This is a genomic window from Idiomarina piscisalsi (assembly GCF_002211765.1).
In the GTDB taxonomy this organism is placed as follows: Bacteria; Pseudomonadota; Gammaproteobacteria; order Enterobacterales; family Alteromonadaceae; genus Idiomarina; species Idiomarina piscisalsi_A.
This window is the reverse complement of sequence record NZ_CP022133.1, coordinates 403,701-519,043: the sequence shown is the minus strand read 5'-3', so window position 1 is coordinate 519,043 and position 115,343 is coordinate 403,701. Positions and strand designations below refer to the sequence as shown.

The 115,343-nt window shown below is 48.1% G+C and carries 95 protein-coding genes, 1 tRNA gene and 5 pseudogenes (2 of these 101 cut by a window edge); 55 read left to right on the top strand and 46 right to left on the bottom strand.

Translation table 11 applies throughout. The annotated features are described in order from the left end of the window. Positions 1 to 245, bottom strand: partial view of a sigma-54-dependent transcriptional regulator gene (locus CEW91_RS02405; protein ID WP_232507010.1) — the 5' portion only. 1,021 nt of this gene lie to the left of the window's left edge; the window shows 245 of its 1,266 coding nt (coding positions 1-245); its start codon is at positions 243 to 245; the stop codon falls past the left edge of the window. 108 nt (positions 246 to 353) lie between these two features. Between CEW91_RS02405 and CEW91_RS02400 the strand changes: the two genes are divergently transcribed. Further along, a complete protein-coding gene (locus CEW91_RS02400; RefSeq protein WP_088767507.1) occupies positions 354 to 971 on the top strand; it encodes a trimeric intracellular cation channel family protein in 618 nt (205 codons plus the stop codon). Positions 972 to 973: 2 nt separating this feature from the next. Further along, on the top strand, positions 974 to 4,321 hold the full coding sequence (locus CEW91_RS02395; RefSeq protein WP_088767506.1) for a PAS domain-containing hybrid sensor histidine kinase/response regulator: 3,348 nt from the start codon (positions 974 to 976) through the stop codon (positions 4,319 to 4,321). Here the strand turns inward: CEW91_RS02395 and CEW91_RS02390 are convergent. Next, positions 4,286 to 4,942 (bottom strand): response regulator, encoded by a 657-nt coding sequence (locus tag CEW91_RS02390; protein ID WP_088769335.1) that lies wholly within the window; start codon positions 4,940 to 4,942, stop codon positions 4,286 to 4,288. The two genes, CEW91_RS02395 and CEW91_RS02390, sit on opposite strands and share 36 nt — an antisense overlap. 99 nt (positions 4,943 to 5,041) lie before the next feature. Next, positions 5,042 to 7,252, bottom strand: a complete 2,211-nt coding sequence (locus tag CEW91_RS02385) for a TonB-dependent receptor (protein ID WP_088767505.1) — start codon at positions 7,250 to 7,252, stop codon at positions 5,042 to 5,044. Between the two features lie 215 nt (positions 7,253 to 7,467). On the opposite strand from CEW91_RS02385, the gene CEW91_RS02380 reads away from it, so the two are divergent. Genes CEW91_RS02380 through CEW91_RS02370 form a run of 3 tightly spaced genes read left to right on the top strand, consistent with a single transcriptional unit; the run spans position 7,468 to position 11,587 of the window. Continuing rightward, positions 7,468 to 8,760: a GntP family permease gene (locus CEW91_RS02380; protein WP_088767504.1), complete on the top strand. Its 1,293-nt coding sequence runs from the start codon at positions 7,468 to 7,470 to the stop codon at positions 8,758 to 8,760. A gap of 23 nt (positions 8,761 to 8,783) precedes the next feature. Next, positions 8,784 to 10,412 carry a long-chain fatty acid--CoA ligase gene (locus CEW91_RS02375; protein WP_088767503.1) on the top strand — a complete coding sequence of 543 codons (1,629 nt, stop codon included), beginning with the start codon at positions 8,784 to 8,786 and terminating at the stop codon, positions 10,410 to 10,412. Further along, complete coding sequence (locus CEW91_RS02370) at positions 10,409 to 11,587, top strand: E22 family MetX-like putative esterase (protein ID WP_088767502.1); 1,179 nt, start codon at positions 10,409 to 10,411, stop codon at positions 11,585 to 11,587. The genes CEW91_RS02375 and CEW91_RS02370 overlap by 4 nt, the downstream gene beginning before the upstream one ends. Positions 11,588 to 11,600: 13 nt before the next feature. Here the strand turns inward: CEW91_RS02370 and CEW91_RS02365 are convergent, their stop codons facing one another. Next, the gene (locus CEW91_RS02365) at positions 11,601 to 13,352 is read right to left on the bottom strand and encodes a TIGR03545 family protein (RefSeq protein WP_088767501.1); all 1,752 of its coding nucleotides are present in this window, start codon (positions 13,350 to 13,352) and stop codon (positions 11,601 to 11,603) included. Then, positions 13,252 to 13,860: a DUF2062 domain-containing protein gene (locus CEW91_RS02360; protein ID WP_088767500.1), complete on the bottom strand. Its 609-nt coding sequence runs from the start codon at positions 13,858 to 13,860 to the stop codon at positions 13,252 to 13,254. The genes CEW91_RS02365 and CEW91_RS02360 overlap by 101 nt, the downstream gene beginning before the upstream one ends. 130 nt (positions 13,861 to 13,990) lie before the next feature. On the opposite strand from CEW91_RS02360, the gene CEW91_RS02355 reads away from it, so the two are divergent. Next, positions 13,991 to 15,454 carry a RimK family protein gene (locus tag CEW91_RS02355; protein WP_088767499.1) on the top strand — a complete coding sequence of 488 codons (1,464 nt, stop codon included), beginning with the start codon at positions 13,991 to 13,993 and terminating at the stop codon, positions 15,452 to 15,454. A gap of 19 nt (positions 15,455 to 15,473) precedes the next feature. Continuing rightward, the gene (locus CEW91_RS02350) at positions 15,474 to 15,935 is read left to right on the top strand and encodes a GNAT family N-acetyltransferase (protein ID WP_088767498.1); all 462 of its coding nucleotides are present in this window, start codon (positions 15,474 to 15,476) and stop codon (positions 15,933 to 15,935) included. On the opposite strand, the gene glpQ is transcribed toward CEW91_RS02350, so the two are convergent. After that, the gene (gene glpQ, locus CEW91_RS02345) at positions 15,910 to 16,929 is read right to left on the bottom strand and encodes a glycerophosphodiester phosphodiesterase (RefSeq protein ID WP_088767497.1); all 1,020 of its coding nucleotides are present in this window, start codon (positions 16,927 to 16,929) and stop codon (positions 15,910 to 15,912) included. The two genes, CEW91_RS02350 and glpQ, sit on opposite strands and share 26 nt — an antisense overlap. Beyond that, the gene (locus CEW91_RS02340; RefSeq protein WP_088767496.1) at positions 16,922 to 17,974 is read right to left on the bottom strand and encodes a cysteine synthase A; all 1,053 of its coding nucleotides are present in this window, start codon (positions 17,972 to 17,974) and stop codon (positions 16,922 to 16,924) included. Before CEW91_RS02340 ends, glpQ begins: the two co-directional genes overlap by 8 nt. Positions 17,975 to 18,189: 215 nt before the next feature. On the opposite strand from CEW91_RS02340, the gene CEW91_RS02335 reads away from it, so the two are divergent. The 3 genes from CEW91_RS02335 (at position 18,190) to cfa (ending at position 20,915) form a co-directional block, all read left to right on the top strand. Beyond that, positions 18,190 to 18,528, top strand: coding sequence for a P-II family nitrogen regulator (locus tag CEW91_RS02335; RefSeq protein WP_088767495.1), 339 nt, complete (start codon positions 18,190 to 18,192; stop codon positions 18,526 to 18,528). 12 nt (positions 18,529 to 18,540) lie between these two features. Further along, a complete protein-coding gene (locus CEW91_RS02330; protein WP_088767494.1) occupies positions 18,541 to 19,728 on the top strand; it encodes an ammonium transporter in 1,188 nt (395 codons plus the stop codon). Positions 19,729 to 19,799: 71 nt separating this feature from the next. Continuing rightward, entirely contained in the window at positions 19,800 to 20,915 is a 1,116-nt protein-coding gene (cfa, locus tag CEW91_RS02325) for a cyclopropane fatty acyl phospholipid synthase (RefSeq protein ID WP_088767493.1), read from the top strand. Here cfa and CEW91_RS02320 read toward each other — a convergent pair. Further along, complete coding sequence (locus tag CEW91_RS02320) at positions 20,912 to 21,985, bottom strand: AI-2E family transporter (RefSeq protein WP_088767492.1); 1,074 nt, start codon at positions 21,983 to 21,985, stop codon at positions 20,912 to 20,914. The two genes, cfa and CEW91_RS02320, sit on opposite strands and share 4 nt — an antisense overlap. A 168-nt stretch (positions 21,986 to 22,153) precedes the next feature. Between CEW91_RS02320 and CEW91_RS02315 the strand changes: the two genes are divergently transcribed. Then, positions 22,154 to 23,788 (top strand): EAL domain-containing protein, encoded by a 1,635-nt coding sequence (locus CEW91_RS02315; protein ID WP_232507009.1) that lies wholly within the window; start codon positions 22,154 to 22,156, stop codon positions 23,786 to 23,788. Next, entirely contained in the window at positions 23,788 to 26,040 is a 2,253-nt protein-coding gene (locus tag CEW91_RS02310) for an EAL domain-containing protein (protein WP_088767490.1), read from the top strand. The genes CEW91_RS02315 and CEW91_RS02310 overlap by 1 nt, the downstream gene beginning before the upstream one ends. Here CEW91_RS02310 and CEW91_RS02305 read toward each other — a convergent pair. Next, positions 26,037 to 26,603, bottom strand: a complete 567-nt coding sequence (locus tag CEW91_RS02305) for a gamma-glutamylcyclotransferase (protein ID WP_088767489.1) — start codon at positions 26,601 to 26,603, stop codon at positions 26,037 to 26,039. The genes CEW91_RS02310 and CEW91_RS02305 overlap by 4 nt on opposite strands. Positions 26,604 to 26,626: 23 nt before the next feature. Further along, positions 26,627 to 28,177, bottom strand: coding sequence for a methyl-accepting chemotaxis protein (locus CEW91_RS12435; RefSeq protein WP_088767488.1), 1,551 nt, complete (start codon positions 28,175 to 28,177; stop codon positions 26,627 to 26,629). 243 nt (positions 28,178 to 28,420) lie between these two features. On the opposite strand from CEW91_RS12435, the gene CEW91_RS02295 reads away from it, so the two are divergent. Next, entirely contained in the window at positions 28,421 to 29,293 is an 873-nt protein-coding gene (locus tag CEW91_RS02295; RefSeq protein ID WP_088767487.1) for an MBL fold metallo-hydrolase, read from the top strand. 21 nt (positions 29,294 to 29,314) lie between these two features. Next, entirely contained in the window at positions 29,315 to 29,809 is a 495-nt protein-coding gene (locus CEW91_RS02290) for an Mpo1 family 2-hydroxy fatty acid dioxygenase (RefSeq protein WP_088767486.1), read from the top strand. Positions 29,810 to 29,861: 52 nt separating this feature from the next. Here the strand turns inward: CEW91_RS02290 and CEW91_RS02285 are convergent, their stop codons facing one another. Beyond that, positions 29,862 to 30,077 carry a hypothetical protein gene (locus CEW91_RS02285; protein ID WP_088767485.1) on the bottom strand — a complete coding sequence of 72 codons (216 nt, stop codon included), beginning with the start codon at positions 30,075 to 30,077 and terminating at the stop codon, positions 29,862 to 29,864. Positions 30,078 to 30,254: 177 nt separating this feature from the next. On the opposite strand from CEW91_RS02285, the gene CEW91_RS02280 reads away from it, so the two are divergent. The 6 genes from CEW91_RS02280 to CEW91_RS02255 all read left to right on the top strand — a co-directional run bounded on the left by CEW91_RS02280 (position 30,255) and on the right by CEW91_RS02255 (position 37,129). Then, positions 30,255 to 31,079, top strand: a complete 825-nt coding sequence (locus CEW91_RS02280) for an alpha/beta hydrolase (protein ID WP_088767484.1) — start codon at positions 30,255 to 30,257, stop codon at positions 31,077 to 31,079. Then, positions 31,076 to 32,317 (top strand): kynureninase, encoded by a 1,242-nt coding sequence (gene kynU, locus CEW91_RS02275; protein WP_088767483.1) that lies wholly within the window; start codon positions 31,076 to 31,078, stop codon positions 32,315 to 32,317. Before CEW91_RS02280 ends, kynU begins: the two co-directional genes overlap by 4 nt. Positions 32,318 to 32,337: 20 nt before the next feature. After that, positions 32,338 to 33,189, top strand: coding sequence for a glutathione-dependent disulfide-bond oxidoreductase (gene yghU / locus CEW91_RS02270; protein ID WP_088767482.1), 852 nt, complete (start codon positions 32,338 to 32,340; stop codon positions 33,187 to 33,189). Between the two features lie 14 nt (positions 33,190 to 33,203). Next, a complete protein-coding gene (locus CEW91_RS02265; RefSeq protein ID WP_088767481.1) occupies positions 33,204 to 33,749 on the top strand; it encodes a DUF3750 domain-containing protein in 546 nt (181 codons plus the stop codon). A 64-nt stretch (positions 33,750 to 33,813) separates the two neighbouring features. After that, positions 33,814 to 35,997 carry an OsmC domain/YcaO domain-containing protein gene (locus tag CEW91_RS02260; protein WP_088767480.1) on the top strand — a complete coding sequence of 728 codons (2,184 nt, stop codon included), beginning with the start codon at positions 33,814 to 33,816 and terminating at the stop codon, positions 35,995 to 35,997. Between the two features lie 40 nt (positions 35,998 to 36,037). Then, positions 36,038 to 37,129, top strand: coding sequence for a zinc-binding metallopeptidase family protein (locus tag CEW91_RS02255; protein ID WP_088767479.1), 1,092 nt, complete (start codon positions 36,038 to 36,040; stop codon positions 37,127 to 37,129). Here CEW91_RS02255 and CEW91_RS02250 read toward each other — a convergent pair. Beyond that, entirely contained in the window at positions 37,126 to 37,866 is a 741-nt protein-coding gene (locus tag CEW91_RS02250) for a peptidase (RefSeq protein WP_088767478.1), read from the bottom strand. The two genes, CEW91_RS02255 and CEW91_RS02250, sit on opposite strands and share 4 nt — an antisense overlap. Positions 37,867 to 38,022: 156 nt before the next feature. Between CEW91_RS02250 and CEW91_RS02245 the strand changes: the two genes are divergently transcribed. Together CEW91_RS02245 and CEW91_RS02240 are read left to right on the top strand one after the other, a co-directional pair. Then, entirely contained in the window at positions 38,023 to 39,474 is a 1,452-nt protein-coding gene (locus CEW91_RS02245) for a circularly permuted type 2 ATP-grasp protein (RefSeq protein WP_088767477.1), read from the top strand. A gap of 2 nt (positions 39,475 to 39,476) precedes the next feature. Beyond that, on the top strand, positions 39,477 to 40,397 hold the full coding sequence (locus CEW91_RS02240; protein WP_088767476.1) for an alpha-E domain-containing protein: 921 nt from the start codon (positions 39,477 to 39,479) through the stop codon (positions 40,395 to 40,397). Between the two features lie 113 nt (positions 40,398 to 40,510). Here the strand turns inward: CEW91_RS02240 and CEW91_RS02235 are convergent, their stop codons facing one another. The 8 genes from CEW91_RS02235 to CEW91_RS02200 all read right to left on the bottom strand — a co-directional run bounded on the left by CEW91_RS02235 (position 40,511) and on the right by CEW91_RS02200 (position 48,965). Further along, positions 40,511 to 41,686 (bottom strand): APC family permease, encoded by a 1,176-nt coding sequence (locus tag CEW91_RS02235; protein ID WP_088767475.1) that lies wholly within the window; start codon positions 41,684 to 41,686, stop codon positions 40,511 to 40,513. Positions 41,687 to 41,769: 83 nt separating this feature from the next. Further along, positions 41,770 to 41,845 (bottom strand) — tRNA-Ile (locus tag CEW91_RS02230). Positions 41,846 to 41,891: 46 nt separating this feature from the next. Next, positions 41,892 to 43,196 carry a sensor histidine kinase gene (locus CEW91_RS02225; RefSeq protein ID WP_198400879.1) on the bottom strand — a complete coding sequence of 435 codons (1,305 nt, stop codon included), beginning with the start codon at positions 43,194 to 43,196 and terminating at the stop codon, positions 41,892 to 41,894. Between the two features lie 130 nt (positions 43,197 to 43,326). Further along, positions 43,327 to 44,115 (bottom strand): amidohydrolase family protein, encoded by a 789-nt coding sequence (locus CEW91_RS02220; protein ID WP_088767473.1) that lies wholly within the window; start codon positions 44,113 to 44,115, stop codon positions 43,327 to 43,329. A gap of 25 nt (positions 44,116 to 44,140) precedes the next feature. Then, on the bottom strand, positions 44,141 to 45,973 hold the full coding sequence (gene rpoD, locus CEW91_RS02215) for an RNA polymerase sigma factor RpoD (protein WP_088767472.1): 1,833 nt from the start codon (positions 45,971 to 45,973) through the stop codon (positions 44,141 to 44,143). Positions 45,974 to 46,074: 101 nt separating this feature from the next. Continuing rightward, positions 46,075 to 47,820 carry a DNA primase gene (dnaG, locus tag CEW91_RS02210; protein ID WP_088767471.1) on the bottom strand — a complete coding sequence of 582 codons (1,746 nt, stop codon included), beginning with the start codon at positions 47,818 to 47,820 and terminating at the stop codon, positions 46,075 to 46,077. A 114-nt stretch (positions 47,821 to 47,934) separates the two neighbouring features. Beyond that, entirely contained in the window at positions 47,935 to 48,150 is a 216-nt protein-coding gene (gene rpsU, locus CEW91_RS02205) for a 30S ribosomal protein S21 (protein WP_006954239.1), read from the bottom strand. An 80-nt stretch (positions 48,151 to 48,230) separates the two neighbouring features. Further along, complete coding sequence (locus CEW91_RS02200; protein ID WP_088767470.1) at positions 48,231 to 48,965, bottom strand: PilZ domain-containing protein; 735 nt, start codon at positions 48,963 to 48,965, stop codon at positions 48,231 to 48,233. Positions 48,966 to 49,168: 203 nt separating this feature from the next. On the opposite strand from CEW91_RS02200, the gene CEW91_RS02195 reads away from it, so the two are divergent. Then, positions 49,169 to 50,485: a serine/threonine-protein kinase gene (locus CEW91_RS02195; protein ID WP_157776063.1), complete on the top strand. Its 1,317-nt coding sequence runs from the start codon at positions 49,169 to 49,171 to the stop codon at positions 50,483 to 50,485. On the opposite strand, the gene tgt is transcribed toward CEW91_RS02195, so the two are convergent. The 11 genes from tgt to metK all read right to left on the bottom strand — a co-directional run bounded on the left by tgt (position 50,461) and on the right by metK (position 64,223). Then, a complete protein-coding gene (gene tgt / locus CEW91_RS02190; protein WP_088769334.1) occupies positions 50,461 to 51,576 on the bottom strand; it encodes a tRNA guanosine(34) transglycosylase Tgt in 1,116 nt (371 codons plus the stop codon). The genes CEW91_RS02195 and tgt overlap by 25 nt on opposite strands. Before the next feature lie 32 nt (positions 51,577 to 51,608). Next, positions 51,609 to 52,664, bottom strand: a complete 1,056-nt coding sequence (gene queA / locus CEW91_RS02185) for a tRNA preQ1(34) S-adenosylmethionine ribosyltransferase-isomerase QueA (protein WP_088767468.1) — start codon at positions 52,662 to 52,664, stop codon at positions 51,609 to 51,611. 102 nt (positions 52,665 to 52,766) lie between these two features. After that, positions 52,767 to 54,038 (bottom strand): inorganic phosphate transporter, encoded by a 1,272-nt coding sequence (locus CEW91_RS02180; RefSeq protein ID WP_088767467.1) that lies wholly within the window; start codon positions 54,036 to 54,038, stop codon positions 52,767 to 52,769. Positions 54,039 to 54,052: 14 nt separating this feature from the next. Continuing rightward, positions 54,053 to 54,733, bottom strand: a complete 681-nt coding sequence (locus CEW91_RS02175) for a TIGR00153 family protein (RefSeq protein ID WP_088769333.1) — start codon at positions 54,731 to 54,733, stop codon at positions 54,053 to 54,055. A 92-nt stretch (positions 54,734 to 54,825) separates the two neighbouring features. Further along, a complete protein-coding gene (locus CEW91_RS02170; RefSeq protein ID WP_088767466.1) occupies positions 54,826 to 56,745 on the bottom strand; it encodes a methyl-accepting chemotaxis protein in 1,920 nt (639 codons plus the stop codon). Between the two features lie 119 nt (positions 56,746 to 56,864). Then, positions 56,865 to 57,650: a DUF481 domain-containing protein gene (locus tag CEW91_RS02165; protein WP_088767465.1), complete on the bottom strand. Its 786-nt coding sequence runs from the start codon at positions 57,648 to 57,650 to the stop codon at positions 56,865 to 56,867. Between the two features lie 10 nt (positions 57,651 to 57,660). Further along, positions 57,661 to 58,725 (bottom strand): class II fructose-bisphosphate aldolase, encoded by a 1,065-nt coding sequence (fba, locus tag CEW91_RS02160; RefSeq protein WP_088767464.1) that lies wholly within the window; start codon positions 58,723 to 58,725, stop codon positions 57,661 to 57,663. A gap of 32 nt (positions 58,726 to 58,757) precedes the next feature. Continuing rightward, a complete protein-coding gene (locus CEW91_RS02155; protein ID WP_088767463.1) occupies positions 58,758 to 59,939 on the bottom strand; it encodes a phosphoglycerate kinase in 1,182 nt (393 codons plus the stop codon). Positions 59,940 to 59,966: 27 nt separating this feature from the next. Further along, entirely contained in the window at positions 59,967 to 60,986 is a 1,020-nt protein-coding gene (gene epd / locus CEW91_RS02150) for an erythrose-4-phosphate dehydrogenase (RefSeq protein WP_088767462.1), read from the bottom strand. Further along, the gene (gene tkt, locus CEW91_RS02145) at positions 60,987 to 62,987 is read right to left on the bottom strand and encodes a transketolase (RefSeq protein WP_088767461.1); all 2,001 of its coding nucleotides are present in this window, start codon (positions 62,985 to 62,987) and stop codon (positions 60,987 to 60,989) included. 90 nt (positions 62,988 to 63,077) lie between these two features. After that, entirely contained in the window at positions 63,078 to 64,223 is a 1,146-nt protein-coding gene (gene metK / locus CEW91_RS02140) for a methionine adenosyltransferase (RefSeq protein WP_088767460.1), read from the bottom strand. Positions 64,224 to 64,338: 115 nt separating this feature from the next. Here metK and CEW91_RS02135 point away from each other — a divergent pair, with 115 nt between their 5' ends. The 6 genes from CEW91_RS02135 (at position 64,339) to CEW91_RS02110 (ending at position 68,392) form a co-directional block, all read left to right on the top strand. Continuing rightward, positions 64,339 to 65,070 carry a 16S rRNA (uracil(1498)-N(3))-methyltransferase gene (locus tag CEW91_RS02135; protein ID WP_088767459.1) on the top strand — a complete coding sequence of 244 codons (732 nt, stop codon included), beginning with the start codon at positions 64,339 to 64,341 and terminating at the stop codon, positions 65,068 to 65,070. A gap of 10 nt (positions 65,071 to 65,080) precedes the next feature. Then, complete coding sequence (gshB, locus tag CEW91_RS02130; protein WP_088767458.1) at positions 65,081 to 66,025, top strand: glutathione synthase; 945 nt, start codon at positions 65,081 to 65,083, stop codon at positions 66,023 to 66,025. A gap of 61 nt (positions 66,026 to 66,086) precedes the next feature. After that, positions 66,087 to 66,644, top strand: a complete 558-nt coding sequence (locus tag CEW91_RS02125) for a YqgE/AlgH family protein (RefSeq protein WP_088767457.1) — start codon at positions 66,087 to 66,089, stop codon at positions 66,642 to 66,644. Beyond that, the gene (ruvX, locus tag CEW91_RS02120; RefSeq protein WP_088767456.1) at positions 66,641 to 67,075 is read left to right on the top strand and encodes a Holliday junction resolvase RuvX; all 435 of its coding nucleotides are present in this window, start codon (positions 66,641 to 66,643) and stop codon (positions 67,073 to 67,075) included. The genes CEW91_RS02125 and ruvX overlap by 4 nt, the downstream gene beginning before the upstream one ends. A 37-nt stretch (positions 67,076 to 67,112) precedes the next feature. Beyond that, entirely contained in the window at positions 67,113 to 67,403 is a 291-nt protein-coding gene (locus tag CEW91_RS02115; protein ID WP_088767455.1) for a hypothetical protein, read from the top strand. A 20-nt stretch (positions 67,404 to 67,423) separates the two neighbouring features. Then, positions 67,424 to 68,392: a hypothetical protein gene (locus CEW91_RS02110; RefSeq protein WP_232507008.1), complete on the top strand. Its 969-nt coding sequence runs from the start codon at positions 67,424 to 67,426 to the stop codon at positions 68,390 to 68,392. A 12-nt stretch (positions 68,393 to 68,404) separates the two neighbouring features. Here CEW91_RS02110 and CEW91_RS02105 read toward each other — a convergent pair whose 3' ends face one another. Beyond that, positions 68,405 to 69,793, bottom strand: coding sequence for a PhoH family protein (locus CEW91_RS02105; protein WP_088767454.1), 1,389 nt, complete (start codon positions 69,791 to 69,793; stop codon positions 68,405 to 68,407). A 146-nt stretch (positions 69,794 to 69,939) separates the two neighbouring features. On the opposite strand from CEW91_RS02105, the gene rapA reads away from it, so the two are divergent. The 3 genes from rapA to CEW91_RS02090 are packed head-to-tail and all read left to right on the top strand — an operon-like array spanning position 69,940 to position 74,094. Beyond that, on the top strand, positions 69,940 to 72,600 hold the full coding sequence (gene rapA, locus CEW91_RS02100) for an RNA polymerase-associated protein RapA (RefSeq protein ID WP_088767453.1): 2,661 nt from the start codon (positions 69,940 to 69,942) through the stop codon (positions 72,598 to 72,600). Next, positions 72,600 to 73,256: a pseudouridine synthase gene (locus CEW91_RS02095; RefSeq protein ID WP_088767452.1), complete on the top strand. Its 657-nt coding sequence runs from the start codon at positions 72,600 to 72,602 to the stop codon at positions 73,254 to 73,256. The genes rapA and CEW91_RS02095 overlap by 1 nt, the downstream gene beginning before the upstream one ends. Before the next feature lie 46 nt (positions 73,257 to 73,302). Next, on the top strand, positions 73,303 to 74,094 hold the full coding sequence (locus tag CEW91_RS02090; protein WP_088767451.1) for a DUF3530 family protein: 792 nt from the start codon (positions 73,303 to 73,305) through the stop codon (positions 74,092 to 74,094). A 3-nt stretch (positions 74,095 to 74,097) separates the two neighbouring features. On the opposite strand, the gene djlA is transcribed toward CEW91_RS02090, so the two are convergent. Genes djlA through CEW91_RS02075 form a run of 3 tightly spaced genes read right to left on the bottom strand, consistent with a single transcriptional unit; the run spans position 74,098 to position 76,738 of the window. After that, complete coding sequence (djlA, locus tag CEW91_RS02085) at positions 74,098 to 74,934, bottom strand: co-chaperone DjlA (protein WP_088767450.1); 837 nt, start codon at positions 74,932 to 74,934, stop codon at positions 74,098 to 74,100. Beyond that, entirely contained in the window at positions 74,931 to 75,605 is a 675-nt protein-coding gene (gene murU / locus CEW91_RS02080; RefSeq protein WP_088767449.1) for an N-acetylmuramate alpha-1-phosphate uridylyltransferase MurU, read from the bottom strand. The genes djlA and murU overlap by 4 nt, the downstream gene beginning before the upstream one ends. Continuing rightward, the gene (locus tag CEW91_RS02075; protein ID WP_232507007.1) at positions 75,602 to 76,738 is read right to left on the bottom strand and encodes an aminoglycoside phosphotransferase family protein; all 1,137 of its coding nucleotides are present in this window, start codon (positions 76,736 to 76,738) and stop codon (positions 75,602 to 75,604) included. The genes murU and CEW91_RS02075 overlap by 4 nt, the downstream gene beginning before the upstream one ends. Here CEW91_RS02075 and lptD point away from each other — a divergent pair. From lptD to CEW91_RS02040, 7 genes are read left to right on the top strand one after another with little or no spacing between them, the layout of a single operon-like run. Further along, on the top strand, positions 76,730 to 79,021 hold the full coding sequence (gene lptD, locus CEW91_RS02070; protein WP_088767448.1) for an LPS assembly protein LptD: 2,292 nt from the start codon (positions 76,730 to 76,732) through the stop codon (positions 79,019 to 79,021). The two genes, CEW91_RS02075 and lptD, sit on opposite strands and share 9 nt — an antisense overlap. Positions 79,022 to 79,032: 11 nt before the next feature. Continuing rightward, positions 79,033 to 80,331, top strand: coding sequence for a peptidylprolyl isomerase SurA (gene surA / locus CEW91_RS02065; protein ID WP_088767447.1), 1,299 nt, complete (start codon positions 79,033 to 79,035; stop codon positions 80,329 to 80,331). Beyond that, on the top strand, positions 80,328 to 81,320 hold the full coding sequence (pdxA, locus tag CEW91_RS02060; RefSeq protein WP_088767446.1) for a 4-hydroxythreonine-4-phosphate dehydrogenase PdxA: 993 nt from the start codon (positions 80,328 to 80,330) through the stop codon (positions 81,318 to 81,320). Before surA ends, pdxA begins: the two co-directional genes overlap by 4 nt. Continuing rightward, complete coding sequence (gene rsmA / locus CEW91_RS02055) at positions 81,313 to 82,131, top strand: 16S rRNA (adenine(1518)-N(6)/adenine(1519)-N(6))-dimethyltransferase RsmA (protein WP_088767445.1); 819 nt, start codon at positions 81,313 to 81,315, stop codon at positions 82,129 to 82,131. Before pdxA ends, rsmA begins: the two co-directional genes overlap by 8 nt. A gap of 3 nt (positions 82,132 to 82,134) precedes the next feature. Next, positions 82,135 to 82,506 carry a Co2+/Mg2+ efflux protein ApaG gene (gene apaG, locus CEW91_RS02050; protein ID WP_088767444.1) on the top strand — a complete coding sequence of 124 codons (372 nt, stop codon included), beginning with the start codon at positions 82,135 to 82,137 and terminating at the stop codon, positions 82,504 to 82,506. Between the two features lie 2 nt (positions 82,507 to 82,508). Then, positions 82,509 to 83,321, top strand: coding sequence for a symmetrical bis(5'-nucleosyl)-tetraphosphatase (locus CEW91_RS02045; RefSeq protein ID WP_088767443.1), 813 nt, complete (start codon positions 82,509 to 82,511; stop codon positions 83,319 to 83,321). 38 nt (positions 83,322 to 83,359) lie between these two features. Further along, positions 83,360 to 85,360, top strand: coding sequence for a methyl-accepting chemotaxis protein (locus tag CEW91_RS02040; RefSeq protein WP_088767442.1), 2,001 nt, complete (start codon positions 83,360 to 83,362; stop codon positions 85,358 to 85,360). A gap of 79 nt (positions 85,361 to 85,439) precedes the next feature. On the opposite strand, the gene tyrS (CEW91_RS02035) is transcribed toward CEW91_RS02040, so the two are convergent. Beyond that, complete coding sequence (gene tyrS / locus CEW91_RS02035; protein ID WP_088767441.1) at positions 85,440 to 86,645, bottom strand: tyrosine--tRNA ligase; 1,206 nt, start codon at positions 86,643 to 86,645, stop codon at positions 85,440 to 85,442. A 204-nt stretch (positions 86,646 to 86,849) separates the two neighbouring features. Between tyrS (CEW91_RS02035) and CEW91_RS02030 the strand changes: the two genes are divergently transcribed. Both CEW91_RS02030 and CEW91_RS02025 read left to right on the top strand, forming a co-directional pair. Further along, positions 86,850 to 88,166 (top strand): OapA family protein, encoded by a 1,317-nt coding sequence (locus CEW91_RS02030; protein WP_088767440.1) that lies wholly within the window; start codon positions 86,850 to 86,852, stop codon positions 88,164 to 88,166. Further along, complete coding sequence (locus CEW91_RS02025; protein WP_088767437.1) at positions 88,166 to 89,272, top strand: anhydro-N-acetylmuramic acid kinase; 1,107 nt, start codon at positions 88,166 to 88,168, stop codon at positions 89,270 to 89,272. Before CEW91_RS02030 ends, CEW91_RS02025 begins: the two co-directional genes overlap by 1 nt. Positions 89,273 to 89,275: 3 nt before the next feature. Here the strand turns inward: CEW91_RS02025 and pepQ (CEW91_RS02020) are convergent, their stop codons facing one another. The 3 genes from pepQ (CEW91_RS02020) to CEW91_RS02010 form a co-directional block, all read right to left on the bottom strand. After that, positions 89,276 to 90,595: a Xaa-Pro dipeptidase gene (pepQ, locus tag CEW91_RS02020; protein ID WP_088767436.1), complete on the bottom strand. Its 1,320-nt coding sequence runs from the start codon at positions 90,593 to 90,595 to the stop codon at positions 89,276 to 89,278. A gap of 81 nt (positions 90,596 to 90,676) precedes the next feature. After that, positions 90,677 to 91,027 (bottom strand): iron-sulfur cluster insertion protein ErpA, encoded by a 351-nt coding sequence (gene erpA, locus CEW91_RS02015; protein ID WP_053953885.1) that lies wholly within the window; start codon positions 91,025 to 91,027, stop codon positions 90,677 to 90,679. Positions 91,028 to 91,082: 55 nt separating this feature from the next. Continuing rightward, on the bottom strand, positions 91,083 to 91,829 hold the full coding sequence (locus CEW91_RS02010; protein ID WP_088767435.1) for a DUF6776 family protein: 747 nt from the start codon (positions 91,827 to 91,829) through the stop codon (positions 91,083 to 91,085). 94 nt (positions 91,830 to 91,923) lie between these two features. Here CEW91_RS02010 and CEW91_RS02005 point away from each other — a divergent pair, with 94 nt between their 5' ends. The 4 genes from CEW91_RS02005 (at position 91,924) to hemL (ending at position 96,423) form a co-directional block, all read left to right on the top strand. Further along, entirely contained in the window at positions 91,924 to 93,612 is a 1,689-nt protein-coding gene (locus CEW91_RS02005) for a chloride channel protein (RefSeq protein WP_088767439.1), read from the top strand. Continuing rightward, positions 93,609 to 94,040 (top strand): protoporphyrinogen oxidase HemJ, encoded by a 432-nt coding sequence (gene hemJ / locus CEW91_RS02000; RefSeq protein ID WP_088767434.1) that lies wholly within the window; start codon positions 93,609 to 93,611, stop codon positions 94,038 to 94,040. Before CEW91_RS02005 ends, hemJ (CEW91_RS02000) begins: the two co-directional genes overlap by 4 nt. A 70-nt stretch (positions 94,041 to 94,110) precedes the next feature. Continuing rightward, a complete protein-coding gene (locus CEW91_RS01995; protein WP_088767433.1) occupies positions 94,111 to 95,124 on the top strand; it encodes an aspartate carbamoyltransferase in 1,014 nt (337 codons plus the stop codon). Between the two features lie 15 nt (positions 95,125 to 95,139). After that, positions 95,140 to 96,423, top strand: coding sequence for a glutamate-1-semialdehyde 2,1-aminomutase (gene hemL / locus CEW91_RS01990; protein ID WP_088767432.1), 1,284 nt, complete (start codon positions 95,140 to 95,142; stop codon positions 96,421 to 96,423). 34 nt (positions 96,424 to 96,457) lie between these two features. Here the strand turns inward: hemL and mrcB are convergent, their stop codons facing one another. The 3 genes from mrcB to pepB are packed head-to-tail and all read right to left on the bottom strand — an operon-like array spanning position 96,458 to position 102,492. Next, entirely contained in the window at positions 96,458 to 98,719 is a 2,262-nt protein-coding gene (gene mrcB, locus CEW91_RS01985) for a penicillin-binding protein 1B (protein WP_088767431.1), read from the bottom strand. Further along, the gene (gene hrpB / locus CEW91_RS01980) at positions 98,716 to 101,187 is read right to left on the bottom strand and encodes an ATP-dependent helicase HrpB (RefSeq protein WP_088769330.1); all 2,472 of its coding nucleotides are present in this window, start codon (positions 101,185 to 101,187) and stop codon (positions 98,716 to 98,718) included. Before hrpB ends, mrcB begins: the two co-directional genes overlap by 4 nt. 6 nt (positions 101,188 to 101,193) lie before the next feature. After that, complete coding sequence (gene pepB / locus CEW91_RS01975) at positions 101,194 to 102,492, bottom strand: aminopeptidase PepB (RefSeq protein WP_088767430.1); 1,299 nt, start codon at positions 102,490 to 102,492, stop codon at positions 101,194 to 101,196. Positions 102,493 to 102,547: 55 nt separating this feature from the next. Here pepB and sfsA point away from each other — a divergent pair, with 55 nt between their 5' ends. The 5 genes and pseudogenes from sfsA to CEW91_RS12385 all read left to right on the top strand — a co-directional run. Further along, on the top strand, positions 102,548 to 103,252 hold the full coding sequence (sfsA, locus tag CEW91_RS01970; RefSeq protein WP_088767429.1) for a DNA/RNA nuclease SfsA: 705 nt from the start codon (positions 102,548 to 102,550) through the stop codon (positions 103,250 to 103,252). A 141-nt stretch (positions 103,253 to 103,393) separates the two neighbouring features. Continuing rightward, positions 103,394 to 103,846: an RNA polymerase-binding protein DksA gene (dksA, locus tag CEW91_RS01965; RefSeq protein WP_053953875.1), complete on the top strand. Its 453-nt coding sequence runs from the start codon at positions 103,394 to 103,396 to the stop codon at positions 103,844 to 103,846. A 6-nt stretch (positions 103,847 to 103,852) separates the two neighbouring features. Next, positions 103,853 to 104,705, top strand: a pseudogene (gene gluQRS / locus CEW91_RS01960) (tRNA glutamyl-Q(34) synthetase GluQRS). Between the two features lie 180 nt (positions 104,706 to 104,885). Next, positions 104,886 to 106,166: pseudogene (gene pcnB, locus CEW91_RS01955) on the top strand (polynucleotide adenylyltransferase PcnB). Then, positions 106,153 to 106,371, top strand: a pseudogene (locus CEW91_RS12385) (2-amino-4-hydroxy-6-hydroxymethyldihydropteridine diphosphokinase); the annotation flags it as partial. The pseudogenes pcnB and CEW91_RS12385, both read left to right, overlap by 14 nt. A 75-nt stretch (positions 106,372 to 106,446) precedes the next feature. Here the strand turns inward: CEW91_RS12385 and tyrS (CEW91_RS12380) are convergent. Then, a pseudogene (gene tyrS / locus CEW91_RS12380) lies at positions 106,447 to 107,429 on the bottom strand (tyrosine--tRNA ligase); the annotation flags it as partial. A 227-nt stretch (positions 107,430 to 107,656) separates the two neighbouring features. On the opposite strand from tyrS (CEW91_RS12380), the pseudogene CEW91_RS01940 reads away from it, so the two are divergent. After that, positions 107,657 to 108,948, top strand: a pseudogene (locus CEW91_RS01940) (OapA family protein). Beyond that, positions 108,948 to 110,054, top strand: coding sequence for an anhydro-N-acetylmuramic acid kinase (locus CEW91_RS01935; RefSeq protein ID WP_088767437.1), 1,107 nt, complete (start codon positions 108,948 to 108,950; stop codon positions 110,052 to 110,054). Before CEW91_RS01940 ends, CEW91_RS01935 begins: the two are co-directional and overlap by 1 nt. A gap of 3 nt (positions 110,055 to 110,057) precedes the next feature. Here CEW91_RS01935 and pepQ (CEW91_RS01930) read toward each other — a convergent pair whose 3' ends face one another. From pepQ (CEW91_RS01930) to CEW91_RS01920, 3 genes are all read right to left on the bottom strand, one after another. After that, on the bottom strand, positions 110,058 to 111,377 hold the full coding sequence (pepQ, locus tag CEW91_RS01930; RefSeq protein WP_088767436.1) for a Xaa-Pro dipeptidase: 1,320 nt from the start codon (positions 111,375 to 111,377) through the stop codon (positions 110,058 to 110,060). 81 nt (positions 111,378 to 111,458) lie between these two features. Further along, complete coding sequence (gene erpA, locus CEW91_RS01925) at positions 111,459 to 111,809, bottom strand: iron-sulfur cluster insertion protein ErpA (protein WP_053953885.1); 351 nt, start codon at positions 111,807 to 111,809, stop codon at positions 111,459 to 111,461. Positions 111,810 to 111,864: 55 nt separating this feature from the next. Continuing rightward, positions 111,865 to 112,611: a DUF6776 family protein gene (locus CEW91_RS01920; protein ID WP_088767435.1), complete on the bottom strand. Its 747-nt coding sequence runs from the start codon at positions 112,609 to 112,611 to the stop codon at positions 111,865 to 111,867. Between the two features lie 183 nt (positions 112,612 to 112,794). On the opposite strand from CEW91_RS01920, the gene CEW91_RS01915 reads away from it, so the two are divergent. The 3 genes from CEW91_RS01915 to CEW91_RS01905 form a co-directional block, all read left to right on the top strand. Next, positions 112,795 to 114,393, top strand: a complete 1,599-nt coding sequence (locus CEW91_RS01915; RefSeq protein WP_232507006.1) for a chloride channel protein — start codon at positions 112,795 to 112,797, stop codon at positions 114,391 to 114,393. Then, positions 114,390 to 114,821: a protoporphyrinogen oxidase HemJ gene (gene hemJ, locus CEW91_RS01910; RefSeq protein ID WP_088767434.1), complete on the top strand. Its 432-nt coding sequence runs from the start codon at positions 114,390 to 114,392 to the stop codon at positions 114,819 to 114,821. Before CEW91_RS01915 ends, hemJ (CEW91_RS01910) begins: the two co-directional genes overlap by 4 nt. Positions 114,822 to 114,891: 70 nt before the next feature. Further along, positions 114,892 to 115,343 carry the beginning of an aspartate carbamoyltransferase gene (locus tag CEW91_RS01905; RefSeq protein WP_088767433.1) on the top strand. 562 nt of this gene lie beyond the right edge of the window, so the window shows 452 of its 1,014 coding nt (coding positions 1-452); the start codon lies at positions 114,892 to 114,894; its stop codon lies off the right edge, out of view.

Sequence of the window (115,343 nt, the reverse complement as noted above, 5' to 3'; positions counted from 1 at the left end):
AAAATAATGGGGGAGCGACTCACATATTCGTCAAGCAACGCTCGCCCCGCATTACCATTTTTGGCGAACTCGGGTTTTACGCGACTTAAATAGTCGGTTCCGGACAAGTGCAAGTCGAGCAATGCTGCTCGTTCGCCAATACGGTCGCGGTTCGGGTGCGTCGCTATAATGAGCATAGGCACTCGCTGATATGATTCTACCAGTTCATCAACTGCATGCTTTGTAGTGCACTGGGTAACACTCATTGGCGCTAATCCTTAGCTGTACTGTTATGAGGCGGCATAATTTGTACTGGGCATCATCAAAAGTTAATGACAAACTAAGCCTTAACATTTTGATCTTTTATACCGCACATGGAACATATATTCTACTGGACAGATCAGGCTGGTGTCGCTGTTTTTGCGATAGCTGGCACATTATTAGCGTTTCGTAAGAAGATGGACGGTTTTGGCGTCATCGTTCTTGCCTCCGCAACCGCTATTGGCGGCGGCACCATCCGCGACCTTATACTCGGCTTGCCGGTTTTCTGGACGCATGATGAGGTCTATCTGTACACCATTTTAACGGCGGCGCTATTGACGATTGTCTGGTTGAGGTTCAAAGCCTACATACCCATGACAACGCTGCAAATAGCCGATGCTTTCGGTCTCGCCTTTTTCGCCGCTATGGGCGCGGAAAAAACACTGACGGCTGGGTTCTCACCGTTCATTGCCGTCATTATGGGCACGATATCGGCGTGTTTTGGCGGCATGCTTCGCGATGTACTTGCGCGCGACGTACCTATGGTCCTCAAAGGTGAACTTTACGCAACCACTTGTCTGGTTGGCGCGACGGTTTACGTTTTATTAGTGCCATTCCAACCGCTTATCGCACTTGCAGCAGGTATGTCAGCAACATTAGTCATGCGCTTGGGGGCGATTAAATATCAATGGTCACTCACGGTATTTCGTGACCATCAGGATCACTACTAGACATGCTAAGCATTGAGCTAACGGTATTTGCAGCTATTACGTACCTCGCTGTTCTGTTTTTTATTGCATACAGAGGCGATAAGTCGTCGTCGAACACCGTAAAACCTTACCGTTACTCACTGGCTCAAGGGGTTCACTGCACCTCATGGGCATTCTTTGGCACAGTAACTCAATCGGCTTATTATGGATGGGCGTTTGCCCCAACCTACGTTGGCGCCATTATCGTCTTTTTACTGTTGCACGGCATTCAGCTTAAACTTCTGAATTATTGTAAGCAGAAAAACATCACCTCTATCGCTGACTTAATAGGCACTCGTTACAGTAAGTCGCCTATTTTAGCGGCAGCGGTTGCGCTAACAGCATTTGTCGCTGTTGTGCCTTATATATCCTTACAACTACGAGCGGTGACATCCAGTTTTGCAGCAGTCACAGGCTTCGACAACAGTCCGCTTTGGCTTTCCGATCTATCGTTTCTGGTTGCTTTGTTCATGGTTGGGTTCGGTTTTTTATTCGGAACCCGCAGACTTAGCCTCGCAGAGCAACATTCTGGACTAATGGATGCGATTGCCTTCGAATCCATCGTCAAACTCGTTGCTTTTGTTATCGTTGGCCTGTTCGTTAGTTACAGTGTTTTTGACGGGCTGAGTGACCTTCTAAAAAGCAGCTTCGAAAATCCGCTTACTCGTGACGTATTGACCGGAGAAAAAGGCGGCGCCTACGTATTTAGTGTTCATATATTATTGGGGGCATTATCCATGTTCTGTCTACCACGGCAGTTTCATGTTAGTTACGTGGAAAACACGCACCCCGATGAATTAAAAGTAGCCCGCTGGGCATTTCCGTTGTACTTATTCGGTATTAACTTCTTCATTTTACCCATTGCGCTTGGCGCACTCCATTTGGCGCCAGAGCAAGCGGCAAATGACACATTTTTACTGAGTGTTCCACTGATAAGCGACCGCCCGGACATTACTTTGGTCGCTTTTATTGGCGGCTTATCTGCGGCTACCAGCATGGTGATTATCGCCTTATTAGCGCTCAGCATTATGATTTCTAATGACGTCGTAATGCCTATTTGGCTGCGTTTAACGAAAAGCCGGTTACGGCAATTTAGCTTCACCCCTAAACGAATTTTGAGAATACGCAGAGTCACCATTGTCATTGTCATGTTGATGGCCTACCTCTATTATCAGGTCACCATTGACTCAATGCCGCTGGTTAACTCCGGGCTTTTATCTCTCGCCCTGCTAGCACAGCTAGCTCCTGGCATACTAGCGACGGTTTTATGGAAGCGCGCTTCTCAAGCTGGTGTTTTCAGCGGACTCTTCGTCGGCACCTGCGTGTGGTTGGCACTACTGCTTATTCCATCGATAGGAAGAGACTCGGGACTGACCGATATCGAGATTGCCAATGGCGTACTACTCAGTCTCAGTCTCAATCTATTGTGTTTTACCGTTTTTTCATTGCTCTCCAAAGGAAGCATGGGGAACCATTATCCAGCAAGTGATAAAAGTGAATACATTAACCAACCGGTCATTAGTTGGGGAACCGTACACTCACTGTTAACTCGCTTTTATAACGAACAACAATTACAAGCAATTCATACGCGGCTAAACGTCGATGCTCAAACAATTAATAGCAATGCCGTGGTTCCTGCGCCAGCACTTATTCGTATAGAACGAGAGCTTTCAGCCATTATCGGCACGTCCGCCAGCAGACTGTTGCTGGACACGGTGTCAAAACAGAATGACGCTCCGGTATCGAGCATGGTGGAGTGGGCAACGGAAGCATCAAAGCTGTACCAATTTAATCGCGAATTGCTGCAGTCCTCCGTTGAAAACATTCCTCAGGGAATAAGTGTTGTAGACCAGGAACTTCGATTGGTCGCCTGGAACCGTCGGTATCTGGAAATTTTTGATTATCCAGATGGGCTGGTTAAAGCTGGAATGCCGGTTGAAGAGCTTTTACGATTTAATGCCCAACGAGGCATGCTCAGCTGCTCCGACGGCGCCAGTGCCGACGAGGAGATTGAAAAGCGGCTTGATTATTTGCAAGCTGGTAGCGCATACCGGTATCAGCGCCAGCAAGGTAAGTTGACCATTGAATTACAGGGCAACCCCATGCCGGGGGGCGGCTTCGTCACTACGTACAGCGATATTACCGAACGTATCGACGCACAAAAGCAACTCCAGCGAATCAACCAAGAGCTTGAGGAGCGCGTTGATGACCGAACGAAGCAGCTATTGAAGGCCAAGCTTGCTGAAGAGGAAGCTCATAAAAGCAAATCACGATTTTTTGCGGCAGTAAGCCATGATCTGATGCAGCCTTTTAATGCCGCCAGCTTGTTTTGTGAAATGTTGCAATCGCGCGTACCGCAAGAGCAGCAACCTTTAGCGGAGAATATCCAACGCTCTCTCGAACATGCAGAAGAATTACTTACTATGCTGCTCGATATGACCAAACTCGATTCCGGAAATTTGCAACCCGATTACCAAGAAGTCGACCTAAACTCAATTATAAAACCGTTAGCCGAGCGCTATCGATTTGTCGCTGAAGAGAAAACCCTTCAATTTACGTATCACCCAACCTCGGCTGTTATACGCAGCGACCGCAAACTGTTAACGCGTATACTGCAGAACCTATTATCGAACGCAGTGAGATACACCGAGTCGGGTCGCATCGTCATAGGAATCAGGCGTCATCAGGCGTCAATCGATATTTGGGTTATTGACACTGGCCCCGGCATTCCCGAACACAAACAATCGGAAATTTTTAAGGAGTTTCACCAGCTTCCGTCAACTGGCGATAACCCAGGGCTGGGTCTGGGGCTATCTATTGTTAAACGTATGTGTGAGCTGCTGACGATTAAGCTCGATATGCGCTCAGCACCTGAGCAGGGGACTGCATTCAAACTCTCTTTACCGGTGATAAAATGGGCATCAAGCCCGATAACCGTTAAACCCCAGGAGGCCGTAGAGAATTCAAAGCCGCTTTATGGCATGACCGTTTTGGTGATTGATAACGATAAACAAGTGTTAGAAGCAACCTCACAGCTGATGGAGGACTGGGGCGCTAATGTTGAGTCAGCTAGCGGCATGGATGACATACAACACTCAATCGAATGTGACTTAATTTTGGCAGACTATCACCTGGATGACGGACTGACAGGCATCAATGTTGTTAAGCAACTTCGAGCCCGTTGGAATACCCAAACTCCAGCCATCATCAATTCTGCTGACCCTAATGAATCACTGCGGGAAGAGGCACTGGAAGTTAATGCTTACTTTATCCCTAAACCTTTAAAAACAGGCGCTTTAAAACGCCTCATTCGTCGCGTCCGGGGTATCTAACATCTCCCGGAATAGAATGCCTGCCTGAGTTCGGTTAACACAGCCCAACTTGCGTAAAATAGCGGATGCATGCTGCTTGATAGTGGTTTCTTGCACACCAAGCTCATAGGCTATCTGTTTGTTAAGCAAGCCGTCAGCGATGCATTGCAATACTTTAAACTGCTGTGGTGTTAACTGCTCAAGCTTGTTAGCAAACTCAGTCATGTCTTCACTGGCCGACAAGTCAATGTTACTCATGCTTTCCGGCAGCCAATTGTATCCGGCTAAAACCGTTGATACCGCTACTTGCCATTGTGGTAAAGGCACGGATTTTGGTATGTAACCACTCGCCCCGAGCGCCATTGCTTGACGAATAACGTTGGTGTCTTCATTTGCGGAAACAATAACAACGAGGATATCGGGGTACTGACTTCTCAGTACAGTAAGCCCTGTTAACCCTTTATTGCCGGGCATAGAGAGGTCTAAAAACACGATTTCGACTTGGGGTTGTTGTTCTAACAACTGTTCTAACTGCTCAAAGCTAGAAACTTCAATGATGTCACTTTCCAGGCTCTCGCTTAAAGCCTGCTTCATTGCCGCCCGAAACAGCGGGTGGTCATCAGCGATGATTGCTCTGGCCATATTCTTATTATTATGTGAGGTGTCTTTCATGACCATGCTATCGACTTAGAGGAAAAAAGCCAGTATTACCGGATGATCGGCAATACTGGCGAGCGGGAGTTAAAAACGATAACCGACTGAGAGCGATACGGTCCGCGGGTCACCGTAGTAGCCAGTCACGATATTTTCGCCAAAGGTTGAGCCAAAGTTGTAGCCAGAGACTCGATACTCTTCATCGAAAACGTTCTTCGCGTGTAGGCCTACGGTCCACTGACCGGAATTTGAGTACCAAACGAGGCTGGTATTCGTCAGACTGTATGCTTCCTCATCTAAAGGTGAAGGCACTTCAAAGATTTGAGTGTCGTCACGATAAGAAACGGTTGTTGACCAAACCATTGAGCCACTCTCGAGTTCAAATTCTTTGGTAAAACCTAGGTTTGCCGTTACTTTCGGAGTGTTTTGGAAAGACCATAAGTCAGAAACGTCTTCCACTTGTTGCGTTTCCGGGTTAAAGAACGCTACCGAGTCAAATTCCGCATCGATGTAGCCCAGTGAGCCGTTAAAGTTTAATGTTGGAGTCGCTGCAAAGGTGGACTCAATCTCAAAACCTTGAACGGTTGAATCGGCTGCGTTCAAAACTTGAGACGCAACGCCTCCGCCTTCGATAGCACGCTGCACAGTGACCTGCATATCCTGGTAATCGGAGAAAAAGGTTGCCGCGTTCAATCGCATACGACCATCGAGCAACTCACTTTTAACACCAAACTCAACAGTATCAACCGTTTCCGGGTCATAAGGGTTGGCAGCATCAGGGTTCAGTGATACATCCGCTCGCATATCAACACCGCCCGACTTGAAGCCGTTACTGTAGCTTGCATAAAGCATAACCGCAGGAGCAACTTGATAACTGACGCTTGCGTGTGGGCTGAACTTACTCCAGTCAGCCTGCGTTGTGAAATCTGAATTCACGACAATAGGATCCGCCGAGTAATCGCCGCGGTCCAGGAACTTAACACCAGCATAAGTGTACCTAAAGACGTCAGCATTCTTATCATCTCGTGTATAACGCCCGCCCAACGTCACTGACCATTGATCATCCAGCTGGTAAGTTGCCTGACCAAACAGCGCCTCGCTTGACGTATCAACACAACCGCCGGTATCGATAGAAAGCCCCAGTAAACCTAAGACGGTCCCGAACTCACCACAGGCTTCACCTTCATAAAAGTACAAACCACCCACGAAGTCCAGTCGGTCATCGCGGTACATGAACTGGAACTCCTGGGTGGTTTGATCATCTTCATAAACAGCTGGCACCAAAAGGACCGGGTTTACCGTGGAGTCAAAGTCGATATTGGTGTTGGTGTAACCTTCCCGATAAGCCGTAATTGACTTAAACATCCAGTCATTGTTGATCGCCCAGTCAACGGTCATTGAGTAACCTTCGGTCTCAACTTCGTTCCAGGTTGGCATGGCCGTATACGAATCATAAACGTCCGTTAAACGTGGTTCATCACTCAACAAGGATTCTTGCTCACGATGACCACCGCGTGCGTTTGAATCGTCTTTTGTCCAATCGGCGGCGAATTTCACGTTAATGCCTTTATTCACGAGCCATTTGGCATTAAAGCGGCCGGTCATTAACTCTTTATTGTAATTTTCATCGCCCGTATTAACGAATTCGCCGAAGCCATCTCGATTAAGCGTGGCGAAGGCTCCACCTACGTAGAAGTTATCTGCCAGTGCAGTTTGCCCTGACACTTTCAGGTCTCTTTGGTTGTAAGTACCAACCGTACCTTTTAATTCAAACTCGTTATAGCCAGTCAGCTCACGCGTCACATACTTCATGGCACCACCAATGGTGTTCTTGCCATATAACGTTCCCTGAGGACCACGAAGAACTTCGACACGCTGAACATCTAGTACTTCTAAAACTGCGCCTTGAGGCCTTGCAACATAGACATCGTCAATATAGATACCAACGCCTGGTTCAAAACCCCATAGTGGATCCTGCTGACCAACACCTCGAATATAGGCGGTTAACGTTGAGTTAGTGCCGCGGCTGACCTGAAAGGTGGTATTCGGCATTTTGTACTGCAATTCAGTAATGTCCTCGATGCCCTCACGCTCCAAGTCACCTTCACCAAAAGCAGATACTGCCACCGGCACTTCTTGCAAACTTTCGTTTGTCCGGCGCGCTGTTACTTCAATACGCTCCAGTTTACCTTCATCGACTTCAGCTTCTTCGTTTTGCTGCGCTAAAGCCACCGGACTCCCCAGCAACGTAGCGACCGCTGCTGCAATCATTGATTTCTGAAATTTGGGCTGTTTCATGGTTGTTCCCCTGACAGATAATGTCGTTTGTATTTATTATTTCCGTTTACAGCAATTTAACGGTTCAGAGCTATGGTTGCCCATTAAACTAGCGCAAATTGTTAAAATTGTGATCTGTACCATAGTACTATATGGTCAATTTCCTTAATAACGCAGAATACTTCCATGCAACGATTCAGAGCATGGTCCGTTTTTCATTCGTTGCGAGGTAACTCATGTTAAGTATGATTGGCCTGATTGGCGGCTTGGTGCTGCTTATCATACTCACACTACGAGGGATGAACCTGTTTATCAGTGCCCCTCTTTGCGCCGTTATTGTGGCTTTATGCAGTGGCGTCCCTTTATTTACAGGTGACGTGAACTTTGTCAGTGCCTATATGGACGGCTTTGCCAGCTTTGTCGCGGCCTGGTTCTTTATGTTCTTGCTGGGCTCTATGTTCGGTAAGTTTATGGAAGACACTGGCGCAGCAGACAGCGTTGCTCGTTTTATTATTAATAAGCTAGGCCGAAAACAGGCGGTTCTCGCTGTTGTTCTGGCCTGCGCAATTCTGACCTACGGCGGCGTCAGTGTATTCGTTGTGGCGTTCTCGGTTTACCCAATGGCGCTCAGTTTGTTTAAAGACGCGAACTTACCTCGTCGTTTTATTCCGGCAGCACTGGCCTTTGGCTCAGTCACTTTTACCATGACCTCCGCTGGCTCACCAGAAATTCAAAACTGGATACCGGTAAAATACTTAGGTACTTCGCCTTACGCAGCCTGGGAGGTTAGCTTGGTAGTCGCTGTGTTAATGGCAACTTTCGGTTACTGGTGGCTCAAAAAAATCATTAATCGTGCCGTCGCAAATGGCGAGCAATTTGAAGCGCGTGAAGGTGATCCTATTTTACTCGATCGAGAACTGCCCTCGCCTATTAGCGGGCTGATTCCGCTGTTGGTGGTGCTGGGGCTGTCCTTTACCTTTCACGACACCTTACAACAAAACGCGTTAATTGTTGCTTTGCTGGGCGGTGTTATTGCCATCGCGGTCATTAACTTTAAACATTTTCATAAACCACAAACCGCTATTCATGAAGCCACAACCGGTGCGTTGGTTGCTATCGGTAACACCGCCGCCGTTGTTGGGTTTGGTAGCATTGCCAAGATAACTCCAGCTTTTGATGCAGCCGTGACCGCCATGACCAATTTACCCGGTAATGAGTTAGTCGGCGCGGCTGTTGCAGTCAGCGTTATTGCTGGCTTGACGGGGTCTGCCTCCGGTGGTCAGGCAATCGCCTTACCTGAAGTGGGACCGCACTATATGGCTGCCGGCGTTAACCCGGAGCAACTCCATCGCATTGTTTCCATTTCTTCTGGTGCGCTGGACTCGTTACCACACAATGGTTATGTGGTTACCACCATTCGCGCCATTTGTAACGAGAAGCACAGTGCCGCTTACTGGGCTGTCGCTGCCGTCACCGTTGTTGTGCCGTTAATGGGTCTGGCCGTAGCCATTGGCTTGTTCATGTTGTAACCCAGCCGTAAGGGAAAATAGCCATGTTAGGAAATATGATGAAACGGCCACTGCAAATTATCGACTTACTGAAGTTTGCAGCCAACCGACACGCACGGCAGGAAATTGTTACCCGCCGGCTGGAAGGTGATATCCACCGCTACAGCTATGCTGACTGCTGGCAACGTAGCGGACAATTAGCTAACGCTTTAAAAAAACTGGGAGTACAACCCGGCGAACGCGTAGCCAGTCTGGCCTGGAATACCTACCGGCACATGGAGCTTTACTATGCGGTCAGTGGCAGTGGTGCTGTTATGCACACGGTAAACCCTCGCTTATTTGGCGAGCAAATTGCCTGGATAGTGAACCATGCAGAAAGTGGCTGGGTATTTGTAGACCTCAGCTTTGTCGAGCTACTGGAATCCATTGAGGATGAGCTCCCGAACGTGAAGGGTTTTGTGGTAATGACTGACAAAAGCCACATGCCGGACACCAAACTCAATAATGCGCTTTGTTATGAAGAGCTTGTGGAACCAGAGTCTCAAGACTTTGACTGGCCAGACGTTGATGAAGACAGTGCCGCCCTGCTTTGTTACACCTCAGGCACGACAGGCAACCCGAAAGGGGTACTGGCCTCACACCGCGCCATGGTCTTACACGCCCAGGCAACCGTCAGTGCCGACATGCTCGACTTACGCAGCGACACCGTCTTAATGCCTATGGTGACTATGTACCATGTAGCTGCCTGGGGCGCGCCCTACGCCGGTCCTTTGTCCGGTTGTAAGTTAGTGTTTACCGGCGACGGTACCTCGGGTGAGGCAATGGCTGAGATGATTCGTAACGAGCGAGTCACTGTAGGCTTAGGCGTGCCCACTATCTGGCTCACTTTGCACAATTATCTCAGTGAAAACTCACTGGATATTCCATCGCTGCAACGCGTTTGTGTTGGTGGCGCCGCTTCACCTATGGGGCTGGTGAAAACTTACGACAAAGAGTACGACGTTTACTGGCAGCCGATATGGGGTATGACAGAAACTGGCCCTCTGGTGCATTCGGTACCGCCGCAGGCCGATATTATTAACCGGCCTAAAGACGAGCAATATCAGCTACAAACAACGGCAGGCCGCCCGGTTTTTGGTATTGAACACCGCATTGTTGACGCGGACGATAATCCACTGCCGAATGATGGGGAAACACGTGGCGAGCTTCAGGTTCGGGGGCATTGGATTGCTTCACAGTACTTCCGCAACGACGACTTAAGTAGCTTCCCTGATGGGTGGCTAGCTACGGGTGACATTGCGGTTATTGACCCAGAAGGCTTTATGAAAGTGGTTGACCGCAAAAAAGATGTGATTAAAAGCGGTGGCGAATGGATAAGCTCTCTGGATATCGAAAACATTGTCAGCCAGCACGAAGCGGTTAACGAGTCTTGTGTTATTGGTGTTAAACATCCGAAATGGGACGAGCGACCGCTCTTGCTGGTGGTGCTGAATAAAGGTCACCAGCTGTCAAAGCAAGATATTAAAGACTTTTTAACCGGTAAAATTGCCCGTTGGTGGATGCCTGACGACGTGGTTTTTGTGGATGAACTGCCCCATACCGGCACCGGTAAGCTGGTTAAAAATAAATTGCGCGAGCACTACCAAAATTACTTACAGGAGAATGTGTCATGACACGATTATGGACAACGGTTATTAGCATTGCGGTATTGCTAATCAGCTTACCGTTAGCAGCCGAACAATGGGTCGAAAAAAAGACCTTTAGTATGGAAAGTTACACCACCCACGGCGGTGAAACCATTAAAGACGTAAAAGTGGGCTGGGAGTCTTACGGCACACTCAATGAAGCAAAAGATAACGTCGTGCTTATTACTCACTTTTTCTCCGGTAACAGTCACGCTGCGGGTAAGTACAGTGAGAATGATCAGCAGGCGGGCTACTGGGACGCTATTATCGGTCCTGGCAAAGCCATTGATACTGACAAATACTATGTTATTAGCGTTGACTCGTTAGTTAACGCTTACCCTAACCTGCCTAATGTGATTACTACCGGCCCTGCCAGCATTAATCCGGATACTGGCAAGCCTTATGGCCTGGACTTTCCCGTTGTGACCATTCGTGATTTTGTTAACGTTCAAAAGGCGCTTCTGGAAGATTTAGGTATTAGTAAATTGCATGCAGTAGTCGGAGCTTCAATGGGCTCACTGCAGGCTATTGAATGGGCGGCGGCTTACCCGGACTGGGTTGAACGTATGGTCTCGGTTATTGGTGCCGGCTCGTTAGACGCCTGGACCATCATGGGCCTGGAGCAGTGGGCAAAAGCCATTAAACTGGATCCTAACTGGAACGGTGGTGACTACTACAACGGCGACGCACCTTTAGACGGTGTCACTATGGCACAAGCCATGATCACCCATGGCGCCATGCACCCGGAATACATTAACCAAGCGGTACCTCAGCAGGAAACCCTGCCTGAAAAAGGGTTGGAATCCGTGACTAATGAGCTGCCCGCAGTAGAATGGTTATACAGTGCCAGCCGAGCACGTGCACCACTGGCCGATGCAAACCATATTCTTTACCTAGTGCGTGCAAACCAGCTGTTTGTAGCCGGGCATCAAAAAACGCTGGAAGACGGCTTAAAAAACATTTCTGCAAAAACACTCTTTCTGCCGTCTAGCAACGACTTGTTGCTCATGCCTTATATGGCGGAGAACACAGCAAATACACTTAAAGAATTGGGTAAAGAAGTTCAGTACGAAGAAATTAGTGGTCCCTGGGGACACTTAAACGGGTTGTTCTCTATTCAACAAAAAGCTGAATTACTCAGCGAGTTCTTAGCTACTGAGTAATTCGCTCTTAAGTTTAAGAGTCGCCGAACAGGCGACCCTTAAGCTTGTCTTTCAGGCTGTCTTCGAGTTTAGACTTCAGTAACTCTTCCAACTTCTGACCTTTTTCACCTGACTCGCTGTTCCATTGCGTCAGGTTTTGTAACAGCTCTTCCTGACTACCAAGCTGTTCAGACACTTTCGCGGTTAAGTCGGCTTTTATGTCTGCCAACTTACCATCCGCCTCCGCCATGGCAGTATCGGCTAATAAGCTACCCAGCTGGTCATCTAAGTCGGAATCGAAACTCAACGATGGACTTTGAATATCGCCGGCAATGTTGGTGGCAATATCCAGACGTTGTAATTGTTCCAGTGCGCTGGCAATCGCATTTGTCAGTTTGCTGGAGCCGCTGGCATCCATGTCGAGGTTCAGCATTCTGACCATCGCATTACCATCAAGCTTGTTTTCTCGAACTAAAATAGTGCCGTCACTGTCGAGCAATGACGAGACAATCTGAGCACTTAGCTCGGCACTCTGGCTTAACCCGAGATTTTGCAGTTGTGCGCCTTTTAGCTGCCATTGCTGTTTGGCATCAATCCCCAAGTCTGTTAGCGACAGCTCACCATTTAAGTTAAACGCTTTCCATAATTCACTGTTATCAGCGCGCGCCTGGTACGTCGTGGGTTGTCCAAGTAAGTTGTGCTGGTGGGTAATATTTTGCCAATCGACATCAATAACGGTGCCAGCCACCATAAACTCGGTACGCGCCTTTTTAATTAAGAATTCTGGAGGCGCATCTTGTTCAGCAAAAGAAATACGCTGTCCCTCACCACGCACCGGTTCAACCGTTCCGGAATTGTCTGAGCGTGCCAGCATGGGTCCCAACTGCTCGTAGGCCAGCAACAGGTATTGGCTCCACTGCTTTGCTTGCTCACCCAGCAGCAAGCCAGTTACGTTCTGTAAGCCCTGACCATCCATACTAAAAAACGACTTGATCCTATCGATGTCATTGCCGGGGGCATTTTTCAGTTCTGCCACTTGTGTTTGCAGAACGTCTTTCGCTTCTGACACTCTTTCACGGAAGTTTGTAACCGCCTCTTTGTCTTTACGAATCGACTCTTTCAGTTCATCGAACGCCTTTTTACGTGCCGCAATATCACCAAGTCCAGCGGTGTCACTGTCCGTTATTTCTTTCAGCTGTTGCTCATACTCTTTTATTTTATCTTCGCTCGGCAAAGCCTCTTTTGCAGCCAACACTTGCTGCTTCTGTTGTTCATACGTTTGTTTAGACTCTTCAATGACTTTGTCAGTCCGCAAGTCAACCTGAGCAACAATTTCGTCAGTTGACGGCAATGACATTTTTAAGTTTTCCCAGGACTGCTCAGCCCATTGCTTCATGTCTTCTTCTGACGGCAGAACGTAAACCTCCCCCTCACTGTCGCGTTCCTGATTAACGCGAATGCCAGTCATTGTGAGTTGTTCAATTAAGGTGCGTCCCAGAATCAACTCGGTTGGACTGATATCGGCAGACGCTTCCCCTACCTGTACTCGGTTATGTGTCGGTTGCTGCGGGTTAGTCACTTGCACACCTTTTATGCGTAGCGCCAACGGTGACCAACTGTGCTCGACCCGTTCAATATTCACTTCAGCGCCATTCAAACGACCCAGTGTATGCTCTAAAGTGACCTTAATAATGGCGTCCAGGAATAACCACGAAATAGCCACCAACAGCAGCACAAACCCGGTAAATACGGCCAGTCCGGGCCAACGAATAATACCTCGTTTCATAATTACCCCTAAGACTCGAGTAAATTTGCCAGAACCGACTGCCTTTAATAATTTGCACAACTCGCAGTTTCATAAAAGCTTTTTGAATGCGCTTACGGTAGTTGGCGACAATAAAGTAGCTAATCGCAGCAACGAAAGGAGCGGCCAGCAAACTAAAGACCACACTTCCCATCGTTATGGTGTGGTTAAACATCGACAAACGTCCTACCGCACTAGCGTATGCAGCTTCGTAAATGCCTTGCCAGCTCGATGCGTTAAGAATACTCAATCCCATATCGTGGAAAACCGGATCCAACAGGTAGGCAATACCAGAAAACACACCGAAAGAAACCAGAAACAAACTTAAGTTCACCCGGAAAATAAGGGCGGCAAGAATAATAATGAGGTTATGGATCCGCCACAGCGGCGTCAGACCAATGAACATTCCTAAAACCACTGCTAACGCCAGCGCCCATGGGCTCGTTTCCGAGTTCAACGCCTTTAGCAGTTTCGCCAAAATTGTCAGCATTTATCTGACTCCTTTCAAAGCAAAAAAACAATAAAATCTGCTTGTTATCCGTTATCTTTCTAATATAGTGTCAGTTGCTTTTAATAAGCAAATAAACTCGTGTTTTTTACACTTTTTATATCAGGATATCATGCAAACTCAGGCTCACGTCATTATTGACGACATGGTCGATTGGCAACCATACTACCCTAGCCAAAGCTTACTTAGCGCAAGTGAGTACTTGCAAACGACTCACTCTAATTCGCGTCAAAGTATTTTAAACCTTTGTAACGACCTGTCTTACTTATCGACTGGCTACTATGTCAGTTTGCTGGCAGAAGCCCGTGGTCAAAAGGTCATTCCGTCGGTGGCGACCATTAACGATGTGAATAACTTTTCACATTATCAGTTACTCATTAATGCCACTGACCGATCACTGCTGCGTTACCTGCAACAGTCTGACAAGCAGTCTTTGTCACTGCTTATTTGCTTTGGTATGTGTGAAGAAAAAGCATTGAGGAACTTTGCCCGGCAAATTTTCGAGCGCTACCCATGCCCGATATTGCGAATCCAGCTTGAGTTTAATGGCCGCTGGTATATTTCGGCCTTGCAAGCTGGGGCGTTGAACGAGCTCAATGACGATGAACAAAGCTTCTTTGGCAATGCGTTAGACCAGTTCAGTAAGCGTGTTTGGCGTAAAGCGCGTTCACGCAAAGAACTGCGTTTTGACTTGGCAATACTGCATAATCCGGAAGAAGCTATTCCGACGTCCGACAAGCGCGCTCTGAGTCAATTTATTAAGGCGGCGAAAGAGGCCGATATCGACGCCGAGTTAATAACCGCAGACGACTTCAACCGTTTGCTAGAGTTTGACGCGTTATTTATAAGAGAAACCACACGAATCAATCACTACACCTACCATTTTGCTAAAAAGGCGGAAGCCAATGGCATGGTCGTCATTGACCACCCTGGCGACATTGTTCAGTGTGCGAACAAAGTGTTTCTAAAAGAGCTGCTGGACAAACACAACGTCGCCACACCAAAAACCAAGTTGTTGCTCAGTCAGTCAGACATTGATTACAAAGCGATTGGTGACAATCTCGGTTATCCCGTCGTGCTCAAAATTCCTGACGGGTCGTTTTCAGTTGGCGTTGAAAAAGCAGAAAACCTGGAGCAATTACAGTCTATCGCTGAAAGCTTGTTTGAGCAGTCCACTATTTTGCTGGCACAAGAGTTTATTAAAACAGAGTACGACTGGCGTATTGGCGTACTGAATAACCGGCCTATTTATGCCTGTCAGTATTTTATGGCGCGCAATCACTGGCAAATTTACAACCATAAAGAGTCCTCTTCTCGTGCGAAAAGCGGCTCGTTTACAACGCTTGGCGTTCATCAGGCGCCAAAAGACGTGGTTCGTCTTGCATTGCAGGCGACCCGGCTGATTGGTGACGGCCTATACGGTGTCGATATCAAGCAAACGGACCGAGGACCTGTGGTTATCGAAATTAACGATAATCCGTCCATTGAATATGGCGTGGAAGATTTGCACCTGGGATACGAGCTTTATCGCCTCATTATGGCTGACTTCAACCGCAGGCTGGACGAACGTAAGTAAGCGTAATAGGTAACCCACAGTGAATGTATACGTTGAGTTGGCTAAGCCCTCAGACCTCGATGAATTAGTTCGGCTGGAGCGCGCGACTTTTGACTACAGCTGCATCAGTCGCCGCAGCTTTAAACACTTAATTGATTCGGTAACGGCTCACTGTTGGGTGGTGCGAGAGGATGAAAAGCTACTTGGGTATGCATTAGTACTAACGCGTAAGAATAGTCCGGTTTGGCGGCTTTACTCTATTGCAGTGGCACCCAACGCACGAGGCAAAGGCATTGGTCAAAAGCTCATGAATGAGTTGATTGCATGCGCACGAAAAGCCAAAGCGAAAGCCGTTTCACTAGAGGTCAAATCTGACAATAAAGCCGCTATTGCCTGGTATCAGGATTGCGGCTTTGAAACGGTTGATGTGCTTGCGAGCTATTACGACGATGGCTCTGATGGCTTAAAGATGCGTTTTACTTTTGATCCGGAAAGTCCGTAAAAACACCTTCTGCACCCGCCGTTTTTAGCCATTGACGTAATTGTGAGTGAGACTCGACACCCTCAGGTAAGTCGTCCGCGCGCAACGTATACACATGCACATCCAGACCTTTATTATCGGCAGTATCTAACACCGGCGACCATGTTGGCTGTCCCTCGTTAACGCCTTCCAACACATGATTCAACCAAAGACCCACCCCTTCAGCATAAGATTTCACCGCTTCCAGACCGGCACTGGTGCGCATCGAGCTGTAATCGACATCGCTCATGCCCCATTCGTTATCGCCAATAAGCTGTATAAGTGGTTGCTCCCAGTTATATTCTCGTTTCAAACGGCGCAACACTTCCGGGTCAAACGACTGCAAAAAGATGGGCGTCGCCATGGTGTCGTGATAACCGTTTTGTGCCAATACTGACATAACGGCGGCTGTTGCGTCGTACCCCTGCTGCTGATACCAGCGTGGCGATTTTATTTCAACATAGACGCCGGTACTCTTGCCGCGTGTGCGGTTCAGTTCATGAATGAGCTTCAGTTGCTCGTCTAACGTTTGAACCGGAAAGCGAACATCGTTATTAGAGAAGCGGTTCGGGTAAACCAGTTCATAGTCTTTATGACGAGGCGTTATTGACAGCTCCTTTAATTCTCCAAGCGAAAAATCCACCACATAATAATGTCCGTCCGGTCGGTGTTTCTCCGGAAAAACTTGAGAGACATCAGTAATATAATCCAGCACTTCATCATGCAAAACCACGGGAACACTGTCTCGGGTCAATTGTATGTCTTGTTCGATGTAATCTGCCCCCATTGCATGAGCCATCACTGTACTGGCTTGCGAATGCTCAGGCACATATCCTGACGCCCCCCGGTGCGCTATGTCTAGAAACTGCGGAACTTTAAGGTTCGATAATGAACCTTCTTGCGATATTTCCTCTGCCTTTAACGGCAGTATCACGACACTGAACAGTGCTGCCGCTAGAGCGATAATTTTAGTCATGGTTCCAACTCACATCTAACACCTTATCGCCCAGCGAGCGGTAACGCTCAAACAGTGTTTCTATTGCTTCAGGTTCCGGGTTTAATTCCCGACCACGCAAGTATTCAGGGTTATAAAGCTTACTGGCCGATCGCTCTCCTAAGTCACAAGCGAAGGTGACAATGCGCTGCCCCGCTCCTTTTCTAAGCGCCGCCGCCAGAGCAGCCGCCACGTTCAATGCAGAGCTGCTGCCGAGCACAATACCGTCTTTGTCCCGCACATAGCGGGAAATAGTCACTAAGTCCTGATCCGGTAAGTTAACCGCATGGTCTATTTTGGCCTGCTTAAAGTTTTCAACCAAACGCATAATGCCAATACCTTCGGTCATCGACCCGCCGTGTGACACATACTCACCGGTTTTCAAAAACTCATAAATGCCCGAGCCATCAGGGTCTGCCAGCCACACGTCAATAGTTGAGTCTTGCTCTTTGAAAAACTTAGAGTTGCCACCAATGGTTCCGCCGGTACCCGCAACCGATACAAAAACGTCGATATTGCCGTTCATTTGTTCCCAAATTTCGGGCGCGGTATGCAAGTAGTGCGCTCTTGCATTACTGGTGTTCTCGAACTGATTCGCCCACCAACAGTCATCACGCTCTTCGGCTAATCGACGAGCGGTATGGTAAAAGTGGTTTTCATTTTTAAACGGAACTGGGTCAACCGCCATCAACTCGCCGCCGTGCAAGCGAATCATTCGCTCTTTTTCCGGCGTCTGGTCATTCGGCATCACCGCCAGCATGTTTAAGCCGTATGCTTTGGCAACCACCGCCAGGCCAATGCCAGTATTTCCCGCAGTTCCCTCAACCACCGTCATACCAGGCTTGAGTTCGCCCCGCTCCATGGCATCTTCGATAAGTTGCTTAGCTGCGCGATCCTTAATCGAACCACCCGGGTTTTGAAATTCGCATTTCACGAATATATCGCAACCGGTCAAGTCCGATAACGACGGAATACGCAACAGATCGGTCTGTCCAATTAAGTCACTTTGACGTTCACCTACCAGCATGGCTAAACCCTGTAATCATTCAATAGTGTTGGTAAATAGTATCTCTTCTGAGCGCACTGCATCAACAGAACTTTTTGGTGCAGTGCACTGGCATAGTGCAAATTCCCGGCCGGAAACGACCATAAAAATAAAATTATTTAATACTATCAACACCTTAACTTTTGGCATGGTTCGTGAATAGGAGATAATAACATTTATTTAACAAGGTAAAGCTCATGAAAATGATCATTGCACTCATTAAGCCTTATAAACTAGACGACGTTAAAGAGTCCCTATTCGAAATAGGATGCCGAGGGCTGACCGTGTCTGAAGTCAGAGGCGTCGGTCGCCAAAAGGGGCATACCGAACTTTACCGCGGTGCCGAATACACCGTTGATTTCCTGCCTAAAATTCGTATCGAAATTGCGGTCAGCGAAGCCCAGCTCGATCGTGCATTAGAAGTGATTCAAGCCGCCGCCCAAACCGGAACTATTGGTGACGGGAAAATTTTTGTCACACCGCTGGAGCAATGTATACGCATCCGAACGGGTGAAACTGACGAACACGCTTTATAAGAGGAACCTATTATGGATTATCAGCAGCAACTGGCTCAGCTTCCCTTTGTTTTAGATACCTTCTTTTTGCTCATCTCCGGCGCCTTGGTTATGTGGATGGCAGCCGGCTTTTCAATGCTTGAAGCCGGCCTGGTAAGAGCGAAAAACACGACAGAAATACTCACCAAAAACATCACCTTGTATGCATTAGCCTGCCTTAGTTACCTATTTATTGGTTACTCGGTCATGTACCCGGATGCAGCGCCTACTGCCCATTCAGCCGATGCCGGCTTCTTTTTTCAAATGGTGTTTGTTGCCACTGCAATGTCTATTGTTTCAGGCGTTGTAGCAGAGCGTATGAAACTCAATAGCTTCTTAATTTTTTGTATTGCATTAAGCGCCCTAATATACCCTGTACAAGGCGCCTGGAGTTGGGGTGGCGGCTTCCTGGCAGAGCTTGGCTTTGTTGACTTTGCGGGATCAAGTATTGTCCACTTAACCGGCGCATCTGCCGCTTTTGCCGCGGTTCTGTTGCTTGGCCCGAGGCTTGGCAAGTATTCCCGAAGTGGTGCGGTCATGGCGATACCCGGTGCGAATATGCCTTTAGCCACGTTGGGTACGTTGATTTTATGGTTCGGCTGGTTTGGCTTTAATGGAGGTTCCCAGTTAGCGTTAAGTTCGGCCGATGACGCCAACGCCATTGCGTCAGCTTTCGTCAACACCAACCTGTCCGCTGCCGGCGGAACCGTCGCAGCCTACGCGTTTACCAAAGTATTTTTTAAAAAAGCTGACCTGACCATGATTTTAAACGGCGCCCTGGCGGGGTTGGTCGCCATTACGGCGCAGCCAGTAACACCGCCGAGTTGGTTAGCGGCGACGATTGGTCTCGTCGCCGGCATTATCGTTGTTCTGTCCATTATCGTCTTAGATAAACTGCACATTGATGATCCCGTTGGGGCGATATCTGTTCACGGCGTTATCGGTATATTCGGCACGCTTGTGGTGCCGCTGAGTGATTCAAGTGCCGCATTCCTGACACAATTTATCGGTCTATCGGTCATTCTCGCCTGGGGTTTTCTGACCAGTCTCTTGGTTTGGGGCTTACTGAAAGTGACTCTGGGTATCAGGGTAACGAAAGAGGAGGAATATGCCGGGCTCGACAAAGTTGACTGCGGTGTAGAGGCTTACCCGGAATTTATTCGCTCCCCCGAAGGACAATGAGTAGTCATTGTCAGGGTTATAGCTTCCTGTTAAGTTAATGCGACATTTCTGTAAAGAATGGACCAAATGTTATGGCAACGTCCAAAGCGTATGTTGAGGAATTATTAGCCAAGGCCGATATTCGCATTAACGGAAACCGGGCCTGGGATATGCAAGTTCATGACGAGTCTGTTTTTGATGAGGCTTTGTCTCGTGGGAATCTGGGGCTCGGCGAGTCTTACATGGCTCGCCTGTGGGACGCCGAGTCTCTTGATCAGTTCTTTTTTAAACTACTGCGTTCCGGCATTCAGGACGAAGTAAACCCGGCCCGGCTCATTTTTCACTCTCTGAAAAGCCGCTTGTTTAACTTACAGGATAAATCACGCGCATGGAAAGTGGGCCAGCACCACTATGACATGGGCAATGATCTGTATCAGGCAATGCTTGATGAGAATATGGTCTACACCTGCGGTTACTGGGAAAAAGCCGACAATGTCGACGATGCCCAACGTCAGAAGCTAGAGCTTTGCTGTCAAAAGCTTGGGCTTAAGCCCGGCATGACGGTGCTAGACATAGGCTGTGGTTGGGGCAGCTTTATGAAGTACGCCGCTGAAAATTACGGCGTAAAATGCGTTGGCGTTACTATATCCAAAGAGCAAGTCGCACTGGGCGAGAAGCGCTGTGAAGGGCTACCTGTCGAGTTCCGTTTACAGGACTATCGTGACTTAAACGAGCAATTTGACCGGGTGATTAGCCTGGGCATGTTTGAACACGTTGGCCAGAAAAACTACGACGACTATATGGACGTTGCTCTGCGCTGCACCAAATCGGACGGCCTTTTCCTACTACATACCATTGGTAAAAATGTCAGCGATACCGCCGCCGACCCATGGATTAGCAAGTACATATTCCCTAACGGAGAAATTCCCTCGATTTCTCAAATTGGTCAGGCGTTGGAGCAGAAGTTTGTCTGCGAAGATTTTCATAATTTTGGCGCCTATTACGACAAAACCCTTATGGCCTGGTTTGAGAACTTCGATGCCGCTTGGCCTCAACTGAAAGCACAGTTTGACGACGAGTTTTATCGTATGTGGAAGTATTATCTGCTTTCCTGTGCAGGCGCTTTTCGCGCCCGCGACATTCAGCTTTGGCAGTGGGTACTGTCGCCAAACGGGCAACTCGACGGATACCTAAGACCGCAGCTTTAACGCTGCGGTTTGTCGTCCTCATAGACATCTGAGGTATTAAACTCAGTCATAAACAGCTGCCAGAACACCAGAAATAGCGCAGCAATAAGTGGTCCCAGCACAAAGCCGGTGATACCGAACAGCGCAATGCCGCCCAGCGTTGAGAACAGGACCAAATAGTCGGGTAACTTAGTGTCACGGCCAACCAACAGAGGGCGCAGTACGTTGTCCGCCAACCCAATAACAATTGCACCGTACGCCACCAAAATAGCGCCCGCAATCCAGCTTCCGGTTGCAAACAAGTAAACCGACACCGGCAACCAAACCAAACTCGCGCCTACCGCCGGTATTAATGACAAGAACGCCATCACTACGCCCCATAAAATAGGGCCGGGAATACCAAGCAGCCAGAATATCAGCCCCCCTAATGCGCCCTGAACCATAGCGACAACAATATTGCCTTTTACGGTGGCTCGGGTGACCTCCGCGAACTTTTGAAAGAGCTTGCGCTCACGCTCGTCACCCAGTGGTAACGCCTTCATTAACACTTGCAAAATTTGCTTACCGTCACGCAGTAAAAAGAAGGTCAAATACAGCATCAGGGCGACGCTCATAATAAAAGCGAAGGTGTTTTGCCCAATGCTGAGTGCTTGCTCAGCCAGCATTCGGCTGGCTGTCACCGCAAATGAGGACAACCGCTCTCTGACATCAGCCGGCGTAATATCAAACTGAGCGAGCAGATCATTAATAAACGGAAACGCTGTTCTTATTTCTTCGAAAAACTCACCCGGGTTGACCTTGCCGGAGTCTAACTTTTGGTAAAAACTTAAGCCTTCCTGAACAAAGGAATACGCAATGCCTAACACCGGCAACACAACAATGAACAAGGCGACCATTAATGTGCTTAAGGCCGCTCGGTTCGGCTTGTCACCAAACACACTTTTGAGCTTTTCTTGTAACGGGAAAAAGATAACAGCGACCGCGCAGGCCCAAAAAATGGCACCCCAAAACGGCTTTAATACGAGCGCGAAAACCACGCTGACAAGCGCCAAAGCCAGTATAAAAGAGCGCCTTTCTATCGACTCACGCATGGACAAGTCCCTTTTCTTTCGATGAGTTACGGTTAAACACTTGACATGTCACAATATTAATCACAACCTCAGTATGAATTAACGAGTTAATTTAACACATAAAATAATAAATACATGCCAAAACCGAGTGACCCATACAGCTTTACCAGTTGGTGTCGGGAAAGCTTAGTGAATTTCACAAAAATGAACGCCGAAAAGCAGGTGTTCATTGGCTTTGTATTGGCTATTGTTATTGCCGCCTTAATAAGACTCATTGAAATGACCGGCGGCATCCCCAGCCTATTCGAGCATTTACTCTACTTCCCGTTAGTATTTGCCGGCTTATTACTGGGACCACGTATTGGCGCATTAGCCGGACTTATGTGCGGTTTTCTGTTGAGCCCGCTGTCATTTAGTGACTCGATGATAAGTCCCGACGAAATAGCTGGTGGCTGGATTTTAAGACTGTTAGCTTATACCGCCATAGCGACAATATCTGGCATTGTAGCAGCGGTTGTTCAAGATCTGGTTGCGGCGGAGAAAAGTGCGAAGTTTCAATATCAGGGAACCGAGCTCCCCAACATTAACGCACTGCTCGAACAGTTGAAAAGCATTGGCCAGGAAAGTGATGGTAGTGCCAATGAATTAGTCGATATTTTTAACTTTCGTCTGCAAAATCTCGAAAAAATTCAACAGCAAATTGGTACTGAAAAAGCCAACGAGCTGGTAAAACAAATGGCCATGCAGTTGAAGAAGCTGCTTGGCGACCAACTGCATGTTGGCCAAACCTCGAAAAATGAACTGGTTGGTGTCAGCGCCGATGCCGATGCCAATACCAAGCAGCTACAGCAAAAAGTGGAAAGTTTCTTGTCACAACCGATTGTCGTCGATGGCGTTTCTTATCAAATGGACAGCGCCGCCGGGGTCATGCGGGTATCGAAAGACAAATTAAAAGACGACCATGAAAAAGTATTCGACGAAGCCCAATCGCACGCTTTCAATGCCTTCCAAAAGAATCAACAATTCTCATTTTTAGAACAAAATGACGCTATTGACCAAATTGAGGAAGTGACTTTCTCTCGTCAGTTTAGCGAGGCGATGAAAAACAATGACATACAGCTTTATTATCAGCCACGCTTAAACACCAATACGGGCTACTTCTCAGTGCTGGAGATATCGGCCAAGTGGGTGCACCCAAAACGCGGCGACATGAACCTTGACGAATTCAAGCCGATGATAGAAGAAGCGTCACTCACGCAACAGTTTACCTCGTGGGTTATTCAGCGCACATTCAAAGACCTGCGTACTTGGCAAAAGCAGAAAATCATCGTACGCGTGTCTATCGACATTACTATTAATGATGTTGTTGACCCTATTGTTCTGAACGTTCTGGCGCACGAACTGCAAGAAACTAAATTCCCGGCTCGCAACGTCTATATAGAAGTGTCTGAACGAGCATTAATGTCAATGAATGACAAATCGAAACGTTATTTAGAGCGGCTGCGAAGTGTGGGGTGCAACGTTATTGCCGCTCACTTTGGAGAAGGTCGTTCAACCATTCAGTCGTTATTTGTGTTGCCTGTTGACGCGGTCAAACTCTCTGAAGAGTTGGTGCAAAAAGCGACCTCCCACAGTGACAAGAAACGAGAGCTCGCTTCTATGGTGAAAATGGCACGCTCGCGCGGTCTTACGACCATTGCAACGGGAGTGAATGACCGTGCTAAGCTATTACTATTAAAGCAAATTGGATGCGAGGAATTACAAGGATCCATTCTCAGTAAATCATTGAAGAAATCGGATATACCCTGGGCCCGGATACGATAATGAAAGACGGTAACGAGATTGTAGCAGCTAAGAAGTGGCGCTCCTCATTATGGCGACGCCCGGAATTTCGCTTGATTGTTTGGTACATTCTGGCAGCAATTGCGTGGAAAATTATCGCGCCGGAAATGATTATTCGGCTGCCAATTGAAGACAACACGAAAGAGTTTTTAACCCGTTGGGAGCCCTGGGGCTTCGTCGCACTTTCCATCATTTACCTGTACTTTTTTACCCTGGCATGGGCGTCGCGCCTGCGTAAGTCTCGACAAATACTTCACAACTACTTCCACAATAGCCCAACCGTTCATTATGAACTTCGGGTAGTCGACTCAGATTACCGTGTTTATTGGGTCAGCCCAAACTGCGAGCGAGTCATGGGCTACACAGCTGATGAGGTTAAAGAAACCGGTTGGTGGCTCAGTAATATTCACCCCAAAGATAAAGAGCTGGCGCTGAAAACAGCCTTGCGCGGCTTTGATGAGCCTCAGTTTGTTTATGAGTATCGCTTTCGTCACAAAAGCGGCCACTATGTGTGGGTGCGTGACGAAGTTCGTTGCATTGCTAAAAAGCCACTGAGCTTTCAAGGATCCTGGACCAACATTTCGAATGATCTCATCGAAACGCCGGAAGCCAGCAGAGAAGCCAGCGAGTACTCGACACGTTCAGGGTTTGCGTTGCTTAACGAGAATCGCCGCATTCTCAAAGTCGACTCATTATTTACAGATATTTCCGGTCTGACACAAAAAGACTGTGCAGACACGAAACTAGAAGAATTATTGACGGTGACTGACTTGGATGACATCAGTCAATATTTTCCGTGTAACCGGGCGCTGTTGGTCATTGGCCGCAACGCCGAGCGTAAACGTTATTCGGCTATTCTGAGCATTCGTGAGTTGTCGCCCGATGTCATTGGAAAAACCTATTATGTGGCGACACTGACCGACGTCACCACCATAAAACAGCAACAAAAGCAGCTTCAGCGACTGGCGTTTTTTGACGACTTAACCGGGCTGCCAAATACCAACTCGCTGGCGTTAGATCTTTCCCGACTGTTAGACGAGTTGCCGGATGATCGGCTGGCCGCGGTACTTATTTTAAACCTTGACCACTTTCATCGGGTCAATGACACCTTTGGACATCATGTCGGTGACAAAATACTGCAACGACTGACGCAACGCTTAAAAGACACCGTGCCTTTTGGAACAAAAGTTTATAACTTAGGCGGTGACGAGTTCGCTATCGTTCTAAATCAGGTTGTTGAATATATTGATATAGAAACCATTATACGGCAGCTTCAGCAGTCCTATGAAAGCCCATTTGCCCTGCCTCAGGGTAAACAAGTTAGCCTTTCTGCCAGCATTGGCACCGCCGTTTATCCGTTGGACGGTCATGACGCCAGCAAACTTGTCGCCCGCGCTCAGTTTGCTATGAATTCAGCCAAAGATCAGCAAGCAAGCAATAGCTGCTTTTATACTCAAGAGCTGACCCAATCCAATAGTGACGCCGCATTACTGGAGGAGGATGCTCGCTCAGTTTTGCAGACTGACCAAATACAACTGCTGTATCAGCCTATTTTAACGATGGACGGTCAGGTGGTCGGTGCCGAAGCACTGACCCGCTGGGAACACCCAGAGATGGGAACCCTCTCTCCTCACACTTTCTTACCCCTGTTTGACGCCAATAACATGCTGGATACCTTCGGTATATGGGTGATTGAACAGGTCATTACACAAATTGAACAATGGCACGACGACGGTGTTAAACCGGAAAAAATCGCCATTAATTTAGCGACCGAGCAAATTTCGCCGCTGCTTTATGAAACACTGACCCGACTGACACAAGACAAACCTGAGCTCGTCAGGTTACTGGAGTTTGAGCTGAGCGAAAGCACGCTGCATGAACCTCTTGAACAAACCCTGGATATCATCGACAAGCTTCACAAGCTGGGCGTATCGCTGGTCATTGATCGTTTTGGTAAAGGCCTTGGCAGTATGCTGCATTTGAAAAATATGCCGGTCGAAAAAATCAAAATTGAACGCGAGTTTATTCAGGAGCTGGACACGAACGGACGCTCCGCTCGTATTGTGAAAGCCATGATTGATATGACATCGGCTCTTGGATTAAAAGTGCAGGCCGTGGGTGTCGAGAATGAGACGCAGCTTGAAATGCTTAAAAGCTATGGGTGCCACTATTGGCAGGGCCGTTTATATAAGTTGGCCGAAGTTAGTGACACGGTTTTCGAACCAGAAAATTAACGAAACTGCTTTTTCAGCGCTTGATAAATGTCGTAAACATGCGGGTCATGGACATCCAGCTGTTCGAGCGCCAGCTGCAGTTTGACTAGGTACTCACTGTTTGGTCCGCTGGGTCCTGAGGCGCTACCTATATGCTTAGCCAGCTCTTCACTGCTGGCGGGACCCAGGAATGCCTGATTGTCTTCAGTGGCAATATAAACCAGCCCTTCCTGCTGACTGCCGTCTCGAAAGGTCATGGGTGTCGTGAAACGTAGGTAGCCGTTTTTCTCGCGGTGATCTAAGTGCTCAAAAACGTCCGGCGTTACTTTGTAGGCCATTCCCGTGCACTTCTCTCCCGGCGTTTCTATTAGCGTCAAAACACGACCTGGTGCGTCCGGCGTACCTCGATGATCATGAGAGCCTTGCCAAAAACGTCGTGACCAGCCTTCAATATAAGCCGGCGCACGCTCTAAGTAAGGAAAGTCGACTTTGTAGATCAGCGAGCCATAGCCGAAAAGCCAAACCTCACTGTGGCCACTTAAGTCCTGACGTTGTTTATTAATTGCGATAGTGTCGTGCGACATACAACTCACTTGCCTATTATTACTTACAAAGGTTTATAGCCAATACGGAAGCCACCCCAATGCTTACCATTAACGTAGATAGGCACGGATAAGTCATGCATAACCTCGCCCGTATCTCGCTTATATGTCTGTAACAATAACGCTTGCGTGTGCGCGCCGCAACGTGCGCCGGTTTTATCATTAAACATCCTGCGGGAACGATTACCCACGAGATCCTTTTTAGGGTCTCCCGTTAATGGTTTATTGAATGCATTATTATGTCGCGCTACATAGCCTTTGGGATCCGTCGTTATCGCGTAAACAATATTGTCATGGCGATTCAGTATCGGCTCCTGAATAGAAGGAAGTATATTATCGAAGAGCTCTGTATAGTCTGTTTTATATTTTACTGGATTAGTGCCCGGAACCGACTCGTAATGACGAGAAAACAGCTGACTCTGAGTCACTTCGCCTTGTTCAAGTAATTCCTCTAATCGTTCCTGGATCTGCGTGGCGGCATCTACTGCAGCTTTATAAATAACCCGATGCTCGGCATCCGCATCATTTTCAACCAAGTGAGCAAACAGCTGTTCAGACTGCTCTTCCAGCTGCTCAGCCTGACCACTCAAACCATCAAGCTGCTGGTATTGCTCGGACAGTTCGCTGTTAACGGAGTGCAACAACTCACCATTACGAGAAAGATCCTGTGCATTCTCACTCATTAGTTGAGTAATTTTTTGCAATTGCTGCTCAACCGTTTCGGCTTGCTCTACAATAGTCGCAAGTTGCTCAACAATTCCCGACGTTGTCTCAGACTGCTTTTCAATATGTCGCGATAACCCTTCAATACTCTTCATGGCAGCCGTTGTTTCAGAGTGAATCGCTTCGACTAAATGACTCACTTCTACCGTTGCATCCGAGGTTCTGCCCGCCAGAGTCCGCACTTCATCAGCGACCACCGCAAACCCTCTTCCATGCTCCCCGGCGCGGGCTGACTCTATTGATGCATTAAGTGCCAACAAATTGGTCTGCTCGGCAATGCTGTCGATGACCTGGGTAACCTTTCTAATATCATTCGCTTTTTCCTGTAACCCTTTAACCGCTTCAGCACTTTCTCTGCTGTCGGATACCACCAACTCAAACTCTTGTGTCAGTTGGTTGATTCTATCCCGACCTCCTTGACTGATCTGTTTCGTTTGCTCCGCCGCAACAGCCACTTCCGAAGTGAAAGACTCGATACCCTGTGCTCGCTCACTAACACGAGACGAGTTATCAACACTTTCTTTCAGCCGATCCACAATATCGGCCAGTACATTTTTAAAGCGGCTAATAGCAAAACTCAGTTCTGCCGTAGCAATAGCATTATTGCCTGAATTTTCAGCGAGGTGATTATTACCTTGAACGACTTCTTTGTTTTCGGGAGGTGGGTCATTACGCTGAAAGTAGACAAGATAACCACTGCTCAAACCAATAATTATCGCAACTTGGCTGATTAACTGTAGCCATAGCCACGGAACAAACAAAGTAACCAGTAAACTGATACCCACTGCTGCAGAAGCCATTACCAATAGAGGTTTTACATTCACTGTCGACATTCCCTGAATTCCATAAGTCCCAATAAATTGGGCTTGCCTATGTATAATTATCGACCAGTTTCCAGCAAACTTTGCTTTCGCGCATTACGACCTTGGTCTATTTTACTAGTCAAAGACTGTTGGATTCGTTAGTCATTTGGCTTTAGAGTGTCTACATGGCGTCTATTTTGTACTCATTGCTTTATATTCGCTAACCACTTTAACATTGGTCTTTATTAAGTATTAGGTGAAAAGGTTTTTCATATGTCGTCACAAGTCCCTATCGTCACTCATTTCTTCGATGAGCCAACAAACACCTACAGTTACGTCGTGCAAGACCCTGACTCTAAGCACTGCGCTATTATCGATTCTGTGTTGGACTTTGACTACGCGGCAGGACGCACTAAAACGGAATCTGCTGAGACGATCCTTGCGTTTGTGAAAGAAAAGCAGCTTACCGTCGAGTGGATTTTAGAAACTCACGTTCATGCCGACCATTTGTCAGCAGCACCTTATTTACAACAGAAAACAGGCACCAAGCTGGGCATTGGAGAGCACATTAAAACAGTCCAGGAAACCTTCGGTAAGGCCTTTAATGCAGGGACCGAGTTTGCGCGAGACGGCAGTCAATTTGACCGCCTATTTGCTGACGGTGACACCTTTTCTATTGGTCACCTTGAAGCCCACGTGTTACATACTCCAGGCCATACACCGGCCTGCCTGACCTATGTCATTGGCGATGCCGCTTTTGTCGGCGATACGCTATTTATGCCGGACTACGGGACGGCCCGTTGCGACTTCCCTGGTGGCGATGCCAGAACGTTGTATCAGTCAATTCAAAAGATATTTTCACTTGCGGACGACACCCGGATATTTTTGTGCCATGACTATAAAGCCCCGAACCGTGAATACTATGCTTTTGAAACCACTGTGGGTGAAGAAAAACGCAACAACGTGCACGTCGGCGGCAACACAACTGAAGACGAGTTTGTGAAAATGCGCACTGAGCGCGACAAGACGCTAGATATGCCTCGACTGATTTTGCCTTCGGTACAAGTCAACATGCGCGCAGGCAACATGCCGCCCGCTGAAAGTAACGGTCAGACGTATCTTAAAATCCCTTTGAATCTTTTTTAATCACCCTATGGCACAACACTTATGAAAACCATCGTCGAGCATTTGGCACAATACGCCGCCTATCACCGCAATCGTAAGAATGTGGCAACACATTTAATTGGCATCCCCATGATTGTTGTGGGTATTTTAACACTGCTTTCGCGCCCCGTGCTGCCCATGGAGTTTTTGATTATTACGCCGGCCAGCATCGCTGTTTTTCTGTCGATCATTTTTTATATCCGACTGGATATTCCATTCGGTCTGCTGATGACCGTATTGCTTTGGCTTGCACTAGCTGCCGGGCGCTATTTTGCCGCCATGCCAACAGAACTCTGGCTTAGTTGGGCCATTGGCTTGTTCGTTGTCGGTTGGGTATTCCAGTTTATTGGCCATTACTTCGAAGGTCGCAAACCGGCTTTTGTTGACGACATTATGGGCTTAGCCGTCGGTCCCTTGTTTGTCGTGACCGAAGTTGTATTTATGCTGGGCATGCGAAAAGAGTTAAAAGCCGACGTTGAGCGTAAATTAGAACAATAAAACCGCCAAGGCTGGCTTAATTAGAGTTCAGCCTTGGTTGTTCACTGATGGTTTAATTGCCTTCAGTGTTTGCGCCTTTTTCTTTTCTCGGCGGGTTTACCCAGTAAACTTCAACATTACTCATGCCACTCATTCGAGCCTGACGCTCAACTTTACTCACATACTCACTATCAACTTCATAGCGTGACTGACTCATGCTTTCAGGTTGACTACTACAACCAGTGAGAAAAAGTACTGCAACACTGAGACCAACAAATCCAATGCGCATAATATCCTCCAGAACCGTCTGAACCGCTCATTACTCAGTATAGAATTTGCTCACGTTTTTACCTCAACTAAATATCTTTAGTAATCAATCAACTATTTTGTTGCCCTTAATTTTCTATGCTTGTATGGTTCCCTGAACACCTGAAAGCTTACACAACGACAGTACTGGTACACCCGAATGAAACGACTCATTTTCACCGCTTGTTTAATTATGGCTTTAACCTTCAGCGTATGCGCAGATCCGTTAAGGCAAGTCACGTTTAATGAAGTACTTGAGTTGCCTTCTGATCCCCCAACTCAAACCTATCCGTACGGTTCACAACCGTCGCAGTTTTATCAGTACTGGCCAGCGAAAAACAACGCAATGAAAGCCTCTAATGTCATTTTCATTCACGGCGGCTGTTGGCTTAAAGACTACGGCATTAGACACAGTTATCCATTAAGCACCGCCCTGACGAAAGAAGGTTTCAACCTTTGGTCCGTCGAGTACCGTCGCTTAGGTGAAAAGAATGCAGAGTGGCCTGCCAGTCTCAACGATGTGTTAAACGCCATTGAGAACATACTTCGCCAGACCAACGGCAAGCCAACGGCGGTGATAGGTCATTCCGCAGGCGGACATTTGGCGCTGCTGGCAACATCAAATGATCGTCAATATGCTGAGCAAGTTGACGCCGTTCTAGGTCTGGCCGCAATAACGGATATGCAGGCCTACATAGCTGAGGATGGCAGTTGTAACCAAGCCGCTAAGGCGCTTTTAGAGACAGCCAAGAGTGATTTCAACTTGGCTCAAGCCGACCCGAAGCAACAGACGTTGCATCACAACACCTGGCTGCTGCAAGGCTCTGCCGATAATATAGTTCCCATGGGCCAGGCGGGCGTATTCAGCGTAGATAACGTAAACACCATGATAGTCGATGATGCCGGCCACTTCGACATGATACACCCACAAACAAACGCCTGGGAAGCCATCGTTCAGCGACTGAAAGAAGAGTTGAAACAATGAATTTAACTGATGTAGAACGACTTGATAGCAACGATCCATTGGCACAATATCGTGATGAGTTTGATATTCCCGACAACACCATATACTTAGACGGGAACTCACTCGGCGCCCTGCCAAAACGAGTAAAACAAAGAGTCAGAGAAGTGACAGAACAACAATGGGGAAACGATTTAATTAGCAGCTGGAACCAACACGACTGGGTCAATTTACCACAGCAAGTTGGCGAGAAAATTGCGCCCATTATCGGGGCGGCAGAAGGTCAAGTAATATGCTGCGACTCCATTTCTGTCAACTTATTCAAACTGTTAAGTGCTGCACTTAGCTGTAACGGCACAACCCGCCGCAATAAAGTCATTTCAAGCCATGACAACTTCCCGACAGACTTGTACATAGCGCAAGGTTTACAAGGGCTTTTAGATGAAGCTCGCTGCCAGTTCGTCGACGTTCAGGAAGATCAGCTCTTGGATAGTATTGACGACTCGACCGCGGTCATTATGGTCACCGAAGTGAACTTTCGCAGTGGTAAACGGCTGGACATTAAGTCGTTAACCGAAAGGGCTCATCAGCATGGTGCTCTTATTATTGTTGACCTGGCACACAGCGCCGGTGCTATGCCTGTTTACCTGGATGACTGTCAAGTGGATATGGCCGTTGGCTGCACTTATAAATACCTCAACGGCGGCCCGGGCGCTCCGGCTTTTGTGTACGTCAATAAAGCGCTGAAAGGCAAGCTACAACAACCCATCGCGGGGTGGTTTGGTCATCAAAACCCGTTTGAATTTGACCCACAGTATCAACCTGACAGTGGCATTAAACAGTTTCTCGCTGGTACGCCATCAATTATTTCAATGTCCGCAATCGACGCTGCATTAGAGCTGTTTGATAATCTAGATTTGCAAACCGTGCGTAAAAAGTCAGTAGTATTAACGACCTTGTTTGACGACTTAATCAATCAATACGGTTTAAGTGACCAGCTACAACGGCTTTCTCCGGCGTCAACGGAAGAGCGAGGCAGCCAATTGAGTTACTCGTTCGATTTTGCTTACGAGCTTTGTCAGGCGTTAATAGACAGAGGCGTTATTGCGGACTACCGAGCTCCGCACTTTATTCGCTTTGGCTTTGCGCCCCTTTATAACAGCTATAAAGACGTGTGGAATGCGGTTGAGCAAATACGTGACGTGCTTCATTCCGGGGTCTATAAAGATAACCGCTATGCACAGCGTCAAGCGGTCACTTAAGCGACTATTATGGAGGTAGTATGGGAAACACAGCATCAGAAAACGGCTATCAACCACCTAAAGTGTGGAAGTGGGATCAGGAAAGTGGCGGAAAATTTGCCAATATTAATCGCCCGGAAGCCGGTGCGACCCACGACAAAGAGTTACCCGTCGGTGAGCATCCGCATCAATTGTATTCGCTGGCAACCCCGAACGGACAAAAAGTCACTATCCTATTTGAAGAGCTGTTGGAAAAAGGCATAGATGCCGCCGAATACGACGCCTATATTATCGATATCACTGAGGGTGATCAGTTCAGCAGCGGTTTTGTAGAGATCAATCCAAATTCTAAAATTCCGGCACTGCTCGACAACTCCACAACGCCAGCAACCCGCGTATTCGAGTCAGGCTCAATACTGCTCTATTTAGCGGAAAAGTTTGGAGAGTTTTTACCCAACGAGCCTGCCAAGCGTACCGAGTGCCTAAACTGGCTCTTCTGGCAGATGGGCAGTGCACCTATGTTAGGTGGTGGTTTTGGTCATTTTTATGCCTATGCACCGGAAAAACTGGAGTACCCCATTAATCGCTACACAATGGAAGTAAAACGTCAGCTTGATGTGCTCGACAAGCAACTGGCTGACAACGACTATATTGCCGGCAATGACTACACCATTGCGGATATGGCGATTTTCCCATGGTATGGGGCGCTAGTGTTAAACGAGGTTTACGAGGCCGCCGAATTTTTACAAGCGCATGAGTACGAAAACGTGGTGGCCTGGGCGAAGCGCATCAACGAGCGCCCGGCCGTAAAACGCGGCCGTCGCGTGAATAAAGTGTGGGGCGAAGAAAGCGAACAATTACGCGAGCGCCACAGCGCCAGCGACTTTGAGTAGAGGTTACATTCAGGATGCGTTTTCTAACACAGTTTCTATTGGCCGTTTCGGTTGTGCTGGTCGCTGGCTGCTCGTCGGGCGACTGGCGGGATGCCTCGCGCGAGCCGGCCGGTATAGCGCCGAATCCAGCCGTAGAACAAGAGGCCGTTATTGAGGCTTATGCCGCCGATGCCTTCGGTTGGCGAGGTTGGTTTGCAGTACACACCTGGTTAGCGGTAAAACCTGCCGGCGCTGCTGAATATACCGTGTATGAAGTGGTCGGCTGGGGTGTCGAACATGGTCGCCCTGCTCTGCGGGTTTATCAAACAACCACACCGGATCGTTACTGGTACGGTGCTAAACCTGAAAAGCTACTATCGGTTAAGGGTCCGCAAGCCGCCGAAATAATCCCACGCATTAAAGAGTTATCGAGTGCTTACCCATGGGCTAACGAATATGAAGTGTTACCCGGCCCAAACAGCAACACCTTCCCAGCTTGGATAGGCTTGCAGATACCAGAATTAGGGCTGGAGCTTCCCTTTAGTGCTTATGGCAGTGGCTACGCCGATAATGATCAATGACTGAAAGTGTGGGATAATCCCGCACTTTCTCAGCTCTTCTATTTACAAGCGAAAGTCCCTCTCTATGGAAATCAATGTTCGTTTTCTCGAAAACATGCGCCTTGAGGCGAAGTTTGATGACTTCACCGTCATTTCTGACCAACCCATTCGTTATAAAGGCGATGGTTCAGCCCCCGGGCCGTTTGACTATTTCTTAGCGTCATCGGTCATGTGCGCGGCTCACTTTATTCGTCTGTATTGCGATGCGCGCGACATTCCAACCGAGAACATTCGCATTTCCCAAAACAATGTTGTCGACCCGGAAAACCGCTATCAGCAGCTGTTTAAAATTCAGGTGGAACTACCGGCAGACATCGATGAGAAAGACCGCAAAGGCATTATTCGTGCCGCTGAACGCTGCGCGGTTAAGCGGGTTATTGAGAACGAATTGGCGTTTGACGTTGAAGCTGTGGACAGCATCACGCAGGACGCTCAGGCATTACTCACTATTGATCCCAGCGGTGACGAGAAAACCTACATTGAAGGCAAAGACCTGCCCCTAGAAGACACCATTAACAACATGACCAAGCTGCTGGCTGACTTGGGCATGAAAATAGAAGTGGCGTCCTGGCGCAACATTGTCCCGAACGTTTGGTCACTGCATATTCGTGACGCCGCGTCACACATGTGCTTTACCAATGGCAAAGGCGCCAGCAAAGAAAGTGCTTTGTGCTCGGCGTTGGGCGAATTTATTGAGCGCTTAAGCTGCAACTTCTTTTACAACGACCAGTATTTTGGCGAAGAGATTGCTAACGCGGACTTTGTTCATTACCCACAAGAAAAGTGGTTTAAGCCGGGTCCCAACGACGAACTGCCGGCCGAGATACTCGATGAGCGTACGCGAGCGTTTTATGACCCCGAGGGAGAATTACGTGGCTCTCACTTAATTGACACCAATTCAGGACGTGTCGATCGAGGCATTGTGTCACTGCCGTTTGTGCGTCATTCCGATGGCGAAACGATTTATTTTCCGTCAAACCTTATTGAAAACCTGTACTTAAGTAACGGTATGAGCGCCGGCAATACATTGGCCGAAGCCAAAGTGCAGTGCTTGTCAGAAATTTTTGAGCGGGCGGTTAAGAAACAAATTATTGAAGACGAAATTACTCTGCCCGACGTGCCGCAGGAGGTGCTAAATAAATATCCAGGTATCGTCGCAGGCATTAATGCATTGGAAGAGCAAGGCTACCCGGTATTGGTAAAAGACGCCTCGCTTGGCGGACAATTCCCCGTCATGTGTGTGACGCTGATGAACCCACGTACCGGCGGGGTCTTTGCGTCTTTTGGTGCGCATCCAAGTTTTGAAGTCGCGTTAGAACGCAGCCTTACCGAGCTGTTACAAGGGCGCAGCTTTGAAGGGCTGAACGACTTACCACCACCAACCTTTAACTCGATGGCGGTGTCCGAGCCAAACAACTACGTCGAACACTTTATTGACTCATCGGGTGTCGTTTCCTGGCGCTTCTTTAGTGCCAAGTCAGACATTGAATTTGTCGAGTGGGACTTTACAGCTCCGACCAACGAAGAGGAAGCCAACCTATTGTTTGGCATTCTGAACGAACTCGACAAAGAAGCCTACATCATGGTGCACGAAGACTTAGGGGCGCCAGTGTGCCGGATTTTGGTGCCCGATTATTCTGAAGTGTACCCGGTTGAAGATCTCGTCTGGGACAACACCAACATCGCCTTGCAATACCGCGAGGATATTCTGAACCTACACCGCCTGTCAGACGAGCAACTGGAAGATCTCGTCGAGCGCCTAGAAGACAGCCAGCTCGACAACTACATGGACATTATTACCCTTATCGGTATTGAGTTTGATGAAAATACCGAATGGGGACAGCTCACAATTTTAGAGCTTAAATTATTGGTATATCTTGCGCTGCAACGCCACGAAGACGCCCAGGAATACGTTGAAATGTTCCTGCAATATAACGACAACACACCGGAGCGAGTGCTGTTTTATCGGGCGGTGGAAGCCGTACTGGAAATTATTTTGGATGACGAACTAGAGCTGGATGATTATCGCTATAATTTAGGGCGCATGTATGGTGAAGATGTAATTGAAGCGGTTATCGGCTCCGTACAAGGCACCACACGCTTCTACGGCCTGACGCCAACCAATATGCAACTGGAAGGCATCGATCGTCATCTGAAGCTGCTGGACAGCTATAAGAAATTACACAATGCCAGAAAGCTGCTACATTGACAATCAAGTCATTGTGACAATACAAGGGCATTAATAAACGATGCAAACCTTCACATGTCAGTGTGGTAATACTCTGCATTTTGCTAACACCCGTTGTGTCAGCTGTGGGCTAATGCTTGGTTTTATGCCAGATGAAAAAACACTGAGCTCCTTTACCAAACACGATAAAGGGGTTTGGCGTTCCGCAGCCAATGGCAGGCTCTATCGTCAGTGTAAAAATTACTCTGTACAGGATGTATGCAACTGGATGATTCCGGTTGAAGAGCCCGGTGAGTTATGTGTTTCTTGTCAGTTAACCCAGACTATTCCCAACTTAGATCAACCCGATAACAGACGACTTTGGTTCCGTATGGAGAACGCAAAGAGGCGCCTGCTCTATACGCTGTACAAACTTGAATTACCAGTGGTGTCAAAGCAGGAAGACCCGCAACAAGGTCTGGGGTTTGAGTTTCTGGAAGATCAGACGGAAGATGAATACGGCAATGAACTGACGGTTAAAAACTTCGTCACCACGGGTCACAATGCGGGCATTATTACGCTCGACCTAAAAGAGGCTGAGCCCAGCTCAAGAGTGAAAATGCGCGAAGAGATGAACGAGCAGTATCGTACTCTTGTTGGACATTTCCGCCATGAGTCCGGCCATTACTATTGGGATAGGCTGGTACGCAACAGCCACTGGCTAAGTGAATTCCGGGCGCTTTTTGGTGATGAAAGACTGGATTACACCTATGCCCTGCAACACTATTACGAGCAGGGCCCTGCTCCCGAATGGCATAAAGTATGGGTGAGTGCTTATGCCAGCATGCACCCCTGGGAAGACTGGGCGGAAACCTGGGCGCATTATCTGCATATGGTGGATACTCTGGAAACTGCCAGCAATTTTGATTTCAGCGTGTCTTCGCACCAAGTCATTGACCCTTTGCAGCACTTACCGCAAAGTACTGAGGCCAAAAGCGAAGCACGTTTTAACCAGCTGTATAATGACTGGTGCCGGCTGACAGCAGTATTAAATGCGCTCAACCGCAGCATGGGTCTGGATGATGCTTATCCTTTTGTCATCTCCAATATCGCAACCGATAAACTGCGTTTCGTTCACAAGGTTATCAGCGAAGCTCGTAACACTGAGATTTAATCGTCCTTTTCCCAGTCGAATCTAGGTAATCCGGAAAAAGCCTGTCGCAGCCCTTCATTCCATTGCTTCTGCATCGACTTATACATGGGGCTGAACGCACTGTATTTATTGTGCCAGGGCTCTTCAAGACTGTCGCCAGTGTAAATCGCTAATTCAATCGGTAAGCCCACACTGATATTACTGCGCACGGTAGAGTCAAGCGACACCATGGCACAGCGACCGGCATCTTCCAGTGAGGTATTGGGTGTAATAATGCGATCAAGTATTGGCTTGCCGTATTTGTTTTCGCCAATCTGCAAGTACGGGGTATCTTCTGAAGCGCTAATATAATTACCCTGCGGATAAATCATATAGATTTCACAGTCTCTACCTGCAATCTGACCACCCAGAATAAAACTGGCTTCGCCGCTGGCATGACTCTTCTCCAGCGCCGGTGCGTGTTGTTGTTGCTCTTTCTGACTCAAGTTGCCAACGTAACTGGCTACGTCATACAAATGTTTGCCCTTTCGCAGATTAAAGGCCGCGTCAGGATCTTCCAGATCGGAGTTTATCGCGTTAACCACTGCCTGTGAGGTGGCCAGACTGCCCGCTGAGAGCAGTACAACCGTACGCTCACCGGGCCACGAAAACCGATACATTTTACTGTAGGTTGCCACATAATCTACCCCGGCATTTGTGCGCGAATCTGACGCAAACACCAAGCCTTTATTCACTCGGATGGCCAAACAATAGGTCACAAAACACTCCCAACATGTCAGCTATGGCTGTTCTACAAACCCAGCCTAAGTCCACCATATTCTCTATGCAAGAGCAGAGAAAAACAAACAATTTTGTATTTTTTCCAAAGTTATCACTATCTTTATATAAGGTAACGAAACCAAAAGAGGCTGTGCATGACTATTCGCTGGGGAAGCTATAAGGTCACTAATTTGTACGATGAGCTATTACGAGCCGCAGGCAAACCGCGTGAAGCCGCCGATATTTTATGTGGCTATTTACGCAGTCTGACAGATAAAGACCTTGAGGAGTATAAGGTTGCCGCAGATTCAGCCATTCATGTCATGGGCATCAGTTTTCGTGTATATCATGAGGACGAAGGGTCTATCGACAGAGCCTGGCCGTTTGACATTATCCCCCGAATAATCGACAAGCAAGAATGGCTAAAGATAGAAAAAGGGCTGAAACAGCGAGTTAAAGCGCTGAATATGTTTATTGATGATCTTTACAACGATCAAAAAATCGTCAAAGACGGGGTGTTCCCTGCCGATCTACTGAAAAAATCTAAGAATTTCTTACCTCAATGCAAGGGCGTTCATCCACCGTTGGGCATCTGGTCACATATTTGCGGATCGGACTTGGTCCGGGATAGCGACGGTACCGTATATGTTCTGGAAGATAATTTACGGGTTCCTTCCGGTGTCTCTTACATGCTTGAGAACCGCGAAGTAATGAAGCGCGTCTTCCCCGAAATGTTTGAGCAATACAGTATTTTACCGGTGGACGATTACCCTTCTCAGCTTTATGACATGCTATGTGAAATATCTCCGAGAGACATCGAGCAACCAGAAATCGTAATACTGACCCCGGGGATCTACAATTCTGCCTACTTTGAGCACGCCTACCTTGCCCAACAGATGGGCGCAGAGGTGGTCGAGGGAAGCGACTTGTTTGTCGATGACGACGACATTGTCTATATGCGAACCATTGAAGGGCCTGCAAGGGTAGATGTGATTTACCGACGCGTTGATGACCATTTCATCGACCCCGAGGCATTCAACCCGGACTCTCTTCTTGGCGTTCCGGGGCTGATGCGAGCCTGGCAGGCGGGCAATGTGGCGCTGGCCAATGCGCCTGGTTCAGGGGTTGCGGATGATAAGGTCGTGTACGCTTTTGTACCCGATATTATCCGCTACTATCTGAATGAACACCCTATCATTTCTAACGTTCCCACCTATAAATGTATTAATAAAGAAGAACGCGACCATGTCATTGAAAACATACATAACATGGTCGTCAAGCCGGCTAATGAGTCGGGCGGCGCCGGCATGCTAATTGGTCCCCATGCCAGCAAAGCGGAGTGCGAGAAATTCAAGCGCCTGATTCGCCGCGATCCTCGTAACTACGTAGCACAGCCAATGCTGATGCTGTCTACAGCACCAACCTTGATTGATAATAAAGCAGAACCCCGACATTTGGATTTACGTCCTTTTGTCTTAAGCGGTAAAGACATTCAGGTCACCATGGGCGGACTCACTCGGGTGGCAATGCGCAAAGGGTCTATTGTGGTCAACTCATCTCAAGGTGGCGGCAGTAAGGATACCTGGATTGTGGATATGGAGGCTTAATTATGTTGTCACGAGTAGCAAGCAATATATTCTGGATGGCCAGGTACCTGGAGCGGGCTGAGAATACCGCCAGGGTGATAAACGTTAATTCGCACCTGCTAATGGATTTACCTCGAACGGTAAAATTGGGCTGGGAGCCAATTATTGATATTTTGTCGATAAGAGAAGACTTCTATAAACACTATGACGTGTCCGATGAGCGAAGCGTGGTCAAATATATGGTCACCGATAAGAACAACCCTGGCTCTATACTCAACTCGCTTACCTGGGCTCGAGAAAACGCACGTACCATCAGAGAGATCATTCCCCGTGAGAGCTGGGAGCAGATTAATGCTTTGTACCTGTCAGCCGTTCAGAACTGTCAGTCGATCCTTGGACGACGCCACCGTTATGAGTCTCTGAATAGTGTCATCCACTCCAATCAGACCCTCACCGGTATGCTCGCCGGTACGATGACCCACGATGAGGGCTACGCCTTTTTGCGTCTGGGTCGAAACCTTGAACGGGCAGATATGACCACCCGCATCATTGATGTGCGCTCAGCCTCGTTGCTACCTGAACTGGATAATGAGCAATCGGCTTTTGACAATATTCAGTGGATGGGAGTGCTTAAATCCATGTCCGCGTATCAAATGTACCGACGGGAAATGCGCCTGCGTATCAACCGTGCTGATGTGCTTAAGTTTCTGTTGCTGGAATTCCGCTTTCCCCGCTCTTTGGCACATACTTTGGGAGAAGTTAAGACACTTCTGCAGGATCTGCCTCGGCATGACAGCACTATTGTGCCAATTGAGAAGCTGCAATCGCAATTGTTGAAAGCCAAGCCGCAGTCGTTGAAGCAGGATAGCTTGCACAAGTTTATCGATGACATGCAACTGGGTCTTATCGGTATCACAGAGCAAATTAACGAAACGTACTTTTAAAGGAACATGGCTTGGCTTTAGCTCATTCTGCCCGACTTAGCCGGGCAGATGGGCAACGCTTACCAATCAGAAAAGCGCGTTGGTTGAAGCATTCCAAACGCTTGATACATCAACTAAGCAATAGCCGCTAACCCGACCAACCCAAAACAGCTTATTAGTCCGAGTGCCGACACAAATTTAGGAATAAAACGCTGCTCTTTCTTGACTTTCAGAGCCGCTATGTTCGTGATGCCGTAGTAAATAAGTACGGTGAAAGCACTTAATGTCCAGGCGAATTCGATGCCTCCGAGCGCGGCGATAATGCCCATAATAAGAAAGGTTACCCAGGTTGCTGCAGGTGCCGATTTATTGGTTTTATCAAGGCCACCTAAAAAGCGAGGCAAGTCGCCGCGGCGCCCCATAGCTAAAATGACACGCGAGACACCAAGTAAAAGATTTAAAACGACACCGCCCATGGCCACAATTCCACCAACAATGACCACCCACTGCCAAGGAGAGTCGCTGATTAAATTAGCAATATTGAAGTGACTTTCTTCAAACGCATTAAGACCACCTAAGTGTAAAATAGCGAGACCCACGGCAATGTATAACGCGCTGACCACCGCCAACGTCAGCACCACCGCCTTTGGAATGTTTCGGTGTGGTTCAGTAATTTCTTCACCCATCGTGGCAATGCGTCCATAACCAGTAAATGCAACAAACATTAAGGCCGCCGCGTGGAAAAGCGACAAATGGCTGGTTGAAACCGACTCATTACCAACCGCTAGTGCTACTGAGTCACTCCCTAAGGCAACGCCAATGAAGACAACTAAACCGATAATGCTGACCGTGACCAAAAGCATATTCAGCCAATTGGTTCTGCGTACTCCGGATAACACGAATATGGTAAACAGCAACAAAAGTCCTATAGCAACCGCTTTTACCATAGTTTCGGGCGTCTCAAAACAGGCACTGATATACCACGCCACCGCCAACGCAGCGGTCGCTGCCGAAGCGCTTTTCGCCACAATGAAGAGTCCACCGGCAATAATACCGCTGGCTGGGTTCAAAAATTGATAGCCATACTCATACGTACCACCGCTGACAGGGTGTGCTGCTGCCAGCTGTGCAGAAGACAACCCATTAAACAACGCGGTTAATGCCGCTAATACAATGGCCCAAACCAGCATGTCACCGGCTATCGTCGCACTTAGACCAACACTGACGTAAGCGCCAGTACCCAGAATAGAGCCCAGACCAATGATTAATGCGCCACCTAAACCTGTCTCTCTAACCAATTGGTTTGCCATATTCACACCTAATTAAGGTTGATGCACTTTGAATTATTACATTTTAGACGGGTTTTCATTGCAGTTTAATGGCTTTGTGGAAATGGTGGCCCCTCGCAGATTTGAACTGCGGACCAACCGATTATGAGTCGGGTGCTCTAACCACTGAGCTAAGGGGCCATTTCTGGTTGGAATGCTTGAAAGCGGCGCAGATTATACGAACTTTTTACCCTTTTGTCATGGGTATCAGCACGTTAAATCGCGATGTTTTTTCAAGTTTTTCGTAATTTATATCGCCGCCCTGGCTTTTTATTGCGTCTTTGATCACTTTTAAGCCAACACCATAAGCGTCCGGATTAACATCATCGGTTTCAAACATGGTGCCCAAATTTCTCTTGGCAACACCGCTACTTTCGTCACTGACCGATACGTTAACGTAGTCACCGTCGACTGTGGCTTGTATGAGCACCTCGGAGTTCACCGGCGTAAACGCAACAACGTGCCGCAATAAAAAGTCGAAAATAAAACGAAACACTAATGGGTTTATCGTCACGTGGAGGTCATCGTCGACAATAGAGGTGACCGTGATATTTTTTTCACCCGAAAAGCTTTCGTGATGATCAGCTATGTCTTGAAGCCAGGCTTCTAACTCAATATTACTCTTATCCAGGCCCTGCATATTTGGTGACAGTTGCGAGAACGTTTCAAACAAACTGACCAATTCTTGTACTTTAAACTTCAGGTCTTCACTGTCGAAGTCTCTCAGCTTCTTTTCAAGCGCTTCTAAGTCACTCAAAGCCAAAGCGGCCATTGAGCGTGCCATGCGTCCGACTAACGTTTTTTCTGCAGCTAACCGCAGCTTATCGGTTTCTGCCATAAGTTCGCGTTCAGTCGCCTGCACTTGTTGACGGGCTTGATACAAGAGCAGTAAAAATGGCTGTACTTCACCGACTTCCGAGGTAACCGAAACCGCTTTTGACGTATCTTCAGCGTCCGCCACTATGCGGTCTCGCTCTTGGTGCCAACGACGATTAAACAGCGACTCCCGCACAATAATGGCAACGCCAATTAACGCAAGCAGCGCAAATAAAATACTGGCCGTAACGCTAAAATAGTTCTGTGCAGGCTGAATGGGGCGACTTAGCCAGATGGCGAGGCCAGCATGTTCTTTTTCCGGGCACGCTAAAACCACCAACATCGGTATTTGATCGGTTACATTAGCAACCGGTTTATTCTCGGCAAGGGCTTCGCGACTCGCAGAGCTAATTACAAGCTGATCCGAACCGCTTAATTGAGCATTCTGGGTATTTCCACGAGAAGAAGCAATAGCGTAGCCGGCAAACCCGCTATTGATATGCCAAAAGCCGCCGAGCGTATGCTCTTCTTTACGTATGGACTCGCTAATGGCTTGATACAAAAGCTCGGGGTTCTTTACTGATTGTTGCTGTGTTTCAGAGGCAGGGTAAAGACTGCTAACCGCTTGCTGAATGTCAGAGCAGGTTTTTTCAAGACTACTTTTGGTTCGACTCACAAGTTGAGCCGAAGACTGCCAGTAAGTGAGTAAAAGCCCGCCTAGCGCAATTGCTATAATTGCAATGGCGAGCCAGCGATTACTCCGGGTGTGACTTGCGAGTGACTGCACGTTGCGTCACTCGCTCTTGCTATGGAAGATTGTAGAATTCGCGTGCATTTTGATAAAACACTTTATCAACAGCATCTGCACCACCGTCGGCACTTTCCAATGCATTCACAATGGTAGTAATGTCCGAAGGTTCAAACGAACGGTTACTGCGGGTACCGGGCAAATCAGTACCAAACATCAGTGCGTCCGGGTTGGTTTTATACAAGGTAGTAATTGCATCGGCCACATTAACCTCGGTACGACCAAAGCCACTGGCTTTGATTTTTACGCCACCCTCGGCCAAACGACGCACTTGCGACAAGCCTGACTTTGCCATACCTAAGTGGTCAACACTCAGTTTGGGCAATTTTAATAGCGTAGGCACCATGTCATCCAGCTCACGGCTGTCGACATAAATTTCCAAATGCCAACCTGCTAAGTCCCAGATACGTTTACCAAACTCAACAATACCTTCAATATCACGGTGAACACCGCGTTTTAGGTTAACCCGAACGCCACAAATACCATGCTTGTTCAGTTGCTGAATTTTTTCGTCACTCACGGAACCTGGCAGTTGAGTAACACCGACAAAATTATCACCCAGATTTTCTAGGGCAGCCTTTAAATAGCGCTGCTCAAACCCCTGGAATGAACCTGACACGATGACGCCACCTTCAATAGGCAGGCCACGTGTTAAGTTTCGGTAATCGTCAATATAAAAAGGCTCAGGGATATGACCTTGGTTCTCAATTAGCGGAAACTCGTCATCGTAAATATGTAAATGCGAGTCAATAATACGTTTCGGCCAATTGTCACGGTTATTACCCATGCTGCCTCCTGTGTCAGAGAATATCTTACTCATCCAAGAACGATTTAAGCTGCTCAGAGCGGCTTGGATGGCGAAGCTTTCTTAATGCTTTGGCTTCAATTTGACGGATTCGTTCACGCGTTACATCAAACTGTTTACCAACTTCTTCTAAAGTATGGTCGGTATTCATATCAATACCAAACCGCATACGCAAGACTTTCGCTTCACGGGCGGTCAGGCCACCAAGTACTTCACGTACTGAATTACGCAAGCTTTCCGATGTTGCTGAGTCAATCGGCAAGTCCAGCGTATTGTCTTCAATGAAGTCACCCAAGTGCGAATCTTCATCGTCACCAATGGGGGTTTCCATTGAAATAGGTTCTTTCGCAATTTTTAAGACTTTACGAATCTTGTCTTCTGGCATCATCATGCGCTCAGCCAACTCTTCCGGCTGCGGCTCGCGGCCCATTTCCTGCAACATCTGGCGCGAAATACGGTTCAGTTTATTGATGGTTTCAATCATATGAACCGGGATACGAATAGTACGTGCCTGATCCGCAATTGAGCGGGTAATGGCCTGACGAATCCACCAGGTCGCGTAAGTCGAGAACTTATAACCACGACGATATTCGAATTTATCCACGGCTTTCATCAAGCCAATGTTACCTTCCTGAATTAAGTCCAGGAATTGAAGGCCACGGTTGGTGTATTTCTTCGCAATTGAAATAACCAAACGCAGATTGGCTTCCACCATCTCTTTTTTCGCACGACGAGCTTTTGCTTCACCAATCGACATGCGACGGTTAATTTCTTTCACTTTACCGATGGTTAAGCCAGTTTCTTTTTCAACATCGACCAACTTATTCACACAACGCTCAATTTCGTCGCGTGTTTCTTTCATTGTTCCGGCGTAGCTCTCGCCTGAACCGATTTGCGCATCAACCCACGCCATGCTGTTTTCATTACCGGCAAAGGCTTTCATAAAGTCACGTTTAGGCATGCCGCCTTGTTCAACGCTTAACTTCATAATAATGCGTTCTTGCACACGCACGCGCTGCATCATTGAACGCATGTCTTTCACTAAACGGTCAAACTGCTTTGGCACCAAGCGGAACTGTTTGAACAGGTCGCTCAGCTTATCAATTTCGACACGAGCATCCGCACCGTCACGACCGTGTTTGGCGATTGCCTGACGAGTCGCTTCGTATTGTTCACGCAGCTCGGTAAACTTGGCACGAGCAAATTCCGGGTCAATACCAGTATCTGACTCTTCTTCTTCGTCATCATCTCCGTCGTCATCTTCGTCTTCCAGCTCTTCGTCTGGTAGCTCAGAACCAACGTGAGTAGCAGCAACAGGCGCTTCATCGACCTCTTCCGGATCGATAAAGCCAGATATAATGTCGGTTAAACGCAGCTCTTCGGCTTCGTAAGAGTCCCACTGGTCTAGCAGAAAGTTAATGGCTTCGGGGTATTCCGCCACAGAACACTGAACTTGGTTAATACCTTCTTCAATGCGCTTAGCAATATCAATTTCGCCTTCACGAGTCAGCAGCTCTACGGTTCCCATTTCGCGCATGTACATACGCACTGGGTCAGTCGTTCGGCCTATTTCGCTGTCTACAGACGCAAGGGCTTGCGCAGCTTCTTCCGCAGCATCTTCATCGGCAGCACTTTCGGCCATCATCAAGTCATCGGCATCGGGCGCACTTTCAAACACACGGATACCCATGTCATTGATCATGCGAATAATATCTTCAACCTGATCGGAATCTACAATTTCCTGAGGTAAGTGATCGTTAACCTCTGCAAAAGTTAAAAACCCTTGCTCTTTGCCTTTCGCAATAAGTACTTTCAGTTGCGATTGCCGACTCTGCTGCATACAGACTTTCCACCCATGACTGTGAATGTAGAATACCCAAAATGACCAAACAGTATAACAGAATTCAGTCTTTTACGCTAGAAAAGGCTGATTATTGCGTGTTACTTTGCCTTGTTTAAATACTGCAAAATTGTTTGGTATTCTTGCCGTTCTACCTTAGTTAATGCGGCCTCTTGCGATTTTTTCAAGAGGGCGTTTGCTCTTTGCTCGAAGTATTGATCAATCAAATAAATGAAAATATCAGAAAATTCTTGTTCAATATTTTCGTCATCAAGCTGATGTTCCCATAGTGCGAGCTTTTGTAACGCTGAATAATAATTACTGTCACGCCAGCTTTCCAACACCTGCGCTGTCGTCATTGCTCTGTTCGCACACTGCTTATGAAGCTCAATAAACAGATCAATACCGCTCAGCTGCAACCCTTGCAGCTCTTCTTTTACCGCAATCTTAGTGCCCAATTGCGGATACTGAAGCAATAAAGAAATTGCTTTTCTGATAGGCGTCATCTTAATAGCTTCTGAGGCTGGCCGCTTATAACTGGGCTTATCAAAGTGACGTTCTAACTGAGACGCTTCGCGACGCAGCACCTCCGCAAGTCTCTGCATTAATGAGTCGCGATAATAACCGCTGGCTATTTTTTCAATAAGGGGCTTAGCTGTGCTTAGCAACTGCGATCGACCTGCATCCGTACTGACATCAATACCCTCTTGAAGGTGTTCGAAAAAGTAATCAGTAAAAGGTTTTGCTTGAGTTAAGGCCTGCTCAAACGCTTCATTGCCTTTATCTCTAACAACGGAGTCTGGATCTTCCCCTTCTGGCAGGAATAAGAAAGCCATGTCCAGACCGTCCTTTAATAACGGCAGCGCATTTTCCAACGCTCGCCAGGCGGCGTCTCGCCCTGCACGGTCGCCATCATAGCAACAAACGACACGTGGTGAGGTACGGAATAGACGCTGTAACTGCTCAGTTGTTGTTGCTGTGCCCAGCGATGCAACGGCATAGTCAATACCGGCTTGAGACAACGCAACCACGTCCATATAACCTTCAACCACCACCACTTGCTCTGGGCGACGCACCGCTTGCTGCATATGCCAGTAACCGTAGAGCTCACTGCCCTTATGAAACAGCCGAGTCTCTGGAGAGTTCAAGTATTTAGGTCCGTCACCTTCGATAATTCGCCCACCAAAGCCGACAACGCGTCCACGTCTGTCATGGATGGGAAACATCACCCGGTCACGGAAAAAATCATAATGCCGACCTTTGTCATTACGATTAATAAGTTTCAGCTCAAGCAGCTGTTGGCGTTGTTTCGCGCCTTGTCCAAACGTTTTCAGCAAGCTGTCCCAGTCGTCTGGCGCGTAGCCTATTTGAAAACGCTTAACTGTTTCTCCACTCAGGCCACGCTTCTTAAGATAACCAATGACCTGAGCTGAGCGTGCATGATGTTTCAGTTGGTGCTGATAGAACCGTGCCGCTTGATTCATTATCGCGACATCGTCCTGAGTTTGCTGCTGCTTTTGTTGCGCCGCTTGCGGGTTTTCCGGTTCCTCTCTGGGCACCTGAACTCCCATTAAGCCCGCGAGCTCTTCGACCGCATCCGGGAATTGCAAGCCATCAAACTCCATCAAAAAGTCGATAGCGTTACCATGAGCGCCGCACCCAAAACAGTGATAAAACTGCTTATCTTGGCTTACTGTGAAGGATGGCGATTTCTCGTTATGGAAGGGACAGCAGGCCTGGTGATTCTTGCCTGCTTTTTTCAACGGAACACGGCTGTCAACGACTTCTACAATGTCTGCTCTTTCGAGTAAATCGTGAATAAAGCTTTTAGGGATCAAGCCTGCCATTGCCGTCTCAGTTTCAAGGTTAAAGAATCAACAGAAACACGAAAGCCGCGACAACAAGTCACGGCTTCCAGCACTTTACGAAAAAGTGAACACTCAAATTGTCGTTAAACGCTCTTAGTATAAACGAGTACGACGAGCGTTTTCACGAGCCAGCTTTTTAGCGTGACGTTTTACGGCCGCGGCTTTCTTGCGCTTGCGCTCTGCAGTAGGCTTTTCGTAGTGTTCACGACGACGAACTTCTGACAGAACACCTGCTTTTTCACAAGAGCGCTTGAAACGACGCAAAGCTACGTCAAACGGCTCGTTTTCTTTCACTTTTACGACTGGCATTAAAACATCACCTCGGATAAATTATCTATTTGATTAAAAATTAGCCGCTACTGGCTTAAATTGGTGCTGAATTGTACCGACTAAGATTCAGCTTGTAAAGTGTTATCCAATGTTTCAAAACCAATATCGTTATCGCTTAATAGTGCTTTCACTTCCGACGACGCCATCAGTAGTTTGCCTAAAAAATTTTGCAGGTCATCGGGCTTATTTTTAAAGGCTAAACCGAATTGCCAAACCTCAGGGCCTGCTACGTCCAAACTTTTTACGTGCATCGGTCCGAGCGAAAAATCTGACTCAGAGCTCAACACCGTGACACTGGCAAGTAAGTCCTCTGTATCGTCAATACACGCCGGCTGAGTACCTTTGTATTGGAAACCAACCCCCTTCCCGGAAACATCAATGATTGTTCCTGCGAGTCGGTTTCCCTTACCGTACCCGTGATGTAACTGGAGTTCAGCGTTGCAATTAACAGGGATGCGGGGCGATGTGCGCAAAGACTGGATATTCGCTTCTCGAGGATAGCTGACAAACAGAAGCTTTTGCGGAAACTGTGTCATACTCAATAAGTCGACTGTTCCCGTCACTTGTTCACCCGATGCAGCCACCGTTGTAAAAGCAAATGTTTTGTTCGCTTTTAACTGAGGCAGAATATCTTGCCAACGATACTGTCGGGAAAGTTCCAGAATCAAATAGTCCGGGTACTGCTGCCCAACTAACGTTATGTTCAACGTCTGGTAACCGTCGTTTGACTTCAGTGTAATTTGAGCTGGTTGCCGAAAGCGATTGTTTGCCAAAACACCTTTGCCGCTGTGCATTAGTGTTGTCCTTTTTTATTATTATTTTATTAAGCATTCATAATAGCGAATATCTGCTATTTTTTAAGTAATTGCTGAATATTTATAATTCAATGTCAATTGACGTCAATTGCTAAGGTGACAGCTTTGGTGACCCTAGATCCTGTTGTTTCTCGGCTATGCTCGCTAGACTCTGAGCTAGCTCAGACAGTAAGGATGCGAATTTGGCTATTAGTTATTCCAGAGACACATTTCCATATCCAATCCCCGAGCGTTACCAGTGCCAAGGAATGCTGGGCTATGGCGGTAGCGGTTTAGTTTACAAAGCCTACGATCAACGACTGGAAAGAACTGTTGCGATAAAGTTCGCGCGCTCACCCTCACTCGTGAGCCGCAATCGCCTGGTGCATGAAGCTCGTCTTCTCTCCAGCGTTTCACATCCATCACTGTGTCGCGTTTATGATATTGGTGAGCCAGAGGTCGCTTCTTCGTCTCTATTCTTAGTCATGGAATATGTCGATGGGACTCGACTGGATAAACTTAAACAGCATTTATCAATAACTGAAGCGGTCGAAATCGGTTATCAGCTCGCCGACGCCTTAAGTGCACTGCATAAAGCGGGCTATGCTCACAACGATGTGACAGCGCATAACGTTATTTTGCCCCAAAGCGGTAAACCTAAAGCGCCGATATTAGTCGACCTAAGTATTGCAGAGAGTTTTTCGACAGCATCACAGCAGCGTGATATCTATCAGGTTGGTGAGCTGCTGCTTCTGTTACTCGCCAACACCACACCGGACGTTTTCTTAATGCAACCGGTGGCCGACAAACGTCGCCTACCCGCAGGACTGGCCGACATCATTAAGAAAGCGTTAGTCGTCGACTCCTATCCTTGTTTTAATGACATTTCTGAACTTGCTAACGCATTGAACAAATGGCGTGCTGAATCGTACAAACAAAGGAGGCGTTTAGGTTGGGCTACCGCGCTTACAACCTCTGTGTTAATACTAGGTGGCCTTGCCTTTACAGCGTTTAATAAGCTGCACATATACGAGAGCATATACAGTGCGCCGGTGCACGAGCACTCACACGGACAAGTATTTGCTCATTATACGGGGCATTTAATCGAAGAAGGCAATTTAAGCAAAGCCGTTGAAACAGCCGAACTAGCACTGTCACATTTTGATAACGCGATTAGCGAGCACCCTGAAGATTTAACGCACCATAGTGAGCGTATTGAGTTTCTGCTGAAACTTGAACCGCTTTTTTCAGATACCGAGTACACCACTCGACTTCTAAACGCTCTTAATAACATGGGGGATCCGGCCAAATATGACAAGCCGGACAGTGCGTATCATGTTCAAGCCAAGACCTATTTAGCACTAGCCAAGGTCAATAAACAGCAAGTACACCTGAAACAACGCTGGATCAAACAGGCTTGGGGAGCATTAAGCTCAGCACAAAAACTGTCTTCTGCTGAGCATTATTTACCCACTAAAAAAATGCTGGAAAAGTTTCAGTCCAGTGGTGGTACTGACTGACCGCGCTGCTGATAAAATGACTCAACAAACTCGTCAAACGTATCGGCATCCAACGCGTCGCGCATATCGCTCATAACTTTTTGATAAAAGCGCAGATTGTGAATGGTGTTTAAACGCCCGCCTAGCATTTCATTCGTTTTGTCTAAATGGTGCAGATACGCCCGCGAGTAGTTTTTACACGTATAGCAGTCGCAGTTTTCATCCAGTGGGCCCGTGTCTGTTCTGTGCACAGCGTTACGTATTTTCACCACCCCTGAGCTGATGAACAGGTGTCCATTACGTGCGTTACGGGTTGGCATAACACAATCGAACATATCAATACCACGACGCACCGCTTCTACTAAGTCTTCCGGCTTGCCCACGCCCATTAAGTAACGAGGCTTCTGCTCAGGCATTTGCGGCGCGGTATGCTCCAGAATGCGCATCATGTCTTCTTTTGGTTCACCCACCGACAAGCCGCCAATCGCATAGCCATCAAACTCTATGTCGGTTAAGCCTTTCAAAGAAATATCACGAAGCTCTTCGTACATACCGCCCTGAATAATACCAAAAAGCGCTGACTTATTTCCTTCGTGAGCCTTTTTCGAGCGCTCAGCCCAGCGTAAGGACAGTTCCATAGAGCTACGGGCTTCCGCCTGAGTCGCCGGGAATGGCGTGCACTCGTCAAAAATCATAACAATGTCAGAGCCCAGTTCACGTTGAACCTGCATCGACTTTTCCGGCGTTAATAAAATTTTCTCACCGTTAATGGGCGAACGGAAAGTCACGCCTTCTTCGGTAATTTTTCTTAACTCACCAAGGCTGAACACCTGAAAGCCGCCAGAGTCCGTCAGAATGGGCTTATCCCAGTTCATAAAATCATGCAGATCGCCGTGCTGCTGAATAATTTGCGTGCCTGGACGCAGCATCAAATGAAACGTATTGCCAAGACAGATTTGCGCCCCAGTGTCTTTAACCTCTTCGGGCGTCATTCCTTTCACGGTACCCAGTGTCCCAACCGGCATGAAGGCCGGCGTTTCTACGGTGCCACGCTCAAACTGCATACGTCCACGACGGGCACGACCACTGGTTTTATCAAGTTCAAATTTCATTGTCATAATGTATCACTTCAAAAATTGTCTGTTTATCGCTGCAACAGCATTGCGTCGCCGTAGCTAAAGAATCGGTACTTCTCATTAATGGCTTGTTGGTAAGCTTCCATTATCAGGTCACGACCGGCAAATGCCGAAACCAACATAATGAGTGTCGATTCCGGTAAATGAAAATTAGTAATTAAGCTGTTGACAACCTGAAACTCGTATCCGGGATAAATAAAAATATCGGTGTCGTCAAAGAACGGTTCAATATCATCAGAGTTTGACGCATTGGCGGCAGACTCAAGCGATCGAACCGACGTCGTACCGACAGCAACCACTCGCCCGCCATTGGCTTTCGTCTGCTTTATCGCATTGCAAGTCTCGTCACCCACTTTAGCGTATTCGCTGTGCATGACATGATCATTGATGTTGTCCACGCGCACCGGCTGGAATGTCCCCGCCCCCACGTGCAGTGTCACATAAGCAAAGTTAACGCCTTTGGCTTTTAGCTTTTCTAAAATATCGTCGTCAAAATGCAAGCCTGCGGTCGGTGCCGCTACTGCGCCTGGCTCTCGGTTATAAACGGTTTGATAACGCTCTTTGTCCGAGCTTTCATCCGGGCGATCAATGTAAGGAGGTAACGGCATGTGGCCATATTCCTCAAGAATATCCAATACCGGTTCTTCATGCTCAAATTTAAGCTCAAATAAAGCGCCGTGTCGCGCCAGCATAGTCACTTTGACAGCGCCTTCCAGCAGCAATTCGGCGCCCGCTTTTGGTGAGCGGTTTGAGCGTACGTGAGCCAATACTCGGTGGTCATCCAACAAACGTTCTATCAAAACCTCTACTTTTCCGCCGGATACTTTTTCGCCCAGCAGGCGAGCCGGAATAACGCGAGTGTCATTGAATACCAAAAGATCGCCTGGGTTTAAGGCGCCGACAATGTCAGTAAACTGCTTATGCTCAATCGATTTTAACTCAGCATTGACTTGCAACAAGCGACTCGCACTACGCTGCTCTTGCGGATAGCGGGCAATAAGCTCGTCAGGCAAATCGAACGAGAAGTCACTGACTTTTAAAGAAGAAGGGTTATTTTCTGACATACCTGCGCTTTTCGGAAACACTTTATAAAGCGCGGATTTTACTGGAAAGTCGGCAGCCTGTCACTGAAACAGGCTGCCTTTTCAAGGTTTCTTAATGCAAACTTATGCAACGCCAAATATGGCCTTCAGAATATAGAAGAACGCGATCGACATGATGGCACCGGCCGGCAGAGTAACGACCCAGGACACCACGATATTGCGTACAACCCCTAAGTTAAGAGCCGCAATACCGCGAGCCATGCCCACACCAAGTACAGCACCTACCAGAGTTTGCGTAGTCGAGATTGGCAAGCCAGTACCTGACGCAAGCACGACGGTAGACGCAGCAGCCAATTCGGCTGCGAAACCACGGCTGGGCGTTAAGTGAGTAATACCTTTACCAATGGTCGCAATAACACGTTTGCCCAGCATCGCTAAACCAGCAACGATACCAATACCGCCCAGCGGCAATATCCACCATGCCAACTGCGCTTTGCCACCTATTTCGCCGCCGTTTGTTACGACACTGACAACCGCAGCAAGCGGACCAATGGCGTTAGCCACATCATTAGAGCCGTGAGCAAATGCCATAGCACAAGCCGTAACTACCATCAGCACTGCGAACACTTTCTCAACGTTGGTGTAGTGCATATCTTTGTCGTCTGACGGGTTAAACTTAAGGCGGCCGATAGCCAGCTTGCCGATAACAAACACAAGCACTGCAATACCCAGCGCCCAAAGGTAGCCCTCCAGACTGCCTAAGTCTAAACCAACGTGCTTCAAGCCCTTTTTAATGGTAACCAGCGATAGGACGAAGCCAGCAAGCCCCATGTAAAAAGGTACGTATCGCTGCGCCATTTTCAATGGGTTTGAGCGGTCAAAAATAAGCTTCTGAGCACTCATAAATATGAGATAAGCAATAAAACCGGATATCGCCGGCGTGACAACCCAACTACCGACAACGCCACCTACTTTGGCCCATTGCACTGACTCCATACTGACACCAACCGCGGAGAAACCAACAATGGCACCAATGATTGAATGCGTCGTAGACACCGGCCAACCTAAGTATGAGGCAATAAGCAGCCAGAAACCGGCAGCCAGAAGCGCTGAAATCATACCGAAGACAAGCAGCTCCGGCTGATCAACGAAGTAGGCTGAGTCAATAATGCCTTTACGTATAGTAGAAGTGACTTCGCCGCCCGCAAGATAAGCACCGGCGAACTCAAACACCATTGCAATAAGAATGGCTTGCTTAATCGTTAATGCTTTTGAGCCAACCGAGGTGCCCATGGCGTTAGCAACGTCATTAGCACCGATCCCCCAGGCCATAAAAAAGCCGAAGATAGCCGCCATGCCGATAAGCAGCATGCTGTAACTTGAAATAATATCCATAAATTAGACTCCGCTTAGACTCGCGCCAGCATCAATTCGAAACGTGCACCAACTCGTTCAGACAAGTCAGCTAAGTCACCCACCCAGTCCAGGATTCGATATAGGAACATGGCATCCAGTGGGTTCATATCCAGCTCTATTTTGCGCAAGTCTTTGCGTAACTGGATTTGCAGCTTATCGGTGTCTGCTTCAATTGCATCAAGTTCTGCAATGAAGTCATCAACCAAGTCGCGTTCACGACCTTTGAAACCAGTTTCCAGCAAGTCGTCAAACTCGCCAATGGTTTCTCTGGCTTTAGCAGCGGCATCTATACAACGGTTTAGGTAGGCATCAAAGTCTGTCACCAGCGGCTCAGGAATCGTTAATTCACGGCCGGTCATAAGACCTGAAATGTCTTTGGCTTTATTGGCAATACGGTCTTGCTGGGATACCAACTCAAGTAAGTCAGTACGCTCAACCGGCATAAATAAGCCACTTGGGAGGTTTAAGCGAATTTTACGTTTGAGTTCATCCGCCTTTTGCTCGTGCGTAACGATTTTGCTACGCGCAGTTTCTGCTGACGCCCAGTCCTTAGCGTATACCGCTTTAAAAAACTCTTTCAGTGCTTCAGCACAGCGGTGCACTTCGTCCATGTGCTCGATCATTGGTTTAATCGGGGACTTTGCAAATACCCCAAGGAATGAGTTCATTGACATAACCAGTTCCAATTTTTTCAGCTGTTGTTAGCTGCGCGAATGGTAGCGAAAAGTTTCTGTAAATGGAACCATGGTGTTTGATTAATTCGCCGTCATCTGAACACCTGTTCAATTTCACTTTGTTGCGTGTCAACTTGTCTTTCAACATTTTTCAACAAATGATGCGCATGACCCATATTCTCAATTAACAATCGAATCTCTTCGGAAAACGCTGTCACTCTCAAACTTTGTTGCTCGGCAAGCTGCAGAGACGTTTTCGCCTCATCACTTGAAACCTGTGCTTTCTTTGAAACTTCATCCGCCGTATCCACCAGGACATTCACGTAGTCATGCTGATTCGAACTCGTTTCTATAATATGTTGGTAGCTATTCTCTATTGCAGCGGACGCTTCCGCCAGCTTGCCCAGTGTACTATCAATGCTAGTCAGTGAAGACTGAGTTTTTTGAGCCAACTGCCTGACTTCGTCAGCCACGACGGCAAAGCCTCGTCCCTGTTCTCCGGCTCGGGCCGCTTCTATCGCAGCATTTAGCGCGAGTAAGTTCGTTTGATCTGCAATGCCTGAAATAACAGACAATGCACTATTCACGTGTTCAACCGAGACGGCAAGCTCATTGACCGACGTTTTTGCGGAACTCATTGCCTGTTCATTCATTTTCGACGCATCACTGAGTTTTCGAATGTATTCCCGGCTTGTTTGCATCGACTTTTGTGTACCTACTGCGTTCTGCTCAAGCGCCGCAGTGCAGTCATTTAAAGAATTCGTCAGTTCATTAAGCTGGCTAATGCCGCCTATGGTTGACTCCGCGGATGTTTGAGTTTTATGTGACGACGATACCAGCTCTTGCAGCTCTTTTATCACTGTTTTAAGAGCCTCATTCACAACGGACATTTGATGGGACTTTTGCGCTTCACCAGATTTTGTTTGCTCGAGCATACCGTTAAAGAATTTGGCAACTTCTCCAAACTCCGTTTTTTTATCTGCGCCAGGCAGGTAGTTAAGCTGCTTCTGTTCAAGAAGCTGCTGCATAGCATCGCGTAAACTACGTAGTGGCGTCAAAACCATTCGTTTTAGCAATAAAAAATTGATGAAGGCAAAAAACAGTAAGGCCGCAACTAACGCCATAATTGTGACCTTTATCTGGAAAAGTTGCTCTTGCTGAATGTCGATAAGCTGCTTTTCAGCGGCTACTGCTATAACCTGAATTTGCGCTATGTCATCCGAGATACGTTTGAATGCGAGCTCTCGCTCGGCAATTAAATCAAGAGTGGATGATAGCTCGCGTGGGTAACGGTTAACTAAACTGGACATCTCCGAAATGATTTTAGGACCAAGCTCTTTAGCCTCCCGCTGAACAAGCATCATCGACTGATCAGGCAACTCTTCCTTCACACCCAATTCTGGCAACTGCTCCAGCCTACTTATTTCCTGCTGTATCGAGTTAAGAACTTGCTCAAGCACGTCTTGACTAATTTCGCCATTGAACAAGCGTTCACGGGTGTGAACAAGCTCTCCTATTAGCAGAGTGAGGTCACTGCCTATCTGGGTGTATTTTTGACTGACAGAAGGGTTATCTCCGCTTCCTTTTTGGGCATAATCAAATAAACGCGAAAGCTCACTGAACAACGAACGTTCAGCATTGAACAGTAAAGCCGCTTCCTGACCAGAGAGTTTACCTATTGAACGATAGTCCTGGCCTATCCTGTTATTTATTGACTGAAGTTGCTTAATCACATCAGAGCTTCTCTCAAAGCCTAAATCAACCAATTTGGTTTCAGCCTGCTCTACCGCTTTTTTGGCATCAGTGAGCAATACGGTGTTTCCGGATTGCAAATAACCGCTGAGATCCGTCACCACATTAACCATCAAGCTTTGCTTGACCGACGAATAAGCGGCTTGCTTTTTTTCAATAGTGCTAAGCTTTTGACTCGACCAAAAAAGCACGCCAAGAAAAATCAGCGATAACCCAAGTAAAATAAAAGAAGAAACTCGACTGAATGCAGATACGCGCATAACTTCAAACCGATTTGGATAATCCGCTGAGTTTAAGACGCTTTTATGACAGCTTTATGAAAAAGGCCGCAATGATTTACTCATTGCGGCCTTTGAAGTTATGTACGCTTCAATCGTTTTTAGAAGGTGTACACTAACGTCACTGCGGTTTCAGTATCTAACTTTTCAATGCTTTCATCAGATACATTTGAGTTGTGCGTACCGCTGACAGAAAACTTCATCGCCAGTGAGCTGTTGATGTTAGAGGACAACGACAGCTCAGCCTTGCTCTTGGTATTATCTTCACCAAGTTCTGAAGACACGAGCGCATTGAACTTAGAGTTTTCGGAGATCTTCCAGTCCAGATTTCCCGCTAAACGAAGAATCATTTGCCCTTCTGACTCAACAGGCGGCTCACCTTCTATTTGAATCGGTTTAGTTCGAGAGTAACCCGGACCAATTTCATAGTCGGCGTAAATGTCTTCATCATAGCGATAACGCGCACCATAACCGGTTGCTACCGTTGCCTGGTACTCGTAACCACTAAACTCGTCTTCCTCATAAGAACCGAAAACAAATAATGAAGAGCGACTGTCCGGTGAAAACTTGTAGTTGCTCTGAGCCGACACAAACATACGATCAGCGGTTTCAATTGACTCACCTGTTGACTGGTCTTCCTGTTCAGCCGTGTAGTAGTCAATAACACCTTTATGACGCCAATTTTGGACGTCTCGCGATATATTAAGCTTGCCTTTTAAGCTTTCAGTCTCGGTATTACCCGACGTGTAAAGCAGGCCGAACTCAGCACTTGCTTCCCACTCTTCAACCGTTTCGGTATCCATATCGTCAGCGTCATCAAACATGAAGGTTTGAGCACTGGCCGATACCGACAAAAATAAACTTGCAAATAATACTGATAAACGCACATTAACCTCTTTATTTCACAATTGCGTTTAATTCACCACTTTCGTAGCGCTGGAACATGGTTTCTAACGTTATTGGTTTTATTTTACTTGCCATGCCTGCACAGCCGAAGGCTTCATAACGTGCTTTACAGATTTCTTCCATCGCCGTTGTCGCTGCCGCTAAGAACTTACGCGGGTCGAAGTTTGATGGATTCTCTGCCAAGTGACGACGGATTGCACCGGTTGATGCTAAGCGTAAGTCAGTATCAATGTTGACTTTACGGACACCGTTTTTGATGCCTTCCTGAATTTGCTCAACCGGAACACCGTACGTTTCAGGAATTTCGCCGCCGAACTCATTAATGACTTTCAGCCATTCCTGAGGTACAGACGATGAACCATGCATCACCAAATGTGTACCCGGAATGCGACGATGAATCTCTTTAATGCGGTCAATGGACAAAATATCGCCTGTTGGTGGACGCGTAAATTTGTAAGCACCATGAGACGTACCGCAAGCGATGGCCAAAGCATCAACGTTCGTTGCCTTAACGAACTCTGCCGCTTCTTCAGGATCAGTCAGTAGCTGATCGTGTGACAGTTTGCCTTCAGCGCCGACGCCATCTTCTTCGCCCGCCTCGCCCGTTTCTAACGAGCCCAGGCAGCCCAGCTCACCTTCTACAGAGACGCCACAAGCGTGCGCCATTTCAACCGTTTGTTTAGTAACACGAACGTTGTAGTCGTAGTCCGCCGGCGTTTTGCCGTCTTCCAGCAACGAGCCGTCCATCATGACGGAACTAAAGCCTAATTGGATTGAGCGCTGACACACCGCAGGTGACGTACCGTGATCCTGGTGAACCACCACAGGAATATGTGGCCACTCTTCAACGGCTGCCTGAATTAAGTGACGCAGGAAAGGAGCACCCGCGTACTTGCGCGCGCCTGCTGACGCTTGAACGATTACCGGGCTGTCGGTTGCGTCCGCTGCCTGCATAATGGCTCGCATTTGCTCTAGGTTATTTACGTTAAACGCCGGTACACCATAGTCGTGCTCGGCGGCGTGATCCAATAACTGTCGTAATGACACCAGGGCCATAAAAATACTCCTTTAAATTATAAAACTTGTGTTCAGGCGTCGTTTGCGCGCTCTTCTAAAACGGCTACTGCGGGTAAGGTTTTACCTTCCAGAAACTCCAGAAATGCTCCGCCACCTGTTGAAATATAGCTTATCTTATCAGCGATACCATATTGATCAATGGCTGCAAGGGTGTCTCCACCACCTGCAATTGAAAATGCATCACTATTTGCAACGGCATCCGCAATGGCTTTTGTACCATTTCCAAATTGCTCAAATTCAAATACGCCGACAGGGCCGTTCCAAACAATCGTGCCCGCGCTCTTGAGCATAGCAGCGAGTTGTTCTGCGGTTTTGGGACCAATATCGAAAATCATGTCATCATCCGCCACAGCATCTACCGCTTTGGTTTCCGCCTTTGCTTCCGCGCTAAATTCTTTGCCTGTGACAACATCAACGGGTAATGGAATGTCGCCGCCTTTCGCTTGCGCTTGCTCAACCAGGCGATTTGCCTCGTCAGTCAGATCGGCTTCGTACAAAGACTTACCCACATTATGACCGGCCGCCGCAACAAAAGTGTTCGCAATACCACCGCCCACAACCAGTTGATCAACAACGCCACTCAACGATTCCAACACCGTCAGCTTAGTTGAAACTTTAGAGCCACCAACAATAGCAACCAAAGGCCGCTTCGGGTTTTCCAGTGCTTTACCAAGGGCGTCTAACTCAGCCGCCAACAGCGGACCGGCACATGCGACTGGCGCATATTTGGCAACGCCATGTGTCGATGCCTGAGCGCGGTGAGCCGTGCCAAATGCGTCCATAACGTACACGTCACATAAAGCAGCCAACTTCTTCGCTAATTCGTCGTCGTTTTTCTTTTCACCAACGTTGAATCGAACATTTTCAAAAATAACCAATTCGCCTGAGTCAATCTCAACGCCATTAAGATAGTCTTTGCATAAACGAACCGGGCAGTCGAGTGCGTTTGCCAAGTAATCCACAACCGGCTGCATAGAGAACTGCGCGTCATATTCGCCTTCGGTGGGGCGACCCAAATGCGACATCACCATCACCTTTGCGCCGCCGTCTAAGGCTGCTTTAATGCTAGGAATAGCGGCTTTCAGGCGAGCGTCTGATGCCACTTTGCCATCTTTAACCGGCACATTCAGGTCTTCGCGAATCAGGACGCGTTTATTCGATAAATCCAAATCAGTCATTGCAATGACAGACATGTAAAACCTCTCTTCTGTAAATTCAGATTAAAGCTGTTCAGCCATTTTGCGCGTCGTATCGAGTAAACGATTCGCAAAGCCCCACTCGTTGTCGCACCAGCACAACAGCTTCACCAGTCGCTTATGACTGACGCGCGTTTGAGTGCCATCAACAATGGCTGAGTGAGGGTCATGGTTAAAGTCGATGGAAACCAGCGGCTCTTCGGTATAGTCCAGGATGCCCTGCAGCGCACCAGCGCTATGCTCTTTCAACACTTTGTTCACCGTTTCCAGCGTCGCGTCGCTATTGAGCGTAACGCTTAAGTCCATTGCGGTAACATTGGTCGTCGGGACTCGCACCGCAATGGCTTCAAAACGACCTTCTAAATGCGGCAATATACGCTCAATACCGCGAGCTAACTTCGTATCAACCGGAATAATTGAACGCCCGGCAGCCCGGGTACGCCGTAAATCGGGGTGATAAGCATCGATAACTTGCTGATCATGCATTGCCGAGTGAATGGTGGTGATAGCGCCTGAGTCTATGCCAAATGCGTCGTCCAGTACTTTAATAACCGGTACAATACAGTTAGTCGTACACGAGCCATTCGAAATGACTTTATGCTCAGGCGACAATTCGTTTTCATTCACGCCATAAATGGCGGTAAAATCGACATCTGGTTTGCCCGGATGCGAAAACAAGACCCGTTTCACACCTTGTGCCAAATAACGCTGACCATCGCTCTGACTGCCATAGACGCCGGTACAGTCGACCACAAAGTCGACCTCATAGGACGCCCAATCAATGGCTTCAATGTCAGTTTCATGCTCAAGCGCAATGTCGTCTCCGGCAACCGTTAGCTCGTCCTGTGACTGCGCCACTTTGAAACCAAAACGGCCATGACTGGAATCATATTTCAGTAAATGAGCGATAGCTTCAGACGCGGCTGGCTCGTTAATCAGCACAACTTGAATGTTGTCCCGGTACTTATTTTCATAAAGCGCACGCAAAAAGCTTCGGCCGATGCGACCGAAACCATTAATTGCTATACGAACCGCTTGACTCATTTAAGCGTCCAATAAACGCTTAGCGGCCGCTACTGCGTTTTCAGCAGTAATGCCAAAGTGCTTATACAGTTCACCCGCAGGAGCCGACTCGCCAAAGGTTGTCATACCAACTACCTCGCCATTAAGGCCAACGTATTTCAACCAAAAATCAGTAATACCGGCTTCAATAGCCACACGGCGCGTCACATTCGCCGGCAACACCGACTCTTTGTATTCAGCACTTTGAATATCGAACACATTGGTCGACGGCATAGAGACAACGCGCACCTTGTGGCCTTCTTCCGACAGTTGCTGATAGGCTTCAACGGCCAAGTCAACTTCAGAGCCTGTCGCAATGAAAATAACCTCAGGTTCGCCGTCGCAATCTTTCAGAATATAACCACCGCGGGCAATACTCGCTAACTGCTCTTCGTCTCGCTCTTGTTGTTGCATTCCCTGACGGCTAAAGACTAATGCCGACGGTGTTTTGCTGCTTTGTATTGCAGCACCCCAGGCGACCGCCGTTTCAACAGGGTCACATGGGCGCCAGCATTGCAGGTTTGGTGTTTGACGCAAGTTGGCTAACTGCTCAACTGGTTGGTGTGTTGGACCGTCTTCTCCCAGGCCAATAGAGTCATGGGTGTAGACAAAAATGCTTGGCTGTTTCATAAGTGCCGCCATACGAACGGCGTTACGTGCATACTCCATAAACATCAGGAAGGTAGCACCATAAGCTCTGAATCCACCATGCAGTGTCACACCATTCATAATGGCCGACATACCAAATTCGCGGACACCGTAGTAAACGTAATTACCGCTGGCGTCTTCTGCTGTCACACCCTTAGCACCGTCCCATAACGTCAGGTTAGAGCCCGCCAGGTCAGCTGACCCACCTAACAGTTCAGGCAGTTTCGGTCCAAATTCGTTTAACACATTCAGTGATGCTTTACGGGTTGCGATTGCTTCCGGCGCATTCTGTAGTTTCTGTGCGTAATCGAAGACCGTTGTTGAGAAGTCTTCCGGAAGTTCGCCATTCAGTCGGCGCTGTAACTCTTGCGCAAGTTCCGGGTGCTCTTGTTCATAGGCTACCCAACGCTTATTCCATGATGATTCCACCGCAGCGCCTTTGTCTTTTGCTGACCATTGCTGATAAACGTCTGCAGGGATTTCAAACGCATCGTGCGACCAGTTCAACTGCTTGCGCGTAGCGGCAATTTCATCATCGCCCAGCGGGGCGCCGTGACAGCTTTCAGAGCCTTGTTTATTCGGCGAGCCAAAGCCGATAACGGTTTTACAGATAATCAATGTCGGCTTATTAGTCTCTGAGCGCGCGGCTTCTATCGCCTGCGTAATCGCTTCTGAGTCATGACCATCGACCGCTTCAATCACTTGCCAACCATAAGACTCAAAACGCTTGGCCGTGTTGTCGGTAAACCAACCTTCTACTTCACCGTCAATCGAAATACCGTTATCGTCATAAAACGCAATCAGCTTGCCAAGGCCCAACGTCCCCGCCAAAGAGCAAACCTCGTGAGAAATGCCTTCCATTAAACAACCGTCACCTAAAAATGCATAAGTGTGGTGATCAATAATGTTGTGGTTGTCACGATTAAACTGTGCCGCCAGCACTTTTTCTGCCAAAGCCATTCCGACGGCGTTCGCAACGCCCTGACCTAAAGGACCTGTTGTCGTTTCAACCCCCGGAGTGTATCCGTATTCCGGGTGACCAGGGGTTTTTGAATCTAATTGGCGAAACTGCTTTAAGTCGTCAATGCTGAGGTCATAACCAGTAAGGTGTAGCAGAGAGTAAATCAACATAGAGCCGTGACCATTGGACAACACAAAGCGGTCACGGTCGGCCCAGTCAGGGTTATCAGGGTTATGTTTTAGGTAGTCACGCCATAACACTTCTGCGATATCTGCCATGCCCATTGGCGCGCCGGGGTGTCCCGACTTGGCTTTTTGAACAGCGTCCATGCTAAGCGCACGGATGGCATTGGCGAGATATTGACGTTCTGACATTAAAAACCCCCTGAGGATGAAGAGCAACTTGCGATGCGCGTATTCTCCACATTTCAGGGGGTACAAGCAAATTTATTGGTTAATTTCTGACTAAATATCAGCCTGTAAATCAGCCGCTTTATCCGTTTGCTCCCACGGTAAACCATCACGACCAAAGTGCCCGTATGCGGCGGTTTGCTTATAAATAGGACGTTCCAGGTCGAGCATCTTAATTAAGCCATAAGGGCGTAAGTCGAAGTGACGACGCACTAATGCAATGAGTTGCTCTTCTGAGTACTTAGATGTACCGAAGGTATCAATGCTGATGGAGGTTGGCTCCGCAACACCAATGGCGTAAGAAATTTGCAGTTCACAACGCTCTGCCAAACCGGCGGCGACCAAGTTCTTAGCGACGTAACGCGCTGCATAAGCCGCACTGCGGTCAACTTTTGACGGGTCTTTACCCGAGAAAGCGCCACCACCGTGACGTGCCATACCGCCATAGGTATCCACAATGATCTTACGACCCGTCAAGCCGCAGTCACCCATCGGGCCACCCACCACAAAACGACCGGTAGGATTAATATGGAATTGCGTGTCTTTGGAAACCCACTGCTCCGGCAATACCGGTTTAATGATCTCTTCCATCACCGCTTCGCGCAGCGTTTCCTGAGTAATATCTTCTCTGTGCTGAGTTGACAGAACCACGGTATCAATAGCGACGGGTTTGCCGTTCTCATAAACAAACGTTAACTGACTTTTGGCGTCCGGGCGTAACCAATCTAACGTTCCGTTAGTACGCACTTCCGACTGGCGCTGCATAACGCGGTGTGCATAAGTAATTGGAGCCGGCATAAGTACCGACGTTTCATTCGAGGCATAACCAAACATTAAGCCCTGGTCACCTGCCCCCTGCTCTTCAGGTTTGTCGCGGTCAACGCCCTGATTGATGTCACCGCTTTGCTTACCAATAGCGTTTAATACTGCACAAGACGCGCCGTCAAAACCCATATCGGAATGGCGATAACCAATGTCTTTGACGGTTTGACGTGCAAGGTCTTCAACGTCAACCCAGGCCTTGGTTGAAATTTCTCCGCCAACCAATACCATCCCGGTTTTTACATACGTTTCACAAGCAACACGGGCCTTAGGATCTTTCGCTAAAATAGCGTCTAAAACTGCATCAGATATCTGGTCGGCAATTTTGTCCGGATGCCCTTCGGACACTGACTCTGAGGTAAACAGGTGACGTGACATATGCCCACTATTCCTTTATTTTGATGAAATCACTCAATACTGGTTGCATAATGTAACCGATCACTCTGTTTTTTTCTACTTCTGGACGTCTAAAAGTCCGAATAAGGCGAATAGCATGCGAGTACCGCGGATCTTTCACCCTGATCCCATCGATATAAACGTTGAAACCGAACTGAGTGCGGATGGTTTCCAACACCTGATAAAAGTGCTGCGTTTAAACGTAAATGACCCCATTGTCTTATTCAATGGGGACGGCAAGAATTACTCGGCAACCATTACCCAGGCGGCTAAAAAGTCTGCGTCTTTTAAGGTCACAGCCGTGGAAGATAATGACACCGAGTCCCCGGTTCCAGTGCATTTAGGACAAGTCATCTCACGGGGCGACCGTATGGACTTCGTGTTGCAAAAATCGGTAGAGCTGGGGGTGAGAGAAATAACGCCGCTCTTTAGCGAGCGCTGCGGCGTCAAGCTCAGCGGTGACCGGCTCGAAAAAAAGCAACAGCAATGGCAGAAAATAGTGCGTTCGGCTTGTGAACAGTGCGGCCGCAGTATCGTACCGGACGTTAAACCGGCACAGACTCTGGTAGACTTTATCAATAACCACTTTGACGGGTTACGGCTGACACTAGACCCAACCGCCGAGCAACCACTGTCTTCATACACGCAAGCCGATAAAGGCATTCAGTTATTGATTGGTCCCGAGGGTGGCTTCACCGACGAGGAAGTCCTTGAGGCCGAACAGCAGGGCTTTAAACCCATGAAGTTAGGCCCAAGAATACTAAGAACCGAAACCGCAGCACTGTCTGCTTTAACCGCGGTGCAGTATCAGTTTGGCGATTTACGCTAAAGGAGTTTATATGAAGAAGTTAGCCATGGTGATGGATCCTATCGCCGATGTGAAAACCGAAAAAGATACGAGCTTCCGTTTATTGCTGGAAGCACAGGCACGCGGTTATCAGTGCTTTTATCTGGAACTGGGCGATTTAGTCATCGACAATGGTAACCCGATGGCGTTTGTCCAGGAAGTCACGGTACGCGACCAGAAAACCGACTTTTACAGCCTGAAAGAAAGTGAGTATCTGCCACTGGATAGCTTCGACGTCATTATGATGCGTAAAGATCCGCCGTTTGACAGTGAGTTTCTTTATGCCACGCACATATTAGAGCTCGCCGAGCACCGCGGCAGTTTGGTCGTGAACAAACCACAAAGCCTCCGTGACTGCAACGAAAAGCTATTTACGTCGTGGTTTGCTGACGCTATTGCTGACACGGTGGTGAGCGCTCGCGCTGACGTCATAAAGGCGTTTCATAAAAAGCACGGCGATGTCATTTTAAAGCCACTCGACGGTATGGGCGGCGCATCGATATTTAAGGTGACGGCTGACGGTAACAACCTCGGCGTTATTATTGAAACACTGACAGAAAAAGGTCGGCGTTATGCGATGGCGCAGAAGTATTTACCGGAGATAAAAGACGGCGATAAACGCATTCTCATTATTGATGGTGAACCGGTTCCGTACTCATTAGCCCGCATTCCCAGTGCCGGCGAAACGCGCGGTAATCTAGCGGCTGGCGGCAGTGGCCGTGCTCAACCCTTGTCTGACAGCGACTGGGCACTAGCACGCAAAGTCGGCCCGGAACTTAAGAAAAAAGGTCTGATTCTGGTTGGTCTGGATGTCATTGGCGACCGTATAACAGAAATAAACGTGACCAGCCCAACCTGCATGCGGGAAATTGAAAACGCTTACGACATTAATATTGCCGAACTTGTTTTTGAGGCCGTCGAGTCAAAATTGAATTGAATTTCGACGTGATGACCCCATATCGGAAGTAGAGATTATCGTTAAGGAGTCGGTGAATCGGATGAACAGCTTACAAAACCATTTTTTGATAGCAACCCCTATGCTGAATGATCCAGCATTTAAGCGAACCGTGACTTACATTTGTGAGCACAACGAAGATGGCGCTATGGGGCTTGTCATTAATCAGCCTGCTGAACTTAGTGTGACCTCGCTGCTGGATAAGCTGGAAATTGTTTACCCGGAGAATAACGAGTATCTGCAAGGTCAGGTTTACCAAGGCGGTCCTGTCGGTCGTGAGCGTGGCTTTGTCATTCACCCGCCACAGGACAACTGGCGCGCCAGCATGAAAATGAGCGACGATATTATGGTCACGACCTCACGCGATATTTTAGAGGCATTAGGCTCATCGGCTGCGCCACAGCATTTTTTACTGACGTTGGGTTATGCTGGCTGGGAAGCGGGTCAGCTGGAAGAAGAAATGGAAGAGAACTCTTGGTTAGCCATACCGGCCGACCCGGAACTCCTGTTCAATACGCCAATTAGCGAGCGCTGGCAAAAGGCCACAGAACAACTCGGCTTTGATGTTTGGAAGCTGGCACCTGACGTAGGCCACGCATGAGTACGGTTATCGGCTTTGACTTTGGCACCAAAAGCATTGGTGTCGCCGTCGGCCAACGTATTACTGGTACTGCCTCACCGCTTAGTGCATTAAAGGCAAAAGATGGCATTCCCAATTGGGACGCTATTGAACAGCTATTTAAAGAGTGGCAGCCAGAACAACTGGTTGTCGGTCTGCCTTTAAATATGGACGGAACGGAGCAACCACTCACTCAACGCGCGAAAAAGTTTGGCAATCGGTTACACGGGCGTTTTGGTTTGCCGGTCGCCTTTCAGGACGAACGACTCACTTCAACCGCTGCGCGCGAAGAATTATTCAACGCAGGTGGGTTTAAGAAACTCGATAAAGGACTTGTCGATAGTCAAGCCGCACTGCTAATTGTCGAGGATTTCTTGAGCAATTCTTTGCCAACAAGCAATAATTCGTTATAGTGTGCTCAGTAATCAGTTGATGTGACAGGAGCTGACCTTGTTTGGTAACGAAGAACCGTATTCAGTTACGGGCAATACAATTCTCTTAAAAGACGAAAATAAAAAACTTCTCTTAATCACCGGCGCGAAATACGACAATATTCTCGTATCACGCAGCGGTGTTGAGTTTACTGATTTGCCGCCAGAGCGTCGCCCTGGACTCCGGCTGGTCTCTTTACTAGAAGTCTTTAAGAAAGAAAAAACCTACTTTTTTGTCCGTGCGGGCGGTGTCGAGTACCAAATCGACCTTAAATTCGAAGAAAGCCCCATTACGGAAATGAAGTTTTAAGGGTTAATAGGAAAGCCAGCGTGACACGTCATAATGATGCGTTTGTCTGGCTTTCTTTTGTATTTCTGCTGCTATTCCCCATTGGCAGCTTTGCCCAGTCTTTTTTTCAACTCAATGAACAAGACAACCAGCTTCACTTTTCGTATCACTGGGACGACTTCGACGGCAATCAAAACACCATCGAGTTCTCCGCCAATAAGAAAGACTTTCTGGCACCATTAAAGCGTTATCGAGGATTTAATCTTGAACGAAGCCAGCGCGAATTAAGCCGACAGCTCAACCGATACATTCGTCAGCAACAATGGCGTGGCATTCAAGCCAAATTAACCCCCCGCCAGCAAAGCGTTGAGCTGATAACCAGCAGAGCCAGAAGTCAGGAGCAACAAGCTCAGCTTGAGCAATACAAGCAACAGCTGCGCGAATATTACAATGAACGCTGGGTCGATTACCTGGACTCTAATTTCTACGAAACTATCTCCCTGCCGCCCGGACAACAGGGAATCATTCCTGATCACGCCGCTATAGCCAGTGAAATGGCGTCCGTTATTAAGCCGCTCATCAATGCGATTGGCGAGCAATTGGGTAACAACACCCAACGCAACTACATCAACTACGTAACCAGCTTTTTACAGCATATTCCATATAATGACTTAAGCAGCAAACTTGATAGCCGAGGCGATGGTTTCGTGCCACCGAACCAACTGATTTACTACAATCAGGGCGACTGCGACAGCAAAGTCACGTTAATGACAGCCATTATGCGCAACATCATTAACAACGCACAGATGGCCATTATTTACCTGCCCGACCACGCCGTTTTTGGCATTAATATGAGTAAACGTGACAGTGACACCACCATTGAGCACGATGGTATTCAATACGTTTTGGTTGATGTAACCGGCCCCGCCGCTATGCCGGCGGGAACCGTCAGTGAGGAAACCGAATTTCACATTCGTACCGGTCAGTACACCGTAAAACCGGTCAACTAACGCTCTTTTGGGCTATAAATGCTCTTCTGCAAATTGCGCGAGTGAACTACGCACAACGCCGTTTAGATTAATGGTGGCACTGCCTGGATAGTCTTTAAAACGCTCCACAATATAAGTTAGACCCGATGTCACCGCCGTTAAGTAGTAGCTGTCTATTTGCGCCAGGTTCCCCGATACAATTAATTTCGTGTTCTCCCCACAGCGGGTTATGAGTGTTTTAAGCTGTGAAGCGGTTAAGTTTTGTGCTTCATCCAAAATGACAATGGCATTTTGAATACTGCGACCACGCATGAAATTCAGCGACTTAAACTGAATATTCGCTTTTTTCATAATGTAGCTAAGACTCGACTCCATACTTTCGTCATGCTTATGCAACGCTTCCAGCGAGTCGGTAATAGCCGACAGCCAGGGCGCCATTTTCTCTTCTTCGGTACCCGGTAAGTAGCCTATCGACTCAGCAATTTCCGGCGTATTACGGGTGACAATAATCTTTTCATAAATACCCTGCTCTACCACCATTTGTAGCGCCGCAGAAAGCGCTAAAAAGGTTTTACCACTGCCTGCCGGGCCCGTCAGTACGACCATATCCATGTGCGTATCGAGCAACGCATGTAGCGCCATGGCCTGATAAATATTTTTGGGACGTACTCCCCAAGCGTCGTAAGACATCAGGCGCTCAACACCCAAGTCCATCAGCGTCACGGAGTCGTTGTCGTAACTATCCACCCGTGCGGCAAAATGATTGGTCTCGTCAATAATGTATTCGTTCGCAAATATCTGCGGCAGCAACTCCCGTCCCACCGTGTGATAAGCGTCACGACCCTCCTGATGCGTTTCAACTTCACCAACCTGCGACCAGAAGTCCCCTTCGAATTTGTAAAAGCCTTTGGTCAACAGGCGTATATCGTCAATGAGCTGGTCAGTGCGGTAATCCTCGACATACTTCATGCCTGCACCTTTGGCTTTCAGTCGCATATTGATGTCTTTTGTGACCAACACCACCGCCGCCGGTGCTTTATCCTTCTGGATTTCCAACGCCGCCTGAATAATGCGGTGATCGTTCTCGGACAAAGACAGCACCGACTCATTTTGCTCGAGCTGATAGTCCGGGAATATTGCCAACGTTCCTTGAGCGTTGTGCTCTCCGTGCATGCGACTGAGTTTCACCCCATCAATAATTTCATCCGGCCGAGCCTCTTTTAACGCTTCCTCTAAAGAACGAATAGCAACCCGGGCCTCTCGGCTCACGTCTTTATTTCGATCTTTTATTTTGTCGAGCTCTTCAAGAACCACCATGGGAATAATGACGTTGTGTTCTTCAAAGTTAAGGAAAGCAAGGGGGTCATGCAGCAGAATGTTGGTATCGAGGATGAAATATTTACCCGCTTTATTTTCAGACATAGGCGTTTACCTTTTGTCGTTATTGTTTAATTACAGCTTAGTCTAAAATTAATGACAAAATAGTGACAAAGAGAAATTTTTCTCGGAATTTTTCGGCGAATTCAGTACCATTGCCGCCCTTAAATAAAGCGATTGGGAGTTCTGCAGTGAGTGAATTTAGAGTCGGCCAACGGTATCTCAGTGAAACCGAAACAGAAATGGGGCTTGGCCTTATCACACAAGCAGAGGGACGCCATATAACCGTCATGTTTCCTGCTAATGGTGAAGTGCGCTTATACGCTGCACAAGAGGCGCCATTAGTCCGTTACCTGTTGCAGGACGGACAGCAAGGAAAGCACGCTGACGGCTGGACCTTCATTATTGAAGAGTTGTCTGAAGCGGCCGGTATTGTCACTTACCATGGCAAACGCGAAGACACGCAGGAACAGGTTACCGTTCCTGAACCCCAGTTATCCTATCAAATTGATAACAATCCGGCATTGACGCGTTTGTTAGCAGGGCAATCTGAGCGTTTAGATATGTATCAGTTACGCTGCGAAGCGAATCAGCATATCGCAGCCTACCAAAACAGCGAAGTTGCCGGGCTTTTAGGAGTGCGTACCCAATTACTGCCACACCAGCTTTATATTGCTAAAACGGTGTCCGATCGCTACCACCCGCGGGTGTTGCTGGCCGATGAAGTGGGCTTAGGTAAAACCATTGAAGCAGGCATGATCATTAAACGTCGACTGATGACGGATCGCTCTCAACGCGTTCTTGTCGTAGTGCCTGAATCGCTCATGCACCAATGGCTCATCGAGATGCGCCGCCGCTTCGCTTTAAGCTTTACTCTCTTCGACGAAGAACGCTGTGAGCAAGCCGCGGAAGATACCGACAACCCGTTTCTGACTGAACAACACATTATTGTCAGTAGTGACTTTATTAAAGAACCCAAATGGCAAAGCGCACTTTCGGACGCTGATTTCGATTTACTTGTCATTGACGAAGCGCACCACTTGCAGCCGGACGCTGACGAGTTTGCGCAGGTCAAAGCGCTGTGCGAATCCATTCCCGGGTTACTGCTGTTAACCGCAACGCCTGAGCAAGAGGGTTCCGAAGGCCATTTCTTACGTTTGCAGCTGCTTGACCCTGATCGTTTCAGTGACTACGAAGCGTTTCTAAAAGAGCAAGAACACTACAAAGAACTCGCCGAGCAGGCTGAGTCTGTAACCGATGATAAAAAGCTTGATGAGCTTCTCGATAAATACGGTACCGGCCGGGTTATGTTCCGCAATCGCCGTGCCGATATAGGCGGCTTCCCCGAGCGCCGTTTTCACGCCATCGAGTTGCCTGAATTTACGCCAGACGAAGACATGCCCTGGTGGATGGATGACCCGCGGGTCGACTGGCTCATTAGTCACATTAAAGAGAACCGCAACAGTAAAGCTTTATTAATCTGCAAAACGGCGGAACAAGTCCTGGATTTATCGGAAGCATTGCGTGTCCTGGCGGGCGTTCAAGCAGCGACCTTCCATGAAGGCATGACATTAACGGAGCGAGACCGCTCTGCGGCCTTTTTTGCCAGTGAAGAAGATGGAAGCCCGATATTGTTGTGCTCTGAAATCGGCAGTGAGGGACGTAACTTTCAATTCGTCAGCCAGCTTGTTCTGTTCGACTTGCCCACCAACCCGGACTTACTTGAGCAGCGCATTGGTCGTTTAGACCGCATTGGACAACAAAATACCATTGATATTTATCTGCCCTACAACGCAGGCTCTAACGAAGCTATTTTACTGCCCTGGTATGAGCAAGGTATGAACGCCTTTCGTCAGTGTAATGCCATTGGTCGTAAACTCTATGACGCCTTTGGTAACTTCATTGAAACGGCTATTGAAAAACGTCAGCCCTTGTCGGATGACATCATTCAGCAAACGCAAGAGCTTAGTGAAGCCTGGCGAGAACTGAATAAGCAGGGTCACGACAAACTGCAAGCAATGAACGCCTGCCGACCTGAACAAGCTGAGCGCATTATTGAACATATCAATACAGATTCAGACGTTGATACCGTTGCAGACTTTATGTTGGCATTTTGGGATCGCTTTGGTGTGAACAACGAAGTTCTGGACGAGAACCGTTGGTTCATTCGCGCCAGCGAACACATGCGTATCCCTGGACTCCCCGGCCTGCCGGAAGATGGCATCACGGTGACTTTCGATCGTGTTACTGCATTAAATTTTGAAGATGTCGACTTTCTCAGCTGGGATCATCCGATGGTTCAGGCCGCTTTAGAATTTCTGTCTTCAGACGACTTTGGAAGTACCTGCGTTGCACAAATGAAAAACACGGCTATTCCAGCGGGCGCCTGGTTTCTTGAGCTGGACTTTACCAATACAGTAGCAGCGCCTGCTAAAACGGCGGTGCAGGAGTTTTGCCCGCAAGGTAACCTACGTCTGCTATTAGATAGCCAAGGCAGAGAGCTATCCGATAAAGTCTCCAGAGAGTTACTTGATCAGCAAGCCAGTTTCCTTGATAAAAAAACCGCTCGCCAAATTCTTAAGCAGTTACGCGGACCGGCACAAGACTTGATACACGGTGCTCAGGAGCAAGCGCGTCGCTGGCAGGAAGACCTCATAAGCGATCAGCGTGCGAAAATCAGTGACACACTGCAACGAGAACTCACACGCCTGGAAGCATTGAAAGACGTTAATCCGTCCGTTCGTGAGTCGGAGATTGAGGCGCTAAAAGAGCGTGAGGCGACCCTGCTGACAGCAATCGAACAACCACAATTGTCGCTTACGGCCATTCGTATATTGGTGAATAATCACTGATGGCTTTATTGCATTATCAACCACCTTTAGAGCCTTATTTAGCCGTCATTTACGAGGACTCTGAATTATTGGTGGTTGATAAGCCAAGTGGGCTGCTCAGCGTGCCCGGTAAGCATATTGAACATCGCGATTCAGTATACACAAGAGCGCAGCGTGTGCTCCCTGAAATTCGGGTTGTTCACCGACTCGACATGGCGACCTCGGGCGTTATTTTGCTGGCGAAAACCCGGCTCGCACAAAGCCATATTAGCCGTCAATTTCAGCAGCGCGTGACTAAAAAGACATACATTGCTGACGTGTCGGGCCGCTTACCAGCTCAACAAGGTGTTGTTGAACTGCCGCTATCCTGTGACTGGCCAAACCGCCCTCGCCAACACATGGACTTCTTCACCGGCAAAGACAGCACCACGGGTTACCGCGTGTTAGCAACCCATGAAAACTATTCACGGGTTGAACTCTATCCGCACACCGGGCGTTCTCACCAGCTTCGCGTACACATGCAGGCGCTAGGTTGCCCCATACTGGGGGACAAGTTTTACGCACACACTGACGCCTTTAACATGACGGACCGACTGCACCTGCACGCTCACTCACTGACCATTACCCATCCTCTCACCGAGCAAACCGTTACGTTCACCAGTCCGCTGCCTTTTTAGGCTTTTTTATTATCAAGTTCCGTTCCCTGAAGCCGATATTACGACTATGAAACGTCATTTTCTTATCGCCTTTTTGCTGCTTTTCGTCACTGCTCCTGTGTTGAATGCACAGGACGATTTGCAGCGTTACCTTCCCGAGGACCAATTGCATTGGTTGACGGACGGTGACGCTGCACGCTTTTTAGTACTGAAAAAAGAGTATTTACAGGCGTTCGAAAGTGGACAAATGACGCTAATTCCCGACTGGCATTATCATCCGCTGCAGTCATTTTATGTCAGTTATTTGTATGAAGTGGCCCCCGACTTTGGTTGGACAACTTGGGCGTTAACACCGCCCGATAACACCATTCGCACCGACAATTTGCAAACACCAGCGACGCGCACGCATTTTCCCGAGCAAGCAGACGATAGCCTATTCGAGCCGTTAGTTGCCGCGCTTGAAAACCGCATCGCCTTATTACAAGAGGAAACCCTCAAACAGCCTGGCTTTGCCGTTTGGGTCGTAGAGGGAATAACTGCGGATATAACACTGCGACTACTCGAAAAAACACCATCAATGATGCCGGATGCACTGGTGATAGTGAATGCTTACATTCCTCAGTATCACTTCAACAAAGCGCTCTCAGAGCGAATTGCCAAGTCACCGTTGCGTATTCTGGACATTCGAACCGCAGAGAGTAACCGGTGGCTGGAAGCACAATGGTCACTGCGCAAAAAGCTCGCCACCAAATACCAGCACGTTTCGTATCGGCAACGTCAGCTACTGACGTCCGGCAACGCCGGTCAAGCCGAGTTACGCTCCACGGTGAAAGGCTGGCTGGAGTTTCACGGGTACTGATAATTAGCGAATATCTCTGTGCTCTTTTACCTGCTCATAAGCCGCTTGGATATCTCTCGCTTTTTGCTGTGCCTGCTTCATCACCTCTTCGGGAAGCCCCTGCGACGCTAACTTATCGGGATGATGTCGCGCCATTAATTTCCGGTATGCCTTTTTAATTTCTGCATTGCTGTTTTTCTCAGTCACACCCAATATTTGGTAAGCGTCTGCTAAATCGTTTTTCGTCGACGACTGGCGCCCGCCACTTCCCGCATGACTGCGCTGACGCTGCTGATGAAAACGAAACGCCGCTTTTTCCATCATCAACCACTGATCAAGTTGGAAACGTGTGAAGCCTAGCGCTTTTGCCACATCCACCAGTACTTCATGTTCGGTCTTATCCAGTACGCCATCATTCAGAGCAAGGCCTATCAGTTGTTCCATGAAGAGCTGAAGCACATCTCGGTTGCCATAAAATGATGCGCTGAAGTCTTTCATTACTTGTTGCAGCGGAAAGGTAGCTTCTTTGCCTTCACGGAAGGCATCCTGTGCTTCTTTGGTCGCATCGGTGTCCAGTTTTAGCTGTTGCATTAAATACTGCGCTTGTGCAATATCGCGCTCGGTCACTCGCCCTTTTGCTTTGGCGACATGCCCCATCACCGCAAATAGGGTATAAATGAAATTCGCATCGCCGGCCGCTTTCTCTGCACCATATAAAAAACGCCCCCAGGCACCTCGCTTAGAAAAGTCCTGAGCCATACCACGGTCAAACCAATGCCCGACCAACGCACCTAAAATTGCGCCCGGCCATTTCATAAAAGCAAACCCAGCCAACGCGCCTATTACTTTTCCCCAAATCATTTTTGTTTTCCTACTTGTTGATTCAGTTGCTCCAGCCGTTCGGGAGTGCCCACGTCAGTCCACAAGCCGTCCATAACAGACGCCAGAATTTTTCGCTCAGCCATCGCTTTTTCAAAAAATGGTTTTAATGGGTGCTTCCCTTCAGGATAAGGTTCTAACAAGGTTTTTCGGTACAGACCAATGCCGGCAAAAGTTTTCGAATCCTGCGTTTTTTCTGTCAGGTAGCCATCCTTAACGGCAAAGTCGCCATCAGCGTTATGCGGCGGATTATCAACCATGACCAGATGCGCCAGCATGTCATCCGGTAGGCTTTTCGGCAGTTCAGAATAATCCCAGTCCGTCCAAATATCCCCGTTAATCACCCAGAACGGCTCATTTCCCAATAACGGTAGCGCTTGAATAATGCCGCCAGCGGTCTCCAGTCCGCCCTCCGGCTCTGGAGAAAACGATACCTGCAGCTCCCATTCGGAACCGTCACCAACGAATTGCTCTATTTGCTCTCCTTTCCAGGCATGATTAATCACCACTTCCCGAACACCAGCGCTGGCGAGTTTTTCTAAGTGATAGGCCAACAAAGGCTTTCCCGCAACGGACAACAACGGTTTCGGCTGATTATCGGTGAGTGGCCGCATGCGCTGCCCGCGACCCGCCGCTAAAATCATCGCTTTCATTGTTGCTCCCACGCCGGTAGTACTCGTTCATTCAACCAAACGTTGTATTCATTCAGGTCAGTGTAACGCTGGCTAATTCGTTCCAGATACCCCAGAGTTCTGGGGACGTCCTGCAGGTATCCCGGCTTCTTGTCACGGTGAGCTAAGCGGGCAAATATTCCTGCCGCCTTGGTGTGCCGCTGCATACCCATTAAATCAAACCACTGTTGCCACTGAGCTTCATCCGTTTGTGCCGCTAATCGGTTGCTGTCTATCAAACGCTGACGCAAGGTATTACTTAATTCATCGACCAATTCATCCGGCCATTCGATGTAGCAATCACGTAGCAGCGACACCGCATCATAGGTAATAGGACCCACGACCGCATCCTGGAAATCAATAATGCCAATGCGATCATCATTCAGCAGCATCAAATTTCTGGAGTGATAGTCGCGGTGCACGCCAACTTGAGGCTGCGCCAGCGTATTATTTATCATTATGTCGCAAAAACGAGTCCAAATTCGTTCATCATCGGGCTGCCACTCAACATTCAAATGAGTTCCCAGCAACCAGTCTTTGAAAAGTCCCAATTCGCGCTCAAGTAACGCCTGGTCGAACTTCGGCAAAGCACCTAACCGAGTTTTAGTCACGTCCATAATATGAGGCAGCGCCGCTAGCGCATCGCCATAAAACTGCCGTGCATTGCGCTCATGCAGCTTACTCAGCAACAAAATTTGACCAAAGTCCGACTGCAACATGAAGCCATGCTCAGTGTCAGCGGCCACCACTTCCGGAACTGTCACCCCGGCATCGCGATAAGCTTCTGCGACCGCTAAAAAGGGTTCCATCGGCTCTTTATCAGGAGGGCAGTCAACGGCAATAAGGCTTTCCCGTCCATTGGTTGCGCGAAAATACCGGCGGAAACTAGCGTCTCCAGAGACCACTTCCAACGTTGGTTGTGTTACGCCAGTCTGCAACTCACACCAAGCTCGCAGAGCCAGTTCACGTTTATCTTCCAAAATGCCCTCCAGAAATATACTTTCTACGCGTAAAACTTGCAGTGTATCAAATAGCGAAACAAACAAAATTGCTTTATTATATTGCCCTTTACGTAGATACAATAATGCTAACAACGACCAAAACGGATGACTCATTTGTTGCTTAGACTTACCACAGTAACGTCGCTGCTCCCTGTCCTGCTACTATCTCTTTCAGGTTTGGCATCAGCAACGCCACAAAATTCAGTATCTCAACCGTTGGTATGTCAGGTTACGCCTGTTGAAAGCATTGCCGATAAGTCTTTGCAGCTGCAAGCAATACAAGCCGGCGCAATCGGTGTCGAGTCTCAATCTGCACGCATTTTATCAAATGACAAAGCTTACTTTGAGGGTAACGTCATTATCCAGCACAACGGGCAATGGCTATCTACTCAGGCAGCAACACTCGATCAGCAAAAAGGTCAAATTGAGGCCAGCAATGGTATTAACTTCAGCGATGGCTACTTAAATGTCAGTGGCGAATCGCTGTTTTTAGACTTAAACAGTAATGAGGCCCGGCTGTACTCCAGTGACTACAGGCTGACCAACGTCAACGCCCGTGGGCACGCGGAACTGCTGTATTTATCGCAGCAAAACGTACTGCTGCAAGACTCCAGCTTCACCACCTGCCCCGGCGAAACTCCCGCATGGCAGCTACGCGCAGAGCGGATTGAAATAGACGAGAACAGTGACTTTGGTGAGGCCTGGCACGCACGTTTTGAGCTCTTTGACGTTCCTATTCTTTATTTGCCCTACTTCAACTTTCCAATAAGCGACGCGCGCAAAACAGGGTTCCTGTACCCAACTTTCGACTCGTCTTCTAGTAATGGCTTCGAGGTTGAAGTACCTTATTACTGGAATATAGCGCCGAATATGGACGCCACGATAGCGCCCATCTATATGTCTGAACGCGGCACGATGTTTTCCGGAGAGTATCGCTATTTATTTGAAGAGAGCGCAGGCCAATTAAATCTGGAATACTTAAATAATGACCGTGCTATCGCAACCGAAGAAAGCCGCTACCTTTGGCATGTTCAGCACAAGACGCAATTTAATGAGCAATTAAGCCTGTACCTGGATGGTACGCAAATCAGTGACGATAACTACTTAAATGATTTTGGCAGCGACTTCGCTGGACGCGCAGATACCCACCTATACCGAGTGGCTCAGCTTGATTACATCAACGAAAACTGGACAGCTCAGGTCCGAACCGAAGACTACGAGATTTTGGGTGATTATCTCAGTCCATATAGAACACTACCGCAAATCAGTCTGAGTTATGAACAAAACAAATTCACGGGTTTTAGTACTAACTTATACACTGAACTGACCTACTTTCAGAACCAAGACAAGGCCAGTAATTATGCGACTCGTGCCCACGTTGAGCCCAGCGTTAAATATCGCTATGAAAAACCCGCTTTTGACACTGAAGCAGAGCTGTCTTACCTATTTACTCGTTACCGCCAGCAAAGCGACGATGCCCGACTAGATGACGATGTCACACGGGCATTACCGAGATTACGTTTACAAGCTCAGCTGCATTTAGAGCGAGAAACCAGCGACGGATACCGTCAAACGCTGTCACCGCAAATTCAGTATTTGTATGTGCCTTACGAAAACCAACAGAACATCGGCATTTACGACACGGCATTATTACAAGACGACTATTACGGTCTATTTCGCAGCCGCCGTTTTTCGGGGCTTGACCGGATTGCGGAAGCGAATCAGGTAACATACGGACTCACAACCAGTCTATTCACGGATAGCGAGCGCGAAGTGTTAAGAGCCAGCCTCGGCCAAATATATAACATCGAAGACAGTAGAACAGAGCTTCTCATTGATGAAACGAACGAGCCGACATTCACTTCCAGCAACAGTGAATGGGTTGCCGATATAAACTGGACAATGACCGACGAATGGTCACTAAAGAGTTCTATCCAGTACGATACGGAACTTAATAGCACACGTAAGAGTCAGACCGCACTGGAGTATCGAAAAAACAGCAGCAACTTAGTGCAGGTCAGTCACCGTAAAGCGACTAATATTTTAAATAACGACATTGAACAAATTGGTACTCAGGCCGTATTTGCTGCCAGTAAACAATGGCAAGTCGCAGCAAATGTATTTTACGACTTAACACACGATCGGGTAAATGATGCTATGGTAGGCGTCCAATACAGCAATTGCTGCTGGGCTGTTCGCGTCAGTGCTTATCGAAGAATAAATCGTGATCTTGAACCGGCCTTTAACAATGCGACGATTAACGCTGACACCGAGTTTGACAACGGTATTAGCATACAATTTATTATTAGCGGTTTAGCCTCTGATAATCGGGGGCTGATAGATATGCTCGAGAAAAGTACGTACGGTTATCGCCGTCCTTTTTATCTCAGTAACTAGTGGTAGGTAGAATGAAAAAATTGGTAGCTTTTTTTGCAACGGCAATGCTTTTGGCAACGCCATTGCTGGTCAGTAACACAACTCAGGCACAGCAGCTTCTGGACCGGGTTGTTGTCGTCGTTGACGACGGTGTTGTATTACAAAGCCAAATTGACCAACTGGTGCAACAGGTAAAAGCAGGTAACAACTTCAACTCTGCTAACGCCCCCTCCGACGAAGTATTGGAAACCCAAGCGATTGAGCGACTGATATTGCAGGAAATTCAGCTACAAATGGCTGACCGCATGGGTATCGAAGTAAGTGACGCACAACTCGAGCAAACCATTAACGGCATTGCTCAAGAGCAAAACCTGACCGTCGATGAGCTGCGCCAGAAAATGGCTGACAACGGCGTTAGCTGGGCGAGCTACCGCGAAAATGTTCGCAACGAAATTACCATTCAGCAGGTTCAGCGAGCGGCCGTTCAGCAACGTGTTTCTATTACGCCTCAAGAAATCAATAACCTGGTTAAACTAATAGACAGTAACCAAAGCACTCAAACTGAATACCGCTTGGGACATATTCTTATTTCCGCAGACTCTAATTCATCGCAAAGCGAGCTGGAAAAAGCGAAAGATCGCGCTGAAACCGTGTTAAGACTGCTGGACGAAGGAAGCGATTTTTCTGACTTGGCAATACGTTCGTCGTCAGGCTCGGCGGCATTAGACGGCGGTGACATGGGCTGGATGACAATTAATAGTATGCCAACGTTGTTCGCTGAAGCCGTTGAAGGAAAATCAGCCGGAGATGTCGTTGGTCCTATTCGCAGTGGTGTTGGTTTCCACATTCTGAAAGTTCAGGACAAACGCGGCGAGCAAACCGTTGAAGTTGAAGAAGTCAAAGCACGCCATATTCTGATTCAGCCGTCTGTTATTTTGTCCGACAATAAAGCCAAGGAAATGCTGAATTCGTTCCGCGAACAAATAGCTGCCGGAAACAAAACGTTTGAAGAGTTAGCGAAAGAGCACTCTTCTGATCCAGGTTCTGCTTCGCGTGGCGGTGACTTAGGCTGGGCACGACCGGATAAGTACGCACCTGAATTCAAAGAAAAAGTCGAAACCATTCCAGCGAATACCATTAGTGAGCCATTCAAGACTCAGTTTGGCTGGCATATAGTGGAAGTGACAGACAGACGCACGACCGATGCAACCAACGAAAGCAAACAAGAACGTGCTTATCAGATGTTGTTTAGCCGTAAGTTCCGTGAAGAATTGGACAACTGGCAACAGGAAATGCGCGATCAAGCCTACATAAGACGGGTTGCTGAGTGAGTTATCCAACGCTGATATTTACTCCGGGCGAGCCCGCCGGGATTGGCCCGGATTTAATATTGAAAGTGGCGCAGCAGCCCCTGGAGGCTGCTGTTGTCGTTTGCGCTGATAAAAATATGCTGCGCGAGCGAGCAGAACTTCTGAACTTGCCAGTGACATTCCATAAGTACCAAAAAGGCCAAAAAGTGCCTAAGCACGAGGCCGGTCATTTATGGGTTGAGCATTTACCTGTGTGTGAGCCTGTGACGGCTGGTGAGCTGACCGTTGCCAATGGTCATTATGTGGTCGATTGTTTGAAACGTGCTTCCGATGGCAATTTATCGGGTGAATTTGATGCCATCGTGACCGGCCCTGTTCACAAAGGGGTGATTAATCAGGCCGGCGTCGCTTTTTCCGGACACACTGAGTTTTTAGCTCACGAAGCAGACTGTAACGACGTTGTTATGATGCTGGCAACAGAGGGCCTACGCGTCGCTTTAGTCACCACGCACATACCTTTGGCGTACGTTTCTAAAGCAATTACTAAAGAACGACTAACAAACATCCTGACGATACTACACAACGACTTAACCCAAAAATTCGGCGAAACTCAGCCCAAAATTTTAGTTTGCGGCTTAAACCCGCATGCCGGTGAGTCCGGTCATTTAGGCCATGAGGAAATAGAAACCATTGCTCCGGTTATCGAAACGCTCAATGCCGGTGGCATGAACTTACACGGTCCGTACCCGGCTGATACCATCTTTCAGCCAAAATATTTAGATGATGCCAGTGCTGTTGTTGCCATGTATCATGATCAGGGTCTGCCGGTTTTAAAGTACAAAGGCTTTGGACAAGCGGTCAATATTACGCTCGGCCTGCCCTACATTCGAACCTCAGTTGACCATGGTACCGCGCTCGATTTAGCGGGTACTGGCAATATAAACGACGGTAGCTGCCGCTTGGCAATACAAACCGCTATTGATATGGCAAACGCAAGTTATTATGAGTAAACACCAAAACCACTCCCAAACTCACTTGGGACACCGTGCCCGTAAACGCTTCGGTCAAAACTTCTTAAATGACGAAGGCATTATTGAAGAAATTGTTGATGCCATTAATCCGGAGCCCGGTGAAAACTTGATTGAAATTGGGCCAGGCCTGGCCGCTTTGACCGAGCCAGTGGCCGACCGTAGTGGTCATTTGAAAGTTGTCGAAATTGACCGAGACTTGGTTGAGCGCTTGCGTACGCACCCCTTTTTGAACCAAAAACTGGACGTTATAGAAGCAGATGCGCTTAAAACGGACTTTCGTCAATTTACCGATGAAAAACCCGCTCGTGTGTTTGGGAACTTGCCCTACAATATATCGACACCACTTATCTTTCATTTACTGTCATTTGCCGACAGCATTGAAGATATGCATTTTATGCTGCAAAAAGAAGTGGTTGACCGATTAGCGGCAGAGCCAGGCTCAAAAAACTACGGTCGCATTAGCGTCGGTGTGCAGCAAGCATGTGAGGTAACTCCAGTTGTCTATGTGCCCCCCTCGGCGTTCACCCCACCGCCAAAAGTAGAGTCAGCGGTGGTTCGCTTAACGCCTTATAAGACCAGTCCCTACCCGGTTAAAGACCGCAAACAATTGCACAGTTTGTGTTTGACAGCGTTTAACCAACGTCGTAAAACAATAAGAAATAATCTCAAAGGGCTGATACCCGCTGAGCAGTTAGAGTCGCTGGGCATTGACCCATCAGCGAGACCAGAAGCGCTGTCAGTCCAGGACTATTGCAAACTTTCAGATTGGTTAACCGAGCAGGCTGAGTAATTTATGGCAGGCATTATCGAGATTGAAGTCAATACGCACTACTTATCGGCACAGTCTTCGCCCGAGTCTGAGCAATATGTGTTTTCCTATACCATCACCATTACGAACTCGACAGCTCAACAAGTGCAATTGTTGGCAAGGGAGTGGCGCATTACCGATGCTGAGAATAAGATTACCCGAGTCGCTGGTGACGGTGTTGTCGGACAACAACCGATTTTAAAGGCTGGTGAGTCTTTCAGCTACACCAGTGGTACCGTTTTAGCGACGCCCATTGGTACTATGGAAGGTCATTATTTAATGCTCGATGAAAACGGCGACCAGTTTAAGGCGGATATCCCGTCTTTTCGTCTCGCTATTCCCAATATTATTCACTAATTATGGCCACTTACGTAGTCGGTGACATTCAAGGTTGTTATCGCGAGCTCATGGCGTTACTGGAAACCGTCGGTTTCAGTCATAACACGGACCAGCTTTGGTGTGTTGGTGATATCGTTGCAAGAGGCCCTGACTCGGTTGATGCTCTGCGCTTTTTCTATACGAATGAGCACTCGGTTCACTCAGTGCTGGGCAATCACGATCTTAACTTGGTCGCTGTTCTGCTGGGCCATAGAGAAGCGAAACGCAACGACAAGCTCAACGGCATTTTAACCGCATCCGAGCAGTTAGACTGGGTAGACTGGCTGCGAAACCAACCGTTGATGCATCAATTAAGTGAATCCAATGTGGTTTCACACGCGGGTATTTACCCCTGGTGGTCTGTCGATGAAGCTCAAGTTCACGCTGACGAGGTCTCCGATGCGTTGAAAAGCACTGACTTTGAACACTTTATTAAAAGCATGTTTAGTAATAAGCCTTCAAAATGGGACTCAAGTCTTAGCGGATTCGACCGATACCGTTTTATAGTGAACGCATTTACGCGTATGCGTTATTGTCACCCAAATGGTGAACTTGATTTAACTCGCAAGGATGATCCGAATCAACATTCGTCGCAGGATGACTTGCAGCCGTGGTTTAACTTTTGGTCAAGCAACAACTATCGGCTATTATTCGGACATTGGGCTGCATTAATGGGCAAAACCCATCGCCAGGACATTGTTGCGTTAGATACCGGATGTGTTTGGGGACAATATATGACGCTGTATGACCTTAATAGTGATAACTTTTATTATCAAAATGCGTTTAAGGCTTAGAAGACAAATATAATCATTGCTGTGCTGAGGTAAATTTCATGAAAATAACGGTTGCTATGCGAGTAATTGGTGGCTTTGCCATCATCACCCTGCTCTTACTCGTCATCAGTTTGAGTTCACTGTTTAACATCAACAGTATAGGCTCATCCGTCGACAACGTTAACGACAAAGCCATGCCAGCGCTGAACGAAGTTGCTGCCATTAAGGTCGATACACTCGAACTTGCCAGTCTGCAACTTGAAGCCTATTACGCAGAGTCCTTATCAGCTATTGATTCCTATCGCGGTGAATTTGATGCGTCGCGTGAGTCACTGGTAAGCTCCCTGAATGATCTTCAGCAATTAATTAAAGGCGAAGGTCAAAGTGCGCTCATAAACGGTACAGAAGCGTCAGTCACTCAGTACGTTGACCTCATTGACCAACTCTTTAACTATCAGCGTGAATACTTAGAGCTTCGCGGCACCACCTCTGAACAGCTTGACGAAATTGCTTTTAACATCGACGATGCCGCTATCATGCTGCTCGACACAATGGACATGTCGAATAACGAAGTGGTTTCGCGTGAAGCCAGCAACATAGAGTCATCTTTATCCAGTTTAATTACCTTAATGTATGATTTAAACAAAGCCGGTGACCTCGACTCCGCTAATGTTATTAAAAGCGAAATTGATATAAATATAGACAGCATTCGCCCGCGTCTCGAAGCATTAGACAATGAGTCAACGGGTAGTGCAGAACAAATGGTCGACGATGCGGTAACGACTGTTCGTAACGCTATCGATAAACTGCAAGGTCCAGGCTCTTATCCAAACAATGTTATTATACGTCAGCAACGCCGAGTCGATGCGGGTCGGGCCCTCGAACAAGCGCAGCAGCAGTCAGATACGTTAATGACGCAAACCGACGAGTTGCAGACTAGCGTCCGTAATATCGCCGAAGACAGTCGTAACTCAGCCGCGGATTCAATTTCTACCAGCAGTTGGATCAACAGCATTATCACGGTTATCTCCATTGCGCTGGCCGTACTTATTTCCTGGCTGACTGTGCGCAGCATCAGTCGTCCGCTGTCCCGCGTTAACCATATGCTGAATATTATGGCTGAAGGTAACTTAACTGAGCGTGTTGACTATGATGCGCAGGATGAGTTCGGTGAGCTTGCCACCAATACGAACAAACTGACGGTTAACTTGCGTAAGCTGATTGAAGGCATTGCAAACCGCGCCACGCAATTGGCAACGGCAGCTGAGCAGTCTTCAAATGTGTCAGACGAAACCACGAACGCCATCGATGAGCAACGCCGTCAAATTGAGCAAGTTGCGACGGCAACTCAAGAAATGAACAATACCGCCAGTGAAATGGCAGACGGCGCGGATCAAGCTCTTCGTGAAATTCAGCATTCTGATGACGAGGCCAAGCGTGTTCGTCAAATTTCAGATAAGAACCGCTCTACCATTGAGCAGTTGGCTCACGAAATTCAGGGCGCCTCTCAGGTTATCGATCAACTGTCTGAAAACAGCAGTAACATCGGCGGCATTCTGGATGTTATCCGCGGTATTGCTGACCAAACCAACTTACTGGCTCTAAACGCAGCTATTGAGGCCGCACGAGCCGGTGAGCAAGGCCGAGGCTTCGCGGTGGTTGCAGACGAAGTCAGAACCCTGGCAAGTCGTACTCAAGAGTCTACTGAAGAAATTCAGGACATGATTGAGAACTTACAGACTGACTCGAAGCGCGCGGTAGAAGTAATGAACCGGGGTCGCGAACAGGCAGAGCTGAGCGTTCAGCAGTCAGACGAGGCAGCTCAGGCATTACAATCAATTACCGAGTCGGTGCATCAAGCCTCTGACAGCAGTAACCACATTGCTAACGCAGCACAAGAGCAGAGCCGTACGGCGCACGATATCAGTGAGCGACTGGAGTCGATTGTTTCTATTGCCGAGCAAACCGCTTCAGGCTCTAAACAAACGGCTCAGGCTTCCAATGAAGTGGCTAAACTTGCTGACGAATTACAAGACTCCATTAAGAGCTTCAGAGTGTAATTCGCACTCAACCATCAAGCATAAAAAAACGCCGGTTACTGATGTACCCGGCGTTTTCTTTATTCGGGGAAGTGTCAGCTTAGGCTGTCAGCGTCAGCTTAGCAAAGCGACGTTTACCGACCTGATAAACACCCGAGTCCTTGTCTGTGCACACGTAGTTCTTATCGGTAAAACGCTCGCCATCCAGCTTCACCGCATTTTGCTTGAGCATGCGCAATGCTTCCGATGTGGACTGAACTAACCCGGCTTCTTTTAGCACATTAGCGATACCCATGCCGTCAGCACCGACGGCTATCGTTTTTTCTTCAATATCATCTGGCAGGGCGTTTTTCTGAAAACGCTGAATAAAGTCCTGCTCTGCTTTGTCGGCCGCGTCGTCTGAATGGAAGCGCGCAATAATTTCTTTCGCCAACAGTACTTTGACATCACGTGGGTTTTTACCCGCTGCTACATCCGCTTTCAAACCATCAATTTCAGCAATGGAACGGAAACTTAAAAGATCAAAGTAACGCCACATCAACTCATCAGAAACCGACATAATCTTGCCAAACATATCGTTGGGGGATTCAGTAATACCAATGTAGTTATTCAGCGACTTCGACATTTTCTGCACGCCATCTAAACCTTCCAGCAGCGGCGTCATAATGACGGTCTGGGGGCGCAAACCTTCTTCTTTTTGCAGCTCGCGACCCATTAGCAGATTGAAACGCTGATCGGTGCCGCCGAGTTCGATATCCGCTTTCAGTTCCACAGAATCCCAGCCCTGAACTAATGGGTACAGAAATTCGTGAATCGCAATAGACTGGTTGTTTTGGTAGCGCTTTTTGAAGTCATCACGCTCAAGCATACGAGCAACGGTTTGACGGGCAGCCAGCTTAATCATATCGGCAGCCCCCATTTTCGACATCCACTCCGAGTTAAAGCGAATCTCTGTCTTTTCCGAGTCCAGAATCTTAAACACTTGCTCTTTATAGGTTTCAGCGTTAGCAGCCACTTCTTCCGGTGTCAGGGGTTTACGAGTCACATTTTTACCCGTTGGATCACCAATCATGCCGGTAAAGTCACCAATGAGGAAAACAATTTTATGGCCAAAGTCCTGTAACACCCGCAATTTATTGATAAGCACCGTGTGACCTAAATGCAAATCAGGAGCAGTGGGGTCAAAACCAGCCTTAACAACCAGGGGCTTGCCGCTTTCCAGCTTCTCTGCCAGCTCTTGTTCCAGCAGTACCTCCTCGGCACCACGTGTAATTTCAGCAATAGCCTCTGCCACTTCTGTTTTCATCAAACCTCTCCATCGATTACCCGGTCAAACCCATTATTTTACGTCATTCTTAACACTGTTTTAAGCTCAGAAACTGGTATTCTGCGTTTTTTCGTATTATCCTCGAAACCATAAGGTTATTCTGAGGTCGTAAACGAGACACCCTGTTGTATCGCTTACATAGGTAACCATAATAAAGAAAGTTTGTTCTAAAGTGCGCTAAATATGACATTGAAAGTAGTTTCTCAAATGAAGCGGATGTTCCTGCAACTTCCGCATTCTCATAAAATACTAATCAGCGCGATTAGTGTTGCTCTATTAATTTTGTTGGTGATTCCTTCAGAGCCAGCAACGGCATCTAAAAATACAACCTCCGTTGACCAACTTGTTCCGGGTAAGCGCTACCAGCTGGAACTGGCCTTTGATAACAACACCAACAATGAAGAAAGCACCACACAAGAACTGTACTGGCAAACTTATCAAATAAAGTCTGGCGATAATCTGGCCGACATTTTCAGTAAGTTAGGTTTTAGCGCACAAGAGCTTTACCGCGTCACGGAGTCGGGTGAAGAAGCCAAGCTGCTGCGCAAGGTACACCCTGGCGACCTGCTGCGCTTCGCGACAGACTCAAATGAGAAGCTAGTTCAATTAACGCACGACATTAACGGTACCGACACACTCATTATCACGCGCCAAAAAGACAGTTTCGTCGCGGAAGTTGAAGTTAAAGACGTTGAAGTACGAACCGAGTTTGCACACGCGGTAATTGACTCTAGTTTTTGGAATGCCGGTATTAGCTCCGGACTGACCGATAACCAAATTATGCGTATCGCCAACATCTTCGGTTGGGATATCGACTTCGCCCTCGACTTACGCAAAAACGATGAGTTCAGTGTGTTATTTGAAACGCATTACGTCGACGGAGAGTTTGTTGGCTACGGAAAAATACTGGCCGCCGAGTTCGTCAACCGGGGCGAACACTTCCAGGCCATATTGCATGACAATGGCCAGTATTACACGCCAAATGGGCGTGCAATGCGTAAAACATTTTTACGCTCGCCGGTTAACTTTACTTATATAAGCTCAAGTTTTAACCCGCGTCGCCTGCATCCGGTGACCGGCCGTGTGCGCCCGCACAACGGCATTGACTACGCAGCATCAACGGGCACACCGGTTATGTCTTCTGGTGACGGTAAAGTCGTTCAGGCTGGCTATAACCATTTAAATGGTAATTACATTTTTGTGCAGCACGGCGAACGCTACACGACGAAATACTTACATTTAAGTCGCAAGCATGTCAGAACAGGCGATCGCGTTAAACAAGGCCAGGTAATTGGCCGTGTCGGCGCAACAGGCCGGGTAACAGGTGCTCACTTACATTACGAATTCCTGGTTGATGGCGTTCACAGAAACCCTCGCACAGTGGAGCTGCCACAGGCGAAGTCTCTAGCCGAGTCAGAACTACCGGCATTCCGCCAGCAAGCCGACCAAATTATTGCAGTATTGAACGACAATAAACGTGTTTATTTGGCAATGAGATAATGTCCGAGCTTTATGTTGGCTTAATGTCAGGAACCAGCATGGACGCGACTGACGCCGTGCTGGTTCAGATAGACGCTGACGGAAAGCCTGCTCTACATACATCCCTTAGCTTCCCTATTCCAATTGAGCTGCGTAATCGGCTCTTACAGCTTAGCGTGAGTGACCAATGGCGTGCCGATGAGTTCGCTGAGTTGGATGTACTTTTTTCTGAGCACTCTGCTGTTGCGGTAAACGAGTTACTGAGCAAGGCTCAAGTGCCGGCTGGGAATGTCACCGCCATAGCCAGTCATGGTCAAACCGTTCGTCACAAACCCGGTCATCGTTCGCCTTACACGCTACAGTTAGGTGACCCTTCCAGGCTGGCATTTAACACCCAAATAGACGTCATACATGACTTTCGCCGCAAAGACGTTGCTGCCGGCGGTCAGGGCGCTCCATTAGTCCCGGCGTTTCACAGGCACATTTTCGCGCAACGGGAGAAAAGTGTCGCTATTGTTAACTTAGGTGGCATTGCCAACATCACTTGGTTAGGTCCTCAGCAACAACTGCTCGGCTTTGATACAGGCCCGGCCAATACCTTGATGGACCAATGGATACAACACTGCAATGCAAACAAAAGCTACGATGAGAATGGCCACTTAGCGAGTCAGGGCAAGGTTATAGAAGAGCTGTTAAATGTGTTACTACAACATCCATTCTTTTCTCGCAAAGCGCCAAAGAGTACTGGCCGTGAAGAGTTTAACCTGGCGTATTTAGAGCCGCTTCTCAAAGCGAACTACACACCTGAAGATGTTCAAAGAACCTTGCTCGCACTCACTGCCGAAACGCTAAGTAACGAAATTAACGGTTTACCCACGAAGCCTGAACAGGTTTACTTCTGCGGAGGCGGTACCAACAATGAGCTGCTCATAACAGAAATCACCCAGCGCCTCGGTTCGACGATATGTGGAACGACGCAAGAGCTTGGAGTTGACCCTCAATGGGTTGAGGCAATGGCATTTGCCTGGTTAGGTTGGTGCTATGAGCATAAAAGACCGGGGAACCACCCTGCAGTCACAGGTGCAGCGGCCCCGGTTGTACTCGGTTCTAAAACGTTATTTGCTTAAACTTTACTCTGCGCCCAGCGCTTTAAAAGCATCACGAGTCAAGTTCTCGTTGTTTCCGTCTTTACCGACAACAATGCTGTCTTCAATACGAACACCGCCATACGGCCGTAACTCGTCAACCTTATCCCAGTTAATGTCGCCGCTGTCTTTGTGTTCTTCGAGCAACTGGTCAACAACATAGAGACCCGGCTCAATGGTAAACACCTGACCTTCTTCAATATCACGAAGCAAACGCAAGAATGGATGACGCTCACTACGCTCGTAACTGCTGCCATCATCAGACTTCAGGAAGCCACCAACGTCATGAACCTGCAAACCAATAAAGTGACCCAAGCCGTGAGGCATAAAAGCACTGGTGTAACCTTTGTCGTAAATACTTTGTGCATCGCCACTGATAAAGCCAAAGTCACTCAAAATCTGAGCCACTTTCAAGTGCATCGAGACGTGTAAATCGTAATAGTTAACACCAGGCTTAATTTCACTCAGTAAGTCTCTTTGAGCGTTATCCATCGCCTCCACTAAGTCCGCATAAAAGCCTTCTTCATACGCATAAGAACGCGTGATGTCAGCGCAGTAGCCACGATAACGTGCGCCAGCATCAATCAGGAAAGAGCGAAACTGCTTAGGTGGCTCGGTATCATACACATCGTAATGCAAAATTGCTGAGTGGCTATTCAGAGCCACAATGCTGTTATAAGGGACTTGTGACTCACGAAAATCAATTGCCGCTAAGTAGGCATGATGAATTTCCAACTCACTTTTCTCAGCATAGAAGGCTTCTTTCGCAGCGACATGCGCTTTCGCGGCCAGCTTATTGGCTTCGCGCAAATTCTCGACTTCCCACTCCGTTTTTACGGCTCTGTGAAAGTGCAAGTGATCAATTAAGTTCTGTGGGTTACGAGCTTTTACATTCCAGCTGTGAACAGGCTCTGCGAAGTCTTCACCGATAAAAGCTGCATTGGCAAGAGCGCTACCGATATCGTCAGTCATAACACTAAGGTCATCGATAATTTTTAAATCGACATACTGCTGCCATTCTTCTTCCGGTACATTGACCGGTGCGTGCCAAAAGTCTTTTGCCTGAAATAGATACACCGTTGGACGCTGACTACCTTTGCGATAAAAAATCGCACTTTTCGGGCTTTCTGTGACGGGTACCCAGTATTTAAACAATGGGTTGACTCGGTACGGAGGTGCGTTGTCATCAAGGAAATCAACGCGTGGTTGACCTGAATAAATCAGAGTTGAGTCAAAACCTGTATCTGCCAGTGCCTTATCGAAGCGCTCACAAACGGTTTTAATGTGTTCAGCGTATGCACTCATAAAAAAACCTCACAACAAATGGTGAGGTTATTTTAGCGCAAATGCGTGCTGGTTTCAGCTTAAGCGAGTGTTTTGGAGGGCTTAGATAGAGAAACTTGAACCACAACCACAAGTGGTAGTGGCATTCGGGTTGTCAACGAAAAAACGCGAACCCTGTAAGCCTTCTTCATAGCTAACAATGCCGCCCATGAGGTACTGGAGACTCATTGGATCAACCAGTAAAGTCACCCCTTCTTTTTCAACCTGCATATCGCCCGGATTAGGGGTTTCATCAAAGGTAAAGCCATATTGAAAACCTGAGCAACCACCGCCCGTCACATAGACGCGCAGCTTCAAGTTCGGATTTTCTTCTTCCGCAATCAGCTGGCTCACTTTTTTTGCGGCTTGTTCGGTAAACTCAATAGGTACCGCTGTTTCCGCAGAACTGCTCATAGTGTCTCACCCTCGTTGAACTCTGTGGGCATTTTCTCTTACCTGACTATTTTGGTCAAGTATCGCCGTCAGTCCTGACATTCGTTGCCGGCTGACCTTTTCGAATGTCTTTCCAAAAGAACGAACGATTTAACGTGCCACGTCCTCCGTCGGTTAATGTAACCGACACATCAATACGCTCAGGTACAAGTCCTTCAGGCATGAAAAAGTCACCTTCGTATACTGAGAAATAACGCATGGTGAAGTGACGTTCATCGGCACTAATATTGGCTAATTTCATCAGGTCAAAGCGGCGCTTTTCACCGTTAACTCGTCCCACTAAATCAATAGCGACCCGCCCTTCCACGAAGCGCCGGCGTTGCTCAATCTGCAGAACAGCCAACGAGAAATGGAAGTGTTTGTCGGCCTGATTCGGTGTCACCGTAATGGAGTCGATAGTTACCCCACCTTGCTGTAACTCGGGTGCCATTATTTTCTGGTAAAACGCGAGATCCCGGCGCAAGGCATAGTTGTCATTTTGTAGTGCCGTTAGCTCGTCCTGCAAGCTTTGATTCGATGAGCGCTCAATATCCAGTTCCACTTGCATTACGTGACGCTGATATTCCATCTGCTCCAGACGTTTATACATATCGTCCAGTTGATTGGACTGCTCTCTGACCGTTTCTTTCAACGAGTTCGCATGCCAAACGCCGGCAAGGTAAGCTAAATAGGCAAAAAGTACGACTAAACCCGCCACCGCCAAAAAAGTTGGCAGCCTGCCGATACGCTTTTGCCAATATTTGAGATTAAAATACAGCTTCATAATACTCGCTCATTTCCATTAGCCGCTTATGCTGATATGTTATTGATAAATATGCAAGCCTTGAGCCTTGGTTTAGTGTAAGGAACAACATTAAATGGCGCCTTTATTAAGACAGCAATTACGCAAGCAGTTGGCCATGCCGACAACAACAATTGCTATCTGTTTGTTGGGGTTAGCCGGGGGCGTGCTCGCCGCATTAATGATTGCCGGTTTCCGTTTTGCCATTGAGTACGGCGCTCATCTCATTGGTAACGACACTTACTGGCAGGAACCCTTGCCAACAACGCTCCGTTTTATCATACCCATTGCCGCCGCGTTACTTATTTACGGTATTTTTCGTTTATCGGGTTCGCGCTACGTGCGTATGGGCATTCCCTATGTCATCCATCGCATGAAGCAGCATTACGGGATGCTCCCGTGGCGCAGCACCGTTAACCAGTTTTTTGGCGGTATTATTGCTCTTATTGCGGGCTACAGTGTTGGTCGCGAAGGTCCCGCGGTTCATTTAGGCGCCGCAGCCTCCACTTGGCTGGGCTTTCATGTTGACGCCCCTAAGAACGCCTTACGAACACTAGCCGCCTGCGGTATTGCGGCCGCTATTGCAGCCTCATTTAATACACCTCTCGCCGCCATGGTGCTGGTCATGGAAGTGGTTTTGCGCGAATACAAAGTTCACGTGTTCATCCCGGTCATGCTGTCAGCGGTAGCGGGCTCATTAATAACAGAAGAAATCTTTGGCGTCGCTTCTGAACTTGCCATGTTGTCGGCACAGGATATTCCCACCACTCAATTGCCCTGGGTCGTCATTCTTGGCGTAGTGCTGGGCGTCGTCGGTGTGATTTTTAAAAAGCTCATGCTGGATGTTATGGATACAGTCAAAGACATGTCCTTACTAACCCGGCTTCTGTTCGCAGGCATTATTACCGCTTCTCTGGCAGTTATTATTCCAACCAGTTTAGGTCCCGGACTAACCGCTATTGAGCAGGTGCTTAATCACCAGGGCGAAATGTCCTTGCTCACCACGTTATTGCTTGCCAAGCTATTTGCGGCAGCTATTGCACTTGGCATGGGCATTCCGGGCGGCTTAATTGGTGCGGTGTTCGGTATCGGTGCCATCATCGCGGCAGTTTTCGTGGGCGCGGTGGATGTATTAGGTATTCAACAAGCCTTGTCTTTTGACAGTTTCATTCTACTTGGCATGGCCGGTATTTTGGCAGCTTGCATTCACGCACCTATGGCGGCACTTCTGGCGATTGTTGAGTTATCTCGCAGTGTCGAAATTATTATTCCGGCAATGATGGTGATTGTCCCGGCTTATCTGATATCCAGTCAGCTGTTTAAATCAAAATCAATTTTTATCGCTCAGTTGGAGTTACAAGATCTGCCCTACCAACTGGCTCCTGTGCACGTAGCGCTGCAGAAAACCGGCGTCGAAAACGTCATGGAGACGGACTTTAAACTCTTGCTCGAACCCACCCAGAATGAGTTGGTCGACTCCCTGGAATCCGCCCAGGCAAAAACGGTTATCGTCATGTCCGTGGATGAAGACAACCAGCCTCTGTACCGTCTTGTATCCTATGATATTACCGCTGGTGACAGCCCCAGTTTGAGCTATACACCTATTAAAGGTTTGCGTATCACCTCAACACTGGCTGAAGTGTATGATGAAATTGGACAACAGCGCCGTGGTGCGGTGTATATTTATGAATCAAACGGTGAACACCCGTGTGGCATAGTGACGTGGGAAACCGTCCGTAAAGCATTACAAAGAGAGTTAGCATGACGTGGATTTTATGGGTTAAAGCATTGCATATTGCCTTTATGGTGGCCTGGTTTGCGGGTATTTTTTACTTACCCCGGCTGTTTGTGTATCACGCCATGAATGCTAAACCCGCGGTACACGAACAGTTTTGCGTGATGGAAAGACGCTTACTGTTCTTTGTCACACCATTTGCAATTTTAACTCTGGTTTTTGGACTGGTGCTCATTTTTGCCTACGGTTCTGCTTGGTTTGCCGCCAGTGGCTGGATGCATACCAAATTGGTTTTAGTCACGCTTTTATACGCGTACCACGGCTACTGCTTCAAATTATTGAGGGACTTTAAGAACGGTAAAAATACGAAAAGTCATCGCTTTTATCGAGTCTTTAATGAACTGCCGGTTCTGGCGCTTTTCGCGATTATTATTTTAGCCGTGGTGAAGCCGTATTAGATTCTAAAACGGTGCTGACTTTGCTATAGTGTGCGTCCAGTGACATTCGGCGGCAGAGGCGCACCTATTGATGAATTTCACCGGTTCCAACATTCTCTCAGTCAACCAGTTCGACCGAGACAGTATCGATTATATCTTTTCCGTTGCTGATAAAATGCAACCCTATGCTCGTCGTAAAAAACGAACCCGAGTATTGGACGGTGCTATTCTCGGCAACTTATTCTTCGAGCCTTCAACACGTACCCGGGTAAGCTTCGGCACCGCTTTTAATTTGCTCGGCGGCGAAGTTCGTGAAACGACCGGCATGGAAAGCTCAGCGATTGCCAAAGGCGAGTCTCTCTACGACACCGCCCGCGTGCTCAGCAGCTATAGCGACGTTATCGCTATGCGCCACCCGAAATCGGGTTCGGTGAAAGAGTTTGCCAGTGGTAGCCGGGTACCGGTCATTAATGGTGGTGACGGCGCTAATGAGCATCCGACTCAGGCACTTCTCGACCTGTACACCATCGAAAAAGAACTGGCTTATCACCAACAGAGCATTGATAACATGCACATCTGCATGATTGGTGACTTAAAGTACGGACGTACGGTTCACTCATTATCGACACTGCTGTCCATGTATAAAAACATTAAGTTCACGCTGATTTCTCCGCGTGAACTGTCGATGCCTGAGTCGGTATTAGCCACCCTGGATAGCGCCGGTCATCAGGTGACTATCACGGAAAAAGTCGACGGCATTGTTGATGCCGACATTGTGTACCAGACTCGCATCCAGCAAGAGCGTTTCGCCAGTCCCGAAGACGCTGATCAATATCGCGGTAAATTCCGTTTAAATCAGGACATTTACACTAAGCATTACAAGCCCAATACCGTCATTATGCACCCGTTGCCAAGAGATTCACGAGCAGAAGCGAACGAGCTCGACAATGATCTCAACCAGAACCCAAACCTGGCTATTTTCAGACAGGCGGACAACGGAGTGCTCATTCGTATGGCGCTATTTGCACTGACATTAGGCGTAGTTGACCAGGTCGACAAACACGAATGTGATGTCATCTGGTACAGCGAAAAAAGCCAACTATAAAGAGGTAACTGCGGCATGAGTCGTTCAGAAGATTTATTCAAGCAAGCACAAGTTAGCATTCCCGGCGGCGTTAACTCGCCGGTTCGAGCCTTTAGCGGCGTTGGTGGCACACCGATATTTTTTGAAAGCGCAGAAGGCGCTTATATGATTGATGCCGACGGTAAACGTTACATTGACTACGTTGGCTCATGGGGGCCAATGATTCTCGGGCACAACCACCCTGCCGTTTTAGAAGCAACCTTAGCGGCCGCAAAACGTGGTTTAAGCTTTGGTACGCCAACGGAAATTGAAATCACTATGGCGGAAACCATTCGCAAAATCGTACCGTCGATTGAAAAAGTCCGTATGGTGAACTCCGGCACCGAAGCCACCATGACGGCTATCCGCCTAGCGCGTGGCTACACCGGCCGTGACAAAATTCTGAAGTTTGAAGGTAACTACCACGGTCACGCTGACTCACTGCTGGTCAAAGCAGGCTCGGGCGCGTTGACCTTAGGAGTTCCTAACTCGCCGGGTATTCCGGAAGACCTGGCGAAACATACGCTGACCGTGAACTACAACGACATCGATTCAGTTAAAGACGCATTTAAAGAGTTCGGCGACGATATTGCTTGTATTATCGTTGAGCCAGTTGCCGGCAATATGAACTGTATCCCGCCTGTTCCCGGCTTTTTAGAAGGCCTGCGTGACGTTTGCGACGAGTACGGTTCGGTTCTGATTTTTGACGAAGTCATGACTGGGTTCCGTGTTGCTCCGGGAGGCGCTCAGGAGCGCTATGGCATTACTCCCGACTTAACCACCTTAGGAAAAGTGATTGGTGGTGGTATGCCGGTGGGTGCCTTTGGCGGTAAAAAAGAAGTCATGGACTACATCGCGCCGGTAGGGCCTGTCTATCAGGCCGGTACACTATCAGGGAACCCTGTCGCAATGTCCGCAGGCTTAGCTGCATTGCAGCAGCTGTCGACTCCGGGCCTTTATGACCAGTTGTACCGGCGCGTCGATGCGTTAGTGGATGGTCTACAAGAGCGCGCCAACAGAGCGGGCGTGCCAATGACAACGAATCGTGCCGGCTCTATGTTTGGTTTCTTCTTTACTGAAGAGCCGGAAGTGACGTCGTATGCGCAGGCAACACAATGCAATATGGAGCATTTCAAAGCCTTCTACCACGCTATGCTGAATGAAGGGGTATACCTTGCACCTTCCGCGTTTGAAGGCGGTTTCATGTCAGCGGCACACACTGAAGACGACATTGAGAAAACCTTACAAGCGGCGGAAAAAGCCTTTACCCAACTGAAGTAAACCTACAGCACTCATAACGAATAACCCGGTGGGACTAGCCTCCAAACAGGCGGTCCCACCAACTCTTCTCCTCGATATTGCCCTCACAGGTTATGTTATCCGGCAAGCGTATTTCTTCTGCAGGCAACAATTCGCCATTTCCACAATCATTCGGTATGCGCTGCCCTGTCCGTTCATGAAATCGCTGCATCTTCAGCGGCTCGGGTACATTCAACGCCATACTTAACGGCGGTTTACGTTCGTAGTAATCAGCAACGACTCTTAAGGCGCCGCTGCTACCTGTCAGGCCTGTCGGTTGGTTATCATCCCGTCCCAGCCAGGCAGTCACGACCTGTTCACCGTCAACAGCGACAAACCAACTGTCCCGGTAATCATTCGTCGTACCGGTTTTTCCGCCAACTTTCTGTCCAGCAAGCACTCGTTGTAAGGCGCTCGCTGTGCCCTCGGCAACGACACCGTGCAAACCAAACTTCGTCAGATAAGCGACTTTGGTGTCAAACACCTGCTCCCCATTTTTCTCAGAGGCCCGATATAAAACATCGCCCTGATGCGTAGTAATAGACGAAATCGCTGAGAGCGGCTGAAATCGGCCATCGTTCATCAGTGCACTGTACATTCGTGTGACTGCATACGGCGTCAGCGACGCAGAGCCCAATGTCAACGATGGATATACTTCCAAAGGCGTGACAACACCTAGTCGTCTCATGTAGTCAACGACGGTATCCACACCGACTTCCACGCCCACTCTCACCGCCGGAATATTGCGTGACTTAACCAACGCTTCATAAAGCAACAAGCTACCTTTAAATTCCTTGTCGTAGTTTTGCGGCTGCCACTGTTTACTTTGCTTGTCCTCAAGTGTAATAGCTTCATCAACCACCGGGGTATGCAAACCGACACCGGATTCCTGCATTGCAGTCGCGTATATCACTGGTTTGATAAGAGAACCAATGGGCCTCAGTGCCATTATTGCGCGGTTATACCCAACGGTTTGACTTAAACGTCCGCCCGCTAACGCGGTTACCGTCCCTTGACGGTAATTAGCAACCACCATCGCCCCTTCCAGCGCACTGTCATCCTCTTTAAGCTTGCCCGCCAACGACTTTTGTACCGCTTCCTGAGCGTTCACATCCATATGGGTATATATCTTTAAGCCCGTATCCTGCCAGTCATCTGGCAGCGCCAGCGTTTTCATTTCACGCTTAATAATATCCATGTAATGAGGGTACGGATGCTCCACTAAACGTCGGCTTTCTCTAACATCCAATTGTCGTTGTACCGCAGCGACATAAGTGGATTTAGCGATAAGGTCCTGATCAAACATCACCTTTAACACGGTGTCCCGACGCTCCTGAGCACGCTCAGGAAAACGTCTTGGGTCGTAATATGACGGTCCTTTTATCATGCCAATTAGCAAAGCCACTTCGTAGACCGACAGCTCCTGAACTTGCTTACCAAAATAGAACTGACTGGCCAGCCCAATGCCATGAATCGCATTGCGACCGTCCTGACCGAAATACACTTCATTTAAATAGGTTTCTAATATGGTGTTTTTATCAAAGCGGTAATCAATAACCAGCGACATCATGGCCTCATGGAATTTCCGCCATAACGTTTGTTCACGAGTGAGGTATAGGTTTTTGACCAACTGCTGCGTTAAGGTTGAGCCGCCCTGAACGGTGCGCCCGGCTTTTAGATTGGCGACCAACGCACGTAAAATTGCCCAAGGAGAAACGCCTTGATGATGATAGAAGTTGCGATCTTCCACCTGAAGCAACGTTTCAATAAGTAGATTAGGTACCACTTCCAAACCGACCAATAATCGGTCTTCTTTGCTTAACGTACTAATTCGACCGATGAGCTCAGGCTCCAAACGAAAGCTCTCCAGCTCTCTCCCACTGGGCCAGGAAGTAATAGACGCCACACGATTATTTAAAAAATTAATCTGAACCCGCTTAGACATTTGTGGGCCGTCTGAGAAATCAAAAGGCCGACGATGAACCATAACACTGCTATTACCCACCGAATAATAGCCAGATTGCTCGGTATCGTTACTGCGGTTATAGCCAATACGCTCGAGTGTTTTTATCAACGTCGACTGCGGTATTGGGTAACCAGGGTATAAACGCAGCTCACCAGCATAGACAAGCGCCGGAGCTTGATAGCGCTCCGTTTTAAAGTGCTTAGACAGGCTAGCGTCAAGGTATATCGCATACACAGCAACGACCGCAGCGACCGCGACGCCAACCTTGACGCCGGTCCAAAATAAGTAGCTTAACCATTGACGTTTTATCACTGCATTTGCCTTTTGGTTTTATAAGTTGCCTCGGCGTTTATTGGATCTTCCGGCCACGGGTGTTTCGGATAACGCCCTCGCATTTCTTTGCGGACCTCCTGATACGCATTACCCCAAAAGCCGTTCAAGTCATTGGTTCGTTGCAGCAGTCTGCCTGCCGGAGAGAGTAAATCCACCGCTACCACCTGCTGGCCATCAATAATTCGTGGCGAGTCTTTTACGCCAAACATTTCCTGCAATTTCACCTCAACTCGCGGGGTTCCGTCCAGATAATTTATAAAGATTTTACGTTGTGTCGGTGTTTGCCAGTGCTCAGGGCAGGCGTTGTCCAGTCGTTCTTTCTCGTCATAGTTAAGCCAATAGGTTAGCGCCTCACAAGGTTCCCAGGCTTCCAACTGCGACAATGATTTTAACGAATGCCAGTAAGGGTAAGCCCAGACCTTCAAATTAGACAGCAAGCCCTCAGGCGATAGTGGGTAGTCACTTAACTCGCCGGTCACTGACTGTAACAACCGCATGCGTGCCAACAGTTGATTTGCCTTTCGGGACCAATGTAGTGTCTCAAGGCCTTTTTTATTGAGATACTCCGCAAATGCCTGACAACGCTCTTCATGACTCACGCTTCCGTCTAGCTTTTCTTCAGAGAGTGTCAATGCACCGATGACCTGGCGCCTAACTCGAGTCAGAGTCTGTTGAGTACCGAGCCAGTCAGCTGAGTGAGTTTCAGATACTGGTAACCCAGCAGCGTCTATCGCGTCAGAAATATCGGATACTTCAACATAACGTCGCACTTTTCCTGTGCTATTCCCTTCTTGAAAGGTGGCCTCGAAAATAATCGCCCATTGAGGCTGGCTCAATAACTCGGCAACGGGAGCCAGACGCCCACCGGTCACCAGCTGAAAGCTTCTTTTCGTCTCACTGTACTTTGCCAACCTGTCTGGAAAGCCCGCTATTAGCATTGGCTCTGCGCCTTTCTCATTCGCTTCCGTATTTTCCGTCACCCGCAAACGTTGCAGCCAGTACTGCCAGCGTCTTCGCCATCGGCTCAATGACTGGCGCTGCTGATAATGTTGCTTAGTACTTTCAAGAATGTTGACCGTTTTAATGTGTGGTGACGGCTCTTCTAACGTCGCCAGAGCACGGGCACAAGCCGCCTTCACATTATTATTGGCCTCCTTATCACCAGTCTCGTTTGCGGCGGCACAGATGAGGGCAAGACGTACATCAGCCCCCGTATCCAATGACATCGCCTTACCCGTCAGTTGCTTGTCGTGCAAAAGTCCGGTTAACGATAAAAATTGTTCAGCAACACGACAGTGCACCGGATTAGGTGGAGTAAACCAGGCAAGTTCACTCACTGAGCTCCCCCACTTCAGGGCTTCCAATACCACCGACGTTACGTCCTGTGTCTCTATGTCAGCCCTCGCATACTCAGGTTGACCATGCTCATCTGCTTTAGACCAAACCCGATAGCAGGTTCCGGGTTGTAAGCGCCCGGCCCGACCGGCTCGCTGCGTTGCTGACGCTCGGGATACAAAGTGCGTGGTCAGCTGGTTCATGCCATAACCCGGCAAAAAGTTCGCTCGACGTTCACGTCCGCTGTCCACTACCACATCAATGCCTTCTATGGTTAAACTGGTTTCAGCTATGTTTGTCGCAAGGATAATTCGCCTACCATCACTGGCTTTTAACGCGTGCTGCTGCGCTTTAAGTGACAGCCGGCTATGCAGGGTATAAACACCGACATCAGTTGCCACCAGAGAGCTCAATGCGTGTTGCACCCGTTCAATTTCGTAGATACCCGGCAGAAACACCAGCACGCCTTTGTCGGCATTTCCTAAAGCCTCGACAATGACACTGGGCAAATGCAGTAACCACTCACTTCGCTGTTTCGGGGCTCGGTATTGAATATCTATTGGAAAGCTGCGTCCTTCGCTACTCAGTGTCGTGACGCCGTCGCAATATGCAGACAACCATTCGGAAATGTCTTTTGCCGGCAATGTTGCAGACATGATCAATAGATTTAAGTCCTCACGCAACGGCAATGCGTCAATCACTAACGCCAGGCTTAAATCACTGTGTAAATTGCGCTCATGAAACTCATCGAATATCAGTGTCGAAATATCACTAAGCTCAGGGTCTTCCTGTAACCAGCGTACTAATACGCCTTCAGTGACGACAAGAAGCTTGGTGTTCTTCGTGCGTTTCGTTTCACCGCGAACAATATAGCCAACGGTTTCACCAACGGGCTCATCTAACTGCCTGGCCAGGTAACTGGCCACATTGACAGCAGCAACACGCCGCGGCTGCAACATAACGGTAATACCGCTCGTGCCCAACTGTTCTCGAAGCAAATAAAGGGGTAAATAGGTGGACTTACCGGCACCAGGCGGTGCCTCTAAAACCACACGTGCTGCCGGGAAGCATTGCGCTAATGCCGGCAGCACGTTTTCAACGGGCAAGGTCATACCCAATCAGTCACCTTGAACGGTGGCGGCAATGGTTCTTACGCCTAATGCTGTCGCACCTGTTGCCCACATACCTGTCGCTGACTTCTGGTAAGCACCGGCCAGATCAAAGTGAAGCCAGCCTTTACCTTGCTCAGGCGCAAACCGTAACAGGAAACCGGCCGCGTTACTGGCGCCGCCAGCACCGCCACCTTTTTGCGGACGACTGTTCGCTGTATCGGCAAAGGCTGACGGGCAATTCTCTGAGTGCCAAGGGGCTAACGGCAAACGCCACAGCAATTCGTGTTCTTTATCGGCGTTTTTCAATGCGCGCTCGGCGGCACTGTTATCAACACTGAACAGCGCATTGTATTCATTACCGACGGCCATTTGAGCGGCACCCGTTAAGGTAGCGGCATCAATAATATTTTTCGCGCCGAATTCGCCAGCGGCCTGCAACCCGTCAGCTAACACCAAGCGACCTTCAGCGTCAGTATTCACCACTTCTACGGTCAAACCGTTCTTATAACGGATAATGTCGCCTAACTTGTACGCTCGGCCATCAATCATATTTTCTGCGCAGCAGAGAATCAGCTTCACGCGTTTATTCAAACCACGACGAATCGCTAACGACAATGCACCAGTGACCGTTGCTGCACCGCCCATGTCACACTTCATTGACAGCATGCCTTCACTTGGCTTAATACTGTAGCCACCGCTGTCATAGGTAATACCTTTACCGATAAGCGCTGTATCAACAAGCGCGTTTTTATCGCCGGTTGGGTTGTAGTCAAGTACCAACATGCCCGGTGCATGCTGGCTCGCACGACCCACAGTATAAATTCCCATCCAGCCTGCGTCTTTCAGCGCTTCACCTTTAATAAACTCTGCGCTGATTGCATCGGGTGCTAACCCTTTGAAGTGCTCAATGACACGTTCTGCCAGACTTTCAGGATAGATATCTTCGGCCGGTAAGTTGGTGAGCTCACGGCTAAATCGTGTTGCATCACGCATCGCATCGAGGTGCTTCGCCGCTTCCTTGTCGTCTGCGTGCCATACCACATCATTTTTCGACAATGTTGACGTAAAGCCCTGATAAAGCGCCCATTGACGCTCCATATCCCAGCCGTCACCAGATACTGCTACTTTTATGACGCCGTTGTTGTCGAGGGTTCGCCCGGCTTTTTGAATACGCCGCAAATTCTCAGACTCGTCGTCCACCAAAACTATTTTGGCGGCATCGCCGTCAAAGACGACATTTGACTTCGGGTTCCAATGAGCTGCTGGTGCTTCATTCGTTAAGTAAACCGCTAGTGCGCTGGACATTCTCAACCTCTCTCGATAATTTGCTTTCAGTTACTTTAGAGTTATGAGGTCTCTGATGCAATTTAACAAGCCCCTTCGCCGGGGAGTTTTAGAAAAACGCTATAAACGCTTTCTGGCCGATATTGATTTTGGCGATGGACAAATAACAACGGTTCATTGCCCGAACACAGGCGCAATGACGGGCTGTGCTGAGCCTGGGTTCGACGCATATTGCAGTCTTTCTGACAACAAAAAACGTAAGTATTCACATACCTGGGAGTTATCACGAACCAAGGAAGGCGAGTTTATTGCGGTGAATACCGGCTGTGCGAATACACTCGCCGGAGAGCTGTTAAACAGCGAACTTATACCAGAACTTAGCGGCTGGTCCGAACTGAGGTCTGAAAAGAAGTACGGGCAGGAAAATAGCCGCATCGACTGGTGGGGCGTAGACCCTAATGGCAAAGAGTGCTTTGTCGAGGTAAAAAGTGTGACACTTGCCGAGAAAGAAAGCGGCTATTTCCCGGATGCCGTCAGTCAGCGTGCCCATAAGCATTTGAATGAGCTCATGCACGTTGTCGAACAAGGGCATCGAGCCATCCAGCTCTATATGGTGATGCACACCGGTATTGAATCGGTCAGCCCAGCGAAACATATCGATCCAAAATACGCAGAACTCTGTATTAAAGCGGCGGAACACGGCGTCGAATTTTACGCGGTGAAATGCGCCATAAATGAAAAAGAAATTCGACTGGAGAGACCAGTTCCGGTGCGCTTATAGCGCGAGGTTTTGAGTTAAATTTTAAGCAAAAGAGTCGTTGGAATAGCGTTGCCAACCTGATCCCTTTCTGGTATATGTAGCGTCCTTTTTTAAACGCACGCTTTTAGAGCACTCTAGTTTTAGAGAATTAGGAGATCCAAAATGCCTCAAGGCAAGGAAAAGAAAACCCATGGCATTCTGGCACTAGCCGGCCTGGAGCCTTATCAGGAGAAGCAGGGCGAAGAGTACATGAATGACGCGCAGCGTGCGCATTTTCGTCGTATTCTGGAAGAGTGGCGTCGTCAGTTACGTCAGGAAGTTGACCGCACCGTGCATCATATGAAAGATGAAGCGGCGAACTTTCCTGATCCTGTTGATCGCGCGGCACAGGAAGAAGAGTTCAGCATTGAACTGCGCACTCGTGACCGCGAGCGTAAACTGATTAAGAAAATAGAGAAAACGCTGCAAAAAATTGAAGACGACGACTTCGGTTTTTGCGATTCATGCGGCATAGAAATTGGTATTCGCCGCTTAGAAGCACGTCCAACAGCGGATCTCTGCGTTGACTGCAAAACTCTCGCAGAAATGAAAGAGAAGCAGATGACAGGAGCCTAAGGGCTCATGTACCGAGGCCGATTTGCCCCGACTCCGTCGGGGCCTTTACATTTGGGCTCGTTAGTAGCTGCTGTTGGTAGCTACCTGGACGCTCATGCACACCGCGGCCAGTGGCTTGTTCGTATTGAGGATGTCGACAAACCTCGCGCCGTTCCCGGTGCGGCCGATATTATCCTCGGTCAACTTTGAAGCCCACGGACTCACCTGGGACGGCGACGTTATTTTCCAAAGCGAACGTGACAAGGTTTATCAAAGCTACATCGACTCATTAACCTCTGCAGGTTTCATCTACCAGTGCGACTGTTCACGTAAGGCCATTCGTGAGCGCGGTGGTATTTATGAAGGCTATTGCCGCACTCGCCAGCCACGTCCTACCCCCTACGCACTTCGTTACATTAACAGCGCCCCTGTTAATCAATTCAATGACCGCGCACTTGGGGTACAGCACGGCGATACAAATACCTGCGCAGAAGATTTTGTCGTCAAACGTCGTGATAGCTTATACGCATACCAGCTAGCGGTGGTGGTTGATGATATTGAGCAAGACATTACCGATATTGTGCGCGGCAGCGACCTGGTTGTACCAAGCTTTTGGCAGCTTACTTTATGGCAGCATATTACTAGCGCCCAGCCCAGAATGATGCATTTACCGTTAGTCACATCCGACGATGGCCGCAAGCTCAGTAAACAAAATCACGCACCAGCAATCAACAGCCAAAACGCACCAGATAACCTGTTAATAGCGCTGAATTATCTGGGTATTGATGCCCATGAACTCAGTGAAACGCGAAAAATCGATGAGATACTGGCCTTTGCGGTGCAAAAGTGGCGCAAAAAGTGGCACATTACGGCCGCTTGACGGTACAATATGCGACCAATTGACAATAAACAACAATGACAATGGTAAGGGAGAGACCACCATTATTAAGCGAAAAAGAGTTAGCAAAACGCGCTTTCTCCAGCAAGGATACCCCCAGCAACAGTCGTTTACCGGCGTTGAAAGTTCCCAAGAGATAAACACCCTGTATCCCGGAACGACATTAGCAAAAACGCACTTAAAGTCTTGTACCGCTTACATAACAGCGGCTTTGACGCTTATTTAGTGGGCGGCTGTGTGCGTGACATTTTACTCGGTATTCAACCGAAAGACTTTGATGTAACCACCAACGCAACGCCCGAGCAGGTGAAGTCGCTGTTTCGAAACTGCCGTCTTATTGGTCGTCGCTTTCGCCTGGCGCATGTCGTGTTTGGCAAAGAGATTATTGAAGTCGCTACGTTCCGCGGACACCACGCGGACGAACCTGACGCAAAAACGGCGAAGAAAAACCAGCACGCACACAGTGATGAGCATGGCCAGTTAGTACGCGATAACGTCTATGGCACCATAGAAGAAGATGCCGAGCGCCGGGATTTCACTGCGAATGCGCTGTATTACAACATTGCCGACTTTGCCATTATGACTTTGCTAACGGCGTCGACGACATCAATAAGGGTATTTGCGGTTAATTGGTGATGCGGAGACACGCTACCGAGAAGATCCGGTTAGAATGCTGCGCGCAGTGCGTTTTGCGACCAAACTCAACATGCAAATGGATAACGCCGTCCGCGAACCGATTAACGAGTTGGCTCCGTTGCTCGCGAACATTCCACCTGCGCGTCTGTTTGATGAATTTTTGAAAATGTTTATGTCGGGTAAAGCTACGGCAAACTTTTCACTGATGATGGAGCTGGGCTCTTCCAACAGCTATTCCCAATGCTTAAAGGGCATTTAAGTGACGCCCAGTCACCCGCCTATCAAATGCTGCTAAAAGCTTTTAAAGACACCGACAAACGCATTGCTGAAGACAAACGCGTAACACCGGCATACCTCATTGCGGTCCTGTTATGGTGGCCGCTTCTGGCTCGCAAAGAGCAGCTGGAAAATGAAGGCGGCCTGCCACCGATGGACGCAATAAACATTGCCGCTGCCGATGTGGTACACAGGCAGTCTCAGCGCGTTTCGATTCCTAAACGGTTTAGTTTACCCGCTCGTGAAATTTGGCAGCTGCAACGACGTTTGCAGGTCACAAAAGGCGGTCGTGCCATGAAGGCGCTTGAGCACAAACGTTTCCGTGCCGCTTATGACTTTATGCTGCGAGCACACGCCCAGCCAGAAGAGAAAAAGCTGGCTGAACTGGCACAGTTCTGGACAGAAGCTCAGAATAATCCAGCGAAGCTGAAAACTGGTAAGTCCGGCGCACCTACCGGTAAACCCAGACGCCGTCGTCGCGGGCCGCGTAAAAAGAAGCCACAAAGCAACTCAGATAATGGCTCAGCATAATGCCTATGTCGCACTGGGGAGCAATTTAAACGACCCGCTCAATAACTTACTCAGTGCGCTGTCACGATTAAACCGGTCCAATAGCTGGCGACTTGTCAGCTATTCGTCGCTGTACGGCAGTAAGCCCATGGGACCGCAAGACCAGCCAGACTACGTTAATGCAGTCTGTCAGTTAAGCACAAACCTGCCCGCCTACGATTTACTGCGGTCACTGCATGCTATTGAAGATGAATTCGGCCGCAAACGCGTTCGTCACTGGGGTGAGCACCGACGGCTATCGTTTTTCTTCAATATCATCTGGCAGGGCGTTTTTCTGAAACGCTGAATAAAGTCCTGCTCTGCTTTGTCGGCCGCGTCGTCTGAATGGAAGCGCGCAATAATTTCTTTCGCCAACAGTACTTTGACATCACGTGGGTTTTTACCCGCTGCTACATCCGCTTTCAAACCATCAATTTCAGCAATGGAACGGAAACTTAAAAGATCAAAGTAACGCCACATCAACTCATCAGAAACCGACATAATCTTGCCAAACATATCGTTGGGGGATTCAGTAATACCAATGTAGTTATTCAGCGACTTCGACATTTCTGCACGCCATCTAAACCTTCCAGCAGCGGCGTCATAATGACGGTCTGGGGGCGCAAACCTTCTTCTTTTTGCAGCTCGCGACCCATTAGCAGATTGAAACGCTGATCGGTGCCGCCGAGTTCGATATCCGCTTTCAGTTCCACAGAATCCCAGCCCTGAACTAATGGGTACAGAAATTCGTGAATCGCAATAGACTGGTTGTTTTGGTAGCGCTTTTTGAAGTCATCACGCTCAAGCATACGAGCAACGGTTTGACGGGCAGCCAGCTTAATCATATCGGCAGCCCCCATTTTCGACATCCACTCCGAGTTAAAGCGAATCTCTGTCTTTTCCGAGTCCAGAATCTTAAACACTTGCTCTTTATAGGTTTCAGCGTTAGCAGCCACTTCTTCCGTGTCAGGGGTTTACGAGTCACATTTTTACCCGTTGGATCACCAATCATGCCGGTAAAGTCACCAATGAGGAAAACAATTTTATGGCCAAAGTCCTGTAACACCCGCAATTTATTGATAAGCACCGTGTGACCTAAATGCAAATCAGGAGCAGTGGGGTCAAAACCAGCCTTAACAACCAGGGCTTGCCGCTTTCCAGCTTCTCTGCCAGCTCTTGTTCCAGCAGTACCTCCTCGGCACCACGTGTAATTTCAGCAATAGCCTCTGCCACTTCTGTTTTCATCAAACCTCTCCATCGATTACCCGGTCAAACCCATTATTTTACGTCATTCTTAACACTGTTTTAAGCTCAGAAACTGGTATTCTGCGTTTTTTCGTATTATCCTCGAAACCATAAGGTTATTCTGAGTCGTAAACGAGACACCCTGTTGTATCGCTTACATAGGTAACCATAATAAAGAAAGTTTGTTCTAAAGTGCGCTAAATATGACATTGAAAGTAGTTTCTCAAATGAAGCGGATGTTCCTGCAACTTCCGCATTCTCATAAAATACTAATCAGCGCGATTAGTGTTGCTCTATTAATTTTGTTGGTGATTCCTTCAGAGCCAGCAACGGCATCTAAAAATACAACCTCCGTTGACCAACTTGTTCCGGGTAAGCGCTACCAGCTGGAACTGGCCTTTGATAACAACACCAACAATGAAGAAAGCACCACACAAGAACTGTACTGGCAAACTTATCAAATAAAGTCTGGCGATAATCTGGCCGACATTTTCAGTAAGTTAGGTTTTAGCGCACAAGAGCTTTACCGCGTCACGGAGTCGGGTGAAGAAGCCAAGCTGCTGCGCAAGGTACACCCTGGCGACCTGCTGCGCTTCGCGACAGACTCAAATGAGAAGCTAGTTCAATTAACGCACGACATTAACGGTACCGACACACTCATTATCACGCGCCAAAAAGACAGTTTCGTCGCGGAAGTTGAAGTTAAAGACGTTGAAGTACGAACCGAGTTTGCACACGCGGTAATTGACTCTAGTTTTTGGAATGCCGGTATTAGCTCCGGACTGACCGATAACCAAATTATGCGTATCGCCAACATCTTCGGTTGGGATATCGACTTCGCCCTCGACTTACGCAAAAACGATGAGTTCAGTGTGTTATTTGAAACGCATTACGTCGACGGAGAGTTTGTTGGCTACGGAAAATACTGGCCGCCGAGTTCGTCAACCGGGGCGAACACTTCCAGGCCATATTGCATGACAATGGCCAGTATTACACGCCAAATGGGCGTGCAATGCGTAAAACATTTTTACGCTCGCCGGTTAACTTTACTTATATAAGCTCAAGTTTTAACCCGCGTCGCCTGCATCCGGTGACCGGCCGTGTGCGCCCGCACAACGGCATTGACTACGCAGCATCAACGGGCACACCGGTTATGTCTTCTGGTGACGGTAAAGTCGTTCAGGCTGGCTATAACCATTTAAATGGTAATTACATTTTTGTGCAGCACGGCGAACGCTACACGACGAAATACTTACATTTAAGTCGCAAGCATGTCAGAACAGGCGATCGCGTTAAACAAGGCCAGGTAATTGGCCGTGTCGGCGCAACAGGCCGGGTAACAGGTGCTCACTTACATTACGAATTCCTGGTTGATGGCGTTCACAGAAACCCTCGCACAGTGGAGCTGCCACAGGCGAAGTCTCTAGCCGAGTCAGAACTACCGGCATTCCGCCAGCAAGCCGACCAAATTATTGCAGTATTGAACGACAATAAACGTGTTTATTTGGCAATGAGATAATGTCCGAGCTTTATGTTGGCTTAATGTCAGGAACCAGCATGGACGCGACTGACGCCGTGCTGGTTCAGATAGACGCTGACGGAAAGCCTGCTCTACATACATCCCTTAGCTTCCCTATTCCAATTGAGCTGCGTAATCGGCTCTTACAGCTTAGCGTGAGTGACCAATGGCGTGCCGATGAGTTCGCTGAGTTGGATGTACTTTTTTCTGAGCACTCTGCTGTTGCGGTAAACGAGTTACTGAGCAAGGCTCAAGTGCCGGCTGGGAATGTCACCGCCATAGCCAGTCATGGTCAAACCGTTCGTCACAAACCCGGTCATCGTTCGCCTTACACGCTACAGTTAGGTGACCCTTCCAGGCTGGCATTTAACACCCAAATAGACGTCATACATGACTTTCGCCGCAAAGACGTTGCTGCCGGCGGTCAGGGCGCTCCATTAGTCCCGGCGTTTCACAGGCACATTTTCGCGCAACGGGAGAAAAGTGTCGCTATTGTTAACTTAGGTGGCATTGCCAACATCACTTGGTTAGGTCCTCAGCAACAACTGCTCGGCTTTGATACAGGCCCGGCCAATACCTTGATGGACCAATGGATACAACACTGCAATGCAAACAAAAGCTACGATGAGAATGGCCACTTAGCGAGTCAGGGCAAGGTTATAGAAGAGCTGTTAAATGTGTTACTACAACATCCATTCTTTTCTCGCAAAGCGCCAAAGAGTACTGGCCGTGAAGAGTTTAACCTGGCGTATTTAGAGCCGCTTCTCAAAGCGAACTACACACCTGAAGATGTTCAAAGAACCTTGCTCGCACTCACTGCCGAAACGCTAAGTAACGAAATTAACGGTTTACCCACGAAGCCTGAACAGGTTTACTTCTGCGGAGGCGGTACCAACAATGAGCTGCTCATAACAGAAATCACCCAGCGCCTCGGTTCGACGATATGTGGAACGACGCAAGAGCTTGGAGTTGACCCTCAATGGGTTGAGGCAATGGCATTTGCCTGGTTAGGTTGGTGCTATGAGCATAAAAGACCGGGGAACCACCCTGCAGTCACAGGTGCAGCGGCCCCGGTTGTACTCGGTTCTAAAACGTTATTTGCTTAAACTTTACTCTGCGCCCAGCGCTTTAAAAGCATCACGAGTCAAGTTCTCGTTGTTTCCGTCTTTACCGACAACAATGCTGTCTTCAATACGAACACCGCCATACGGCCGTAACTCGTCAACCTTATCCCAGTTAATGTCGCCGCTGTCTTTGTGTTCTTCGAGCAACTGGTCAACAACATAGAGACCCGGCTCAATGGTAAACACCTGACCTTCTTCAATATCACGAAGCAAACGCAAGAATGGATGACGCTCACTACGCTCGTAACTGCTGCCATCATCAGACTTCAGGAAGCCACCAACGTCATGAACCTGCAAACCAATAAAGTGACCCAAGCCGTGAGGCATAAAAGCACTGGTGTAACCTTTGTCGTAAATACTTTGTGCATCGCCACTGATAAAGCCAAAGTCACTCAAAATCTGAGCCACTTTCAAGTGCATCGAGACGTGTAAATCGTAATAGTTAACACCAGGCTTAATTTCACTCAGTAAGTCTCTTTGAGCGTTATCCATCGCCTCCACTAAGTCCGCATAAAAGCCTTCTTCATACGCATAAGAACGCGTGATGTCAGCGCAGTAGCCACGATAACGTGCGCCAGCATCAATCAGGAAAGAGCGAAACTGCTTAGGTGGCTCGGTATCATACACATCGTAATGCAAAATTGCTGAGTGGCTATTCAGAGCCACAATGCTGTTATAAGGGACTTGTGACTCACGAAAATCAATTGCCGCTAAGTAGGCATGATGAATTTCCAACTCACTTTTCTCAGCATAGAAGGCTTCTTTCGCAGCGACATGCGCTTTCGCGGCCAGCTTATTGGCTTCGCGCAAATTCTCGACTTCCCACTCCGTTTTTACGGCTCTGTGAAAGTGCAAGTGATCAATTAAGTTCTGTGGGTTACGAGCTTTTACATTCCAGCTGTGAACAGGCTCTGCGAAGTCTTCACCGATAAAAGCTGCATTGGCAAGAGCGCTACCGATATCGTCAGTCATAACACTAAGGTCATCGATAATTTTTAAATCGACATACTGCTGCCATTCTTCTTCCGGTACATTGACCGGTGCGTGCCAAAAGTCTTTTGCCTGAAATAGATACACCGTTGGACGCTGACTACCTTTGCGATAAAAAATCGCACTTTTCGGGCTTTCTGTGACGGGTACCCAGTATTTAAACAATGGGTTGACTCGGTACGGAGGTGCGTTGTCATCAAGGAAATCAACGCGTGGTTGACCTGAATAAATCAGAGTTGAGTCAAAACCTGTATCTGCCAGTGCCTTATCGAAGCGCTCACAAACGGTTTTAATGTGTTCAGCGTATGCACTCATAAAAAAACCTCACAACAAATGGTGAGGTTATTTTAGCGCAAATGCGTGCTGGTTTCAGCTTAAGCGAGTGTTTTGGAGGGCTTAGATAGAGAAACTTGAACCACAACCACAAGTGGTAGTGGCATTCGGGTTGTCAACGAAAAAACGCGAACCCTGTAAGCCTTCTTCATAGCTAACAATGCCGCCCATGAGGTACTGGAGACTCATTGGATCAACCAGTAAAGTCACCCCTTCTTTTTCAACCTGCATATCGCCCGGATTAGGGGTTTCATCAAAGGTAAAGCCATATTGAAAACCTGAGCAACCACCGCCCGTCACATAGACGCGCAGCTTCAAGTTCGGATTTTCTTCTTCCGCAATCAGCTGGCTCACTTTTTTTGCGGCTTGTTCGGTAAACTCAATAGGTACCGCTGTTTCCGCAGAACTGCTCATAGTGTCTCACCCTCGTTGAACTCTGTGGGCATTTTCTCTTACCTGACTATTTTGGTCAAGTATCGCCGTCAGTCCTGACATTCGTTGCCGGCTGACCTTTTCGAATGTCTTTCCAAAAGAACGAACGATTTAACGTGCCACGTCCTCCGTCGGTTAATGTAACCGACACATCAATACGCTCAGGTACAAGTCCTTCAGGCATGAAAAAGTCACCTTCGTATACTGAGAAATAACGCATGGTGAAGTGACGTTCATCGGCACTAATATTGGCTAATTTCATCAGGTCAAAGCGGCGCTTTTCACCGTTAACTCGTCCCACTAAATCAATAGCGACCCGCCCTTCCACGAAGCGCCGGCGTTGCTCAATCTGCAGAACAGCCAACGAGAAATGGAAGTGTTTGTCGGCCTGATTCGGTGTCACCGTAATGGAGTCGATAGTTACCCCACCTTGCTGTAACTCGGGTGCCATTATTTTCTGGTAAAACGCGAGATCCCGGCGCAAGGCATAGTTGTCATTTTGTAGTGCCGTTAGCTCGTCCTGCAAGCTTTGATTCGATGAGCGCTCAATATCCAGTTCCACTTGCATTACGTGACGCTGATATTCCATCTGCTCCAGACGTTTATACATATCGTCCAGTTGATTGGACTGCTCTCTGACCGTTTCTTTCAACGAGTTCGCATGCCAAACGCCGGCAAGGTAAGCTAAATAGGCAAAAAGTACGACTAAACCCGCCACCGCCAAAAAAGTTGGCAGCCTGCCGATACGCTTTTGCCAATATTTGAGATTAAAATACAGCTTCATAATACTCGCTCATTTCCATTAGCCGCTTATGCTGATATGTTATTGATAAATATGCAAGCCTTGAGCCTTGGTTTAGTGTAAGGAACAACATTAAATGGCGCCTTTATTAAGACAGCAATTACGCAAGCAGTTGGCCATGCCGACAACAACAATTGCTATCTGTTTGTTGGGGTTAGCCGGGGCGTGCTCGCCGCATTAATGATTGCCGGTTTCCGTTTTGCCATTGAGTACGGCGCTCATCTCATTGGTAACGACACTTACTGGCAGGAACCCTTGCCAACAACGCTCCGTTTTATCATACCCATTGCCGCCGCGTTACTTATTTACGGTATTTTTCGTTTATCGGGTTCGCGCTACGTGCGTATGGGCATTCCCTATGTCATCCATCGCATGAAGCAGCATTACGGGATGCTCCCGTGGCGCAGCACCGTTAACCAGTTTTTTGGCGGTATTATTGCTCTTATTGCGGGCTACAGTGTTGGTCGCGAAGGTCCCGCGGTTCATTTAGGCGCCGCAGCCTCCACTTGGCTGGGCTTTCATGTTGACGCCCCTAAGAACGCCTTACGAACACTAGCCGCCTGCGGTATTGCGGCCGCTATTGCAGCCTCATTTAATACACCTCTCGCCGCCATGGTGCTGGTCATGGAAGTGGTTTTGCGCGAATACAAAGTTCACGTGTTCATCCCGGTCATGCTGTCAGCGGTAGCGGGCTCATTAATAACAGAAGAAATCTTTGGCGTCGCTTCTGAACTTGCCATGTTGTCGGCACAGGATATTCCCACCACTCAATTGCCCTGGGTCGTCATTCTTGGCGTAGTGCTGGGCGTCGTCGGTGTGATTTTTAAAAAGCTCATGCTGGATGTTATGGATACAGTCAAAGACATGTCCTTACTAACCCGGCTTCTGTTCGCAGGCATTATTACCGCTTCTCTGGCAGTTATTATTCCAACCAGTTTAGGTCCCGGACTAACCGCTATTGAGCAGGTGCTTAATCACCAGGGCGAAATGTCCTTGCTCACCACGTTATTGCTTGCCAAGCTATTTGCGGCAGCTATTGCACTTGGCATGGGCATTCCGGGCGGCTTAATTGGTGCGGTGTTCGGTATCGGTGCCATCATCGCGGCAGTTTTCGTGGGCGCGGTGGATGTATTAGGTATTCAACAAGCCTTGTCTTTTGACAGTTTCATTCTACTTGGCATGGCCGGTATTTTGGCAGCTTGCATTCACGCACCTATGGCGGCACTTCTGGCGATTGTTGAGTTATCTCGCAGTGTCGAAATTATTATTCCGGCAATGATGGTGATTGTCCCGGCTTATCTGATATCCAGTCAGCTGTTTAAATCAAAATCAATTTTTATCGCTCAGTTGGAGTTACAAGATCTGCCCTACCAACTGGCTCCTGTGCACGTAGCGCTGCAGAAAACCGGCGTCGAAAACGTCATGGAGACGGACTTTAAACTCTTGCTCGAACCCACCCAGAATGAGTTGGTCGACTCCCTGGAATCCGCCCAGGCAAAAACGGTTATCGTCATGTCCGTGGATGAAGACAACCAGCCTCTGTACCGTCTTGTATCCTATGATATTACCGCTGGTGACAGCCCCAGTTTGAGCTATACACCTATTAAAGGTTTGCGTATCACCTCAACACTGGCTGAAGTGTATGATGAAATTGGACAACAGCGCCGTGGTGCGGTGTATATTTATGAATCAAACGGTGAACACCCGTGTGGCATAGTGACGTGGGAAACCGTCCGTAAAGCATTACAAAGAGAGTTAGCATGACGTGGATTTTATGGGTTAAAGCATTGCATATTGCCTTTATGGTGGCCTGGTTTGCGGGTATTTTTTACTTACCCCGGCTGTTTGTGTATCACGCCATGAATGCTAAACCCGCGGTACACGAACAGTTTTGCGTGATGGAAAGACGCTTACTGTTCTTTGTCACACCATTTGCAATTTTAACTCTGGTTTTTGGACTGGTGCTCATTTTTGCCTACGGTTCTGCTTGGTTTGCCGCCAGTGGCTGGATGCATACCAAATTGGTTTTAGTCACGCTTTTATACGCGTACCACGGCTACTGCTTCAAATTATTGAGGGACTTTAAGAACGGTAAAAATACGAAAAGTCATCGCTTTTATCGAGTCTTTAATGAACTGCCGGTTCTGGCGCTTTTCGCGATTATTATTTTAGCCGTGGTGAAGCCGTATTAGATTCTAAAACGGTGCTGACTTTGCTATAGTGTGCGTCCAGTGACATTCGGCGGCAGAGGCGCACCTATTGATGAATTTCACCGGTTCCAACATTCTCTCAGTCAACCAGTTCGACCGAGACAGTATCGATTATATCTTTTCCGTTGCTGATAAAATGCAACCCTATGCTCGTCGTAAAAAACGAACCCGAGTATTGGACGGTGCTATTCTCGGCAACTTATTCTTCGAGCCTTCAACACGTACCCGGGTAAGCTTCGGCACCGCTTTTAATTTGCTCGGCGGCGAAGTTCGTGAAACGACCGGCATGGAAAGCTCAGCGATTGCCAAAGGCGAGTCTCTCTACGACACCGCCCGCGTGCTCAGCAGCTATAGCGACGTTATCGCTATGCGCCACCCGAAATCGGGTTCGGTGAAAGAGTTTGCCAGTGGTAGCCGGGTACCGGTCATTAATGGTGGTGACGGCGCTAATGAGCATCCGACTCAGGCACTTCTCGACCTGTACACCATCGAAAAAGAACTGGC

Excerpts from the sequence above, each read along its gene's own strand:
- CEW91_RS02135 (WP_088767459.1), top strand. The coding sequence starts at position 64,339 with ATGCGAGTACCGCGGATCTTTCACCCTGATCCCATCGATATAAACGTT.
- CEW91_RS02360 (WP_088767500.1), bottom strand. The coding sequence starts at position 13,860 with ATGCTGACAATTTTGGCGAAACTGCTAAAGGCGTTGAACTCGGAAACG.
- CEW91_RS02385 (WP_088767505.1), bottom strand. The coding sequence starts at position 7,252 with ATGAAACAGCCCAAATTTCAGAAATCAATGATTGCAGCAGCGGTCGCT.
- CEW91_RS02280 (WP_088767484.1), top strand. The coding sequence starts at position 30,255 with ATGAAACGACTCATTTTCACCGCTTGTTTAATTATGGCTTTAACCTTC.
- CEW91_RS02175 (WP_088769333.1), bottom strand. The coding sequence starts at position 54,733 with ATGTCAATGAACTCATTCCTTGGGGTATTTGCAAAGTCCCCGATTAAA.
- CEW91_RS02400 (WP_088767507.1), top strand. The coding sequence starts at position 354 with ATGGAACATATATTCTACTGGACAGATCAGGCTGGTGTCGCTGTTTTT.
- CEW91_RS02260 (WP_088767480.1), top strand. The coding sequence starts at position 33,814 with ATGGAAATCAATGTTCGTTTTCTCGAAAACATGCGCCTTGAGGCGAAG.
- CEW91_RS01995 (WP_088767433.1), top strand. The coding sequence starts at position 94,111 with ATGAATTTCACCGGTTCCAACATTCTCTCAGTCAACCAGTTCGACCGA.
- CEW91_RS02285 (WP_088767485.1), bottom strand. The coding sequence starts at position 30,077 with ATGCGCATTGGATTTGTTGGTCTCAGTGTTGCAGTACTTTTTCTCACT.
- erpA (WP_053953885.1), bottom strand. The coding sequence starts at position 111,809 with ATGAGCAGTTCTGCGGAAACAGCGGTACCTATTGAGTTTACCGAACAA.
- CEW91_RS02375 (WP_088767503.1), top strand. The coding sequence starts at position 8,784 with ATGTTAGGAAATATGATGAAACGGCCACTGCAAATTATCGACTTACTG.
- CEW91_RS02365 (WP_088767501.1), bottom strand. The coding sequence starts at position 13,352 with ATGAAACGAGGTATTATTCGTTGGCCCGGACTGGCCGTATTTACCGGG.
- pepB (WP_088767430.1), bottom strand. The coding sequence starts at position 102,492 with ATGTCCAGCGCACTAGCGGTTTACTTAACGAATGAAGCACCAGCAGCT.
- CEW91_RS02235 (WP_088767475.1), bottom strand. The coding sequence starts at position 41,686 with ATGGCAAACCAATTGGTTAGAGAGACAGGTTTAGGTGGCGCATTAATC.
- CEW91_RS02005 (WP_088767439.1), top strand. The coding sequence starts at position 91,924 with ATGGCGCCTTTATTAAGACAGCAATTACGCAAGCAGTTGGCCATGCCG.
- CEW91_RS01935 (WP_088767437.1), top strand. The coding sequence starts at position 108,948 with ATGTCCGAGCTTTATGTTGGCTTAATGTCAGGAACCAGCATGGACGCG.
- CEW91_RS02200 (WP_088767470.1), bottom strand. The coding sequence starts at position 48,965 with ATGCACAGCGGCAAAGGTGTTTTGGCAAACAATCGCTTTCGGCAACCA.
- rsmA (WP_088767445.1), top strand. The coding sequence starts at position 81,313 with ATGAGTAAACACCAAAACCACTCCCAAACTCACTTGGGACACCGTGCC.
- CEW91_RS02010 (WP_088767435.1), bottom strand. The coding sequence starts at position 91,829 with ATGAAGCTGTATTTTAATCTCAAATATTGGCAAAAGCGTATCGGCAGG.
- tyrS (WP_088767441.1), bottom strand. The coding sequence starts at position 86,645 with ATGAAAACAGAAGTGGCAGAGGCTATTGCTGAAATTACACGTGGTGCC.
- lptD (WP_088767448.1), top strand. The coding sequence starts at position 76,730 with ATGACTCATTTGTTGCTTAGACTTACCACAGTAACGTCGCTGCTCCCT.
- sfsA (WP_088767429.1), top strand. The coding sequence starts at position 102,548 with ATGCAATTTAACAAGCCCCTTCGCCGGGGAGTTTTAGAAAAACGCTAT.
- CEW91_RS02290 (WP_088767486.1), top strand. The coding sequence starts at position 29,315 with ATGAAAACCATCGTCGAGCATTTGGCACAATACGCCGCCTATCACCGC.
- hemL (WP_088767432.1), top strand. The coding sequence starts at position 95,140 with ATGAGTCGTTCAGAAGATTTATTCAAGCAAGCACAAGTTAGCATTCCC.
- CEW91_RS02125 (WP_088767457.1), top strand. The coding sequence starts at position 66,087 with ATGAACAGCTTACAAAACCATTTTTTGATAGCAACCCCTATGCTGAAT.
- fba (WP_088767464.1), bottom strand. The coding sequence starts at position 58,725 with ATGGCCCTGGTGTCATTACGACAGTTATTGGATCACGCCGCCGAGCAC.
- CEW91_RS02320 (WP_088767492.1), bottom strand. The coding sequence starts at position 21,985 with ATGCGTGAGTCGATAGAAAGGCGCTCTTTTATACTGGCTTTGGCGCTT.
- hrpB (WP_088769330.1), bottom strand. The coding sequence starts at position 101,187 with ATGACCTTGCCCGTTGAAAACGTGCTGCCGGCATTAGCGCAATGCTTC.
- CEW91_RS02265 (WP_088767481.1), top strand. The coding sequence starts at position 33,204 with ATGCGTTTTCTAACACAGTTTCTATTGGCCGTTTCGGTTGTGCTGGTC.
- CEW91_RS02030 (WP_088767440.1), top strand. The coding sequence starts at position 86,850 with ATGACATTGAAAGTAGTTTCTCAAATGAAGCGGATGTTCCTGCAACTT.
- CEW91_RS02075 (WP_232507007.1), bottom strand. The coding sequence starts at position 76,738 with ATGAGTCATCCGTTTTGGTCGTTGTTAGCATTATTGTATCTACGTAAA.
- cfa (WP_088767493.1), top strand. The coding sequence starts at position 19,800 with ATGGCAACGTCCAAAGCGTATGTTGAGGAATTATTAGCCAAGGCCGAT.
- CEW91_RS02395 (WP_088767506.1), top strand. The coding sequence starts at position 974 with ATGCTAAGCATTGAGCTAACGGTATTTGCAGCTATTACGTACCTCGCT.
- pepQ (WP_088767436.1), bottom strand. The coding sequence starts at position 90,595 with ATGAGTGCATACGCTGAACACATTAAAACCGTTTGTGAGCGCTTCGAT.
- CEW91_RS01920 (WP_088767435.1), bottom strand. The coding sequence starts at position 112,611 with ATGAAGCTGTATTTTAATCTCAAATATTGGCAAAAGCGTATCGGCAGG.
- CEW91_RS02180 (WP_088767467.1), bottom strand. The coding sequence starts at position 54,038 with ATGGATATTATTTCAAGTTACAGCATGCTGCTTATCGGCATGGCGGCT.
- queA (WP_088767468.1), bottom strand. The coding sequence starts at position 52,664 with ATGTCAGAAAATAACCCTTCTTCTTTAAAAGTCAGTGACTTCTCGTTC.
- CEW91_RS02025 (WP_088767437.1), top strand. The coding sequence starts at position 88,166 with ATGTCCGAGCTTTATGTTGGCTTAATGTCAGGAACCAGCATGGACGCG.
- erpA (WP_053953885.1), bottom strand. The coding sequence starts at position 91,027 with ATGAGCAGTTCTGCGGAAACAGCGGTACCTATTGAGTTTACCGAACAA.
- CEW91_RS02295 (WP_088767487.1), top strand. The coding sequence starts at position 28,421 with ATGTCGTCACAAGTCCCTATCGTCACTCATTTCTTCGATGAGCCAACA.
- hemJ (WP_088767434.1), top strand. The coding sequence starts at position 114,390 with ATGACGTGGATTTTATGGGTTAAAGCATTGCATATTGCCTTTATGGTG.
- hemJ (WP_088767434.1), top strand. The coding sequence starts at position 93,609 with ATGACGTGGATTTTATGGGTTAAAGCATTGCATATTGCCTTTATGGTG.
- CEW91_RS02245 (WP_088767477.1), top strand. The coding sequence starts at position 38,023 with ATGACTATTCGCTGGGGAAGCTATAAGGTCACTAATTTGTACGATGAG.
- ruvX (WP_088767456.1), top strand. The coding sequence starts at position 66,641 with ATGAGTACGGTTATCGGCTTTGACTTTGGCACCAAAAGCATTGGTGTC.
- dksA (WP_053953875.1), top strand. The coding sequence starts at position 103,394 with ATGCCTCAAGGCAAGGAAAAGAAAACCCATGGCATTCTGGCACTAGCC.
- apaG (WP_088767444.1), top strand. The coding sequence starts at position 82,135 with ATGGCAGGCATTATCGAGATTGAAGTCAATACGCACTACTTATCGGCA.
- CEW91_RS02240 (WP_088767476.1), top strand. The coding sequence starts at position 39,477 with ATGTTGTCACGAGTAGCAAGCAATATATTCTGGATGGCCAGGTACCTG.
- CEW91_RS02390 (WP_088769335.1), bottom strand. The coding sequence starts at position 4,942 with ATGGCCAGAGCAATCATCGCTGATGACCACCCGCTGTTTCGGGCGGCA.
- surA (WP_088767447.1), top strand. The coding sequence starts at position 79,033 with ATGAAAAAATTGGTAGCTTTTTTTGCAACGGCAATGCTTTTGGCAACG.
- CEW91_RS02370 (WP_088767502.1), top strand. The coding sequence starts at position 10,409 with ATGACACGATTATGGACAACGGTTATTAGCATTGCGGTATTGCTAATC.
- CEW91_RS02310 (WP_088767490.1), top strand. The coding sequence starts at position 23,788 with ATGAAAGACGGTAACGAGATTGTAGCAGCTAAGAAGTGGCGCTCCTCA.
- dnaG (WP_088767471.1), bottom strand. The coding sequence starts at position 47,820 with ATGGCAGGCTTGATCCCTAAAAGCTTTATTCACGATTTACTCGAAAGA.
- rpsU (WP_006954239.1), bottom strand. The coding sequence starts at position 48,150 with ATGCCAGTCGTAAAAGTGAAAGAAAACGAGCCGTTTGACGTAGCTTTG.
- CEW91_RS02330 (WP_088767494.1), top strand. The coding sequence starts at position 18,541 with ATGGATTATCAGCAGCAACTGGCTCAGCTTCCCTTTGTTTTAGATACC.
- CEW91_RS02045 (WP_088767443.1), top strand. The coding sequence starts at position 82,509 with ATGGCCACTTACGTAGTCGGTGACATTCAAGGTTGTTATCGCGAGCTC.
- glpQ (WP_088767497.1), bottom strand. The coding sequence starts at position 16,929 with ATGACTAAAATTATCGCTCTAGCGGCAGCACTGTTCAGTGTCGTGATA.
- CEW91_RS02380 (WP_088767504.1), top strand. The coding sequence starts at position 7,468 with ATGTTAAGTATGATTGGCCTGATTGGCGGCTTGGTGCTGCTTATCATA.
- CEW91_RS02040 (WP_088767442.1), top strand. The coding sequence starts at position 83,360 with ATGAAAATAACGGTTGCTATGCGAGTAATTGGTGGCTTTGCCATCATC.
- CEW91_RS02335 (WP_088767495.1), top strand. The coding sequence starts at position 18,190 with ATGAAAATGATCATTGCACTCATTAAGCCTTATAAACTAGACGACGTT.
- CEW91_RS02340 (WP_088767496.1), bottom strand. The coding sequence starts at position 17,974 with ATGCTGGTAGGTGAACGTCAAAGTGACTTAATTGGACAGACCGATCTG.
- epd (WP_088767462.1), bottom strand. The coding sequence starts at position 60,986 with ATGAGTCAAGCGGTTCGTATAGCAATTAATGGTTTCGGTCGCATCGGC.
- rpoD (WP_088767472.1), bottom strand. The coding sequence starts at position 45,973 with ATGCAGCAGAGTCGGCAATCGCAACTGAAAGTACTTATTGCGAAAGGC.
- djlA (WP_088767450.1), bottom strand. The coding sequence starts at position 74,934 with ATGATTTGGGGAAAAGTAATAGGCGCGTTGGCTGGGTTTGCTTTTATG.
- CEW91_RS02170 (WP_088767466.1), bottom strand. The coding sequence starts at position 56,745 with ATGCGCGTATCTGCATTCAGTCGAGTTTCTTCTTTTATTTTACTTGGG.
- CEW91_RS02155 (WP_088767463.1), bottom strand. The coding sequence starts at position 59,939 with ATGTCTGTCATTGCAATGACTGATTTGGATTTATCGAATAAACGCGTC.
- CEW91_RS12435 (WP_088767488.1), bottom strand. The coding sequence starts at position 28,177 with ATGTCGACAGTGAATGTAAAACCTCTATTGGTAATGGCTTCTGCAGCA.
- metK (WP_088767460.1), bottom strand. The coding sequence starts at position 64,223 with ATGTCACGTCACCTGTTTACCTCAGAGTCAGTGTCCGAAGGGCATCCG.
- murU (WP_088767449.1), bottom strand. The coding sequence starts at position 75,605 with ATGAAAGCGATGATTTTAGCGGCGGGTCGCGGGCAGCGCATGCGGCCA.
- CEW91_RS02105 (WP_088767454.1), bottom strand. The coding sequence starts at position 69,793 with ATGTCTGAAAATAAAGCGGGTAAATATTTCATCCTCGATACCAACATT.
- CEW91_RS02305 (WP_088767489.1), bottom strand. The coding sequence starts at position 26,603 with ATGTCGCACGACACTATCGCAATTAATAAACAACGTCAGGACTTAAGT.
- CEW91_RS02255 (WP_088767479.1), top strand. The coding sequence starts at position 36,038 with ATGCAAACCTTCACATGTCAGTGTGGTAATACTCTGCATTTTGCTAAC.
- CEW91_RS02220 (WP_088767473.1), bottom strand. The coding sequence starts at position 44,115 with ATGGGTAATAACCGTGACAATTGGCCGAAACGTATTATTGACTCGCAT.
- kynU (WP_088767483.1), top strand. The coding sequence starts at position 31,076 with ATGAATTTAACTGATGTAGAACGACTTGATAGCAACGATCCATTGGCA.
- gshB (WP_088767458.1), top strand. The coding sequence starts at position 65,081 with ATGAAGAAGTTAGCCATGGTGATGGATCCTATCGCCGATGTGAAAACC.
- CEW91_RS02090 (WP_088767451.1), top strand. The coding sequence starts at position 73,303 with ATGAAACGTCATTTTCTTATCGCCTTTTTGCTGCTTTTCGTCACTGCT.
- CEW91_RS02095 (WP_088767452.1), top strand. The coding sequence starts at position 72,600 with ATGGCTTTATTGCATTATCAACCACCTTTAGAGCCTTATTTAGCCGTC.
- yghU (WP_088767482.1), top strand. The coding sequence starts at position 32,338 with ATGGGAAACACAGCATCAGAAAACGGCTATCAACCACCTAAAGTGTGG.
- tgt (WP_088769334.1), bottom strand. The coding sequence starts at position 51,576 with ATGAAATTTGAACTTGATAAAACCAGTGGTCGTGCCCGTCGTGGACGT.
- CEW91_RS02355 (WP_088767499.1), top strand. The coding sequence starts at position 13,991 with ATGCAAACTCAGGCTCACGTCATTATTGACGACATGGTCGATTGGCAA.
- tkt (WP_088767461.1), bottom strand. The coding sequence starts at position 62,987 with ATGTCAGAACGTCAATATCTCGCCAATGCCATCCGTGCGCTTAGCATG.
- pepQ (WP_088767436.1), bottom strand. The coding sequence starts at position 111,377 with ATGAGTGCATACGCTGAACACATTAAAACCGTTTGTGAGCGCTTCGAT.